Consider the following 115,343-nt stretch of genomic DNA (forward strand, 5'->3'; position numbering starts at 1 on the left):
GGCGAGCCGTTACACCCTTTCCCGCGCGCCGTCACGCCCCACCGCATGGGGCAGAGTCAGAAGGCGCGGGTGATGCCCAGATCCACGGTTGTGCGCCGGTAATCGTAGATGCCGACTGTCGAGATATTGCGCTCATAGGCCAGCCGTACGACCGGCGAGAAGCCTGCCACCTCGATCTGCCGGAAGGTCGCGCCGACCGATCCGCGCAGAAACCACTCCTTGCGGCGCTCCGGGAACAGAGCCAGCCGGGCATCGGCTTCGAGCCGCCGCACCGTGGCATTGGCGAACAGGGTCGTTCGGCCCATGTCCCGCCAGCCGAGCAAGGTCGCCCCGCCCGAGGCGGTCGCATAGCCGGGATCGCGCGCGGTCTGTCGCGTGCCGCTCAGCTGAATGCCGACGCCGCTGCGGGCAGACAGCGCGCGCTCGATGCCGGCGCTCAGATTGTAGAGCGCGCCATCCTGCAGGGCGTTGCGGTTGTAATGCGACTGGCCGTAGGAAAAGCCGACATCGCTTTGCGCGCGCCGCCCGATCCGCTGCGTCCACCGCAGATCGGCCGTCTCCGTGCGGGCATAAGCCTTGCCACCATAAGTGCGCCAAGTGACGCCGGCAGAAGGCATGAGGCGGCTGCGCCCCCGCTGCCACTCCAGCCCCAGCAGGGCGCTGCCGGAGAGGTCGTTGAACTGGCTGGCGCGATAGAAGGTGCCGTCAGCCGAGAGACGCGGTACCAGCGTCAGTCCCTGGCCCAGCCCGACACGGGCATAGACCTGCCCTGAGAGGCGCAGGCCAATGCCGGATTGCTCCCGCGCATCCTCATCCAGCGTGAGCGGGGCGATGACCGTATCCAGCTCCTTGGCATCGGTGGCGCGGTTGATGTTGCTGTCCGGCGCCATGGCCAGCTCGAAATTGCCGCCGAAGCGCCGGTTGGAGCGCAGTGCGGCGGCGAAACGATCCACCACCTGCTGCACGTCCGGCGGCAAGCCATTGGCTTGCGCCTGCCGCAACTGCTGGCGGGCGCGGCTTTCATCGCCCATCGCCGCCAGCACGCGCGCGAGTTCCAGCCGCACGCGGGTTGCGCCCGGCTCCTCATCCAAGATAGAGCGGAAGGCGAGGGCGGCATCGGTCTGCCGGCCCTGCTCATCGAGCATCATGCCCAGGCGAAAGCGCGCTTCGGAGCGGACCTTGAGCTCGGGATCGCGGGCAAGCGCACGATAGATCGTCTCGGCATCCTCCAGCCGCCCTGCGACGCGCGCCTGATCGGCGAGGTCGAACAGCTGCGCGGCATTGAGGCCGGAGATGGACCGGGCGTCTTCGGAAACAGTCGGCGTGCTGCCGGCGGAAGGTTGGGCCTGGGCCTGCGCCTGCGCTTCAAGTGGGGCATGCAGGCACAGGCCTGGGATCAGCCCCAGCCAGCTCAGTCGTCGCAATGTCATGGCAGGCCCTTGCCGGTGCGCTATGGACAAATCAATTGGTGCGTTTGCCCACCGTCGCGCCGCTCAGATAATATGTGCTGCTATTGTCGCCCGGCGCGGTCTGGAAGCCGAAGGTGCCGCCGATCTCCGTCGCCGTCGGGCCGTAGAGAGCCCCCTCGAAGAAGCCGAGATAGACATTGCTGCCGTTCACAACGTCCGCCGTCAGTCCGGCGTCGATGTCCATGACGCCGCGGTCGAAGGTGAACGTGCCGAAGTTGCGGGTGCTGCCGTCGAAATTGCTCGTGCCGATCGGGTTGAGCGAGCCGGTAAATGTGCCGGCGCCGAAATTGACGGCGAAGTTGCTCGTTCCGCTCAGCGCATAGGTCGCGCCGCCGCCGAACTGCGCCGCCGTGCCGCGAATGATGCCGGTGAAGCTGCCCGAGCCGGTCGGGATCTGGAAGCCGTTGGTGCGGATGCCCCAGGCGAACCAGCGGTCGAGCCTGTCGCTGCCCGGTGCTTGCGCGCGCTCCCACCGGCCGAAGCTCGCATAGCTGAGCGCAATGGCGGTGTTGCCTGCGCCGGCCTTGTTGAGCGAGAGCGTATAGGACAAGCCGTCGCCCCCGGTGATCCTGTAGACTGCAAGAGCATTCGAGGAGGCCGCCGAGTCCAGGCTGGCGGAACCGAATGTCGTGTCGATGCCCCGGTCGCTATCCTGATAGCGGTAGCTGCCTTGCGCGGCGTTGTAGGTGAACAGCCCGTTGGAGCGGAGCAGCGCCGCATTGTTCGCGCTGGTTCCATTGCCCGTATCGGTCAGGCTGAGCTGGCTGAACCGGTGCTCGAAGCTGTCGTCGAACTGCAGGGCGGTGAGCGACATGTTCAGCCCGGCCACCGTGCTGTCCTGCCGGCCCAGCATATAGCCGGCGGTCACCTCGCCATCGGCGCTGTAGAGATACCAGGTCGCGCCAACTTCGTCGCCATTGGGGCCGTAGAAGCGGCCGTCCCAACCGCCGTTGAAGCGCTTGCCATCATCCATGAAGAAGTTGCCGGAAAAGGCGGTGGTACCGCTGGTCAGCGCTGCCTCACCGAAATAGGCGCCGATGCCCTTGATGAGGCCGGTGTCCACGTCGATCGTGGTCAGCACGCCGCTGCTGGTCAGGGCGCCGCTCTGGAAGTCGATCTGCAGGGCGCCGCTCCCCGCGACCGCAAAGGGAGAATCGATCGCCCGCGCACCGACGAGGCTCACGGCATAACGCCCGGTGCCGGATGGCTGGAGCTGGCCGGCAGGCGTCTGGATGCCATAAGTGAACGGATCATAGGTGAAGTCGAGGGTGTTACCGGAGACCGTGGCGCGCTCCCATGCGCCGCCGCCGACATAGCGATAGGTCAGTTCTCCCGATGTGCCGGGCCGTGTCAGCGTCAGTGCCTCGCTGGTCGTGCCGAGCTTCTGGAAGCTGATGAAGGCCGGCGATCCGGATGCGACCAGATCGGCTGGGGCGAAGGTGGCGCTGCGGTTGGCCGTGGCGATGGAATAGCTCTGCGTGCTGGCGTTATAGGAGATCGAGAGCGTGCCCCGGGCCGACTGACCGTTCTCGACCGGTCGCTCATCGGCATAGAAGCGCCCGGAGAGATTGCCGCCATTGCTGGTGAAGGTCTGGCTCTGCAGCGGCCCCATCAGGCTCGTATTCGGCCCGGCAATCGGGTTCGGGCTGGGGGCGGGCGCCGGCGTCGGGGTGGGGGTCGGCGTGGGCGTCGGCGTCGGCGTAGGTGTGGGGGTCGGCGTCGGGGCCGGCGTTGGTGTCGGGGTGGCCGTGGGAGTCGGCGTCGGTGTCGGGGTCGGCGTCGGCGTGGAATTGATGCCACCCGCTCCACCGCCTCCGCAGGCGGTGGTCAGAAGAGTGAGGAGGAGGGGCGTGGCCCACTTGCTCTGCTTGACCATGACGGGGCGAAACTCCGGATTAATGAGCGCGAGACGGTTCGAGGGTTCGTGTCCGGACGTTGGCCAAATATAATTGACGAAAAGTTTATCATCTTGGAACTGGGTCCGTTTTTGAGACGGTTGGAGGCGAAGTCGGTAAAATTTCACCGCAACCCTGCCCTCTTGGGTGCCGCAGGACGCGTTAACCATCTTCCAGGCTTCCCTATCGGGGCAGAATGGTTAACAGTTCTTAACTATGAGACGCGCCCCCGTTCTGACTCACGAAGAGGCGAGACATCCGTTTCGCCAGTCGCTTCCCCGCCATGTGTTCCGGCCTGCGCCGGACGCGACGTCGCAAGCCCGGCCCGCGCCGGACGAAGACAAGGACTGGAAGTTGTTTGTGCTGAGCTTCGCGGCGTTCTTTACGGTCGCCTACACGTTCATCGTGTGAGGACTTAGCGGCCGCCGGCTTCCCGCGCGGCTGCCAGGTCCGCTTCGCACGCCCGGTGAAGCTTCAGCGCCAGCAGGGCGCAGATGCCGCACATGCCACACATGATGAGCAGTGCTTCCCGGTTGCTCAGGCCCGCGCTGGTCGCGGCCATGATGACGAGCGCACCGAAGACCATCGCGCCTGAGTTGACGACATTGTTGGCGGCGACTGTCCGCGCGGTCTGGTCCTTGCTCACCGTGGTGGTGAGGAAGGCGTAGAGCGGCACAACGAACATACCGCCGAACGTCGCGATGCCGAACAGCGCGATCACGATGCGCCAGCTATGCGGCGCGGCGAGAAAATCGCGGACCGTATAAAGCGTATCGGCAGGCGCGCGCACCCAGTCGCCGGATGCGTAGGAAAAGAACCAGATGAATCCGGCCATCATCAGCACCGAGATGGGCGAGTAACGGGCGGAGACGACGCCGCCCAGCAGCCGGTTGACCGCCACCGAGCCCACCGCCACGCCGATCGAGAAGATCGCGAGGAACATGCTTGCCACTTCCTTGGTCGCGGTGAACTCGTTCTTCACCAGCGGCGGGAAGATGATGACCAGCACCGTGGCGATCATCCAGAAGAAGCTGATCGACATGATCGCCAGGAACAGGCGGCGAATGTGCATGGTCGCCGAGATCAGGCGCCAGGAGGCCCGGAAGATATTGTAATCCATGTCGATCGGCGGCCCGACGCGCGGGGCGGGCGGCACCATGCGGCCCGAGAGGTAGCCGATCATCGCGATGATGAGGACGCCGCACGCCGCGGCGGTAGGGCTGATCCAGCCCGCGACGATCGTCCCGGTCAGAATGGCGATATAGGTGCCGGCTTCGACGAGCCCCGTCCCGCCGAGCACCTGATCCTGCTCCAGATGCTGAGGGAGAATCGCATATTTGATCGGCCCGAAGAAGGTCGAGTGAACGCCCATCGCCAGCAATGCGGTCAGCATGAGGCCAACGCCGGTCATCGGGTGCCGCGCGCTCACCAGCAGGCCGGCCGCACCGACCGTCATGATCAGGATTTCCGCGAGCTTGACCGTGCGGATGATCCTGGACTTGTCGATATTGTCCGCAAGCTGGCCGGAGAGCGCCGAGAGCAGGAAGAAGGGCAGCACGAACAGCCCGGTCGCGACCGCGTTGAACGCCGATTCCTGCTGTGGATCCTGAAACACGCCATAGGTCGCGAACAGGATCATCGCAGTCTTGAAGAGATTATCGTTGAAGGCCCCGAGGAACTGAGTGACGAACAGGGGCAGAAACTTCCGGTGGCCGAGCAGCCGCAGGGATGCCTGCATAAGTGCGTGAACTCTTGTGATCCGGCCGGACTCGCGCCGTCGCCGGGCTTCTAGCGGCGAAAAGGGCAGGTGAAAAGACATTGGATGCCGCATCGTGCAGCCCCTTGTCTGCGCTGGACGGCTGTGGCACCCGCATTGTCGTGAAGTTCTTGCCAAACATTCTCACCCTCTCGCGGATTCTCGCGGTGCCCCTGCTCGTCGCCCTTTTGTGGCCGGCCGAGTCTGTGCACGCCTGGCGCCTCGGCTATCTCGCGGCGTTCGGGCTCTACTGCCTGATGGGCATCACCGATTATTTCGATGGCTATCTAGCCCGCGCGCAGGGCACGGTCTCCAAGCTGGGCGTGTTTCTCGATCCGATCGCGGACAAGATCATGATCGGCGCGGTGATTCTCATCCTGTGTGCCAACCAGAACATCAACGGCGTCCATATCATCGCGGCGCTGGTGATTCTGCTGCGGGAGATTGCGGTCTCCGGCCTGCGGGAGTTTCTCGCGGGCCTGCGGATTTCCGTGCCGGTGTCGCGCCTCGCCAAGTGGAAGACGGCATTTCAGCTTGTCTCGCTGGGTGCGCTCATTCTGGCGGGCGGATTGCCGCACATCGCGTTCATCCAGCTTGCCGGCCTCGTCACCTTGTGGGCGGCAGCGTTGCTGACTTTGCTCACCGGCTGGGATTATCTGCGCGCCGGCCTCAAGCACATGACGGTCTGATCATGGCCGACATCACGATTCTCTATTTCGCCTGGGTGCGCGAGCGGATCGGTCTGGACGAAGAGCAGCAGCCCGTGCCCTCGCCCGATACGACCGTGGCGCAGCTTCTCGATGCCCTGTCGGCCGGCAGCGCCGGTCATGCGGCGGCCTTTGCCGACCGGGGGCGTCTGCGCGCGGCGCTGGACCAGAAGTTCGTGCCCTTGGACACTGCCATCGGCCAGGCGCGCGAGCTGGCGATGTTTCCGCCCGTGACCGGTGGCTGACGCCACGCCCTCGATCTCGCTGAGCGTCACGGCGGAGGATTTCGATCCCGGTCGTGAGTTGGCTCGGCTGGAAGGGCTGGATGGTGGCGGGATCGCGAGCTTTACTGGGCTGGTACGCGATGATGGCGGGCTGCGCGCGCTCCGGCTGGAGCATTATCCCGCGATGACACAAGCGCAGATCGCGGCGGTGGTCGAAGAGGCCTGCGCCCGCTGGCCGTTGCTCGGCGTGACGGTCATCCACCGCTTCGGCGAACTGCCGGTCGGCGCGCGCATCGTCTTCGTCGGCACCGCCTCCGCCCACCGCGTCGCTGCGCTCGAATCCTGTGCGTTTCTCATCGACTGGCTCAAAGTCTCTGCGCCCTTCTGGAAGCAGGAGATCCGGCATGACGGCTCGGCGGGCTGGGTCGAAGCGAAAGGCGCCGACGACGCGCGCGCGGCGATCTGGCGGCAGGGGCGGCTGGACCCGATCTGACGGCCAGCCGGCGCTTAGGCGGCCTCGGCTGTCTCCTGCTGGCTGGTCGCGGCGTTGCGCAAAATGTCCGCCATCAATCGGAAGTCGGCTTCCCGCGGCGAGTTGCGCCGCCAAACCAGGGCAATCTCGCGATGGGCGCTCGGCGACTGGATCGGCCGCGCGGTGATCTTGGTGTTGGCAAGAATGCCGCCCCTTATCGCCATGTCCGGCAGCAAGGTCAGCCCCAGGCCATTATCCACCATTTGCACCAGCGTATGCAGCGACGTGCCGGTGATGGTCGCCTCGGTGCGCAACTCCGCGCGGTTGCAAGCAGCCAGCGCATGTTCCTTCAGGCAGTGGCCATCCTCCAGCAGCAGTAGGCGATTGCCGTCGATCATCTCGGGCGTGATCAGGGCCGGTGGGTCGCGTGGATCGTCCTTGGGGAAGGCGACGAACAGTGCATCGTCGAACAGCACCTCGATTTCCGCATCGCCGCAGGGAAAGGGCAGGGCGAGCAGCACGCAATCTGCATGGCCGTGGCGCAACGAGTCGAGCGCCGCGTGGCTGGTTTCCTCGCGGAGATAGAGCTGCAGCGCCGGGCGCTCCTCGCGCAGTCTGGGCAGCAACCGGGGGAGGAGGAAGGGCGCGATGGTGGGGATGACGCTCATCCGCAATTCGCCGACCAGCGGCGTGCCGGAGGCCTGCGCAATGGCGGCCAGTTCTTCGGCCTCGCGCAGCACGCGGTGGGCCTTGGTGACGATGCGGTCGCCCAGCGCCGTGAAGCGCACGATACGACGGGTACGCTCCACCAAGGTGACGCCGATCAGCGATTCCAGCTCGCGGATGCCGGCCGAGAGCGTCGATTGGGTGACGAAGCACGCATCCGCCGCACGCCCGAAATGGCCATGTTCCTTCAGCGCAACCAGATATTGGAGCTGCTTGAGGGTCGGCATGTAGATCGACATTGATCGCCCTTTCCGCTGGAAAGGGGTAATTTAATCGATCTAGCCGATCAGTTCAAGCGAGCGCAGGATGCCGTAGCCGGTGGTCAAGGTCAGCACGCAACCGACCATGATGAGCAAAGGCCGGGCCGGAACATGCTTGGCGATCCAGGCGCCGAGCGGCGCGGCCAGCACGCCGCCGATCAACAGCCCGGTCGTGGCGGTGGTGAACGTCTCCCAGCCGAGATGGACGAGGAAGGTGATGCTGATCGACAGCGTGAGGAAAAACTCGACCGTGTTGACCGTGCCGATCGTGTGACGCGGGCTGGTGCCCTGGATCAGCAAGTTCGAGGTCACGACGGGCCCCCATCCGCCGCCGCCGGATGCATCGAGGAAGCCACCGAGGAGGCCGAGCGGCGACACGAACCGGGGGTCGCGCACATGCGCCTCGGTATGGCGCAGGCCGCGCCAAAGCAGCCAGAGGCCAATAAAGGCAAGGTAGGAGAGGATATAGGGCCGGATCAGCTCGCCATCGATATTCGAGAGGAAATAGGCGCCCGCAACGCCGCCGATCATCCCGGGAACCACCAATTTCCAAAACAGCTTCCAGTCGACATTGCCATGCAGCACATGGCTGATCGCGGAGACGGCGGTCGTGCAGGTCTCCGCGGCATGAACGCTGGCGGAGGCTGCCTTGGGCGGAACACCGAGCGCGAGCAGGAGGCTGCTGGAAATGACGCCATAGGCCATGCCGAGCGCGCCATCGATTATCTGCGCACCGAAGCCGACGGCCACGAAGGGCAACAGCATCAGCGCAAAATCCATCCAGGCGTCGGGCAAGGGCAAGCCTTTCTCAATTAACTCACTGGACAATAGGCCCGCCGTTTGAGGCTTGGCAAGGAAATTGTCCTTGGGCCTAATCCTGGCAACGCTCTAGAAATTTCAACGCATCGCGACTAGATAGCTGCTCTTGTCGGCCAGCAAGGGACGCTTTGCCATGGGGCTTTTGTCCTACCTCGATTCCGTGAAAGAGCGCGATCCCGCGCCGCGTTCGCGGCTGGAAATCCTTATTTATCCAGGAGTCTGGGCCCTCGGCCTGCATCGGGTCGCGCATCAGCTGTTTCGCTGGCGGCTCTTCTTCCTTGCGCGTCTGGTCAATCATTTTTCCCGTTTCCTGACCGCCATCGACATTCACCCCGGCGCGACGATCGGAAAGAATTTCTTTATCGATCACGGCTTCACGGTCATCGGCGAGACTGCGCTGATTGGCGACAATGTGACCATCTACCAGTGCGTGACGCTGGGCGGCACCGATCCGGCGAATGGAATTGCCGGCAAGCGCCACCCGACGATCTGCGATGGCGCGATCATCGGATCGGGCTCGCAGGTGCTCGGCCCAATCACCGTGGGTGAGCGCGCGCGGGTGGGGGCCAATGCCGTGGTGACCAAGGACGTGCCGGCGGGCGCGGTGATGATCGGCATTCCGGCCCGCGCGACGCTGGTCGATGCCAAGGAATATCAAAAGCCGTTCACGCCTTATGGTACGCCGTGCAGCGAGACCTACGATCCGGCGACGCAGAAGCTGGAAATCCTCCAGTGCGAAGTCGAAGTGCTGCGCAAGCGGTTGGCGGATCTGGTTGCCGAGCAGGAAGCCCGGCGCGCGGACGGCGCTGATGGCCAGTCCCGCACCTCGGCTTGATGAGCAACGTCACACCATTTCCTCCCAGGCCCGCACCGGCCAATAGCCCGCCCACGCAGACGAGTTTCGACCGACTGGAACTCTCGCGCATCATGGATCTGTACGGACGCATGGTCGCGGCCGGGCAGTGGCGCGATTATGCCATCGATCTCAATCGGGACGTCGCGATCTTTTCCGCCTTCCGCCGCACGGCGGAACGCCCGGAGGTGCGCATCGAGAAGCGCCCGTCTCTGCGCAACCGTCAGGGCATGTGGGCGCTGATCGGAGAGAGTGGCGTGATCCTGCGCCGGGGGCAGGAACTGGCCGGAATTCTGGCGCCCGTCGAACGCCGGCTGATGAAGCTGATCGAGGATTAGGTTCCGGGAGCGTCGCCGCTAGGTCTTTCACCCGGCTGTCGCAAAACTGTCATCAAACTGTCATACCGGCGTCCGACATTTGAACGGAGCATGGACCTTGCGATTTCCCCTGATGGCGGCGCTTCTCGCTGCGAGCGCGCTGACGATACCCGCGCCCGTGCTGGCCCAGGCGTCCTCGCAAGCCTCCGCCCCGGATGACGTCGCCGCGCTGCGGGCAGAAATTACGCGGCTAAGAGCGCAGCTTGAGAGCATGGAGGCCCGCCTCGACAAGGTCGAGGGCACACAGGGCGCGTCCTCAACGCCCTCCGCGGCCCCCGAGGCGGCGGTCGCCTCTGCCCAGACTGCCACCCCTGCGCCCGCAGCGAGCGCCAAGCCGGACACGCAAGTGAGCTGGCGTGGCGCGCCGCAATTTAGCGGCGAGGGCGGGCTTTCTTTTAAGCCGCGCGGTCGGCTGCAACTCGATACCAACGTCGTCTCCCGCCCGGATGGCATCAACTCGCCCACGTTGGGCTGGTCGGCCGACGTGCGCCGCGCCTATCTCGGTGCGGACGGCACGCTGGGTGGGGGCTTTGGCTATCGGTTGGAGCTGGATTTCGCGTCCGGCAGCGCGCAGTTCACCGACGCCTGGCTCACCTATGAGCGTGGGCCGCTTACGCTGACGGTCGGGCATCACCGCATCACCACGCTGGAAGACCTGACCAGCGATCTGGAAACCAGCTTCCTCGAGCGCGCGGCCTATACGCAGGCCTTTGGTCTGGAGCGGCGGCTGGGGCTGTCGGCCACCTACCGCATCGGCGACGTGCTGCTTTCCGCCGGCGCCTTTGCGGATGATCTCGCGGCGCTGGGCACGTCCGGCGTCACCAGCAACAGCTATGCGCTGGATGGCCGGCTGGTGTTCATGCCCAAGCTCGGCGAAACGCAGCTTCATCTCGGCGGCTCGCTGCATCACCGGGAGCTGAACGATCTGACGGACGTCCTCCAATATCGCGCCCGGCCCGGCGCGCGGACGACCGATGTGCGCTTTGTCGACACCGGCCTGTTCAGCGCCAGCGCGGAGACGGGCTATGGCCTGGAATTTGCGGCCTTGCGGGGACGGTGGCATGTGGCAGCGGAAGGCTTCTGGCAGAAAGTGGCGCGGCCCGGCCTTGCCGATCCGACTTTCTTCGGCGGATATGGGGAAGTCGGCTACATCCTCGCCGGGGCCTCCGGCCGGGGCTATCGCAATGGCACCTTCGGCTCGATCAAGCCCACGCGCGGGCTGGACAAGGGCGGCTCGGGCGCCTGGCAGCTCAACCTGCGCTATGACTGGCTCGATCTCGACGATGGCCTGATCAATGGCGGCCGCGAGCAGACCTACGGCGTGTCACTCATCTGGGTGCCGATCGAGCGGGTGAAGTTCCTGGCCAATTATCTGCGCGTCGAAGTGCGCGATACGCCCGTCGTCGCCGGCACGCGGGACGATTATGGTAGCGACGTGTTCGGTCTGCGCGCGCAGTATGAGTTCTGACGAGCGGCGCGGCCGCGCGTTGCTGACAGCGCGCGGTCAGGCTGCGTCGGCATCCAGCGAATAGCCGGCTGAGCGGACGGTGCGGATGATGTCCGGCAGGCCGCCGGCATTCACGGCCTTGCGCAGCCGGCGAATATGGACATCGACGGTGCGCAGTTCGATCTCGCTGTCCTGCCCCCAAACGCTGTCGAGCAGGCGCTCGCGGGAGAACACCCAGCCGGGATGTTCGAGCAGATGGCGCAGCAGGCGGAACTCGGTGGGGCCGAGCGCGACGAGTTGCCCGGCGCGCCGCACCTTGTGGGCCACCGTATCCATTTCCAGATCTGCAAAGGTCAGAACCTCGCCGGCGAGGGCAGGGCGGACGCGGCGCAGCACAGCGTTGACGCGGGCGATCAACTCGCGCGGGCTGAACGGCTTGGTGACATAATCGTCAGCGCCGGTTTCGAGGCCCCGCACGCGGTCTTCCTCCTCCCCGCGCGCGGTGAGCATGATGATCGGGACGTTGGCCGTCTCCGGCATCCGCCGCAGGCGCCGGCAGACCTCGATGCCGGAGAGATTCTCCACCATCCAGTCGAGCAGCACGATGTCCGGCGTGCTCTCCTGCGCCAGAATGAGCGCTTCCTCGCCGTCGGGCGTCTGCGTGACGTCGAAGTCTTCGCGCTGGAAGTGCCAGATGAGCAGTTCCGCCAGCGCCGCATCGTCCTCGACGAGCAACATCTTTGCGCGGACCACCACTCAGTCCTCCGCCAGCAGATCGACTGACGTTCCCTTCTCCCGCTCCGGCGGCTTGGCGCCGGTCGCGACGTAATGGACCATCTCGGCGATGTTGGTGGCGTGGTCGCCGATGCGCTCCAGATTCTTGGCGATGAAGAGCACATGCGCGCTCTCGGAGATCATCTTCTGGTTCTCCATCATGAACGTCACCATGGTGCGGAAGATGGAATTGTAGAAATCGTCCACCGCCCGGTCCCGCTCGATCACGGCCAGCGCCTGCTGCGCATCGCGCGCGGCGAAGGCATCGAGCGCGGACTTGACCATCTCGCGGGCGATCTGCGCCATGGAGGGGAGCAGCGAGAGCGGCTCCATGCGGCTGGAGGCCGTCACCGTCTCCACGCGCTTGGCGATGTTCTTGGCATAATCGGCCATGCGCTCGACGATGCCGGCGATCTTGAGCACCGCGATGATCTCGCGCAGGTCGTCCGCCATCGGCGCGCGCAGGGCGATGGTCTGCACCACCAGCCGCTCGATATGCGCGTCCAGCTCGTCGATCCGCGCATCGCCGGCGACAACGCTCTTGGCGAGTGCCACATCGCGCGTCGTCAGCGCCTTGATGGCATTGTCGATGGCATCCTCGGTGAGGCCGCCCATCTCGGCGATCAGCGCCCGCAGGGCGTTGATGTCGTCGTCGAAGGCCTTGAGCGTGTGTTCCGTCATAGCTCGTTCCTGTCCATCCAATCGGCCGATGTCAGCCGTAGCGTCCGGTGATGTAATCCTTGGTGCGCTCTTCTCGCGGGTTGGTGAAGATTTCGGTCGTCGGCCCCTGTTCCACAAGCTTGCCCAAGTGGAAGAAGGCCGTCCGCTGGGAGACGCGCGCCGCCTGCTGCATGTTATGCGTTACGATCACGATGGCGTAGTTGCCGCGCAGCTCCAGGATCAGCTCCTCGATCTTGGCGGTGGCGATCGGGTCGAGCGCCGAGCAGGGCTCGTCCATCAGGATCACTTCCGGGTCCACGGCAATCGCGCGCGCAATGCACAGGCGCTGCTGCTGGCCGCCCGAGAGCGCGGTGCCGCTCTCGTTGAGGCGGTCCTTCACTTCCTCCCACAGGCCGGCGCGGCGCAGCGACTTCTCGACAACCTGATCGAGGTCGCTCTTGCTGGCGGCAAGGCCGTGGATGCGCGGCCCATAGGCGATGTTCTCATAGATCGACTTGGGGAAGGGATTGGGCTTCTGGAACACCATGCCCACCCGTGCGCGCAACTGCACCACGTCCATGCCGGAGGCGTAGATGTCCTGCCCGTCGAGCGTGATCTCGCCCTCCACCCGCGCGCTTGCAACCGTATCGTTCATGCGGTTGAGCGTGCGCAGGAAGGTGGATTTGCCGCAGCCCGAGGGGCCGATGAAGGCCGTCACATTGTCGAGGTTCACATCGATCGAGACATTGTCGATCGCCTGCTTGTCACCATAGAAGACCTTGACGCCGCGAGCGGACATCTTGGGTGCGCTGGTCTGCATATCGGCCATTACCATTTCTTCTCGAATTTGTTGCGCAGGAAGATCGCGATGCTGTTCATCGTGAGCAGGAACGCCAGCAGCACGATGATTGCGGCGGAGGTCTTTTCAATGAAGCCCCGGCCCACTTCGTCCGACCACAGGAAGATCTGCACCGGCAGCACGGTGGCGGGATCGGTGAAGCCGCCCGGCGGCTGCGAGACGAAGGCGCGCATGCCGATCATCAGCAGTGGCGCGGTCTCGCCAAGCGCGCGGGCCATGCCGATGATCGTGCCGGTGAGAATGCCGGGCAGGGCCAGCGGCAGCACATGGTGGAAGACCACCTGCACCGGGGAGGCGCCGATGCCGAGCGCCGCATCGCGGATGGAGGGCGGCACGGCCTTGATGGCATTGCGCCCGGCGATGACGATGACCGGCATGGTCATCAGCGCCAGCGTCATGCCGCCGACCAGCGGTGCGGAGCGGGGCAGGTGCATCACATTGAGGAAGATGGCGAGGCCAAGCAGGCCGAAGATGATCGAGGGCACCGCCGCCAGATTGTTGATCGACACTTCAATGAGGTCGGTCCAGCGATTGCGCGGGGCATATTCTTCCAGATAGAGCGCGGCGAACACGCCGATGGGGAAGCTCAGCGCGAGCGTGATCACCATCGTGATCAGCGAGCCCTTGAGTGCGCCCCAGATGCCGACCATGGTCGGGTCCGTGCCATCGCTGCCGGTGAGGAAGCCGATGTTGAAGGCGGTCGAGAGCGCGCCGGCATCGCCGAGCTTGGCGACCAATGCCTCATCGGCGGGCGTGCCGTCGCTCTTCATCGCCACGTCCAGGCCGGTCGAGGCGGGGAGGTTCACCGTGGCCTTGCGCTGGAGAATGGTCGGATCGCTGATGATCGCCTTGCGCAGGGTGAGCACGGCGTTGGGCGAGAGGATCTGGGTCTCGGGGAGGCCGAACGCCTCCCTCGTGGCCTGCTCCAGCACCGCCGGCAGATTGGCACTGGCCAGCGCCTGCTCGGGGTTGGTCGCAAGCACCGCCGGATCGATCAGCGCGGGCGAGCGCGGGAAATCGATGGGCACGGCGACTTCCGTCTGCGTGAAGCCGCGCAGGCCATTGCCCATCATCGAGATGAGCAGGAAGGCAAGGAAGCCTGCCGAAACCAGCACGGCGGCCATGCCCCACAGGCGGAACCGGCGCTCGGCGGCGTAACGGCGCGCAATGCGGCGCTTCATCGCATCGCCGCGCCAGTCGGTCGGCACCCGTTCGGCGCGGTCGCTGGCCGCAGCCCGGTCGAGAACAGTCTCGCCGCTCATTCGTAAGCCTCCCGATATTTCTTCACGACCCGCAGGGCGACGATGTTGAGCAGCAATGTGACGACGAACAGCACCAGCCCGAGCGCGAAGGCGGCGAGCGTCTTGGCACTGTCGAATTCCTGGTCACCGGTCAGGAGCTGGACCATCTGGGTGGTCACGGTCGTCACGCTGGAGAAAGGATTGAGGGTGAGGTTGGCGGCAAGGCCGGCCGCCATCACCACGATCATGGTCTCGCCAATCGCGCGGCTCACGGCGAGCAGCACGCCGCCAACGACGCCGGGTAGCGCGGCGGGGATCAGCACCTTGCGGATCGTCTCGCTGGTCGTCGCGCCCATGGCGAGGCTGCCGTCGCGCATCGATTGCGGCACGGCGGCGATGCTGTCGTCCGCCATGGAGGAGACGAAGGGGATGATCATGATGCCCATCACGAGGCCCGCGGCCAACGCGCTCTCGGAGGATGCATTGGAAATGCCGAGCGAGACCGCGAGGCTGCGCAGCGCCGGCGCGACGGTCAGCGCCGCGAAATAACCATAGACCACCGTCGGAACGCCGGCGAGCACCTCAAGAATGGGCTTCATCCACTTGCGGGTCGTCGGGCGGGCATATTGGGTGAGGTAGATGGCGCTCATCAGCCCGAGCGGAATGGCGACGATCATGGCGATGATGGCGCCAATGAATATCGTGCCCCAGAACAGCGGCACTGCGCCAAAGGCGTCCTCATTGCCATAGCCCATCGCGGCCGATTGCGGGCTCCAGTTGAGGCCGAACAGGAAGTTGAATGGGTTGACCATCGAGAAGAAGCGCATCGATTCAAACACCAGCGAGGCGACGATGCCGGCGGTGGTGACGATGGCGATCAGCGAGGCGCCGAGCAGCGACCACATCACCACCTTCTCGACGCGGTGGCGGGCGGTGAAGGCGGGGCGCACGCGCGAGAGGGCATAGGCGCCGCAGGCGAAGGCCAGGATCGCGGCGAGGATCGCGCCCATGGTCGAATAGCGCGTCGTCGCGACGCGATAGGGTTCGACCAGCTCCGTGGCTTGCGGATTGAAGGCGGCGGCCTGCGACCCGGTGGCAATGGACTGTGCTTCGGCGAGGATCGCGTTGCGGGAGAAATCGTCGGTGGGCAGGCTCTGGGCTGCGGGCGTAGCCAGCACCGAGTCCGCGATCAGCGCGGGCATCACATTCGCCCAGACCGCGAGGAAGGCGAAGGCCGGCAGCATGGTCCATAGCGCGACATACCAGCCATGCTGGGTGGGGCGGCTGTTGGTCGCGAGACGACCGACTTCCGCCTGCAGCCGGGTGGCGCGTGCTCGGGCGATGATCCAGCCGATCACCCCAAGCGCGCCTATGATCAGGACGATCATTACGCCGGTCATTCGCTCATACCCCTTTGGCCATTAAACCTGGCAGGAACCGGTGGCGGCAGCGCGCCGTCACCGGTTGGATTGTCCGATCAGTGCAGTTCGTCGCCGTTCAGCACGGTGAGGTTTGCGATGCGCTCGGCATTGGCCGTGCGCACATCCTCGGGCGCGGCGACCATGCCACGGCGGGCCAGCGCGCCATCGGGTGCCCAGTTCTTGGCGAAGGCTTCCATATAGGCCTTGAGGCCCGGAATGGCCGCGAGATGGGCCTTCTTCATATAGATGTAGAGCGGACGGGCACCGGGATAGGAGCCGCCGGCGACGGTTTCATAAGTGGCTTCCTGGCCGTTGATGGCAATGTCGCGCACCGTGTCGCGATTGGCCTCGAGGAAGGAGAAGCCGAAGATGCCGACCGCATCGGGATTGGCATTCAGCTTCTGCACGATCAGATTGTCATTCTCGCCGGCATCGACATAGGCGCCGTCCTCGCGGATCTGCGTGCAGAGCTGCTTGTGCTTGTCTTCATCCTTGGCCTTGAGTTCCTTCATGGCCGGGTCGGTGTCGCAGCCCGGGGTCAGGATCAGCTCGGCCAGCGAATCGCGCGTGCCGGAGGTCGAGGGCGGGCCGAAGACGGAGATGGCAATGGCAGGCAGCGAGGGGTCGATGTCCTGCCAGGTCTTGGCCTTGTTCGGGCCCTTGCCATAGGGATTGGCGGCCAGCGCTTCATAGACCTGCTTGGTGGTCAGCGCGATCTTGGGGCCCTTCACGGATTCCGCCAGCGCCAGGCCATCCAGGCCGATCTGGATTTCGATGATCTCGTTGACGCCGTTTGCCTTGCACGCCTCGAACTCGGATTTCTTCATCCGGCGGGAGGCGTTGGCAATATCCGGGTTCTGGGCGCCGACGCCCTTGCAGAACAGGCTGATGCCGGCACCGGTGCCGGTGGATTCGATGATCGGCGCTTTCATGCCGGGATTGTCATTCTGGAAGAGGCGCACTGCCTCCTGCGCGAAGGGATAGACAGTGGACGAGCCGACAGCGCGGATCTGATCGCGCGCGCCGCCACCGGGCTGGTTCTGGCAGGCCGCGAGCATGAGCAGGGACGCGGCGAAAAATGCGTGACGCATGGACTGGTCTCCGGGAGGCGCTTGTGTTGCCCGGCGTCGCCTTAGAACCGGGTTCCTCGCGCCTCTGTGACGTTTCTGTTTCACTTTTGTGACTCGGCCACCCCGGCAGGTGCGGCCCGGGTGGTGCCGGCCGCAGCGTCTTCGCCCGCAAGAGCGCGGAAGACCGGCAGTTCCACCCGCACGGTGGTGCCCACGCCGACCTTGCTGTCGAACTGAAGAATTCCGCCATGGCGCTGCACGATGTGCTTCACGATGGCGAGGCCGAGGCCCGTTCCGCCCATCGCGCGGCTGCGGCTTGAGTCGATTCGGTAGAAGCGCTCGGTGAGGCGGGGGAGGTGTTCGGGCGGAATGCCCTCGCCCTGATCGCTCACCGCCAGGAGCACCATGTTGCGCTCATGCGGAGCGGCCCGCACCATCACCGCCGTGCCGGCCGCGCCATATTTGAGCGCATTGCTGATGAGGTTGTGAAGCAGCTGGCTCAACTGCGCACGGTCGCCACGGACCGGCGGCAAGTCCGGGTCGACCTGCGTCACGATATCCTGCCCGCGCTTGTTCTGCCCCTGGCGGAAGACCTGCACCACTTCCTCCACCAGCGGGGCGAAGGCCACCGGCTGGTCGGGCGAGCGATATTTGTCCGCCTCGATGCGGGAGAGGGACATGAGATCGTCCACCAGCCGCTGCATCCGCCGCGCCTCGCCATCCATGATGGTGAGGAAACGTTCGCGGGTGGCCGCATCGGCGCCCGCGACCGGGTCGCGCAGGGTTTCGATGAAGCCGAGGATGCCGGCCAGCGGTGTGCGCAGCTCATGGCTGGCATTGGCGACGAAATCCACGCGCATCCGCTCGGCGGCCTGCTTGTCGCTCTGGTCGAACAGCAAGGCGAGCAGGCGGCCGTTGGCAATCGGCTGAATGTCGAGCGCCCAGCTTTGGCCAGCGGCGCCCAGGCCGATGATGTCAACGCGGGCGGGGGCCTGCGCCTGATTGGGGCCGGTGAGCAGATCGATCGCGGCCGGGTGGCGCAGTGCCAGCCGCACGTCCTGCCCGATGATGTGGCGGCCGAGCAGCGCCAGCGCGGCGTCATTGCAGCGCTCGATCCGCCCGCGCTCCACGATCAGGCTCGGATGCGGCAGGGCCTGGAGCAGGGTGTCGATCTGGCTGAGGCTCGCGCCATTCGCGTCAGGCGCAGGTGCCGAGATCAGGGACGGCGTTGCGCGGCGCTCCAGCGCATCGAAGAGCAGCGCGACGCCGAACAGGCAGGCCACCGCCGAGGTCAACGTGGCTTCCGCGCTGCCGGTCAGGGCATAGACGATGACGGTCGCGAGGGCCCCCGTCAGCAGCAAAATCCAGATCGAGCGATCGACGCGGGCCATGGCCACCCCGTAGATGATTCGCACTGCCAGCGCGATTCCAAAGATCGCGGCGCTGGGGCAGTGAGGGACTTAGACCGCCCAGCGCTCCAGCAGCGGCACCAGCTCGTCATAATGGTCGATACCGGCATCCGCGCCGATCTCTTCCGCCGTGCAGGGCACGAAGCCGAAGCTGACCGCAATCGAGGGGATGGCAGCAGCGCGGGCGGCCAGCGTGTCATTGTCGGTATCGCCCAGGAAGATGGTGCGCCCGCCGCCGGCCTTCTCCACCATGTCGAGCAGCAGATCGGGCAGCGGCTTCATCCGGTTGGGGCCGAGCGTGTCGCCGCCGACGATGGCGGCGAAGCGGGGGGTGAGGCCGAGCTGATCGAGCAGACTGCGCGCCAGCGCCTCGCGCTTGTTGGTGCAGATGGCCAGTCGCACCCCGCGCGCGGAGAGTGCGTCCATGGCTTCGATCAGGCCCGGATAGGGCTGGGTATGCACCGCGATGTTGGCGGCATAATGGTCCAGCAGGATCGGCAGCAGCGCATCGACCAGCGCCTCGTCCTGCTCGCCCGATTCCTGCAGTGCCCGCGCCAGCATGCGCCGCGCGCCCTTGCCGATGAACGGGCGGATGGTCTCGACCGGAAAGGGGCCGTAACCGCGCGTGGCGAGCGCATGATTGACGGCGGCGGTCAGGTCCGCGCCGGTATCCAGCAGCGTGCCGTCAAGATCGAAGCCGACAAGGTCGAAAGCAAAGGTGGTCATCGCTGCCCCATGCCTTCTGGGCAGTGGCGCGATCAAGTCAAACATGGCAAGGCTTGCCTGCCCTGTCCTGATCGCCCCTCGATCTCGCCAACAAGAGAGTGCCCGTGCCCGATCCGATCAACCGCCCGCTTGCCGTTATCATTCTTGCTGCCGGCCAGGGGACGCGCATGAAGTCGGCCAGGCACAAGGTGCTGCATCCGCTCGCTGGCCGCCCGATGCTGCTCCACCTGCTGGCAAGCGCCGGCGCGCTCGATCCGGCGCGGCAGATCGTCGTGGTCGGCGCCGGGCGCGAGCAGGTGGAGGCCGCCGTGGCCGGTCGCGGGATCGACATCGCGGTGCAGGCCGAACAGCTCGGCACGGGCCATGCCGTTGCGCAGAGCGCGGCGGCGCTGCAGGGCTTTGCGGGCGATGTGCTCATTCTCTACGGCGATGTGCCGCTGGTCCGCGCCGAGACCATGCGGGCGATGATCGCGCGCCTGCATGAGGATGATGCGCCGGCCTGCGTCGTGCTCGGCTTCCGCCCGCGCGATCCCGCCGCTTATGGCCGCATCATCGCCACTGCCGATGGACGCATTGGCAAGATGGTCGAGTATAAGGACGCGACCGAGGCCGAGCGCGCCGAGGATCTCTGTAATTCCGGCCTGATGGCCGTGCGCGCGGAGGATCTGTTCGCGCTGCTCGATCGGGTCAGCAATGACAATGCGGCGGGCGAATATTATCTGCCGGATATCGTGATGCTCGCTGCCGTTGACGGGCGGGCGAGCGCGGTCATCGAGACGAGCGCGGATGAGGTCGCCGGCGTGAACAGCCGGGCAGAACTGGCGGCGGTCGAGGCGAGCTGGCAGCAGGCGCGGCGTGCGGAGGCAATGCGCGACGGGGTGACGCTGGTCGCGCCGGAGACGGTGTTTTTCGCCTACGACACCGCTCTTGGCCGCGACGTGACCGTCGAGCCCAATGTCGTCTTCGCCCCCGGCGTGGTGGTGGAGGAGGGCGCGACGATCCATGCCTTCAGCCATTTGGAGGGCGCCCATGTCGGCCGCGATGCTTCGGTGGGGCCGTTTGCGCGGCTGCGGCCCGGCGCGCGGCTGGGTGAAAAGACCAAGGTCGGCAATTTCGTCGAGATCAAGAAGGCCGTGCTGGGCGCGGGGAGCAAGGTGAACCATCTCTCCTATGTCGGCGACGCGCAGGTGGGCGAGGCGGTAAACATCGGTGCCGGCACGATCACCTGCAACTATGACGGCTATTTCAAGCACGAAACAGTGATCGGCGACCGCGCCTTTATCGGCTCCAACAGCGCCCTGATCGCGCCGGTGCGGATCGGCCGGGATGCCATCGTCGCGGCAGGCAGCGCCGTCTCGCGCGATGTCGGGGACGGAGAGCTTCGTCTGGTCCGCGCGGAACAGTTCGTGAAGCCGGGCTGGGCCGATCGCTTCCATGACGCGATGCGCAAAAAGAAAAGTGCGGCGCACAAGAAAGATAGCTGAGGCCCCCTGCCATCCGGTGGCATTTTATCGACGAACCGAGGAAAAATTCTGCGCGATTGTCGAAAATGTCCAATCGCCCTGGCAGCATTTTTGAGAGGGTCGAGCCCAGCAGATGAGCAGCGATCCTTCGTGGGACGCAATCGGCGTTGCCCGATTGTGGGGAGTGCAGCGCTGATCATCGATCCTTATCGGCGCGAGCCGAACCTGTCCGTGGGAAATGCGCCTCCGGGTGCATTTGGGCAGTTGGGATAGGAAAGAGGGCGGCCAGCTATGTGGTTCGCCCTCTTTTCTTGCGTGGCCGAGGCGCGCATTGACATGATATCACGATATGATATCAATATATCATGCGCTTCCTGGCTGACCTTTCCGACGACGATGTGAAGTGGCTTGAGGAGCAGGCCGCGCAGCAGGGGACATCCCGCGCGGCAATCCTCCGCGAGGCCGTCAGCAGCTATCGTGCCGCCCAGTCCATGCAGGGAGTGGAGCGTTTTTTCGGCCTCTGGGCACAGCATGGCTCATCGGTGGATGGGCTGGCCTATGAACGTCGCGCCCGTGGCGAGTGGGATCGGGATTGGGAGAGCGCCGAGGGCGCACCTCAACCGTGAGCGAGTTCTACTTCGACACCAATATTCTCATCGATGCGCTTCATGAACGCCCGCAGGCTTGGGCGGAACTGCAGCGCGCTCGTCGTCCGTGGATCAGCCGGATCAGCTGGATCGAGATCATGGCCGGCGCCCCGGAGGGGCTCCATGCCGAGACGGAGCGCTTTCTGGACCTGTTCGCGATCGCGGAAGTGACCGAGGAAGTCGGGCGGCGGGCCGCCTCGCTTCGGCAGCAGCGCGGTTCGCTTAAATTGCCCGATGCCATCATTCTCGCTTCGGCCCAGTTGAGCGGGCGCATATTGGTGACGCGCAACAGCAGGGATTTCCCGGCCAATATGCCGGGCATCCGCATCCCCTACACGATCTGAATTCAAGGAAGGCTCACCCCATGTGCGGAATCATCGGCATCGTCGGCACGCAGGATGTTGCGGAGCGCCTGCTCGACGGGCTGCGGCGGCTCGAATATCGCGGCTATGATTCCGCCGGCGTCGCTACAATCGTGGATGGCCGGATCGAGCGGCGGCGGGCCGAGGGCAAGCTCGTCAATCTTGCCCGCGTGCTGGCCGCCGAGCCGCTGGCGGGCGCGACCGGCATCGCCCACACCCGCTGGGCCACCCATGGCGCGCCGACCACGAGCAACGCGCACCCCCATGCGACGGACGAGGTCGCGGTGGTCCACAATGGCATCATCGAGAATTTCAAGGCGCTGCGCGATGAGCTGATCGGGCGCGGGCGGGTGTTCGCCAGCGAGACCGATACTGAGGTCGTCGCGCATCTGGTGAGCGAACTGGTCGAGCAGGGCGCCTCGCCGCAGGAGGCGGTGAAGCAGGTGCTGCCTCGTCTGCACGGCGCTTTTGCGCTCGCTATTCTGTTCCGTCGTCACCCCGATCTGTTGATCGGCGCGCGCCTTGGCTCGCCGTTGGTGGTCGGCCATGGCGATGGCGAGACCTACCTAGGGTCGGACGCGCTGGCGCTGGCCCCGCTCACCCAGCGCATCGCCTATCTGGACGAGGGCGACTGGGTGGTGGTGACGCGCGAGGGTGCGCAGGTGTTCGACCGGGCCAACAATCCCGTCGAGCGCGCGGTCACCATCTCCGGCGTGTCCGGTGCGATGATCGATAAGGGCAATCACCGCCACTTCATGCTCAAGGAGATTTACGAGCAGCCGGTGGTGGTCGCCCAGACGCTGCGCAGCTACCTCCGGCGGATCGACGACACGCTCTCCCTGCCGATCCCGGACTTCGACCTGTCTGCCATCGGCCGGGTCACGATTGTCGCGTGCGGCACCAGTTTCTATGCCGGCATGGTCGCCAAATACTGGTTCGAGCAGTTCGCGCGCGTGCCGGTCGATCTCGATTTCGCCTCGGAATTTCGCTATCGCGAGCCGGTGATGGAGGCGGGCGGCCTTGCCCTCTTCATCTCCCAATCCGGCGAGACCGCCGATACGCTCGCGGCGTTGCGCCATGCCAAGGCGGAAGGGCAGAAGATCGCCGTCGTCGTCAACGTGCCGACCAGCTCGATGGCGCGTGAGGCGGACCTGCTGCTGCCGACCCATGCCGGGCCGGAGATCGGGGTCGCCTCGACCAAGGCCTTCACCTGCCAGCTTGCCGTGCTCGCCGCGCTCGCGGCCAATCTCGCCCGCGCCAAGGGACGGCTAACGCGCGCGGAAGAGCAGCGGATCGTCGGCCATCTGGCCGAGGCCCCTGCCGCGATCAATCAGGCGCTGATGCAGGACGAGGCGATCCAGGCCCTCGCGCCGCACATCGCGCCCGCGCGGGACGTGCTCTATCTGGGGCGCGGCACCGATTATCCGTTGGCTCTCGAAGGTGCGCTGAAGCTCAAGGAAATCAGCTACATCCATGCCGAAGGTTATGCGGCGGGTGAAATGAAGCATGGCCCCATCGCGCTGATCGACGAGGCGGTGCCGGTCATCGTCATCGCGCCCTCAGGCCCGCTGTTCGAGAAGACCGTCTCCAACATGCAGGAAGTGCAGGCCCGCGGCGGCAAGGTCGTGCTGATCTCGGACGAGGAGGGCATCGCCGCCGCCGGTGAAGGCTGCCTTGCCACACTCGCGCTCCCCAAGGTCCACCCCCTCATCGCGCCGATGGTCTATGCCGTGCCCGTGCAACTCCTCGCCTACCACGTCGCGGTGCTCAAGGGCACGGACGTGGACCAGCCCCGGAATTTGGCGAAGAGCGTGACGGTGGAGTAGGTTCGACGTTGCGGGCGGACCGTGGCCTCTTGTGGCGCAGGCCGATTTTGTATCTCGATACCGAGATAAGGCACTTCGCTGACCTTCTGCTTTCCTTTCGGCGATCCACCGTTTTCGGTAAAAATACGACGTTCAGCGCAGCAAATCTGAGCGACTGGGTCTGGTCGGGAGCCGCCTACAAAGCTGATGTTCGATCGTTCGAGAGCACCACCCTCTCCTTTGGCCCGCGTTCCTGACCGGAACCTTCTCCCTTAATCCACCGTTAATCATCTTAAAATAGCATCGCGACTTGACGGGTGCTATTTGTGCTGCGTCGCAACAGAAAATCGGGTAAGCATATGATAATATATGATTTTGTATGTTACATTATAACTAATAATGTAACATGCTGCAACCCCAACTGTGTTAATTCTCAACTTCTGATTAATTAATGATCCCACTTTGCGGGGTGGAACCGATGCGGGCGGCGCGCCTTCGCCCAGGCTTGGCGGCCCTGTGATATCGAGCGCCCCACATGCGGCTGGCGATTTCCAGTTCCTCTCGGCCTACCGCGCCTGTGTAAATTGCCGTGGTGCTGATGTCTGAATGGCCCATCCACTTTTGCACCATGTTCAGCGGCACGCCCGAATGCACGGCTGATACGCCAAAACCATGTCGGAAGCCTCGGGCCGTTGCCTGCAACCCTTCGATCCCCGCCGACTTCATCAAGCTATTGATTTTTCGCCAGGCTGTCATGCGCGACCAGGTCCAGAGTGCACCCTCTTCATCGCCGCCATGGACATCGTGGATCAGTTTCACGAGATCCATCGGTGCAGGCACAGCGCGATAAATCCCCCTGCGACGCTTCTTGAGACTTTCGATGATGATGCATTGAGAGCTCAGGTCTATGCTCTTCAGGGTCAACGCCAGCGCCTCCGATATCCGGCATCCCGTGACAGCGAGGACCATGCAGAAAGTATAGGTTTCCGGTGCATCCTCCGACGCGCGCGAAAGCACGGCCGCGCGCTCCTCGTGAGTCAGATATTTGCGGCCACCGTCACCGGCAAACACCATGCTCAGCATGCCAACACCTCCGATGTCGTGGATTTTCCGGTCTCGCTGATGTCATTAAGACACTGATATAATGCCATAAAATCACGACGCGGAACATTATTAGTTATTCTGTCTCTGACTCAGGAAAGTTGGGGTGTTCGGAATGGCTGAGCAGGCTGCAGTGTATGATTGTCGCATGTCCGCTTGGTCGGCCACGCCGCTGTCCAGCTTCGCCATGCTGGCATTTCGGCTCGATAATCTAACTCATCTCGTCCGTGCGTACGGAGAAGGGGTACGGCCCCGGGCCGTGGATTTTGTGCACGGCATGTTGCGCGATGCAGTGGGTAGCAGGGCGGTCGTTGACCGGTCTGTGGACGGTTTGGTTTCTACTGTCATCTTGGATCCGGGCTTGTTCGGCGGCCGGGATATGTCGGAGGCGAGTTGCGCCCAATTCGTGCGGGATTTCGGTGCGCGTGTCGCTGCAGTGCCATTTACGTTTGAAGGAGTCGATCTGCATGTCGCGGTCAGTGGGGCCTGGTCACTGACAAATGATGTGCAGGCCGACCCGCATCTCGAGGCGAGCGGCGAGATCCTGAGAGCCAGGCTTTCGGACGTGCGCTTCATCGGCGAGCCCTCAGCAGCCGGGGCGGATTGGGTCCGGCGATACAAGGCTGACATGGCGCGAGCGTCATGGCTTTTGTCAGCCATGTCCCACGGGCGGTTGTTGCCGGTCTGGCAGCCGGTGCGCAGCGGATGCGTCGAAGACACCGTACTGTATCATGAAGCATTGCTGCGGGTGCTGGACGATGGTCAACAAGTGTCGGCCGGTGAGGCCATCGGCGCGCTGGAGCGTCTCGGTCTGGTCGAGATGATCGATCGCCATGGTGTCGAGCGGGTCATCGAAGAGTTGCGGCGCGATCCCGATGTGTGCCTTGCGGTCAATATCTCGGCGCAGAGCGCTTGGTTGAGCCCATGGTGGAGCGAAGTGGCTGAGCAGCTTCGTCGGGATCCCGATTTGGCGAGCCGCCTGATCGTAGAAGTCACTGAAACCGCGCAGTTCCGGGACATGGGGCAGGCCGTCACCCTTGTCGCCTGTTTGCGCAAGCTCGGCGTGCGGGTTGCGTTGGACGATTTCGGCGTTGGCCATGCCTCGCTGCGTTCGCTGCTGGCGCTGCAGCCCGACATTATCAAGATCGACGCCTTCTTCCTGCGCCGGGCGATCGGCTCCGAGCCGGATCGCGTGGCACTGCATCATCTGATCGGCCTGGCGGGCAGCTTTGTCGCTGACGTGGTCGTTGAAGGCGTGGAGACCGAGGAGGAATTCGATCTGGCGCGTGAGGCCGGCGCGATCTGGCTGCAGGGCTATCATATGGGCCGTCCTTCTGTGGTTCGCCCCTGGTTCAAGGACGCGGTCCAAACCAATGTGCTGGCTCTCTTCGAGAAACGGCAGGCTTACCGGGAAGCAGGCTGGAGTGTTCCGGGATGAGCACGCGGCATGTTGGGCATGTCTCTTTGGCTCCAGATCCCCTTTGCATAGCGAGTCCCGCACCCGGCGAGCTGGAAGACAGCGACGGAGGCCAGCCTTCGCTGGCGCGGGGCATTCTCCTGGGTGCTCCGGTCAGTCTGCTGCTGTGGTGGCTTCTTCTTCAACTGGTTGTGCGGGTCGCTTCGTAGCTTTGGCGCGGGGTGGTTGGCGATGTCGGCACAAGATCAGGATATTCAGGGTGATTTCGATGTTTGAGGGGGTTGGGACGAGGCGCGCTGCGACGCTGTGTCGTGGTTTGCGCGGTCCCGCAGGGCGCGGGGGCGGGCTGATCGGCTGCGCTGTGCTGGGGGCGGTGCTTGTTGCTCCGCTTACGGCCTTTGCGCAGCAGGGCGATGTTCGCGCGCCGGCGGCCGTGGCCGCAGCGCCGGGCTCGGTCTCTGAGCCGTCCTCTCTGTCGCTGGATGATCTGATGGCGCAGGCCGCGCGGAACAATCCGCAGGTATTGTCGCAGACCGATGGCGCGCGGGCTTCGGCTTATGAGGTGGCGAGCGCGCGCTGGGCGTATTTTCCCGAGCCGGCGTTCGAGAGCGAGCGGGGGCGGCGGGGCTATGTCGTCACGGGCACGCTGACGCAGCCGGTGTGGACGTTCGGGCGGATCGGCGCGAACGTCGATGCCGCCAAGGCGCGGCTCTCTTCGGCGGAAGCGGCGATCGACGCGACCCGCTACCAGATCGCGCTGCGGGTGATCGACAGCTATGGCCGGTTCGTGGCGGCGCGTCTGGGCGCGCAGGTCTATGCGGCCGACATTGCCCGGCTGGAAGCGCTGGAAGGCATGATGCGCCGGCGGGTGGCCACGGGCCTGTCCGCGCCGGTCGATCATAATCTGGTGCTCACCCGGCTAAGCCTCTCGCGCAACACGCTGACCAACTATCAGGCGATCGAGCAATCGGCGACCGAGGCGCTGAGCCAGCTGACCGGGCGGCCGATCGATCCGGCGCGGATCGCGTTCGACGTGGCGGCAGGCGACGAGCCGCTGGATGTGCGCAGCGAGGATCTGCTGGCGCGCACCATCGAGACCAACCCGGCGCTGCTGCGCGCCGAGCAGGAGATCGGCGTCGCCAAGGCCGAGGCGCGGGTGGCGTCCAGGGCGATGATGCCGACCATCTATGCGCGGGCCGAACAGCGCTTCTCGGACGATCGCTATTATGCCTCGGCGCTGCCTGACACGCGGGTGGTGGTGGGCGTGAAGTTCGCCTTCGGCTCCGGGCTTGCCTCGGTGGAGCGCATTCGGGCCTCACAGGCGCTGGAGAGCGCGGCGCGCAATGCCCGCGATGCCTATCGGGCGGATCTGACGGCGGAGGTCGCGGCCGATCTGGCGAGCTGGCGCGCGGCGCGCAGCCTGGTGCGCGAGCTGCAGGTCAGCCGGGGCGTGCAGCAGCAGACCTTCGAATCCTACAACCGGATGTTCCTAGCCGGCAAGCGCAGCTGGCTGGACGTTCTCAATGTCACCCGAGAGCAGACCGACATCGAGCGGAGCCTGAGCGATGCGCAGGTCCAGCTTTTGATCGCCCGCTACCGCTTGCGCCTCAAGGAAGGGGCCTTCCCATGGAACTGATTGCAGGGCCCTCACCGGCCGAGACTCCCGCCGGGGCGCCTGAGAGTGCGTCCGAGGACGTCCTCTTCATGGGGCCGCCGCCCGCGACGCCCTTTGCCGATGGCGTGATCTGGCTGGGCGGGCGCCTGGCGACGGCGCTGGAGTGCCAGGGTGGCCTGACCCGGCGCGACGGTCGCCGCATCCGCGCGCTGTTCAGTGCTGGCGCTCCCGGCGAGGAAAGCCGCATTGCGGCGCGCGCGGCGCTGGCGCTGTGCGAGACGCTGCGGCTCAAGCTCTCGCGCTGGCGGCGCGAACCGCATGAGGCGGACCTGCCGATGATCGCGCTGGTGCCCGGCGCCGGCTATCGCATGGTGCTGAGCCTGAGCAACGACGGCACCTGGCTGTGCGAGGGGCCGCAGGGTCGCGAGCGGATGGCGGCATGGCCCGAAGGCACGATGTTCGCCGGCGTCACCCCGCGTGGCGAGATCGCCCATGCGCGCACCGCCAAGGGCGTGTTCGAGGCGATCATGGCCGTCGACAAATCCTGGGTGGTGATGGCGGCGCTGGCCTCGACGCTGGCGAGCATCCTGGTGCTGGCAACCTCGCTTTACTCGATGCAGGTTTATGACCGGGTGATCGGGCAGGGCGGTGTCTCGACGCTGATCGTGCTGACGGTCGGCACGGCGATCGCCATCGGCATTGAGTTCGCGCTCAAGCTGGCGCGTTCGGCCATTGTCGACAAGGCGGTGCATCGCATCGATCTGGAGGCGGCGATGAGCGTCTTCCAGCGGATGCTCTCGACGCGGCTCGACCAATATCCGCCGAGCGTGGGGACGTTCGCGGCGCAGGTGCGCGGCTATGAGGGGGTGCGGGCGTTCATCGTCGCGCGCAAGCTCTATCTGTTCACCGACGTGCCGTTCGCCTTGTTCTTCCTGGCGGTCATCTTCCTCATCGGCGGGCCGTTCGTGGCAGCGGTGCCGGCCCTGGCGTTCGTGGTGGCGGTCGCTGCCGGGCTGCGCTCGCGCCGGGCGATCGAGGCGCACAGCGCGCGGGAAAATCTGGTCGGTAACCAGCGCTATGGCCTGCTGGTCGAGACCATCCAGGGCGCCGAGTTTTTAAAGGCCAGCGGCGGCGAATGGCAGATGCGCAACCGCTGGAACGATCTTTCGCGGCGGACCGCCGACGAGATGACCGAGATCCGTCATCTCAACGAGACAGCGGGCTATATCTCGGGCTTGGTCCAGCAGATCAGCTATGTCAGCATGGTGGCGACCGGCGCTTATCTGGCCGCGACGACCACCAGCCTGACCGTGGGCGCGATCATCGCCTGCTCGATCGTCTCGGGCCGGGTCCTCACCCCCGTCAACGCCATTCCTGGGCTGCTGGTGCAGGGCGCCAATGCCAAGGTCGCGCTTGACAATCTCGAGCGGCTTTACGCTTCGGAGCAGGACAATGACGGCATCAATGCGCCGCTGGTGCCCGATGCGATCCAGGGCCGGGTCGAGGTCGCCAATCTGGAGTTCGCCTGGGCCTCGCAGCCTGCCCCGCTCAAGCTGCCGGCGCTGACCATCGCGCCGGGCGAGCGGGTGGGCATATTGGGGGCGGTGGGATCGGGCAAGAGCACGTTGCTCAAGCTGCTCGCCGGGCTGGTCAAGCCTGAGCGGGGACATGTGCTGCTCGACGGGCTCGATCTGCAGCATATCGCCAGCGAGCGGCGGGCCGAGCTGATCGGCTATCTGCCCCAGCAGGCGCGGATGATCAGCGGCACGCTGCGCGACAACCTGACCATGGGCCTGCCTTATGTGAGCGATGAAGAGCTGGTCGCGGCGATCCAGGCGACTGGTCTTGCCGGCTTCCTCGCCGGGCGTCCCGAGGGCGTGCATCTGCGCATTGCCGAAGGCGGCGGGGGCCTGTCGGGCGGTCAGCGCCAGCTCATTGGCCTGACCCGGCTGCTGCTGGCCCGCCCGCAGGTGTGGCTGCTCGATGAGCCGACCTCGTCGATGGACGATGGCACCGAGGAGCGCTGCCTCTCGGCCCTGCGCGCGGCGGTTCAGCCTGGCCAGACGCTGGTGCTGGTCACCCACAAGCTGCGCCTGCTCGAGCTCATCGACCGGCTGATCGTGCTGACCCCGCAGGGCATCGCGCTCGATGGCCCGCGCGACGCGGTGATCGAGCGGCTGCGCCAGGGTCCGGCGGCACAACAGGGGCCGGCTGCACAACCGGGCGCACAAGCTGAGCATCACAAGGGAAGCGTGGCATGAAGATGGAAGATCCAAGGGCGATGCGCGCGGGCCTGGGCAGCGTGCGCCAGCAGCTGGCTCGGCTTCCGCTGGGGCCGGGGGGCTGGTTCATCGTGATCACCGGCCTTGGCATTGTGGCGCTGCTGATCTGGGCAAGCGTCTCGCAGATCGACCAGCTGGCCCGCGCCCGGGGACAGGTGATCGCGCTGGCCCGCACGCAGGTCATCCAGGCGGCGGACAGCGGCGTGCTGGCTGAGATGAAGGTCGAGGAAGGGCAGATGGTCCGCAAGGGTCAGCTTCTGGCTCTCATGGACCAGAGCCGCGCCTCGGCGGCCTATGACGACAGCCGCAACAAGGTGGCCGCGCTCAAGGCGACGCTCGCCCGGCTGCGGGCCGAGGTTTACGGGCAGGCGCTGGTGTTCCCGCCCGAGCTGGAGGCTTATCCGGCGTTCCGCAGGAACCAGACCGATCTGTTCAACCGGCGCCGTCAGGCACTCAACGAGGGCATTGGCGCGCTCGTTCAGAGCCGCCGGCTCGTGCAGGCCGAGCTCGATATCACGCAGCCGCTGCTGGCGGCGGGCGATGTCGGGCAGGCCGAGGTGATCCGCCTCAAGCGCGCGGTCGCCGAGCTCGACGGGCAGATCGTCAATGCCCGCAACAAATACTTCCAGGACGCCCAGGCCGAGATGACCAAGGCCGAGGAGGATCTCGCCACGCAGGAAGAGGCGCTGCGCGAGCGCTCGGCGGTGTTCGGCTTTACCGAGCTGCGCGCGCCGCATGACGGGCAGATCCGCAAGATCAACGTGACCACGCTGGGCGCCTCGGTGCGGCCGGGCGATGCCATCATCGAGATGCTGCCCACGACCAGCGAACTGATCGTCGAGGCTAAGTTCAGCCCCGCCGATCTCGGCTCGGTCAAGGTCGGCCAGTCCGCGCAGGTCAAGCTCGATGCCTATGATCCCAGCATCTACGGCAGCCTTGCCGGCGAGGTTGTCTACATCAGCCCGGATGCGCTGAGCGAACCGGGGCCGCAGGGTAGCGAGCACTTCTATTACCGCGTCCATATCCGCCTGAAGGATCGCGGCGCGGGTAACGCGGGCAGCAAGCCCATTCAGGTCAGCCCCGGCATGACCGCCACCGTGGAAGTGCGCACCCACAAGCGTTCGGTGCTCACCTACCTCACCAAACCCATCACCAAAACCGTCGATGAGGCGCTCGGCGAGCGCTGACCTCAACCGCACACAGCTTTGAAGACACAGCTTGGAATACAGGGAGCCAATGACATGACCAACAAGAGCGAGACGCAGGCCCAGATGCAGGCCGAGATGCAGGCAGAGATGCAGGCAGAGCTTCCGGCAAACGCAGCCGTTCCGGCCGAGCAGGCCCAGGCTGTGGCCCAAGCTGCACCGGCTCCCTCCGCTCAGGCCGCCGCCGGTCATGCACCTGTGGCGCCCGCGGCCTCACACGCGACCCTTGCCGCGCACAGCGCCACGCCCAAGAAGGTGAAGGCACGGACGCACAAGAAGGACGACGAGGACGAAGCCGCCCAAAATGGCGACCAGAAGGATGCCGACGCTGCGCAGGCCGACGCGGATCAGCCCGAAAGCGCCGTGCAGGCCTCGGCCGCCGGTGGACAGGGTCATGTCGGTGAAGGCCAGTGGGCCGATCGCGTCTATGCCCAGGGTGCTGCCGGCGCCGGCGCTGGCGGCGGATCGGGCAGCTTCTTCTCCACGCCCGCCTTTTATGTGCTGGGCGCTGCCGGTGCGATCGGCGCCGGGTTCGCCATCTTCGGCGGCGGCAGCGATGAGGCGAGCATCGCTGCGCCCAAGCTCGCGCTGAAGACCGACACCGGCGCTTCGGCGACCGACTACATCACCCAGGACGGCACGATCAACGTCTCTGCCATCACCGGCACCAACGCCTGGGAATACTCGACCAATGGCGGCTCGACCTGGACGGCCGGCACCGGCACCAGCTTCACGCTGGCCGAGGGCAGCTACGCCGCCGGCGCTGTGCAGGTTCGCCAGAAGGACGCGACCAGTGGCAAGACCAGCGAGGCCGGCAAGATCGCCAACGCCATCACGGTCGACAAGACCGCCGCCGCCGCACCGGTCATCAACGCGGTCGCCGGTGACGATCTGGTCAACCAGGCCGAAACCCAGGCCCCGGTCAGCGTCTCGGGCACCGCCGAGGCCGGCACCAGCATCACGGTCACCTGGGGCACCACCACCAAGACGGTCACCACCGCCGCCAATGGCACCTGGACGGCCAGCTTTGCTGCCAACGAACTGCCCGCCGACGGCGCCTATACCATCACCGCCAAGGCAACCGACGCCGCAGGCAACATCTCCGCAACCGGCTCTCGCCCGGTCACGGTCGATAGCAATAACTATATCACTGGCTCCGTCTTTGCCGGGCCGACTGGCGCCGGCATCGAGATCAAGGCCTATAAGGAAGACGGCACGCTCCTCGGCACCGCGGTGACCGATGAAAACGGCTCATATAGTATCGCGTTCAAGGGCTATACCGGCCTCGTTCTCCTCTCCGCCACGGACCCGACCGCGGATTCCACGGGGCATCTGGACGAAGCCACAGGTACTCAGGCTGACATCACGATTCCGCTGCGCGCCGTCACGACGGTCGGGGATGACGGCAATGTGGTGATCAACCTCACGCCGCTGACCGAACTCGCCACCCGTCTCATGTCCGCGGATCTCGCCACGAGCGGCACAACGACCCTGACGGGCGTCACCGACCAGCAGGTCTCCAATGCGAACCAGACCGTTGCGAACTTGTTCGTCGGGAACGAAAGCGATCTGACGGGGCAGACGGTTAATCTGGTGATCAACGCTGCGGGCGAGAACACATCCAGCACCGCCAATCTCTACGGCGTGCAACTGGCAGCGCTCCAGGGATGGCTCGGCACGAACAACTATTCCATGGGCCAAGGGCTGAGTTCCATCGCCAGCACGATCGGCGGGTGGCAAGGCGTGCAGCCCGCGGTTGTTACCCGCGACAGTCTGACTTCCATCCAAGCCAATTTTCTCGCAAGCGCTTTCATCGACGGTTTGACCCAGGTCAATGCCGTCAATCCCACCTTCACTGCCCAGCCGCTCCCTGTCGACACTTCCCAATATAAGATCAAGGGCCTGATCGATGACGACGCTGGTCCCGTTTTCGATGGCGGGGCCTCGGTCAGCGTGTCCATCCTCGAATCGGCGCTGGTGGACTCGGTCGTTTTCTCGACCCGAGCCACGGACGTGGCCGGGAAGGTGAGATACGCGCTGGCCTGGGGGGACAATGTTTCCCTGATGGCCGCGCCCGATATCGCCGACTATTTCGCGATCAATATGGAGACCGGGGCGATCACGCTTGTGGGTGCGCTCGATCACGAAGCGCAGGCCAGCTACGTGCTCACCGTCACCGCGACGGATGTATGGGGCAATCAGAGCACGCAGACCGTGACGGTGAACGTCGGCAATGTGAACGAAGCGCCGGTGCTGGATAACCCGCTGGTCGATCAGATTGCGTTTACCAATCAGGCATTCAGCTACACCGTTCCCAGCGACGCCTTTTCCGACATCGACGGCGACACGCTCACCTATACGGCGCAGCTTGTGGATGCGCAGGGCAATGTCTCCGCGCTGCCGAGCTGGCTGACGTTCAATGCGCAGACCGGGCAGTTGAGCGCGGCATCGGTTCCGCAGATCGACGCTGCCCTGACGATCCGTGTCACGGCTTCCGACGGGACGCTTTCGGTCTCTGACGATTTTGTGCTCACCGGCACCAGCGCGCCCGCGATCTCGGAGGTTTATACTCTCACTGGCTCGGCAAATCAGGGCACTCAACTGTATTTTGCCGTGAAGCTGAGCGAGGGCGTGACGGTGGCCGGAGGATCTTCGGGCAGCCTAGGCCTCGACCTCGACGGCGACGGGTCGGCGGATATGACCGCCATCTTCGATCAGAACCTGACGGCGTCGACAAATGATCCGACGATCCTCATTTTCACTGCTCAAGCACCGGCCGGAAACGCGGCGAACGTGCGGGCGGTGTCGATCGATCTCGCGGGTGCTGTGGGTGTCGACAGTGGCCAGCCGCTGGCCACCAATGTGGTTGGGCAACTTGTTACGTACGAAGGCGCGCCATTCTTCATCGACAACACGCTTCCTGCTTTGACCGCAGCGACCTTTACAGTGAACGAGAATGCGACGGCGGTCGCAACGCTGACAGCCACGGAAACAGTGTCCTGGAGCCTGATGGAAGAGGATGATTTTGCCCTCTTCACGATCAACGACGCTGGTGAGCTCAGCTTCGTCGGCCCCCGCGACTATGAGACGCAGGCCCACAGCTACAGCGTCACCGTCAGAATGGAGGACCGGGCTGGCAACGTCAGCACCCAAATCGTCACGGTGAACCTTGCCGACGTCAATGAAGCGCCTGTGCTGAATGGATCGCTGTCCGATGGGTTCGTGTCCGCAGATCAGCCGTTCAGCTACACCATTCCGAACGGGATGTTCGGCGATCCCGAGGGCGGTCCGCTGACTTACACGGCGCAACTGGTGGATGGCTCGGGCAATCTCTCGGCGCTTCCGTCCTGGCTTTCGATTGACGCGCAGACCGGGACGCTCAGTTCCGTGTCCGCGCCATCGTTCGCACAAGCGCTGACCGTGCGCATCACGGCCTCCGACGGGTCGCAGTCGGTCGCGGATGACCTGGTCCTGACCAGCGTCAACGGAGCCACGATCACGGCAATTGTCGCTGACGTGAGCGCAGGAAAGGAGGACACGGCCGTTCAGTTCGTCGTGACGTTCAGTGAGGACGTCATGTATCCGAACGACCCCGGAACGATCTTCCTGACGCCCGATAATGGCCTTACCCAGTTCGGTCTGGTTTTCGACAGTGTCGCAACGGCGAATCTGGGGCTGGCGAACAAGCTGGTGTTTTCGGCAACCATGCCGTCCGGCAATTCGTCCAACCTCCAGATCCTGTCGATCGATCTGATCAATGTGATCGGTGCGACCTCCGGGACGGCGGTCCTGACCGATACGATCGGTCAGGTCGTGATGTACGGCTCGAACCCGTTCGTCATCGACAACACGGCGCCGACTCTGAGTGTGACGACGTACAACACGGCGGAGAACGCCACGGCAGTGGCGACCTTGAGCGCATCGGAGACGGTGACATGGTCGCTTGCGCCATCCGGTGACTGGCCATTCTTCCTCTTGTCGGCTGACGGCCAACTGAGCTTCACGAGTCCGCCCGATTACGAGACGAGCCCGCAGAGCTACACGCTGGAAGTCCGCATGACCGACGTCGTCGGCAATGTCACCAATCAGCAGATCACGGTGAACCTCACCAACGTCAACGAGGCGCCGGTGGTCGCGACCCCGCTTGAAGACCAGACGGCCATTCAAGGACAGGCTTTCAGCTATGCCGTGCCTTCCAACAGCTTCGCGGACGTGGATGCGGGCACGACGCTGACCTACACGGCGCAACTGGTGGGCGCGGGGGGCGCTTTGTCGGCCTTGCCGGGCTGGCTCACCTTCAATGCCGCGACGCGCACCTTCTCGGCCACGTCGACGCCCGTTCTGGGCACGCCGCTGACCGTGCGTGTCACGGCCTCCGACGGATCGCTTTCGGTTTCGGACGATCTGGTGCTGACCAGCGTCTCCGCCCCTTCGATCACTGCGATCACATCCGGGGTGAGCGTGGCCAAGCAGGGGGCCTCCGTGCAGTTCACGGTGACGTTCAGCGAGGTTGTGACATTCGACAATGGTGACGCAGGGACGATCACCCTGACCACCGACGGAGGCACGACCCAGATTGTGGCGACCTTCAACGCTAACGCCACCTTGGCCCTTGGGCAGGCGAACAAGATCGTGTTCTCGGCCACGATGCCGGCGGGCAATTCGTCGATCGTCGAGATTCTGTCGATCGACATGCCCAATGTGACCAGCACGACCTCGGGGGCCTCGGTTCTTGAAGATGTGACCGGTCAGGTCGTCCATTTCGGCTCGAACCCGTTCGTCGTCGACAACACGGCGCCGACGTTGGGCGTGACGACGTACAGCGTCGCTGAGAACGCCACGGCGGTCGCGACCCTCTCTGCCAGCGAAGCGGCGACCTGGTCGCTGGCTGGAGGCGGGGACAGCGCCTTGTTCTCGCTCAACTCGTCGGGCGTGCTCAGCCTTATCAGCGCGCGTAATTATGAGACGCATGCCCACAGCTACAACTTCAGCGTCAATATGACGGATGCTGCAGGCAATATGACGACCCAGGCGATCACGGTGAACCTGACGAACGTCAATGAAGCCCCGGTGGTCGCCAATGCGCTTCAAGACCAGTCGACCATCGAAGGGCAGGCGTTCAGCTACCTTGTGCCGTCCAACAGCTTCAGCGATGTGGATGCGGGCACGACGCTGACCTACACCGCCCAGTTGGTGGGTGCAGGGGGCGCTTTGTCGGCCTTGCCGGGCTGGCTGACGTTCAATGCCGCCACACACACCTTCTCGTCCGCGTCCGCGCCCGCGCTCGGCAGTCCGATCACTGTGCGGGTCACGGCGTCGGATGGCAGCCTGTCGGTGTCCGATGATTTCACGATCACGCAGACCGCGGTGCCAACGCTGTCGACCAATCTCAATGGCGTCACCAATCTGGATGTGCGTTCGGACCTCGTCTTCACCGCGAGCGAGAACATCTCGCTGACGACTGTGGACGGCACGTATACGATCGAGCTTGTCAACGGTGCGAACAGCGGATCGAAGCTGGGCTATTCCGGCTCGCTCGGCGAATCCATCGACAACACGCAGACACTGGTTGTCACCGTGGCCGGCGGTATGGCTTCGGCAACCCTGAATGGCAACGCAGTGGACATCGAGGATGTCCTCTCCATCTCCGGTAACAAGCTTATCATCGATCCGGTCTACGACCTCGATTTCTCGAACAATTATCATGTCGAGATCGACGCAGGCTTGTTCGTCGGCGCTACGTCTGGCCTCGGCAACGCGGCTCTCACCAGCGGCGCGACGTTCGCCACCGTCACACCCAATACGACCGGTTCGGGCGCGGCATTGGTGTCCGGCGGTGCGGCTTCGCAGATCATGAATGCCAATGGCACGCTGAGCGCCAGCTACAAGTGGGTGGGTATCGACGGCGTCGGCAACACGTTCGCTGCCAACCCGACCTCGATCGGAAGCCTCGCGGCTGCTGGTTATGCGTTGGTCGCAACGGATCAGGACAGCTCCTCCGACATCGCAACCTGGGATTTCTGGTTCCAGGCCACCGGATTCACCGCCGATGACCTGATTTACCTCGACACCCAGCACCTCGGAGAAACCATATGGGACACCGGGGAAAACCTGGCGTTGAGCAGCACCGACAACGCTAACGAGACGCGGATCGAATTCAGCGCCTACGCCGGAAGCAACGGTCCTCAGTCATGGATGGATATCGACATCGGTGGCGAATGGCGTGAAAGTCAGGCTGCCATTTTGGCATATTTTGGCACGAGCCAGCCAGTATTTGTCGGCGGATAATCATGAAAAACCGGACTGTCTTTGTAGTCAGTCCGGTCTTCATGATCTGTTTTCATAACATTATTAAAATATTCTGATTGGAATTAGTGCCATGGCGGTCACTTCTAAATATGCAGTTATTGAAACTGCCGGCAACGGCTCCAGCTTTTTGGATTTCGCGCTGAGCTATGGCACCCTGTCTCTCTCCGGCCAGGAGATTCAGTTCCTGGGCTCGGCACTTGTCGACGCGGTGTTCGTGCGCCCGGGCGCTACGTACACGCTGAGCACCGGTGCCGGCGCCGACAAGATCTATTTTGAAGGATCGTTGGCCGATTATACGCTGAGCAGAACGGGTGCGACGATCACCCTGTCGCGCACAGTTGAAGGCAAGGTCGAGATCGTCAATCTCGCCAGTGCGAATACCGCAGTGAATGCGGACGCGCTGGTGTTTGCCGACGGCACGGTGGCGGCCAATTTGATCTACAATCATGTCTCCCGGGGAGATGCATTGCCAGCGCCGTCGGGAGAGACGTCGCTCGCGCCGGTCGGCGCCGCAGCGCCGGGTGCCGAGCTATCGGCGACGATCAAGGTTGGAGCCTTCGACGTCAATGGCGAGACGTTCGCGTTGACCCGAACCGGCGTCAAGTTTCAGGTCGTCGGCAATAGTGGCGTGGATATTGTCTATGTCGCCAACGGGACGACAGTCGACGCGTCATCGCTGGGCGGTGGCACCGATATCGTCTATTTCCGCGGTAACTGGGCAGACTACACAAAGACCGTCAGCGGCACGCGCATGACGTTGACTCGGACGATCAATGGCGCCCTGGAAACCGTGATCGTCTCAGCCGGCGGCAGCACCCTCAACGATCAACTTGTCTTCGCGGACGGCGCCGTCCGCTCGCAGGTGGCTGGCACTGCTGTTCGTACCAATCCCAACGTGGCTCTGGCCGATCTGTCCGGTTACGATCCGGCCACCGTGACGCCGGGCCTCAATCTTGGCGTTCAGTCAGTGGCGCAGCCCGCCGCGCCGAGCTGGAGCAAGGTCGGCGATCCGCTGACGGTCACCGTGAACTTTTCCCAGCCCGTCATTCTTGCAGCAGGCAAGACGGTGACATTGGTCGCACTGGTCGGCGGGCAGGAGATCCTCCTGACCGCGACGGGCACAAGCGCGACGGCCAGCGGCAGCAGTGCCCTGACATTCACGGCCGCGCTCCCTGCCAATCTCTACGATGGCGATGGCATCACGCTCAAGGCGAACAGCCTCGCGCTCGGCACCGCGACGACTTCAAGGGGCAGAGCGGACTGGCGGTTGCCACCACGTTCCCTGCGATCCAGGCGCCCAACATCCGTGTCGATACCGACGCGCCAGACGCGCCGGTGCTCGGCTTGATCGGCTCGGCCGTCAAGGGTCTGGATGCGGCCCTCTCGGCGGGCGGCGTGTTCTCGGTCACGGCCGAAGATCAGGCGACGGTGCAGATCGAACTGCGCAGCACCAACGGCACCGTCATCCGCTCGGTCACCGGCACAGGCACTGAACAGGCGATCGCGCTGAGCGCCGCCGACCTTGCCGAACTGGGCGATGGCGAAGTGCAGGTCTCCGTCCATGTTGTCGATGCGGCCGGCAATGCCTCGCCGGCACAGGCGCTGAGTTTCACGATCGACGGTCAGGCGCCCGGCGCCCCGGTTCTGGCTCTGGGAACGGGCGTTGCGGGCGGGGCCACGGCGGCTGAAGCGACAGCGGCCGGCGGCGTTGTTCTCGTCACCGCCGAGGCTGGCGCCGCCGTCACCGTGACGTTCACCAACGGCGCCAACAGCATCGTCAAGCTGTTGAGCGCGGATGGGGCCGCTCAGCCGGTCGTGCTGAGCGCGGGGGATCTCGCGACGCTGGGCGACGGAGAGATTGCCGTGTCGGTCACGGCAACGGACGCCGCCGGCAACGTCTCGGCTGCCATGCCGGTGTCCTTCACGGTCGATACCGTGGCGCCCGGCGCGATGGTGGCAACGGCGGATACGCAGAGCGGGATCATCTCGATTGCCGGTCAGGAGGCCGGCTCGGTGATCGAATATAGCATCGACGGCGGACAGAACTGGAGCCAGAGTTTTACGGCCAGTGCCGGTGCGAACAGCGTGCTGGTGCGCGAGGTGGACGTTGCAGGCAACGCCTCTCAGGCCCAAGATCTGACTTTCGAGCTGTCGGCGGCGCTTCCGGCGCTGGACGTTGCACTGGCGAGCGATACGGGCGCTTCCACGAGCGACTGGCTCACGAAGGATGGCACCTTGCAGGTGTCCGGCGTCAGCAATGGTGCGAGTGTTCAGTATAGCATGGACGGTGGACAGAACTGGTCGAGCACATTCACTGCGGTGGAAGGGCTCAACCATGTCCACATCCGCCAGGTGAACGCTGGCGATATGTCGCCACCGGTGCTGGTCGTATTCACTTTGGACACGACCGGTCCCGAGGCTCCGACCATCGGCCTGGGCGCTGCTGTCGAGAATGGTGCGACAGCCGCCGAGGCACTTTACTCTGGCGGCGCTGTTCAGGTCCGCGCAGAATATGGCGCGTCGGTTGCGGTGACCTTCGCCACACAGCAAGGTAACATCGTCAAGACCGTGGCCGGCATCGGTACGGATCAAGCGGTGGTTCTGACAGCCGATGACCTGGCCATTCTAGGTAATGGCGTCGTCTCCGTTTCCGCAGTCGCCAGCGATGCCGCCGGCAATGTCTCATCGACGGCAAGCAGCGCGTTCACGCTGGATACTGTCGCACCGGGCGAGCCTGTTCTTGATCTGGTGGGCGATGCCGACAAAACGAGCGAAGAAGCAAGCAGTGCTGCCGGGGCGCTGGCCGTGACGGCGGAAGCCGGAACAAGCGTGCGGTTGGTGTTCAGTGGCGCGAGCGGCACCATCACCAAGCTTGTGGATGGCACGGGCGCGTCCGTCGCAGTCAGTCTTACCCAGGCCGAGTTGCTCGCGCTTGGCAGTGGCGCGGTCTCGGTCTCCGCCACCGCCAAGGATGGTGCCGGCAATGTCTCCGCCTCATCGGCGCTCGGCTTCAACCTCGATACCGGTCTGCCCGGCATGCTTGAGGTCGAAGGAAATGAATATACCGGGATTCTCAGCATCACCGGTCAGGAGCCGGGCGCACTGATCGAATTCAGCGTCGATGGTGGCGCGACGTGGAGCAAGAGCTTTACTGCAAACCCCGGCTTCAACTCCGTGCTGGTTCGCCAGACCGACGTGGCCGGCAACATTTCGCCGACGACCCTTGCGGAATTCACGCTCGATCCGTCGATCACCCTCTCTTCGCTGAACCTTGCTCTGGAGAATGATACCGGCGTTTCCAATGCCGACGGTCTGACCTCTGACAGCAATCTGTCGATCAGTGGACTGGAGAGCGGCTCTGCCCTCCAGTACAGCCTGGACGGCGGCGAAACCTGGGCGGACGACACGGGTGCGCTTGAGGGTGTAACCCTGCTGGCGGTCCGTCAGTTCAACGCCGTCAGCGGCAAATTCTCGGCCGCATCGATGATGAGCTTCAGCGTGGACACGACGCCGCCGGCGACACCCACAGTCACGCTCGGCGCGGGCGTTTCCGATGGCGCTTCGCTGGATGAAGGCACGTCGAGCGGCGGTATCGTGCGCGTGAGCGCAGAGGCCGGGTCAACGGTAGCCGTGACGTTCACCGGCCTCAATGGCGTCGTCGAAAAGACGCTGACCGGCACCGGTGCGCCCAAGGCGGTCGTGCTCTCAGCCGACGATCTGGCCGTGCTGGGTGATGGATCGGTTACCGTATCAGCCGTGGCCAGCGACGCAGCCGGCAATGCCTCAGCGGCCGGCAGCGGCAACTTCGTGTTGCGGACGGAGCCGCCCGAATCCCCGCTGCTCCAGATCGTCGGCAGCCAGACCAAGTCGCTCGCCGATGCGCTGTCGACCGATGGCGTGCTTACGGTCGCTGCGCCGGCGGGCACCGGTCTTCGTCTGGTCTTCACCGGCGTCAGCGGAAGCCTAGTGAAAGTCATCGCCGCGGCCAGCGGGGGCGACGACATCATCGCTTTGACCTCGGCCGATCTCGTCCTCCTTGGCGATGGACCCATTCTGGTGACGGCGATCGCGCTTGATGGGGCGGGCAATGCGTCGGCACCGGCGACGCTGGACTTCAGTCTGGACGCCGTGCCGCCTGTGGCGCCGATCCTCACGCTGGGTGTCGGGGTGGAATCGGGCGGCGCGACGTCAAGTGAAGCGGGCGCCGGCGCCGTGCTGGTGAAAGCCGACACCGGCACGATCGTCACGCTCACCTTCAGTCGCGGTGGCAACGAGGTCGTCAAGGCCATCGCCGCGAACGGGGCCTCCCAGGTCATCCGGCTGACGGCCGGGGATATGGCGCGGCTTGGCGACGGGCAGATTCAGGTCACAGCTGTCTCCACGGACGTGGCCGGCAACCAGTCCGACACCGCGCAGGCGGCCTTCATCCTTGATACAGCCGTGCCGGTGGCGGGTCTGACGCTGGTCGGCGGCAGCACCAAGTCGGCCGCCGATGCGCTCTCGGCGGACGGCGTCGTGCTGGCCGCTGCCGAAAACGGCGCGGCGGTCAAGATTACCTTCAACGGCTATTCCGGTGAGACGGTGACCCTCAGTCGGGTGGGGACGGGGACCGCGCAGGCCGTGACGCTGACCCAACAGCAGATCGCCGCCCTCGGCGATGGCCCGGTGCAGGTCGCCATGCTGGTGACGGACGGCGCTGGCAATCAGTCGTCGCTGCAAAGCCTGACCTTCAATCTGGACGCCGCCGCTCCGGAAGCACCAGTGCTGTCCTTGGCGCTCGATGCGGTGGATGGGGCGACGGCCGACGAAGCCACCGCCGCAGTCGGTCTCCTCACGCTGTCGGCAGAAGCCGGCGCGGTGGTGGTCGTCACGCTGGTCGGTTCCGTTGGCAGCGTCACCAGAACCGTCGTGAGCGACGGCTCCTCGAAGTCGATCGTTCTGACCGGTCTGGATCTGCAGACATTGGGCGACGGCGTTGTCACCGTCTCTGCGGTGGCGAGCGATGCCAGCGGCAATCTCTCTGTGCCGTCGACCTCAAGCTTCACGCTGGACCGGCAGGCGCCGCTGGCGCCCTCCCTCACGCTTGGCGCTGGTGTCTCGGGCGGAGCCACACAGGCGGAGGCCCTTGCAACCACCGGCGTCGTGACCGTGCGCGCTGAGGGCGGGTCTGCCATCACCGTGACGTTTGCCGGGTCGCTGGGCACCGTCTCCAAGGAGCTTGCGGCCACCGGAAGCTCGCAGGCCGTCCGACTGACCGTCGGCGATCTCACCACGCTTGGCGATGGCCCCGTATCGGTGACCGCCACAGCGACGGATGCGGCCGGCAACAGCTCCGCGATCGGCACGCCGGTCGGGTTCGTGCTGGACCGCGTCGCGCCGAGCACGCCTGCCATTGCGCTTGGCAGCGGCATTGCGGATGGCGCCTCCGCGTCCGAGGCTGCCTCGCAGGGCGGCGTCGCCTTTGTCACGGCCGCCGCTGGCCTCACGATCAGCGTCAATTTCAAGAATGGTACGCGCGAGGTGGTGAAGGAGATCGAGGCTACGGGCGCGGCGCAGGCCGTGGTCCTCACCGAGAACGATCTCGCAACGCTCGGCAGCGGCACCGTCACGATCAGCGCAGTCACGCGCGATCAGGCCGGCAATGCGTCGACTGCCGCGACGCAGACGTTCACGCTCGACACTGTGGCACCCGCTGCACCGCTGATCTCGCTGATCGGGGCATCGGCCAAGACCAGCGCGCAGGCATCCAACGTGCAGGGCGTGGCGCAGGTGACAGCCGAACTCAACTCGGCCGTCGCCGTCACATTCACCAACGGCATCAACAGTGTGACCAAGACGATCACCGGAACCGGCGCTGCCCAATCCGTTGCGCTGAGTGCTGGCGAGGTCACCTCGCTCGGCAGCGGCACCATTGCGGTGACCGCCACTGCGATCGATGCCGTCGGCAATATCTCACAGACCAGCAACACGAGCTTTACCATCGACAACACGCCGCCGGCCGCGCCGGTCCTGGCGTTGGGCTCGGGCGTGGCGGATACCGCCTCACTGTCTGAGGCGACTGCCAGCAGTGGCGTCGTCACCGTTTCCGCCGAAGCCGGCTCGACCGTCACGGTCACCTTCACGCGGAGCGGCAACACGGTCACCAAGACCGTGACCGGTGTTGGCGCGGCGCAGGCCGTCGTCCTCACCGCCAGCGACCTTGCGGTGCTTGGAGACGGTACGATTGCGGTAAATGCGGTCGCGAGGGATGTCGCCGGCAACACGTCTGCCGCAGCAACGGCAGCGAGCTTCACGCTGGACCGCTCGCCCCCCACGGCGCCGGTGCTCGCGCTCGGGTCTGGCGTGGCGGATGGCGCGACACTTGCCGAAGCCAAGGCGGCGAGCGGCGTGGTCACGGTGACGGCCGAAAGCGGCGCTCTTGTCACGGTGACGTTCACCAACGGCGTCAACAGCGTCACCAAGACGTTGACCGGGAACGGGACGGCGCAGGCGGTGACGCTGACCGCCGCCAATCTGGCGTTCCTCGGCAACGGCACTGTCTCAGTCTCCGCCGTTGCGCGCGATGCCGTCGGGAATGACTCGCAGGCAACGACACGCTCGTTCACGCTCGACATGGCCTCGCCGAACAGCCCGGCGCTTGCCGTGGTCGGCTCCACCGAGAAATCCGGTGCGGCGGCGAGCAGTTCGGCCGGCGCGGTCACGGTTTCGGCGGAACTCGGCTCGGCGGTGACGGTGACGTTCACCAACGGTGCCAACATCGTGACGAAGGCCCTCACCGGCACCGGCGCGCCCCAGATCGTGACGCTCAGCGCCACCGATCTGGTCGCCTTGGGCGATGGCTCGGTTTATGTGACAGCGACGGCCCGGGATGCGGCCGGCAATGTGTCGGCGGGCGGTGGCTCGGTGCAGTTCACGCTGGATCGCGTGGCGCCGAATGCTCCGGCGCTGACTTTGGGGGCGGGCATTGCTGACGGTGCATCGGCGGCCGAAGCCCTGACGGAAACCGGGATTGCCCATGTCACGGCGGACGCCGGCTCGCTGATTACGGTGACGTTCGTCAACGGCTCCAACAGCCTCGTCAAAACCATCGTCGGGACAGGTCTGGACCAGGCGATCACCCTGTCTCAGGCAGACCTGATCGCGCTCGGCAATGGCACGATCTCGGTCTCTGCTGTGGCGACCGATACTGTGGGCAACGAATCCGCCGAGGCGAGCCAGAGCTTCCTGCTCGACATGACGCCCCCTAATCCCTCTGTCCTCGCGCTGGTGGGTTCGCCCGCCAAGACGACGGCGCAGGCGACTGGTGCGGGCGGCGTCATCAAGGTCACCACTGAAGCCGGTGCGACGGCTACCATCACGTTCACCAGCACGGCGGGTAGGATCACCAAGACGCTGGTCGGCACGGGAGTGGCCCAGACGGTTCTCCTGTCTGCCGCGGACGTGACGGCGTTGGGCAATGGCACGGTGAACGTGTCGGTGCAGGTGCAGGATTCGGTCGGCAATCTCTCGACCGCCGCGACGTCCAGCTTCAGCATTGACGATGCTGCGCCCAATGCGCCTGTGATCGTGCTGGGGACCGGCGTTGCGGATATCGCATCTGCGGCGGAGGCCATGGCGGCGACCGGCGCGGTCACCGTTCAGGCCGAGGCTGGGTCAACGGTCACGGTGACCTTCACCAATGGCAGCAAGAGTGTGACCAAAACGCTGACCGGCACCGGTTCGGCGCAGGCCGTGCTACTCTCCGCCGCCAATCTGGCGACGCTGGGCGACGGCACGATCACGGTCAGTGCCAGCACCAAAGATGCTGCCGGAAATACGTCGACAGCCAGCACCACCAGCTTCACGCTGGACAGCATCGCGCCCGTTTCGCCCACGCTCGTACTGGGCACCGGTTTGGCCGATGGCGCCACGCTGGCGGAAGCCAGGGCGGCGACCGGTGCCGTGCTGGTGACAGCGGAGGCTGGCACGACCGTCACGGTGACCTTCACCAATGGCAGTGCGACTGTTGAAAAGTCGATTGTCGCGACCGGCGGTTCCAACCCGGTGACGCTCTCGGCGTCCGATCTCACCTTGCTGGGCAACGGCACGATTTCGGTGTCCGCCGTGACCAAGGATGCCGTGGGCAACGCCTCGACGCCCGTCACTTCCAGCTTCACGCTGGATATGGTCGCGCCCGGCTCACCAAGCCTGGTGCTGATCGGCAGCACGACCAAATCGTCTGCCGGCGCGTCGATTACGTCGGGCGTGGTGGAGGTTACTGCCGAGCAGGGTGCGGTGGTGAAGGTCACCTTCACCCGTGGCAGCACCCAGATCGTCAAGACCTTGACGGCGACCGGCGCGGCACAGAGCGTCTCCCTGACCGCTGCCGATGTCGCGGCCCTGGGCGATGGCGCGGTGTCGATCACAGCCGTCGCAACCGATCTTGCGGGCAACAACTCCTCGATCGGGTCGGGCGTCCAGTTCACGCTGGATCGTGCGGCGCCGGGCACGCCGGCGATAGCGCTTGGCATTGGCGTTGCGGATATCGCTTCAGCGGCGGAAGCAACGGCGGCAAGCGGCGTCATCACGGTGACGGCGGAGGCCGGCTCCACGGTCTCGGTTGTCTTCTCCAATGGCTCCAACAGCGTGGTGAAGTCGTTCACTGCCACCGGCTCGGCGCAGGCCGTCGTGCTGACCACGGCGGATCTGCAGGCTTTGGGTGACGGCACGATCGCCGTAACGGCGCAGGCCAAGGACTTGGCGGGGAACGAATCCATCGAAGCCGCGAGCAGCTTCACGCTGGATCGCACGCCCCCCGCCACACCCAATATGGCGCTCTCCGCAGGGATCGCGGGTGGCGTGACGGCGGCCGAGGCCCTGGCGAGCACAGGCGTGGTCAATGTGACGGCGGAGACCGGAGCGCTGGTCACGGTGGTGTTCACCGCCGGCGCGAACAGCGTCACCAAGACGTTCACCGGCAATGGCCTGACCCAGACGGTGTCACTCACCGCCAACGATCTGGTCAAGCTCGGCAACAGCGCCGTCTCGGTGTCCAGCTATGTCACGGATGCCGTCGGCAATCAGTCCGCAGCGGCGACAGCCTCGTTCACCATCGATACGGTTGCTCCCGGTGCGCCGAGCCTGGCGCTCGCCGGCGCTGCCGCCAAGAACGCGGCAGGCGCCGTCAGCACCGTGGCCAACGTCACGGGCGAAGCCGGGGCGACGATCACGGTGGCGTTCGTTCAGGGTTCCGTGCAGATCACCAAGACGGTGGTCGGTACGGGGACCGCGCAAGCGGTTGCGCTGACGGCCAGCGAAGTCGCCATGTTCGCAGACGGGGTGATCTCGATCAACGCGGTCGCACAGGACGCAGCCGGCAATGCCTCCGGCAACTCCTCGACAGTGCAGTTCACGCTCGATCGAGCGGCGCCCGCCGTGCCGGTGCTTGCGCGGGGTGCAGGAGTCGCGGACGGTGCCACCGCGACCGAAGCGACCGCTGCTGGCGGCGTGGTCACCGTTGCGGGTGAAAGCGGCGCGACCGTCCAGGTGGTCTTCATCGGCATCAGTGGCGCGGTCACGAAGACGCTGACGGCGGACGGCACCGCCAAGGCCGTTGTGCTGACGGCATCCGATCTCACGGCGCTGGGGAACGGCCAAGTGCTGGTCTCCGCGCAGGTCACCGATGCGGCGGGCAACGTCACGGTCGGCGATCCGCTCACCTTCCTGCTCGATACGGTCGCACCGGCGGCGCCGGTCATCGGTCTGCCGGCATCCGTTGCAGGGGGTGCCTCCAGTCCGGAGGCGCTCAGCGCAGATGGTATTATAACCGTGACCGCCGAAGCGGGCGCGGTGACGGTGGTGACCTTTGTGGGCACGCTGGCCACGGTTACCCGGACCGTCATCGGAACCGGAGGGCCGCAGGCGATCACGCTCGACGCCTTGCAACTCACGACGCTCGGCAACGGCAATGTCACGGTCACGGCGGTGGTTACGGACGCCGTGGGCAACGTCTCGCCGACGAGTTCCAGCGTTTCTTTCCCGCTGGATACGGTCAACCCGACAGTCACATTGACGGCCGGCAATAGTGCCAACACCAGCAGCACGACGGTCCAGTCCTCGGAACTGGGAACAGTCTATCTGGTCAATACGGCCCATATTCCATCGGTCACGACGCTGGCCGACATCACGTCCAGGGACGGGAAATATTGGAACTCCGTCAATATCACGACGACCGGTTCCAACACCAGCCTTAGCCTCGTCGGTCTCGCCAGCGGCGTCTACAAGGCTTATGCGGTGGATGCGGCGGGCAATATATCGGCGGTCAGTTCCAATAGTTACACCGTCAACGCGGTCATCGAAGCAAGCGCTTTACTCAATGCTGCAAACTCGCTCGGATTTGTTCTGAACGGGGCCAGCTATGATTATATCGGATATTCCGTCGATGATATTGGCGATGTGAATGGCGATGGCTTTGGCGACTTTGTCGTAGGTGGTCAGACCAACAGCGCTAGACTCGGCAAAGCCTATGTCGTCTTTGGCGGCCCGACAAATCTGGGCGGCGCGCTTGCCGCTTCCCTCTATACGGCCGCCACGAACACTCTCGGGTTCGCAATAACTGGTTCGTCATCAAGTGACTATTTCGGCTATTCCGTCTCCAGTGCGGGCGATGTGAATGGAGACGGTCTGAACGACCTGATCGTCGGGGCATATGGCGTCGATAATGCGGGCGGAACGGCCGGCGGTGCGGCATATATCGTCTATGGCAAGACTGGAGGTACCAGCGTAAACGCATCCAACCTAAGCACCGCCAGCTCCGCCGGGTTCCAACTTTATGGCAGCACCGACGAAGGGGCAGCCGGCTATTCGGTTTCAGGTGCGGGAGACATCAATGGCGATGGCTATGCCGATCTGCTGGTGTCCGCCAGATTTGCCGACGGCCCAGCTGTGGATACGGGGCGCGTGTATGTCGTCTACGGTGGGTCCTCGAACAGTAGTCTCAATCTGTCGGCGCTGTCGGTTGCCGGCAATACGCTGGGCTTTATAGTCGACGGGGCCAGTGCCGACGACTATTTGGGATATGCGGTTACTGACGTGGGAGACGTTAACGGCGACGGCCTGAGCGACTTTATAGTTGGCGCTGCTGCCACTGATATGTCTGGTACCAATAGTGGCGGGGCCTATGTCGTGTTCGGACGGACCGGCAACAGCGGCGCAACGCTGAATGTCTCCGCCCTTACCAACCCGGGCAACACGCTGGGCTTCGTTATCTCAGGTTCCAGCGCGGGCGACAGCTTGGGGGAATATCTGGGAGGCGGCGGAGACGTGAATGGTGACGGTCTCGCCGATGTAATCGTCGCGGGAGCTTGGGCGGACGGTCCTGGCACGGATTCCGGGAAAGCCTATGTGGTTTTCGGCAAGGCTGACGGGTCTGGGCTGAATGCGAGCGGGCTTTCAGTCGCGGGCAACACACAGGGGTTCGTCATCAACGGATCCAGCGCCGGTGACAAGGTGACCGGTGTCACGATGATCGGGGACATGAATGGGGACGGTTTGGCTGACCTTTTGGTCGGCTCAGACAGTTCCGACGCCAACGGCTTTTCGAATAGCGGCAAAGCCTATGTTGTCTTTGGCAAGACAGACAGTGGAAGCGTGGATCTCTCCGCGCTCTCCGTTGCGGGGAACACCCAGGGCTTCGCAATCCATGGCAGTTTGTCCGTCGCTCTTTTCGGGAGAAGTGTGGCTGCCGGGGATATCAACGGTGACGGTCTGGCGGATCTAATGATTGGCGCTCCGACTGATGAAACCTCCTACCCTGGAGCCGGCGCGGTCTTTGTCATCTACGGTTCGACCACCGGTGTGTTTTCCAGCAGCAAGGTCAGTCAGATGGGAACCTCGGGCGCCGACACGCTGATCGGCACGACCGGCACGGACTCGCTGATCGGCGCCGCCGGCAATGACGTGCTGCGCGGCAATGGCGGCGTGGACGTGCTCTATGGCGGCGCGGGCAACGACCGGATCATCATCAATGCGGATAACGCCGCCAAGCTCGGCCAGTCCGGATCGAGCATCCAGGGCGGGCTTGGGCTGAATACGCTCGCATTGGAGGGCGGCGGCACCACCCTCGATCTCACCACGTTGCGCGATGCGTTCGTCAAAGGCATCGAGAAGATCGACATCACAGGGTCGGGCAACAATACGCTCAAGCTCGGCCTGACCGATGTGCTCAACCTCCATGATCCCGAGGAAAGCGCGTTCAACCTGTTTTCTGCCATCACCGGCAAGGTGGGCAAGCAGCAGATCATGATCGATGGCGATGCCGGAGATGTGTTGCAGCTCGTCGGGACCGGCAAGTGGGTGGATAGCGGGATCGACGTACAGGACGGCGCGACAAGCTACAGCGTGTACAACTACAACGGGGCTGCGGTTCAGTTGTTGATCGACAACGCGGTCACCACGACCGTTCTCGCAGCTTGAGGTCGCTGATCCATGTTCCAGGGGCAGCGACCCGATCCGGAGCAGGCGGTCAAGGCCCAGTCGCGTGGCGACTGGGCCAGGGCGGCCGCGCTTTATGAAGACCTGCTTGCCGAGCAGCCGGACGATCCGGTGTTGCTCGGCAATCACGGCCAGGTGCTGCGCAAGCTTGGCCGGGATGACGAGGCCCTGGTGCAATATGGCCGGGCGATCGAGAGCCCGGAGGCACCGGCGGCTGTGTGGTTCAACTATGGCAATGTGCTCTACGACAAGAGCAAGTGGGAGAAGGCGCAGGCGGCCTTCGAGCAGGCGCTGGCGCTGGAGCGGGAGGATGGCCCGGCCGTCGTGCCCGCCACCATCCAGCTCGCCCGCTGCGCCGTGCGGCAGGGCGAATATGAGGAGGCGCGGCGACTGTTCAGCGACGTGCTGCGTCGCGACCCCAACAACTTCACAGCGTGGCTGGAGGCGGGCAATGTCTGCCGCCATCATGGCACGTTGGAGGAAGCACTCGACTTCTATCGTCGGGCCGCCGAGGCGGCGCCCTCGCGCTATGGCGCGCATCTGAGCGTCGCCCGCGCGCTTGAGCAGGTCGGGCGGGAGGATGAGGCAGTGCTGGCCTGGCTCAAGGCGCTGGATTGCGCGGGGCCGGACGATCATGCCGATATCCACCACCGCATGGGGTTGGGCCGGGCAGAGCGAGGCGAGTGGCACCGCGCGGTCGAGGGCTTCCGCCATGCGCTGACCGCCGATCCGGCGTTCCACGCCGCGCGGATCGATCTGGCCGATGCGCTCATGCAGATGGGCGCCACCGAGCAGGCCGAGCCGCTGTTCGCTCAGCTGGAGGCGACGGACCTCGACGAAGACGATGAGATCAGATTTGCCGGCACGCTGATGAAGCACAACCAGTTCGACCGGTGCGATGCGGTGCTCCGCGCGCGGATCGAGAAGGATCCGGACAACTGGCGGGGTCACTTCAATCTGGGCAAGGTGCTCATCGAAGGGATGCGCACCGAGGAGGCCGAGGCCTGTTTCGCCAAGGTAGACGACCTTGCCGGCGACGATGCGCCGGACCTGCGGGCGATGCGCGGCTCGATTGCCGGCAAGCGCGGCGATGTCGACACCGCGCGCGATATCTATACGGAGCTGGGCGAGGAAGAAGGCCCGGAATCCCCGTTCCGTGGCTCGGCGGCGATGGCGGCGCTGTACAGCGAGACGATGACGGCGGAGGAGACCCGCGACTTCCATCAGACGCTGTTCGCGCCGTTGGCCGAGGGTGCGAGGGCGGCGACCTCCTTCGCCAATGATCGCTCGACCGGGGCGGGCGCGGCCGATGCCGGGAAGCGCAGCCGTCGCCTGCGCGTCGGCTATGTCACGGGCGACATGCATGGCGAGCATCCGGTCAGCCTGTTCATGCGGCCGGTGCTGGCGCGGCATGACCGGGACGCCTTCGAGATCACGGTCTATTCGCTGAGCCCCCTGACCGACGACATGACTCGCCGCGCGCGCGGCCATGTCGATCGCTGGCGCGATGCCGCGAGCATCAGCAATACGCGCCTGGCGCAAATGATCGAGGATGACGGCATCGACGTGCTGATCGACCTGATCGGCCACACCGGGCGCAATCGCGCGCCGTTGTTCGGCCGCCGGGCGGCGCCGGTGCAGGCGATGTTCCTGGGCTATCCCTCGACCACCGGCATCCCCAACATGGACTGGCTGATCAGCGATCCGGTGACCTCACCAAGCGACCATGCCCATCTCTACACCGAGCGGCTGGAGCATGTGCCGGGTTTCGTGTTCTGCTACGCGCCCGAGCGGGAGTTTCCGCTCCCCGATTATGGCAAGACGCATCTCGAGCGTCCGCTCACCTTCGGGTCGTTCAACAACGTCTCCAAGCTCACCCCCTATACCATTCGCCTGTGGGCCAAGGCGATCGTCGCCACGCCGGGATCGCGGCTGGTGCTCAAGGGGCCGAGCTTCCTGGACTCGGTGGCAGTGAACCGCTTCGGCGACCTGTTCGTGGACGCGGGCGTTGCCGCCGACCGGCTGGAGTTTCGCGGTCCATCGAGCCTCGATGAGATGATGGCCGAATATGCCGACATCGACATCGCGCTCGACTGCTTCCCTTATAATGGCGGCACGACGAGTTGCCAGGCGCTGTGGATGGGCACCCCGGTCATCACGCTGGCGGGTGAGAGCTTCGTCCAGCGCATGGGCGCGGGGCTGATGAGCGCCATCGGCCGGCCCGAATGGGTGGCGCAGGACGAGGATGCGTTCGTGGAGATCGCCGTCCGCCTTGCCTCGGATCGCGCCGCGCTGCTGGAGGAAAAGCGAAGCCTGCGCACGCGCTTCGCCGCATCGCCGGCCGGCGACATCGATCGGTATACGCGCGAGTTGGAAGACGCCTATCGCCGTATGTGGACCGACTTCGCGGCCGGGGGGTGGTGATGGGTTTATGAGCGAGTTGCAGGTTTGGAACGAGAGCAAGGCTCCTGGCGAGCCCTATTTTTCACGCGGGGACTGAGTGGATGACGATCTTCGACAAGGATTTTGAAAGCACAGGGGTCACGGTTCCGCGCTCTCAGGCGGGGATCGCGATGATGGTCCGGCGCCTTGGCGTCATGGAGTCATCCTATGCGCGGCTGATCTGGTCGCGTGCGCTTGCGGACGCCATTGAAGAAATGGACGGCGAGCGGGGTTCAGTCATTTCACTGGAAGATCTCGCGGTCAAAGGACATGCGCCACGTCACCTCCCAGCGGGGCGCTATCGTGACGAGCGGTTGATCCGCGCATTCCAGATCCACATGAACCTGCGCAGTCCGAGTGCAACGAGGCTGCTGTTCTGGTTAATGGCGAATCCAGGCGTGTTTCATTCGACGGAGGATTTGCGCGCCACGCTCGGCTTCGCGGAAAGCTCGATCAAGGTTTTCGCGTCCGAACTTAGAAAAGCCTTCCGAAACAAGGCTATGCCCGATCCCCTCATATCGCGCTATCGCAAGGGCTATTGTGTTTCGGCCGAATGTGCCGCCCTGACCCACGACCTCATTTCCAAACTGGCTCTGGAAGAAGGCGCCGCGCTGCTGCCGCCTCCAGGCGCTGCCTGCGCTATGCCGGCAAGCGATGCGTACTAAGTTGTTTCGTTTAAATGGTCGAGGCGGGATTACGGTGTAGAGCGCATTTGCGAGCTGTTTATGTACGCATTGATGCATTTGATCACCAATCAAATTTATCACGGCTGCTGGATTCGAACAGTTATATTATTAAACGACAATAAAAATCAGAACCGGAAAAATGAATATATAATATTAATATTTTCGAGAATATTATCTCTATCGGCGGTAATTGGTGATGGGAGGATTTTGAAATCCTATCATGAACGGCTTAGAATTTTTGTACAATTCGTCATCATAGAGTCTCGTCCAGACCCGCTCCGCTATTTCTCTTTCTTCCGGCCCGAGAGCGACCGCATAGATGCTCGTTGTAGATATATTGGCATGGCCGAGCCAGATTTGCACTAGGTTGAGCGGCGCGCCAGCGCCCAACGCCGATACCGCAAAGCCATGCCGCAATCCTTTGGGACAGGCATGTCGCCCGACAATTCCTGCCTCATGGAGGAGGCCGCTTACGTAACGCCATGCAGTATTACGAGCCCACGGCCAGATCTTATCACCTAAAACTTTTACAGGTATTTTAATTAATATTTTTGAAAGCTCATCAGAGATTGGAACTCTTCGAAATATTCCTCTTCTGCGTTTTTTTAGGCTCTCAAAAATTACTGTCGGACCAGATAAATCAAGTCTATTATGGCTGACAGCTAAGCCCTCAGATATGCGACATCCGGTCTCGCACAAAAGTCTACAAAAAGCATATATTTGAAAGGACTTTCTTTTTGCTAAGCTTAAAAAGGTTATTATTTCATTTCTATTTAGATATTTCTTGCTCCCGTACATGTCATATACTGACCAACTCATGGAAAATCCTAAGATGACTGTTGAGCGGAAGGTGCATAACGGAAACTGGAGGCTTATGTCTACTTTTTAACACCTTAATCATTAAGTAATTTTTTGATTCTGGCTTGGCCCGATTCCGACGGCCAGCTTGCAGGAGGCCATGAGGGGGATGCGGGCCTTAACGGTGGGCCCTTCCACGGTTATCATTCCAAGATGATCGAAGCCGATTCCTCTGCGTTCTGCGGCATGGGTCAGCATTATTCGGCGTGATCTGGCACAGATTGCTAAGGTGGCATTTCACTCGCCGATCGTGAATCCCGGCTCGAGCAAAGCTTCTTACTGGGAAAAACTGCTGGCAGAGTTGACGGGTCGACACCAAGATATGCCGGCTTGGCTTGGTCAAGCCTTGAAGTTTTGAGATCGTCGAACGTTACGGTTGGGTTAGTTTGACCGCCAGCACGTCAGCATTAACTGCAAGTCGTGGCGATGGGTGGCTCTGGCGCATTGTGTCAAGCAGGCTCTCGACGTTTGCGACATCGCAGATCGAACTGATCGCGTCGATCAGCCAGTTGCGATCGGGTTGGTCTTGAGATCGTAAAATCCGGTTCTGATCGAGGAAAGACCGGCTCACGCGCGAGATCGCGCAGCGGATGCGGCTGGAAGAACGCTTCTCGGCGCTCGGCGCCCAGGCAGCAATCGTGACGGGCAATGTGTTGACCGGGTCAAGATCGCTCAATCCCTCAAGCGCGTCGAGCATCTGCTCAGTCGCCTGGCCTTTCAGGATGGCCCCGCAAATCCCGCGGTGCTGATGGAGGCCGTGGTGCTGCTCCGCAAGGCGCTGGAAGAGCTGTATGTGGAGGTGTCTTGATGCGAACGAGTGCTACCGATCGCCTTAACAACTGACATTCGAACGCGCGAACACAGCTCTACAACCCGCCGTTTGTTCACCGGGCTGTCGCGCATAACGATCAACCGGCTTTGGGACGAAGCGGCCGTTCCTTGCGGCCCAATGTATGACGGCTTCCGGTGCATAACTTGCCGGTGGGTTGGCGGCGGCCCATCCTACACCATTTCGGTCGCACGGACGATGCCTAGAACCTGCCGCTTGTAGGATTGGTCCGGGCAGATCTACGATTCACCGCCGGAGGCGCCCCCCGTTTGAGCCCAACTCTGATGCGTATGCCGCTAGCTGGCCGCCATGACGGCGGTACGTCCTGACGCTGGCCATGTGAGGACGTCCGCTCAACCGTGCCTATCCTTTGCCGGGGCGTCCCTTGCGCGGCGTTGGAGACGTAATCCCAAATTTTGCCGCTTCGCTCCCCTTGCTGGAGTTGGCTCTTCGATCCGCCGTCGAGAGGAGGGATGGGCTGGGCCTGACTTTCCGTACACTTGGACTCGACCCCAAGGCGCTAATTCTCGAGGCAGCGATAGCCGGTGTGGAGATCCCGTGGAGCAGGGCCGCTTCCAGTCGCTTCCCAAACTTGATATTCCAAACATCTCGTCCCGCACGAGCTTCGACCTAGAGCCGCTCGGTCGAGGCGCGACCGGCTTTGCGACGGATCGCGCGCCCACGATATGATGAGACGCTCTATTCGATGATGGCGCGGGCGTCTTCTTATCTGGCATCGCCAGACTCCGGCGGGGCACAAAGCGGATGCCAAGAATCGGTTTAGGCGGAGTTTGCCGCGGCAGCCCCGAGAACCCATCGAGCACTTAATCCAAATGGCATTGTTCTTTGCCTATTGCGGCACGCGGATCGAATTGGCGACAGACCGTTTGCCAAGACCCAATCTCCATCTTAGGATTTACCGGAAAAGTTACCGGTAATGTAATCGGGCGATGGGAGAGAGAGACGGTGAGGCGCAAGATATCGAAGATTTCCATGTTGGCATCTGTTGGGGCGGTCGCCCTGGGATGCATTTGCTCAGCAGCGCCTGTGCATGCGCAAGACGGGGAGGGGGCCGGGTCCCCTGAAGCGCGGGCCGCCGCAGAGCAGGAGTCGATCGTTGTCACCGGATCGCGCATCCGCACCAGCGGTTTCAACTCCCCTCAGCCTCTTACCGTGATTGGCGCCGAGCAGATCAGAAACCTCGTGCAGACCAATTCGCAGGACGTTCTCAACAGCATCCCTCAGATCACCAGTGCCATTTCGGACACCAACCCGGGCAATGCGTCTGGCGCGGAGGTGGGGTCGGCGACGGCCAATCTGCGCGGCCTGAACCCCTTTTACGGAACCCGCACGCTCACGCTGGTGAACACCCGCCGCTTCGTGCCGACCGGGGACGGCGGGGCCGTTGACCTCAACCTCATTCCCAGCGCCCTGATTGCGCGGGTGGAGACCGTCACGGGCGGCGCCTCGGCCGCTTATGGCTCGGACGCTGTCGCGGGGGTCGTGAACATCATCCTCGACACCAAGATGACGGGCCTTCGCGCGCAGGTTGATTCCGGCCTCACCTTCCGGGGTGATGGCCGCAAGATCCATGGGTCGCTGGCCTATGGCACGTCTTTCGCAGGGGATCGCGGCCACATCATCGTCGGGGTTGAGTATCAGGATCAGGACGAGATCGAGAGCTGTTTCAACGCCCGTCGCTGGTGTCAGGCCGGCTGGGATATCTTCGAGAACGCGAACAATATCCTGCCCAACGGCCAACCCTCGGGATACAATGTTCCGGGCTCGCCGGGCTACGGGCTGCCCAACTATGTTTTGGGCCGGGATTCCGCGCTGGCATTCAACACACCTTATGGCGTCGTGCGCAATCGCGCGCCTGCCCCGCTTGCAGCACGCAACTATCGGTTCACGGCTGACGGCAGGGGAATCGTGCCCTTCGATCAGGGCGAATTCGTCAACAACAGCACCATCGGCCAGGTCCAAGGCAGCGATGGCATTTCGAACTATGATGATGCCAGCCTTCAGGCCGGGCTGGAGCGCATTGTCGCTTATACGGCCGCGGAATTTGCCCTCAGCGATAGCCTGACGCTTTCCGGAGAGTTCAACTATGGCAAGCGGATCGCCCGGGCCGCCACGCTGACGGCAGGTCCGCGATCCACCTTCTTCGTAAAAGCCACCAACCCCTATGTTCCGCCGGAGCTTGCCGCTCTGCTGGGCGGTGCCTCGTTCAGTTTCGGCAAGGATCTTGACGGTCAGATCCCGTCCTACAGCCGCGCGGAGGTGGAAGTGTACCGGGGCGTGATTGCCCTCTCGGGCGATCTCGGCGGCAGCTGGAAATGGGACGCCTATTATCAATATGGGCACAATGAGCGTAATCAGATGCGCAATCGCTCGCGTGTCAACACGCCCTTCACCTTCGCTCTCGATGCCGTTCGCGCGCCGGCGGGCAATGTGTTGGGGGTCGCTCCTGGCACGATCGTATGCGCAGAGCTGTTGAAGCCGAACCCCAACCCCATTGCGCTCGGTTGCTCTCCGGCCAACTTCTTCGGCCTCGACAATCTGACGCAAGCCGCGATCGATTATGTCTATCGGCCGGTGTTCGAGGACTTCGTGTACGACCAGCATGTCCTGGCCGCGAGCATCACCGGCGATCTGTTTGGCGGCATTGGCGCGGGGCCGATCGGCTTTGCGGCGGGCGGCGAGTACCGGACGGAAATCGGCAATGTCACCCATGGCGACATTCCCAACTATCTTGATTACGCCTTCACCTTCGGCCTGGATTACGGCGGAAGCATCAAGGTGCTTGAGGGCTTCACGGAACTCAACGCGCCTTTGCTGGCCGGGCTGCCAGGAGCCGAGCGGCTCGATCTGAACGGTGCCATCCGGTATACGCGCAACAGCGCCAAAAACCGCATCACCGACGAAGCGAAGTCGACAACCGCCACCAGCTGGAAGCTCAGCGCCATCTATGAACCGCTGCGGGGCGTGCGGTTCCGTGGATCGCGGTCTCGCGATATTCGCGCTGCGGGCTTCCGGGAACTGTTCCTGCAGCAGGTGCCGACCGATCCTGGCACCTCGCAGGGCACCGTCCGCAATCCCAATGGGCCTAGCGGCAACGCCAATGATGCCACGCCGATCCTGAGCGGCGGCAGCTTCCAGCTAGGCGCCGAGAAGGCCGATACGACGACGGCCGGGATCGTGCTGCAACCTGCCTTCGTCCCGGGTCTGCGCTTTTCGGCGGACTGGTTCGAGATCAAGCTCAAGGATGCGGTCACCACGCTGTCGGGCCAGTCGATTGTCGACCTGTGCGATCAGTTCGACACCTTCTGCGACCGCATAACATTCAATGGCGGCAATCTGGCCGACATCAGCTTCATCGATGCCCGTCAGGTCAATCTGGGCCTGATCACTTATCGCGGTCTTGATTTCGAGCTGGAGTACAATCTTCCGCTGTCCGACGTGGCAAGCAATTGGGACGGCGCGCTGACCCTGCGGGTACTTGCGGCGCATCAATATGATCTCAAGGTCCAACCCGACCCCAATGTCCGTGCCCTCGATTATGCCGGCATGACCGGGCCTCTTGTGGGCCGGGCCGACTTCAATCCGGCGCCGGCGTGGCGGTGGAATGCATCGGTCACTTACAATCAGGGTGGCTTCACGAGTGTCTTGCAGGTGCGGCGGATCGGCTCCGGCATTGGCGACGTGACCAAGATCGGTCCTGAGGATGAGGGTTATGACCCTTCTCTCCCCAACAGCATCAGCGTCAACCGTTTCGACGGTGCGACCTATGTGGATCTGGCGATGACCTATCGCATCCCCTTCGGCTCGGGCGATCAGAACTTCGAGATTTTCGGAAAGATCGAAAATCTGTTCGATAAATCTCCGCCGATTGCGGTTGCTACCGGCGGGAGCGGCGGCTCGCCTTACCCCACGAACCCGGTGTTCTTCGACACGCTGGGCGCTCGCTTCCAGACCGGTGTTCGGGTGAGATACTGAGGCTGAGGGAGGGCCGGTCTCCGGCCCTCCCGTTCAAGGCCGGCGCCTAGCGTGGGTTGTTTCGTGTAAGTTCTGAAACCGCCTGTTCAGACGCGCTCCACCGCCAGCGCCAGGCCCATGCCTACGCCCACGCAAAGGGTGGCGAGCCCGCGTTTGCCACCGGTCTGTTCCAGTTGACGCACCAATGTCAGCGCGAGGCGCGCGCCCGACATGCCGAGTGGATGCCCCAAGGCGATGGCGCCGCCATGCGCATTGACGTGCGCCGCATCGTCCTCCAGCCCGAGCAACCGGAGGACCGCCAGGCTCTGGCTGGCAAAAGCTTCGTTCAGCTCGATCGCGTCGAAGTCACGGATGGTGAGATCGAGCCGCTGCATCAGCTTTTGCGTGGCCGGCACCGGGCCGATTCCCATTAGCCCGGGCTCTACGCCTGCCGCCGCCGCGCCGAGGATGCGCGCACGCGGCGTCAGCCCGAAGGTCTTCGCAGCCTGCTCGGTCGCGATGATCATCGCCGCCGCGCCATCATTGATGCCGGACGCATTGCCGGCGGTGACGGTGCCCTCGGCACCGAACAAGGGCTTCAGCCGCGAGAGCGTTTCAAGGGAGGTCGTGGGGCGCGGGTGCTCGTCGAAGGACATGAGATCCGTCTCGCCACGCACCTTCCCCGGCACCGCAACGGGCAGAATTTCCCCATCGTGAAAGCCGCTGCTCTTGGCAGCCGCAGCGCGCTGCTGGCTGCGGAGCGCAAATTCGTCCTGATCCGCGCGGCTGATCTGGTATGCCGATGCGACATTCTCGGCCGTTCGCGGCATCGTCTCCGTGCCATAGGCGGCATCGAGCGCTGGATTGACGAAGCGCCAGCCCATTGTGGTATCCATCAACTGCTGATCGCGGTCGAAAGCACCTGTGGCCTTGCCCATGACGAGCGGCGCGCGGCTCATGCTCTCCACACCGCCAGCCAGCGCAAGCTGCATCTCCCCCGTGCCGATCGCGCGCGCGGCCGCGCTGACGGCCTCCAGCCCCGAAGCGCACAGGCGGTTGTGGGTGACGCCCGGCACCGTCACAGGTAGCCCGGCAAGCAAGAGGCTCATCCGCGCGACATTGCGATTGTCCTCGCCCGCCTGATTGGCGCATCCGTAGAACACCTCCTCGATCGCGGCTGGGTCGAGTTGCGGATTGCGTTCGAGCAGCGCCTTGATAGGCAGCGCGCCCAGATCGTCCGCCCTTATGCCGGAGAGGCTCCCGCCATAGCGCCCGATCGGTGTCCGGATGGCATCGCAGATGAAGGCTTCTCTCATGCCTCTTGCCCCGATCCGCAGAGGCCTCGCGCTCCGGCTGCGAGTTCCAAGGGCACCCCGGTGAGCGCACGGAGATCGTCAAGGCCGAGGCCATCCACCATGTCGATGACGCGGGCGCCTGCCTGCCCGACCTCGAAGGTCGCAAGATCGGTGTAAACGCGGGACACGCAGGCCAGCCCTGTCAGCGGATAGCTGCACTCGGCCACCAGCTTGCTTTTCCCCTGCCGGGTAAGCAGGTCCATCATCACAAAGGTCTGCCGGGCGCCGATTGCCAGATCCATCGCGCCTCCGACAGCCGGGATCGCGCCTTCCTCGCCGGTGTGCCAGTTGGCGAGATCGCCGGTCACGGACACCTGATACGCGCCCATCACGCATATATCGATATGTCCGCCCCTCATCATCGCGAAGCTGTCCGCATGGTGGAAATAGGCGCCGCCGGGCAGCAGGGTGACCGGCTGCTTGCCTGCGTTGATCAGTTCCCAATCCTCCTCGCCCGGCGCTGGCGCAGGCCCCATGGCGAGCAGTCCATTTTCGCTCTGGAGGAAAATGTCGCGGTCTGCTGGCAGATAGTCCGCGATCTTGGTTGGCAGTCCGATGCCGAGATTGACGTAGGCGCCCTCCGGGATGTCCTGCGCCACGCGCTGGGCAAGCTGATTGCGGTCGCGTCGGTTCATGGCAGGCTTCTCCTCATGCGGCGGCCACGTTCCGGCGATCGACCTGCACCACTCGCTGGACAAAGATGCCGGGCGTCACGATCGCTTCAGGATCGAGGGCGCCCAGCGGGACGATTTCGGACAGCTGAGCAATGCATGTTTTGGACGCCATCGCCATGATCGGGCCGAAGTTGCGGGCGGTTTTGCTGTAGACGAGATTGCCCCAGCGGTCGCCGCGATGCGCCCTGATCAGCGCGAAGTCCGCCGAGATCGGATATTCCAGCACATAATCGCGCTCACCGATCCGGCGGGTTTCCTTGCCCTCTGCGAGTTGCGTTCCAAAGCCGGTGGGCGTGAAGATGGCGCCAAGGCCCGCACCGGCGGCCTGTATCCGTGCTGCCAGATTGCCTTGCGGCACCAGTTCGAGCTCGATCTCTCCGGCCCGATAGCGCGCGTCGAAATGGTGGGAATCGATCTGGCGCGGGAAGGAGCAGATGATCTTCGCGACGCATCCGGCCCGGATCAATGCTGCGAGGCCCGTTTCGCCATTGCCCGCATTGTTGCTGATGATGGTGAGGTTGCCCACGCCCCGCGCAATCAGCGCGTCGACGAGTTCGTCCGGCATGCCAGCGGTTCCGAACCCGCCGATCATCACCGAGGCGCCATCAGGGATATCCGCTGTCGCCTCGATCAGGGAAGCAAAGGTCTTGTCGATCATGATGTTAAATCCAGGAGGCCAAAACCGAACGGATCACGCGGGGTAGGGCAGGGGGCGAACGCCGATCCGCCCAAGGTGCCCATGTCCCGCCGCCATCGGCTAGCCGGAGCGGGTTTGCTCCGTCTCAAACCGGGAGGCGACGAAGATCAGAAAGCCGCCAACGGCCGCCGAGCACGCCACGATTCCCATCGAATAGCGCAACGCGTGGACGCCAAGATCGGCGAAGATCGTATCGTTCATCAGGCCGATGCTGGTGGGCCCGATGAGATCGGCCAGAAAATTGCTGGCGAGGAGCGCGAAGGCCAACCCTGTCGCGCGCAGACCGGCGCCCGATACGTCCATGCAGATGGCAACCGTCGACGCTTGCGACCCCATGATCAGCATTCCGGTCAGCAGATAGGCGGGCATCCACACCCAATAGTCGTCTGCCATCAGATAGGTCATTTCGGCGGGCGCCCCCAGCATCAGCATGATCCCCGGCACCCAGAAGCGCCAGCGATGGTCACGCCGGGCAAGTCGGTCGGTGACCCATGCGCCGACAAGCGCGCCGATCAGCAAGGCCGGGCCGCGCGAAATTCCCGAAAGCACGCCAATTTCCGTGGGAGACAGTTCCCGAACCCGGACCAGGAAGGCCGGCGCCCAAACGCTGTTGGCCTGCAACGTCACGCCAGCCAGCGCGAACCCGGTGATCACGAGCAGGAAAGCCGGCGAGCGGCGCCACTGAGCCCAAGCCGCTTTCAGGCTGACAGGCGCAATGGCCTTGCCTTGGGCATCCTTCTCGCGCTCCGGCTCGCGCACGGTGAAGATGGCCAACGGCACGAGAATGATGGCCGGCAAAGCCAGAACATAGAAAGACGCACGCCAGCCGTAGCGATCCGTGACGTAGCCGAGGCTGCTCATCATCACGAGAACGATGATCGCGCCGAAAATCCGCAGGCTCGCAAGGGCCATCCGGCGGTTTTGCGGCGGCACCAGATCGTTAACCATCGCGCTGGAAGGCGCGTTACCCGATGCCTCGCCGATCCCCAGCAGCATGCGCGTGAACAGCAGCCCCACAAAGCTGGTGACCATCCCCATCAAGCCGATGATGAGACTGTAAAAGCCGAAACCGATGGCGATGATATCGCGACGGCTATAGCGATCGGCCAGGCGGGCCAGGGGCACGCCGGCGACGGCATTCAGCAGGAAGAAGCCGATGCCCGCGGCCAGGCTCATTTGGGTATCGGTCGCACCGAGCTCGAGTTTGATCGGCTCCAGATTGAGCGCCAGCAAGCCGCGATCGACCATGTTGAAGCCGCTGAAAATCCCCAGGATCGTCAGCGCCCAGAGCTGCTGACTGGAGAATTTGGTGGCGGCTGGCTTGAGAGCGCCACTGGCAAGGCCCGGCCGAGCATCCATAATCAATCCTTCCGAGCAGCGCCGCGCCGAGACCGGACCTCGGCGGGTTCAAGTATGCCGTTGCGGTTGGTATCCTGGGCATCGAAAGCGGCAGCCTTTCGACCGCCGGATGCCCATTCCGCGCGCGAAAGCTGGCCGTTCCCGTCGCTATCCAGCGTCGCGAGGGCGCCCAGCCGGGCTGATGGCGGTAATGGCTTGAGGGTGAAGAGCCCGAAGGCGCCGACGCATGACGATGTCACTGCGCAACCTATGCCGATCAACTGTGGCCAGTTCATTGCATCCCTCCGGCTCGACAGCGGGCCCTCATCAGCGCACGCTCTCCCTCACATAAAACCTATATATCCAGATTAAAGGCCTAGTAAAGCGGAGATTGGGAGGAAATGGCCACGAAATGACCGTTTCAAGCCTATTTGGACTTGATGTTGAGGCGAACGACGTCCCCTCGATAGGTGTTCCGCGCAAACAGAACGAGAATGCCGTCCGCATCGACCACATAGCGCTCGATCCGCGCGACAGGGGCGTTGAGTGGGATCTGGAGAGACACCGACGCGTCGAGATCCGCCACGCCGATGGTCATGATCTGCTCCACATCGGCAATGGCCAGGCCATCGATGTCGGCGACCAGCTTCAACGCCGTTTTGCTTGTAAACGCCGCGCGCGGAATCTTGTTCGCCCAGCGCTCGGAAATGAAGACCTCGGCGATCATATAGGGCTGGTCATCGCGCCAGTGCCGACGGCTCAGCTTGCGATAGGCCCCGTCGGCAACGCCAAACTCGATCGTTCCCGCGATGCCGACCTTGCGCTCCTCGCCGACCAATTCAATCTGTGCGCCTTCCCGCGCCTGGAGCAGGCCGAGGAAGTTGGTCTCCAACTGGCACCAGATCTGATCACGCGGTGCGCCGGTGACGAACGTGCCTTTGGCGCGGTATCGGCGGATCAGACCTTCATCGGCCAACATGCCCAGGGCCTGCCGGACCGTCTCCCGCGCCACATCATAGGACAGGGCCAGCTCAACGACGGTCGGTATCTGGCTGCCGACTTCCCACACGCCCGTCTCGATATGGCGGCGGAAGACGGCCGCGAGTTGATGATAGCGCGCGATGCCCCGGCTGCCGAGGTCGGCGGCTCCTGCGGGCCGGCCACCAGGGCCTTTCGGATTGGACCGGGTTGAATGCGTGCTCACAGCCTGTCTCCGTTACAAAGAGTCCGCCATTAGCTGCCGGGCTGCCTTCCGTAAAAGGCTTTGATCGCTCCCCATGATATACCAATTGGCACCCATGTCCGAGAAGTAACGGCGCTCCGCCTCGCTGGAGACGACGACGCCCTTGATCTTTTCGCTGTCTGCCACGGCCTGAAAAATCGAGGTCACGATCGCTTCGACAGCAGGGGAGGAGGCGTCGCTTTCGCCCAAGGCCACAGCGAGGTCCGCCCGACCGATCACAATTCCGTCCACGCCCTCAAGCTCCAGAATCGCTTTCGCCTCATGTGCCGCGTCCGGATGTTCGATTTGCACCAGAACAAGGACATCGTCCGCGGCATCGATGACGTCGCGCATCGAGCCCGACCCGTAATTTGCGTGGCGTGGCGCGCTCGAATAGCCTCTGTTGCCGCCTTTATAGCGGGCGCTTGCGGCCACGGCGCGTGCCATCTCGACCGAGGCGACATGAGGAACCATGATCCCGGCGGCCCCAAGATCCAGAGCGCTGCAGATCGAGCTGCTCTGGGCGTCGGGAACCCGCACAAGCAAGGGCAACTGCGCCGCCCGTCCTGCCAGCATCATGAGATCGAGCATGCCACGGTCGAAAGGACCATGCTCCGCATCGATCACCGCGAAATCCGGCTTCTCCAGTGCCAGGATTTCGACAATCTGGGGCGCCGGAGTCTTGATGAACAGCCCGCGAGGCGCTTCCCGGCTCATGCCGCCCGCTCCACATGGGCCTGATATTCGTGCGCGTTGAACACCCAGCCCTTCGCAATGAAGTCGGCGCGAGGGGGCGCGAACACGTCGACCAGCACATGCTTGCCATCCCCCACGCCCTCCGTGGTGTGGATGATCTCGGGCGGAATGACGACCACGCTGGAAGGGCCGGCAGGCAGATGCTGATCCTCCTGCCAGAGCCGCGCATCGCGGCCCCAAGGGGTCCGCAGATGGTGGGTGAACTGGCCTTCGATGGCCAGGCTTGCCTGCTCCAGATCGGCATGGGCATGGGGGCTTAGCGCGCTATTGTCCCGCAGCCCGTCATATTCGACCCAGTTGATGCTCATGGTTTCGCTTTGCAGGAAACGCAGCCTGCCATTGTCGGGCGGAATGGTCACATCCTCGATCCGGTGAATGCGGACATCCCCCCCATGCGCGATGCGCTCATAAGCCTTGCCCGCGGGACGCACCCGCGCGTCATGCGAAGCATAGGCGTCGGCATTGCGGGGCATCGCCATGTCGGCCTGCTCACGATGGGTCGCGAGAAGATAGAAGGCCGCGGGCCGGTCCAACGCGAAGGCATAGGCGCCGGCCGGGATGATGACCACGCTATGGCCGGGCAGCGCCATGGCCCGATCTCCGCTCAGCGTTCCGCCGGCATGCGGAAGAAGCAGGATGATCTCCCGCTCCGAAGCGAAGCGATGCGATGCAGCGGGCCCGCTTTCGACCCGCTCGATGGAGAAATTCTGCGCCCTGGCAGCGGTGCGGCCAAGCTCATCTGCAGGAGAGGGCATCAGGTCCACGAGCATGGGCGTTCGCACTGGCTTGTTCATGTGTTCGGCCCTCAATAGGTTGCTTCGTTGGCGCGCTTGAACTTGCGCGCCAGTTCGAAGCTCTCCTGCGTTACCGCATATTCGGCGCCGCCCAGTCGCGACACCGGACGGGCTGCGAGCGTGTCGAAATGCCCGTCTTCGTGCAGATAGCCGGGCGCAATATGCATCCCCACCACCTCGCCGAACGTGACATTCGTCTCCGGGCCCAGATCGCCGCCGCCGAACGAGATCACCTTGATGACCCGGCATTCCAGGCTGCAGGGTGAGGCGGCAACGCGGGGCGCGGCGACGACCCGGCAGGGCGCTTTCTCGATCCCGAAATGTTCGAATTCGTCGACGCCGTAAGGCACCGGCGAGGAGGTATCGTTCATCGCTTCGAGCTGACTGGCAGCGACGAGATTGAAGACGAATTCGCCGGTTTTCCTGACGTTCGCCAACGTGTCCTTGGCCGGCCGATCCTCCGGCGTGTTGCAGGAGAACATGAGAATGGGCGGCAGGTTCGAAACGATATTGAAATAGGAGAAGGGCGCAAGATTGGACTTGCCGTGCTCGTCGACCGTGCTCAGCCAGCCGATGGGCCTGGGGGCCACGATGGCATTGAAGATACCGCGTTTGAACGACGCGCTGTCCTTCGGATCGAAAAAGAGGGGCTGGATGTTGGCCATGTTATTCCGATCTTTCGGCTGCTACGCGACGCTGCTTGAGCGTCTGCATGATTGCGGGCAGGCGACTGCGCGCCTGATCTTCAAGAGACTGGTAGATGGAGCGGCCCCGGGCATCGATGCCGACGGTGAGAGGGCCGAGATTTTCGACCCTCATCTTGCTCAGCCTGAAATGCGATGGAAAATCGCGCCATTCGACGGCGAGAACCTCTTTGATCGCTTCGGACAGGATCGGGCTCCCGCCCCCGAGCAGCGACAGGTAGACGCAGCCTGTATCCGTCATGACCTTGGCGACATCAGCGCCCAGGCCGCCCTTGCCGCCAACGATGTGCAGGTCCAGATCGCGGATAATCTGCGGCATATAGGCATCGAAGCGGCGGCTGGTCGTGGGATTGACGTATTGCACATCATAACCGCCGTCGGGCCGCGCCTCGATCATGTGCGGGAGATGGATGAAAACACCCTCCATCGCGAGCGGCAGTGGCAAGCCGCGATCAAGACAGTCGATCATCCGCTTGTGGGCCGGCAGGCCGCCGGTGACGACGATATCGCCGCTCAAAAAGACCAGATCGCCAACATTGAGCGCGGCCACCGCGTCCCGGGAAGGCGGGCATGTGATCGAGACGACCGCCATCAGAGCAGTCGTTCCACGCGGCCATCGCTATGGAGCCGCGCCTTCGCCCGCCGGTTGATCCAGCAATTGAAGCAGACCGCGACCGGCGTGTAGCCATGGCCGAAAGCGTAATCGATGTGGACGGCAAGCGCCGTGGTGCTGCCGCCAACCCCCATCGGGCCGAAACCCGTTGCATTGGCCGCCTCGGTCAGCCGCTCTTCCATGGCCGCGAGCGTTGGATTGGGGTTGAGAGAGCCGATCTCACGATAGGTCGCGCGATTGGCGAGCTTGGCCGTCAGGTCGAAATTTCCGCCAATCCCCACGCCAACAACGACAGGGGGGCAATGCTGAGACCCCGCTTCGATGATGGCATCCAGCACGCAGGCTTCGATGTCTTCCAGCGAAGGCGAGATCAACGTGCGCAAGGATGCCCAGCGTCCGGACCCGAGCGCCTTGGGCACGCAGGTGATGTCGATATAATCGGCATTGCCGAGCAGATCGACGGTAATGGCGGGCATGTCCTTGCCCGGGCCGCCGCGCTCGTTCGTCAGGGGATTATTGACGTGTTTGAGAAGGGGCGGTGAGATGGTCTCGACAAGATGGTCGAAGCCGCGGGTAATGGCGGCCTTGAGGTCGCCCTGCCACTGTGCCGCCCCGCCGATTTCGACGCAATAGGTCGGCACGCCGCTGTCCGAGCAGACGAATGTGTCTCTCGCCTCTGCGAGACGCGCACTTCGCACCATGAGATCGAGCGTTGCCCTGGCGCTCTCCTGCGCCTCATGTTCCCGAGCAGCTTCCAGCGCCTGGATCGTATCCGGCGGAACCCTCCGCAATGCGGCTGAGTAGAGGGATTCCGATATCTCCTGCACCAGATCCTCGGTAATCATGACAAGAGAACGCCCATATAACTAGGTTTTAGTTCTAGGAGTCGGGATTGGCACGGTCAAGGCATTTTCATCCCGAGAAGGGCGGCAGGATTGTCTGAAAGGCAGCGACGGAAAGCCTCTTCTCCCACCCAGGACCGGAGCTGATTGAGCAGGGCCGACGGGTCGGGCACCTGAGCGGTCCGTACAAAGGGCCAGTCCGATCCCCAGATCACCCGGTGGGGTGCCGCGTCTACAAGTGCGGATACGACCGGCTGCATGTCGCTATAGGCGCCCGGCAGTGCCGACCGCCGAAAATAGGTCAGCTTGACCCAGGCCATGCCGGTGGCGATGGCATCCAGTAGCCGGTCGAAGCGATAGGTGCCCGGACGGTCGTCCGGGGAGAGACCGGCCAGGTGATCGAACATCAACGGCATATCGCTCCCAGCGTCGCCAAGCGCCAGATCGGCGCATTGCTCCAGACTTCCCCACACATGGGCGTGAAGCCCGAGAGCGCGCATGTCGCTGCGCAGATCCTCAAGTTGATCAAAGCCTTGCGTCCCCGGATAGGGGCCGCCGTCCGGCCCCGGCACGCCGACAAAACGAAGGGCGACGAGGCCTGCGTCTCTTAATGCTGCCAGTCTATCTCGATTGATCGTCGCGCTGACAGAGCCGACTCCCAGCAGCCGGCCCTGGCCGTGGCGCAAAGCATCCAGCAGGGCGCTGTGATCGTCGCCATAGAGGGAGGGCTGGATGAGAAGCGCATGATCGAACCCCAGCCGGTCGAGCGTCGCAAGATGCAGGTCGCGGTCGGCGGACGGAGGCTCGTAAGCGCCGCCTGGTGCGAGCGGAAAGTGCGGACGCGGCCCGAAAACATGGGTGTGGCAATCCCAGGCACCAGGCGGGAGGATGTGCGGAGGACGACCGTCGCCGGAGATTCCGGAGTTGCTGGTCATGCTTCTGCCTCCTGACGTGATTTCACCGTCGGGCGACGGCCGGGGCTAGCGCTATTGACCTAATTCTTTAGGTCATGCAAGTCAGCCAGTAGGAGCGAACGTGAACGACCTGCCCGAAATTGCCGTCATCGCCGAGCTACCCGCAGATTTGCGAACCGCGCTCGAACGCGATTTTCGGTTGATCCCCGTCCCGCTCGAAGGCGCGAATGCGCAGCCCGTCACGGCAATTCCATCGACTGTGCGCGCTGTGGCCACGCGGGCGGTCCTTGGCATTCCCTCGGGCCTTCTGGAAGCGCTGCCGGATCTGGGGCTGGTGCTCTCCCTCGGCGCTAGTCTGGACAATATCGACGTCGAGGCGCTGGCCGCACGCCAGATCGTCCTCGCGCACACGCCAGACCAGTTCACGGAAGATGTGGCCGATTTTGCACTCGGGCTCATCTACGCCGCCGAGCGCAACATCGTCGCGGCGGACCGGTTCATGCGCAGCGGACGTTGGGCGGAGAACCGCTTCATGAATGGCCGTCGCGTGAGCGCCCGGCGGGTCGGCATTGTCGGACTGGGTCGGATCGGGCGGAGGCTCGCCGAGAAATGTGCCAGCCTGGGCATGTCTGTCGATTACCATGCGCGCGCCCCGGTCGCGGATTGCGCCTACACTTATCATTCCGACGTAACCGCGCTCGCTGCCGCGTGCGACATTCTGGTGCTGGCCTGCGCGGTGACGGATCAGACGCGGCGCATGGTCACCCGCGAGGTCCTGGACGCGCTTGGCCCGCAAGGCATTGTCGTCAACATCGCGCGCGGCGCCGTGATCGATGAAGAGGCGTTGATCGACGCGCTGGAAGGTCGCACGATCGCCGGCGCAGCGCTCGACGTGTTCGACAAGGAGCCGGACTTCGACCCGCGCCTGGCTCGGCTCGAGAATGTGATCCTGACGCCGCACGCCGCAAGCTTCACATTCGAAGCGCGGCAGGCGGTCATCGATCACCTGATGGACGCGGCAAGAACCTACTTTTCGAGCGTTGAAGCTTCCCATGCCCCAACATAGCGGAGAATTGCGATGCCCAGCCTGTCTGAGATGGAAATCACCCGGCGGTGGCCGGCCGAGCATCCCGATCGGATTCAGCTCTACTCCGTCCCCACGCCCAATGGCGTGAAGGTCTCTATCATGCTTGAAGAGACGGGGCTGCCTTACGAAGCGCATCTCGTCGCCTTTTCGACGGACGAGCAAAAGAGCCCGGAGTTTCTCTCGATCAGCCCGAACGGGAAGATTCCGGCCATCGTCGATCCCTCCGGCCCGGGAGGAGCCCCGATCGCTCTGTTCGAGTCCGGTGCCATTCTGCTCTACCTTGCGGAGAAGACCGGGCAGTTCATGCCTACCGATGCATCCGGTCGCTGGGAAGCGCTGCAGTGGCTGATGTTCCAGGTCGGGGGCGTTGGTCCGATGGTCGGCCAGCTGGGATTTTTCCACAAATTCGCGGGCAAGGACTGGGAGGACAAGCGACCCAGAGACCGGTACGCGGCGGAAACGGCTCGGCTGCTCAGCGTCATGAACACGCGGCTCAAAGATCGGGAGTGGTTTCTTGGCAAGGACTATTCGATCGTCGACATCTCGCTGCTCGGCTGGATTCGCAATATTGTCGGCCTGTTCGACGCGGCAGAGTTGGTTGACTTCGGATCAATGCCCCACGTCGCGCGATGGCTCGAACAAGGACTGGCGCGGCCGGCAGTTCAGCGCGGGCTGACCATGCCGCCTCGCCCGTCCTAAGGCCGGCTTTCCGGCGACGGCGGTGGTCAGCGCTCGTCCAGCCCGTGCCGGTGAAGGAAGGCCGAGAGGAGGTCGGCCACGGCCACATTATTGAGGTCCGCAAAGGGGAGGTGGGTGTTCCCCGAGAGGCCGGCGGCCGGCAAGGACAGGATTTCCGCCTTACCGCCATGGGCGTTAACGATCGCTACAAAGGTCGTCGCCGCGCGATAGGCCGCACTCCAGTTCGTCGACTGCGCAATGTGGTCGCCGAACACAATCTGGATCGGGATGCGCGTGAGCCGTTTGAATTGCTCGGCGGACACCTTGACCGGGCCGAACGGTCCCTTTCCAGCCGGCGGGCCTTCCCCTTCAGGAAACACGAACCCGGGCGGCTCGTAAGCGACGATGCCTTTGACATTGTCACTCTCGAGCGCGGTCATGAAGGCTCTGAACCCGCCGCCGGAATTGGTGACAAGCACCGTCGGCCCAATTCGGTCGACCGCCTTCGCCGCTGCCGCGCTCTGCAATTGAGCGTTCGGTACAGTGTCGAACTCATCGTACCGCGCGCGCATTGCCTGATCCCAGGCTTGCGGGTCGTCCTTGGGGAACTGGATGCCCGGGAACCAGTTGGGGTAGGCTTCCCCCAGGCGCCAGGCCTTGAAATTCCCCTCATCTCGACCGGGCACCGCCTTGTAGGTATAATCCTCGCAGCCCCAGTTCGCGCGGCCAACACGCGGGCCATCCCAGAGGTAGATCGGAAAACCGCGGCGCAGGAAGATGCTCTGGAAGCCTTCGCCGCCATCCCACCGGTTTTGCCACACGGCCACGCTGGAACTGTGCCACAGCAGCAGCGCTGTCTTCCGCGCCCGCCGCGGGATCTGATATTCCACGAAGCCGTGATCGCAGGACAGATGCCCCGATGCGGCATCACCCAGCAGCGCACCACCGACCGAGAACGAGCCTTGCCGCTTAAGGACGATGGACGCAGCGAATGCCGGAGTTGCCGTGAACGGACTCGCGGCGACGCACAAGCTGCCGATGCTCGCCAACGCTATCAATCGGCGCAGTGATCTTCTCATGGATTCGGTCTTCCCCGGAAAGGCAGATGAAGAATGTCAGGAGGCTCGCAGGGCGCGGAGGCAGTTTCCCACCGCCGGTCTTGCATCATCCATTGATCCGCAGATGCTACCGGAGAAATTTCCGCTTCTCAAGGTCGGAGGATGGCTTGCGCCGCAGACAAAGCCATGCAATTTGTGAATCCGGAATATTTTCCGGCTTATTGCGGCGCGGGCAGGTTTCAGCAGCGTCCCAGCGGCGTCTTGAGCAGGCGCCCGCCCAGACGAGAGCGATGCATCGCGGGGTTCGGAGAGGAAATTTGGACGACATTTCAGTCACGCGGATCAACGGTCTCATCGGCGCCGAGATTGGCAATGTGGACATGTCCAAGGATATTGATGACCGGACGATCGAGCAGATCACAAAAGCTCTCGCCGAGAATGGCGTCATCTTTTTCCGCGATCAGGATCTCAGCGCCGACCGGCAACGCGCATTTGCAGGCCGCTTTGCCTTGCCGGGCGCAAAGCGCGCGCCAGTGGCGGACGCGCAGATCACGATGATCGAGAAGGAAGAGCAGCAGCTAAAGAATGTGGGCGGAGGCTGGCATGCCGACCAGACATTCAACGAGGTTCCGTCCTGGGGCTCTATCCTCGCGGCGAAGGTGCTGCCGTCAGCCGGCGGCGACACGGTGTTTGCGAGCCTCGCTGCCGCTTATGATGATCTCTCCGAGGGCATGAAGACCCAGCTCGAGACGATGCGCGCAGAGCATAATAACGAGCGGGTCATCACGTCGATGTCCCTGCTGCCCCAATATGCTGGCGCCAAGGCAAAGGTCGTGAAGGCGATCCATCCCGTGGTCATCCGGCATCCGATCACCGGCCGGAAATCGCTGTTCGTCAACCGCGGCTACACGACCCATTTCGAGGGATGGACACAGGAAGAGAGCGCGCCCTTGCTCCAATATCTGTTCCAGAAGTGCGAGCGACCGGAATATCAGGTCCGTCTCAAGTGGCGCCCGGGAACGGTGGCGTTCTGGGACAATCTCCAAGTCCTGCACTATGCCGTCAATGATTATCACGGCGAGCGGCGGGTCATGCAGCGGGTCTCCGTTTCGGGCATTCGCCTCGATCGGGCGGGGTGCACAGCAGCGGCCTGCGTGTCCCAGCCATGATGTTCAATCACATCTTTGTCGGAACGAACGACCTGGAGAGAGCGCGGCAGTTTTACGATGCCGTGATGGGGGCACTGGGGCATGCCAATGCCGCCGCCCCGGACGCGCCCCTGCTTTCTTATCGCTGCGGCGAGCAGGGCTTCGCCGTCAGGGCGCCCCGCAATGGCGATCCGGCAACCTTCGCGAACGGCGGCACGATCGGCTTTCGGGCGCCAAGCCCGGAACATGTCGATGCGTTTCATCGTGCCGGGTTGGCCAATGGAGGGGTAGACGATGGCGCGCCTGGCACGCGGCCGGGCAGTTACGGCCAGCCATATATCGCCTATCTGCGTGATCCTGACGGCAACAAAGTCTGCGCGACCTGGAAAGCTTCCTGGAAGGATTAGTTGCGCCGGTGCAGCTGCCCTCAGAGCAGCGAAGACGCCGCCTGTTCGATCTCGATCGCAGCCTCCTGCAATGGGCCAAGCAGATCGGCCACCAGCCGATCCAGGGACGCACTGCTGACCGAGGCGGCTGCGACAATCGAAGCCGCCTGAACCCCGCCCAGCGACAGGGGGACGGCAATGGAGCGTTGGCCGAGGAAGATCTCCTGATCGTTCAAGGCATAGCCTTTGCTCCGCGCCTCTTTCACATCGGCCTTCAGCGCTGCGGCACTCGAAAGGGTGTTAGGCGTGAAGGATTGGAAGTCCCAGCCTATCAGGCGCTCGTCCAAGACGTCCGGCGCCAATCCGGCGAGCAGGACCTTGCCGGGCGCCGTCGCATAGGCCGGTAGTCGCGCGCCGACATGCACGTAAAAGGGCTCGATCGGCTTATGCGTGCCCCGCGCGATGTAGACCACATCCCGCTCGTCCAGCACCGTGATGCAGCACGTCGCATTCAGCCTGCGCGCAAGCTGGGTTAGAAGCGGTTTCGCGATGGCGGCGAATGGCTGCGACGAGAGATAGGAAAAGCCGAGTTTGAGAACCCGGGGGGTGAGGCAGAACCGGCCTTCGTCGGCTACGGCATAACCGAGTTTCTCCAGGGTCCGCAGAATACGGCGGGTGGTTCCCGGCGTGAGCTTGAGCTCCCGTGCAATCTGACTCAAGGTCCAGTCAGGATTGTCCGATCCGAACAACTCCAGGACGGCTAGCCCTTTTTCCAGCGAGGGAATGAAGTCGTCATCCACCGCGCGCACGCCCTCCTGCTCCCCAGTCTGCGTTTTCGATTTGGCCATGTTCAATATTCCGACTTTTTCGCGGGGAATGATGCTGCTCTGCTTTCCACGGCTGGCGGTCAGAATCAAGCTGACGCCCTTAGCCGATCCTGCATGGCGGACAGAGCCGGAAGCAGACAGGGCCGCCGGCGCCAGCCGACAGCCCTGTGTTGCTTTGGGGCAAGCCGAATGCTCGGCTCAGCGCATTATTAGAAGCTCTTCTCCACAGTCAGGTAGAACTGGCGTGGCGCCGCCGGCTGCGCGTTGGTGTAGGCCGCGCCCAACGCCTGGGAGTCGAACACGTTATAATAATAAACCTTGTCGAACAGGTTCGTGGCTCCAACGGCGATCGAGAAGTCATATTCGTCGTTGTCGTAGGTCAGGCGGGCATTGAAGACCGAACGCGCCGGCATAAGGTTATCAAAGGTGGTCGACGTGCCGGACACCACCTGGCTCGATTCATAGATCCAGTCCACCCGGGGCGTGATCGATCCGGCCAGTGACGGAAGCTCCGCCGTGTACTGCACGCCCGCATTCGCCGTCCAGAACGGCGAATTCTGCCGCCGGTTGACTGCGCGCTCCCGAATGTCCGGCGCCGTCAGCTTGGTGTACCCCACCGAGCCATTGATGAGCAGGCCATCGACAGGATTGATGGTATACTCGGCTTCAAAGCCGCGGATTTTTGCAGCCTGATTGCGATAGTAGGTCCGTCCGAGGCAGGTAATCCCGGTGCCTGCCGCCACGACCGCACCGCAGGTGGTCGACCCCGCAGGGCCTCCCGCGAGTGGGACGAGCGTGCGATTTCCGGGCACGGGCTGACCATTTGCGTCCAGCAGGGCCTCGGATCCTGAAATCGAAGTCGGGCGGTTCTTGAAGTCGGTATAGAAGGCCGCGAGATTCAGGCGCACCCGACGATCGAAGAGATCGAGCTTGGCGCCGATTTCGTAGGCGATGTCGTCATTGCCATCATATTGCGCGATCTGCGAGGGCTGTTGCGGGCGCGGATCGAAGCCGGGAAGCGAGTTGCCGGTCGCAGCGGACACATAGATGAGCGCGTTCGATGCCAGCTGATAATTGACGCCGGCCTTCCAGTCGAACCGCGTCTGCTGCGGAACGACGTAAAAGACCGTGTCGCTGGCGCTGGGCGAGGTGTCGAGGACGTTATAAAAGTCGACGACCTTCTTGTCGTCTGAATAGCGCAGGCCGCCCACGAAGCTGAGCGCTTCACCAAATGGCCGGATCGTGGCGTTGGCGAAGACCGCCTTGCTGGTTGGGTTGAACTCAGAATCGATGAGCCGCTGGAACGAGCTCTGGGGCGAGATGAAGGCGGCGTGCTGCGAGCCATCGGCCGTGAAGTAGAAGCCGCCCACGACCCAGTCGATGAACGATGACTTGCCGGACAGGCGCGCTTCGGCCGTCCAATATTCCTCCGAGAAGGTATTGGACCGCAACACCACATTGAGCGGCGAGCCATCATCGTCATAGGAATGGGTCTCGACCATCTCACGATGGGCGACCACCGCGAGGAAATTAATGTCGGGATTGATGTCCCAGCTCATCTTGGCTGAGACGCCCCAGTTCTTGAGGTCGATGAACGGCGAAAAGCTGGCGCCGCCGCGTACGGCCACACCATTGATCCGCAAGCCATTATAGAATGTGTTGCCCGGGATGACCGTGCCTGCGGCGATGGGATCGCTGAAGCTGGCATAGGTGCTGTAGGGATCGCCCGTCAGGAAGCGGGTGTCATAGGCCAGACCCAAGGTGTTGGCGGCGGACACGACCGTCCCGGACACCCGGTTGTTGATGATCCCGACGATGCTATCGGCGTTATTCTCGCTCGTATCGCGGATATAGTCGCCCGTCACCGTGAACCGCAGATCCTCGGACGGCTTCCAGAGCAAGGACCCCCGGTAGGCCTGCACATCTTCGCCGCCCTGATGGCCGACGACGCAATCCTTGGGCGTGAACCCGGCGGTCGGCATGTTGAGGGTCGAGGCATAAGGCAAGGAGCCCGATAGCGCAGGCGTGCCGCGCGCGCGCATCTCGCAGGTGAAATCGAGGATCTTCTGATAGCCCGTCCGCTTCTTCGAAAGCGCAGAAACGGAGAGGGCGAGCTGCTCGTTCAACGGCAGATTTAGCGAGCCGCGGAAGTCCATGCGGTCATAGGAGCCGGCTGTGATCTGAATACGCCCATAAACATCGCTGGTGGAGGGCTGCTTGCTGATGATGTTGACGGCGCCGGCGAGTGAATTCCGCCCAAACAGGGTGCCCTGCGGACCCCGGAGCACCTCGATATGCTCGATATCCAGAAGATCGAAGTTCGACCCGAGCAGCGTCGGGAAATAGACGTCGTCGAGATAGAAAGCGACGACAGGCTCGCTGGCGAGGCTCGTATCCCGATTGCCGATCCCCCGGATCGTCGCATCGATACCGGGCCCGAATGCACCCTGCGACTTCCGGAATTGCGTGTTGGGAACCACAGCGGTCAGTTCGCCGACGCTGGTGATCCCCTTCTGCTCGATCGCCTCGGCCGTGACCGCGGTGATGGCGATCGGCGTATCCTGCAAATTCGTCGACTGGCGCGTGGCGGTAACCACAATGTCCTCAAGGCCGCCTGCCCGGCTGTCCTGTGGCGTCGCTTGCGGGGCCGCCGATGCCGATCCAACCTGTGCGCTTGCCGGCCCTGCTAACAAAGCGAGAACCAGCGCTGCCGAGCTTATGGTTGCCAATTCCAGGTTTTTCATCTCAGTCTCCCTCGGGCGAATTCTAGCGAAATGGAGACCCTCTCGTCGCCTCTCGCGATGCTCGCCATATTTCCGGATATTTTTCCGGTTAGCGATCTAGCGCGCATTTTCGGCAGCTGCAATCCTAATAATCGGCGAACTCCAGAGGAATTTGGCGGAGGTGCGATGTATCTATTTTGTAAAAATGAGACAGGATTGTGATGAGTCGGGCGATAAAATATGTGATCAACTACAGATATGTCTTGTCTACATGTATGATCTCGCTGAGCGAGTTCATGTATATGTTTATCGATCTACGACAATTTTCAGATTTTTTCCGAAGAATGGGAGGACTTCTTTTTGCATTCTTTCCGGAACTTTACTGCTGTGATCGCCCGGATAAATGTCCAGTTGATTGCTTATAGCATAGTTATCTAGGTTTTTATGGAGCTCGGTTGCTGCGGTGACGATCGTGTCCTGATCGCCGACGTCGATGCCAATGGCGCGATAGGTCCTGAGAGCAGCGACATACTGGTCGATGAAACTGAGCGGGGCATTGGCTGCGCGCTTGGCCATGATCGCCTCGCGCGACTCGCCCTGTTCCGTAATCGGCAGATCGACGAAGAGCGGCGGCTTCGCCGGATTGGGCGAGAAGGCCGCCGCTGTCGCAAGTGGCCCTGCATATTTGAACGGGAGGCCTCGGGCAGCCTGAGGGGATGCAAGATCGTTGATCTCCCTCACTTCTTTTGCGGTCAATCCCTGCGTTCCGAGAGCGCTCAGGCAACAGGGCGACATCATGTAGAGAACGCCAAACCGCCCTGGGCGCTTCATGCCAATGCGCGCGACGCCGTAGCCGCCCATGGAATGCCCCATCAAGCCACGCGCGGCCGCCTCTGGAATCGAGCGGAACTCCCGGTCGATATAGGCAGGCAGTTCATCCGCTATGAATGTCTCGAAGTCGCCGGTGACAGTAGAACTGCCATAGAAAGATCCGCCATACTCATTGCTCCCATCGGGGAACACGACAATGACCTCCGGCACTCCCGCAGCAAAAGCTGCAGCGATCCGCCTGGCCGCATCGAGTTTCTGCATCCAGCTTGCTGCATCGATGGAGAAGCCGTGCAGGGCGTAGACGACAGGGTATCGCCGCTTGATGTCGCGGCCATAACTCGGGGGAAGAACGACAAAGACCTCGCGCTCGGCGGAGGTCCCCAGAAGATTGCCGGCAATGGCTTGTGAGTGCACCAACCGTCGCTCCACCCGAACCTGGGTGTTGGGGGCTTCGGCCTGGCTTGCGATGGATGGAGCGGCGGGAGCGGCGCCAGCGGCCAGCGAGGCAGTGACAAGCCCAAGGCCACCCAACAATCGCATCTTCATATCTGAATCCTCTCTGATCGCCAGGCCAGGAGCGGTTGCTCACGGCCAACACTGCATGCGAGGCCGGTCGGCGCCAGTCGCGCTTACTTCACTATAAACATATGTTTACATGTTTTATTGGTCAAGCAGCTCGGTTTTGAAGGTGGCTTGCATCCAGGGTCGGGACGAAGAACACACAACGCGCCATGCTAAAGGCTCGAAAAGTGGCGCGCATCGTCGTTGACCGTCATCCGCCAATGGCTGAGGTCACGGGGCTCGCTTGATCCTGCCGGGCACCGCGCCGCGGTGGTGTCGACGCGCGGTGCACTGGGCCTCGATCATGTCGGCGACCGCAGCGCCGCAGCGGCAACCTATCCGAAATTATCGCGGACGCTGCCTTCCGCTTGGACGATCGCGAGGGTTGCTTGTCCCTCCTTAATTGATTTTTCGAGACATAGTCCTCCGGCTCCGACCGGTAGGGGATGCACCGTTGGCATCTGTGCCGGGGCCGGCTATCGGCGCTGTACCGAGCGATGGATGATCTGATGGAAGTCGAGCCGTTTCAGGCCATAGAATTGAGCAAGTTGGCCTATCGCCTGGGCGCGGAGGGGCGATCGGTTCTCCATATGGAGTTTGGCCAGCCCTCCACGGGGGCGCCGCAGGCCGCGTTGGACGCTGCGCGCCACGCGCTCGGCATCGATCCGATGGGCTATTGGGAGAGTCCTGCGCTGCAGGCGCGGCTCGTCCAGCTCTATAGGGAGCGGTACGGCATGGCAGCCGAGCCGGATCAGTTCCTGCTCACCTGCGGCGCCTCGCCGGCATTGGTCCTTGCGCTGAGCACCCGGTTTAAGGCGGGTGATCGGATCGCCATGGCCCGGCCGGGCTATGTCGCCTATCGCAACACGGTGCGCGCGCTCGCCATGACGCCGATCGAGATCGAATGCGGCGAACAGGCGCGCTTTCAGCTGACGGCGCGCGCGCTCGCGGCGCTGGATCCGGCACCGCAGGGTGTGATCGTCGCCAGCCCGGCCAACCCCACCGGAACGATCATCGCGCCTGCCGAACTGGAGGCGATTGCGCGGCTCTGCCGGGAGCGCAGCGTCGCGATCATCTCGGACGAAATCTACCATGGCCTCAGCTATGGCGAACCTTGCCGCTCGATGGGGGAATTCGCACCGGATGCGATGATCGTCAGCAGCTTCTCCAAATATTACTGCATGCCCGGCTGGCGGCTCGGCTGGCTCTATGTGCCGCGCGCCATGGTCGAGCGGGCACGCGCCTATATGGGCAGCCTGTTCCTGACCGCGCCATCGATCAGTCAGCATGCCGCTTTGGCGGCGCTGGACTGCACGTCAGAGCTGGAAGCGCATCGCGCCACTTATGCCCGTAACCGGGACATTCTGCTGGACGCCTTGCCAGCCCTCGGTCTGCGACGCATCGCGCCGCCGGATGGCGCCTTCTACATCTATGCGGATGTCAGCGACTTTACCGATGATAGCCCTGCGTTCTGCAAGAAGCTGCTCCTGGAAACCGGGCTCGCCATGGGGCCGGGGCTCGACCATGATCCGGTCAATGGCCATCGGTTCATCCGGCTGAGCTTTGCGATCACGGAAGCCGAAGTGCAAGAGGCAGTGCGGCGCCTTTCGGCGTGGTTGCCCGACCAGCGACGGCTGTAACGATCACGTCGCGGGGGGCAACCATATTTTAGAGCAACGGATGCAGCGCAATCGACGTCGTGCTTGCGTTGAAGTTAACTATAGTTATCGGCTTAACACGGCCGGTTATGACCCCGCTCCAGACCGAGGGCGACAATTTTCACACGACAAATCAGCTGCATGGCTCCGATCTGCATGCGCGCCATCTCGACAAGGCCGGGCTTTTTTGTTGCGCTGCCGCTCAGCTAACGTTAATATTCCTCCTGAAGATGACGGCTCCGCCCCACGGGCGTTCGTTGCCTTCGACAAGGGCAAACTGTCGGTAACGGCGGGACGCAAAGCCTCCGGCCCCAATGGGGTAGCGGGGCTACCGGGGGATGAAACAGAGCATTTTCGGATATCGTGTGTAGCCTGCTGTGAGAAGGTCATTGGGTTCGTTTGAACCTCAGGCTGCGCTCCCTGTCGTCGCGCTTCGATCCCTGTCTCAAATCCCGTTGAACCGCACCTGCATGGCGGTTTGCCCTTCACATCATCTGGGCGGTGGGCCCACACGAGGGGATTTCGTAATGCAGGGTAAGGCAATCAAAACGCGCAGCGCCGTTCGGCAGGCTCTCAAGGCAGGTCTGTTCAGCAGTGTCGGTATCGCGGGGCTGCTGGCGGGCGCATCGGTCGCGCAGGCCGATACCGGAGTTTGCGAAGTGACGGGTGATGTCACGCTTTTTTTCTGCGATACGTCGTTGGTTAAGGCTCGTATTGAAGGAGGCGATACCAGCCTCACCGTGAATGGCGCACAGGTCGAGGAGAGCATCACAGTCGATGGCGTGAGCTACTATACGTGGGATAACACAATCCCTGGCGACATTACCTCGACGCTCCTCATCACCAATTCCACGATCAGCACCACTAATAATGGCGGCGTAAACGTCAGTTCCAATATCGTGGGTCGGAACGACATTTCGGTCACCTTGGGCCCGGACGTCACAGTGGATAGCGTGGGTGGCAACGGTGGCATCTGGGTGCGCAACCAGGTTGCGGGTGACATCATGATCCAGAACGATGCGGCGCTGACCGTCTCCGGCGTGAACACCAACGGCATTTCCGCGACCACCAACGCTGGGTCGGTGAGCGTCACCAATAGCGGTGCCATCACGGTCAACCCAACGGTAAACCCCGCAGACTTCACGCAGCGCGGGATTTACGCCGACGGCGGCTACAATGATGTCGAGCCGGTCGAGGTGACGGTGACCAACACCGGCCAGGTGCAGGCTCAGGCAGCGGGCATCCGCGTCGTCAATTACAACGGTCTTGCGAAGATCACCAACAATGCCTCGGTATCGTCGGTCAACAATCAGGCACTTGTCGCCTGGACGCCGGACGGCGAAGTGGTGATCGACAATCAGGAGCAGGGCATCGCGACATCGGAGTCCGGGCCGGCGATCCAGGGCGCCTCGCAGATCGGTGACATCACCATCACCAATGGGGGCCTTGCAGAAGGCGAGACCGGTATTCTTGCCATAGCGGGCTTCGATCCGGATGAGGCAGGCTCCGGCGCCATCACCATCACCAACACCGGCACCGTCACCGCCAGGTCCGGCAGCGCCGTTCAGGCGCGCACACCGGTCGGCAATGTCGTCATCGACAATAGTGGAACGCTGCAGGCGAATGGCGAAAGCGCGGCTGTGGATGCAGACGCGGTCAGCGGCACGGTCCAGATCACCAATTCCGGGTCGATCCTGGGTGAAACCGCTATCGTCACCAACAATGCGCCGACCACAATCATCAACTCGGGCGTCATTGCAGGGGGGGCTTCGTCCGGCCACGCCATTCTGATGGGTGCCGGCGACGTGACACTGGAACTGCGTGCCGGCTCCAGCATCACCGGTCTCGTCGCGGATGCGGATATCGCGAGCGGCACCAACACCCTGGCCCTGGGCGGCATCGTCGACTCGTCATTCGATGCCGGCCTGATTGGCGTGCAGTATAATGATTTCGATGAATTCGTGAAGGTAGGGGACGGCACCTGGACGCTCACGGGGACAGGAACGACCGGCTGGACAGTCAAGGAAGGGACGCTGAACGCAGGCAGCAATGGCGCATTCGGCGTTGGCCAGGACTATGTCGTCGAAGGTGGCGTGCTGGGCGTGGGTGGTTCGCAGAATGAGGTGACCTTGGGCTCGCTCACTGTCGCGCAAGCAGGCCTCGTCGGCACCGACGGGGGCGTGCTCGTGCTCGATCAGAGCAGCGACACCGTGTTCGCTGGCGAGTTGATCGGCGGAGGGACGTTCGTCAAGGCGGGCGAAGGCGTGCTCGCGTTCACCGGTAACGGCTCGCCCTTCAATGGCGCGCTGGATGTTACCGGCGGTTCATTTAACCTGACTGGCAGCCTCGTCACGACTTCGGTCTCCGTGGGCGGCGCCGAAATTGCTTCGCTCAACATCGTGAGCGGCGGTACGCTCAATTCCACCGAGGGCTTGATCGGCATGGGAGGAACGACCGGGGCCGTCACTGTCTCTGGCGAGGGGAGCTGGAGCAGTTCCAGCTCCATACAGATCAGCCGTGACCCCAACTCCTCCGGTTCGCTGACCATCATGAATGGCGGCTCGGTCGAGACGGTGAATGGCAGCATCTACATGGGCGCGGGCGGCTCGATCAGCGTCAGCGGTGAAGGGTCGGCGCTTCGGGTCGGTACGCTGCATTCCGAACTGCCGGCCGACTGGGTTTCGGCCGATGGCTGGTTCAGTGCGGATGAGGGCAGCATCTCGGTGACCGACGGTGGTTTGCTGGAGGCTGACGGCAGCTATATCGGCGGAAACGGGTCCGGCACGGCGACGATGATCGTCGACGGTGCCGACACGGTGTGGCGCAACGGCCTCAGCCTGTACATCGGCGGCACCGGCAACGACACCGTTGGCCAGGGCAATGTGACGGTGTCCGGCGGCGCAGAAGTCACGTCCTACACCAGCGCGCTTGGCGTCGACACCGGCTCGAGCGGAACGCTGACCCTCACCGGCGAAGGCACGACCTACAGTGTTCTCGCCCGTAACGGTTACGCCGGCAACATGCGGGTCGGCTACAGCGGCACGGGCACCGCCACGGTTTCCAACGGCGCCCTGCTGTCGGCAGCCGCCCTGATCGATGTGGCGAGCCAGGAGGGCAGCAGCGGTACGCTGACCATCGAGGCGGGCGGCCGGGTCACCGGCGAATCCCTGCGAATCGGTGGGGCTCAGTCCGCTGTCGGTAGCGTCAGCGTCGATGGAGCAGGCTCCACGCTTGAGATCGGCAGCGGTCGCATCGGTATCGGCATCTCTGGCGAGGGCACGCTCATGGTCAGCAATGGCGCCTCGGCGAGTTCGCAAGGTGCGATCATTGGCTGGGAGTCGACCGGTCAGGGCACGGCTACCGTGAGCGGCGCGGGCAGCACGTGGACCAATGACGGCATTCTCTACGTCGGCAACGTCGGCGAAGGAACGCTCAACATCGCGCAGGGCGGTCGGGTCACCAGCACGGATGGCTATGTGGGCACCGTCAGCGGCTCCACAGGCGCGGCGAACATCAGCGGTGCCAACTCGGTCTGGGACATGAGCGGGCTGTTCATTGCCGGCAACGAGGCGGGCGCACAGTCGACGATCTCGATCTCCAATGGCGGCACATTGCGCGCGGTTCAGGGCACGCTGGGCAATCTCACGGGATCGCAGGCGAGCATGATCGTGACCGGCGCTGGCTCGACCTGGAGCGCCTATAATGATGGCCTGACGAACTGGGCAGGTTACATCAATGTCGGCCTGTTTGGCAGCGGCACGCTGGAGGTCTCGGACGGCGGCAAGGTAGAGGCGGTGCGCGTCTACATCGGCAATGATGTCGCCTCGAGCGGCAGCGTAACGGTAAGCGGCGCAGCTTCGGCGATCCGGACAGAGGAAGGCCTCTATATCGGTGCCGAGGGGGCCGGCGTCCTGACCCTGGCCGATGGCGCAGACCTCAGCGCCCAGGTGATCAAGATCGGCAATCGCGCCGGCTCCACCGGCACGCTGAGCATCGGCGCGGCGGCAGGCAGTGCGGCCCAGGCGGCTGGTGTGATCAACGCCGTGCAGGGCATTCAGTTCGGTGCCGGGGCTGGCAAGCTGGTCCTGAACCACAGCGGGATCGATTATGCACTTGCCGCCAGTCTGTCGGGCAATGGCGTGGTCGATGTTCTTGCGGGCAAGACGGTGCTGACCGGCGATGGCAGCGCCTATACTGGCGCGTTGAACGTGAACAGCGGCAAGCTGGTGCTGGCCAACGTGATGAATGCCAACTCGACCGCGATCGCGGCGGATGGCACCCTGCAGATCGGTAACGGCGGAACGGCCGGTACGCTGGTTGGCGACGTCCACGCCAACGGCACGTTGGTGTTCAACCGCAGCGATGTGTCCAGCTATGGCGGCAGCATCACCGGGCACGGCACGATCGTGAACGCCGGGTCGGGCCGGTTGGTACTGGCCGGCGATAGCAGCACGTTCGCTGGCCAGACGAAGGTTGATGCCGGGACGCTGCTGCTCACGGGCAAGCTCAATGGTGCCGTGACCGTCAACGCCAATGGCACGTTGCAGGTTGGCGATGGCGTCCGCAATGGCGAGCTGACCGCCAGCACGACCAACGACGGCACGCTGATCTTTAATCAGGTTGCAGACTATGATTACACGGGCGCTCTTTCGGGCAACGGCAGCCTGATCAAGCAGGGCGAGGGCACGCTGCTGCTCTCGGGCGATTATGGCTATACCGGATCGACGGTGGTGCAGGCGGGCCGGGTGCGGCTGCTGGCGCAGCTCGACAGCGCGACCGATCTGGTCGTGGACGATGGCGAGTTTGACCTGAGTGGCACCGACCAGACCGTTGCGGGCCTGAGCGGCGCTGGCGGGACGGTGAGCCTGGGCACGAGCACGCTGACCGTCAACCAGAGCAGCAACACGCTGTTCGGCGGCAGCTTCAGCGGCAGCGGAACGATTGCGCTGAACGGTCCGTCCAGCGCGCCCGTCAGCATCAACCTGACCGGCGAGAGCTTTGGCTCGTTCACCGGTGCGCTCAACCTCGAGGGCATCGTGACGCGGGTGAACGGCTCGATGGGCGGCACGATCACGGTCGGCAGCGATGCGGCCCTGGGCGGTCGCGGGCAGGTGAACAATATCGTGGTCGGCAATGGCGGCACGCTGCTGCCGGGCAACTCGATCGGCACGCTCACCGCAGCGGGCAATGTCGTGTTCCAGGCAGGCTCGACCTATGAGGTGGAGGTCAATGCCGAGGGCGAGAGCGACAAGCTGATTGTCGGCGGGACGGCGACCATCCAGGGCGGCACGGTCTCGGTGCTGGCGGCTGCAGGCAATTATCGCTTCAGCAATGAGTACACGATCATCACGGCCGCGGGCGGGGTGACCGGGCAGTTTGCGGCCACCGATGTCGATCTGCCGTTCCTGACGCCTGAGCTGAGCTATGACGCCAATAATGTCAGGCTCGTGCTGACGCGCAACAATCGCAGCTTCGAGAGCGTGGCGGTGACGCCCAACCAGTTGGCCGTGGCCCTCGCGCTGGATGCGAGTGACGACAATGCCAGCCTGTCCCGTGCGGTGGCGGGGCAGCTTGAGGAAGCCGGCGCCGTCCGCGCGTTCGATGCGCTGTCGGGCGAGTTGTGGGCGACCGCGGGCACGCTGATGGTGGACGGCACCCGCCGGCTTGGCGACATGGTGATCGGCCGCATGGAGCAGGCCGATGTGGTCAGCCGCACGCTGGCCGGTGCCGGCTCGTCGGCCCGCACGCTGCGTGATGGCAGCACGGCGGTCTGGGGCCAGGGCATCGGTGCGTGGAGCACGCTCAAGAGCAATGGCAATGCGATCAAGGCGACGCAGAGCACCTTCGGCTTCATCACCGGTGTCGATACGGGCCTTGGTGGCTGGCGTCTGGGCGTGGCCTTTGCGCATGAGCAGAACAAGGTGCGGGTCGATGGGCGCAGCAGTGAGGCGACGGTCAACGGCAACAGCGCGCTGGTCTATGCCGGCGGTGGCTGGGGCGCCCTGCGCGCCCGGATCGGCGCCTCCTATAGCTGGCTCGACGTGAACGGGACGCGCAAGGTGGCGTTCCTGGGCGTCAACGATGCGCTGGCGGGCGATTATGATGCCAGGAGCGCCTCTGCCTTCGGTGAGGTGAGCTATGCTCTCCCGCTGGGCGCGGTGACGGCCGAGCCCTTTGCCGGCGTGACCCATGTCCATCTCAAGAGCGATGCCTTCACCGAGACGGGCAGCGCCCTGACCGCGCTGGGCGTCACGGACAGCACCCGCGATGTGACCTACACCACCCTGGGTCTGCGTCTGGGCGGCGCAGTGCCGGTCAGCGCCACCACGGTGCTCAGCCCGCGCGTCTCGGCAGCCTGGCTGCGCAGCTTTGGCGATGTCGATGCGACCAGCCGCAACATCCTCTCGACCGGCGAGGCCTTCTCGGTCGCGGGCCTGCCCACGACCCGCGATACCCTGCGTCTCGAAGGCGGCGTTCAGGCCAACATCATGCCGGGCGGCTCCATCGGCGCCACCTACGTGGGCAACATCGGCGACCAGTGGAAGGACCACGGCGTCAAGATCGGCTTTAGCTACAGCTTCTGAGGCCATTCCGACCGTTAAAACGAAGGGCGCGAGCAGTTGCGTCCTTTGAATCGAGATGAATTGAGAGGTGCGGCCTAAGTTGCACCTCTCCTTTTCCGAAATGACGTGTCGTCGTAATTCAATATTTCATCCAAATATATCGAAATAAATAAATTATTTTAACTAATTATTTATAATCAATGCCCATCCGTTGGTATGATTATCTCGTTGAGATATATTGAATATTTATAGTTGTTAATTTGAACGTGGGGTTATTGCATGTTTCATCCCGTTGGGAATCGCCGGACGTCCTTCAAATCCATTCTGCGCTGCTCGGTGGCGACGACGTTCTTGGTCGCGGTGGGCAGCCTGCCTGCACATGCGTCGGACGGCGCGGGTGGTATGGCGGGGGATAGTACTTTCACGAGCGCAGGCGGGAGCGCAAGCACTACGTCAACGGGGAACAGCGGGACGGACGGGGTCGGTTCTGAATCGAGCTATCTCTCCGGCGGTGCCGGTGGCGGTAGCGGCCTGACGGGCGGCAATGGCGGGGCTGGCTCGGGCGACAATGCAGGCGTTGGCGGTGCGGGTGGAACTCTCGCCGGTGAGGCGGGCACGGACGGCTCCAACGGTGGCGACAACAGTTCGGGTGGCGGCGGCGGTGGCGGCGCGCATGGCTATGTCGGGCTTATTACCGATCTGCCCAGCTCGGGTACGCTCACGGGCGGCAACGGGGGTAATGGCGGCCTCGCAGGTTTTGCTGGATATGGTGGCGGCGGTGGGGGCGGCGGCTTCGGCGCGGTCGTCACCGGTCTTAACGACTCTTACGACGCAATCACCGTCAGTGCCACCGGCGGCGCAGGCGGCGCCTATGGCTGGGCTGGCGTCGGCGGCAATGGTGGCAGCGGTCTGGTTATCGATCAGCCGGCCGGCAATACGGCCATCAGCATCACAGACAGCACATTGACCGGCGGGGCGGGCGGCGGGAGCCGCGAAGGTCAGTCCTTTGGCGGCAATGGCGGCTCTGCCCTTGTGCTCACCGGCGGTACCGGGAGCAGCACTGTTTCGATCTCCGGCGGTAGCATCACGGGCGGTGATGCCCAAGGCGGCAACTTCGGCGGGGCCGGGGGCTTTGGCATCCTGATCGAGAACATGAGCGGCCTCACCACCCTCACGATCGACACCGCGGTGACAGGTGGCGCCGGTGGGGTCGGGATGTTCATCAACGGTGCGGGCGGCGCAGGCATTCAAGGCGAGAACCTTGCTCTTTCCATCGGCGCTGGCGGTTCCATATCGGGCGGCCTTGGTGGCAATGGCGAGCGGGCCGCGGCCCTGAATTTCACGGGCGGTACCAACAAGCTGACACTCGCCAGCGGCGCCACGCTGAACGGTGGTATCGTCGTTGCGACCAGTGCCACGAAACTCGAATTCGCCCAGGCGCAGGATTATACGCTCTCCAGTGCAATTTCAGGCTCAGGCTCTGTGATCAAGACCGGCAGCGGAGCGTTGACCCTCACGGGCGACAACAGCGCTTTTGCTGGCAACATGATGCTCACCGGCGGCGCGACGGTCATTGATGGCAGTACGACGAGCGGGAACATCGTCTTTCTGGGCGGGCTCGACGGGGCGTCGCTGACCGTGGTGAATGGCGGCACCTTCAACGCCCCCAACATCATCGTCAGCAACAGCACCAATTCGGCAATGCCGGGCATGGAAGATGAGAGCGGTTCGCTGCTCGTCACGGGAACGGGATCGACGGTCACGACCGAATTCCTGACGGTCGGCTATTATGGCGACGGCAGCGTGGCGATCGAGAATGGCGGTACCGTCGTGGTCAACACCTCCACCTCCGTCGGTGCGGTCGAGGGCAGTGTCGGCTCCATCACCGTTTCGGGTGAAAATAGCCATCTGCAGAGCGGCTCCCTGCAGTTCGGCGGGAGTGGCCAGGGCACGCTCATCCTGTCCGGCGGCGCGACGATGCAATCCACCAGCGGGAGTTTCGGCGTAAATGCCGGATCGCTCGGCACCGGCACCCTCAGCGGCGTGGGAACGCGCTGGGACATCGGCGCAAGCGGCTTGGGGATCGGCACCAGCGGCGAAGGCATCCTCACCGTGACGGACGGCGCGACGATTGCCGCCTCCGGCAGCGATGCAGATGTGAGACTTGGCGCAAGCGCCAACGGCAACGGTCAGATGACAGTCTCAGGCAGCGGGTCCAGCGTAACGACCGACCGGAACATGACCATCGGCAGTTATGGATCAGGCACGGCCACCGTGACGGACGAGGCGCTGCTGGGCGGTGACAAGCTGATTGTCGGCTTCGTGGATGGCAGCCAGGGCACTTTGAACATCAGCGGTGAAGGCACGCTCGCGCGCGGCACGTCTTACGTCATGGTCGGCACATATGCCGGGAGCAGCGGCGTCGTCACCGTCTCCGATGGCGCTACCCTCAAGTCTGACGGTAATCGCGGCATCACGCTGGCTTATGAGGCCGGTTCGACGGGCACGCTGAACATTGGCGCGGCGGCAGGCAGTGCGGCCCAGGCGGCTGGCGTGATCGATGCCGTCAATGGCATTCAGTTCGGTGCCGGGGTCGGCAAGCTGGTCCTCAACCACAGTGAGACCGATTACACGCTGGCCGCCGGCCTGTCCGGCACCGGCGTGGTCGACGTGCTGGCCGGGACCACGATCCTGACCGGGGACAGCAGAAACTACAGCGGCGCGCTGAACGTGAGCGCCGGCAAGCTGGTGCTGGCCAACACGACGAGTGCCGCGAGCACGATCATCGAGCAGGACGGCACGCTGCAGATCGGCAATGGCGGCACCAGTGGCTCCTTCGACGGCGACCTTGTGAATAACGGTCTGCTGGTGTTCGATCGCTCCGATGCGCTTCATCACAACCGGGTCATTTCCGGCACGGGCGATCTGACCGTGGCGGGCGGGGTGATCACCTTGAGCGGGATGAATACCTTCACTGGCGCCACGACGATTGATGCCGACGCCACACTGGCCCTCTCCAATCAGGGCCGGGTGAACCAATCGAGTTCCGTAACGGTCAATGGTACCTTCGACCTGACCAGTGCAGCCAGCGCACAGATCAACGATCTTGGCGGTAGCGGAACGGTGATTGTCGGTGATGCGGGGTTGATGCTGGCCAATGCCTCGCAGGTCTTTTCCGGACGGATCACCGGAACGGGCGGTTTGAACGTGTCTGCCGGCACGCTCACCCTGACCAACGCCAGCGATTTCGAAGGCGGTCTGGGGATCAGCAACGGCGCCACGGTCAACCTCGGCAACGGCGCCACGACCGGCTCGATCACTGCCAATGTCACCAATTACGGCACGCTGCTGTTCGATCGTGCGGACGATGTGAGCTATCTCGGCCAGATTTCCGGTCAGGGCACGGTGATCAAGACCGGCGACAATAGAGTGACCTTCGGCGGCTCGATGAGCGGCGTCCAGCTTGACGTGCAGCAGGGTACGGCCCTGTTTGTTGGGACGATCAGCAACAATGTCAATGTCGCCGAACAGGGCGAGCTGGTGTTCGCCAATCCGGCTACCACGAGCTACAAGGGCAGGCTGAGCGGCACGGGCACCGTGCTGAAAACAGGCGCGGGCACCATCACCTTCTCGGGTGACAGCAGTGGTTTTGCAGGCGATGCGACCATTGATGGCGGCACGGTGCTGCTGACGGGCAAGCTGGGCGGCACTTTGCTGATCGACACCGCAGGCACGCTGCAGGTGGGCAATGGCTTGAAGAATGGCGATCTGCTGGCCGATGCCACCAACAATGGCACGCTGATCTTCAACCAGATTGGCGACTATGACTATACCGGCGCTCTTTCGGGCAATGGTGGCCTGATCAAGCAGGGCGAGGGCACGCTGCTGCTCTCGGGCGACTATGGCTATACCGGGTCGACGGTGGTGCAGGCGGGCCGGGTGCGGCTGTTGGCGCAGCTCGACAGCGCGACCGATCTGGTCGTGGATGATGGCGAGTTTGACCTGAGCGGCACCGACCAGACCGTTGCGGGCCTGAGTGGCGCGGGCGGGACGGTGAGCCTGGGCACGAGCACGCTGACCGTCAACCAGAGCAGCAACACGCTGTTCGGCGGCAGCTTCAGCGGCAGCGGAACGATTGCGCTGAACGGTCCGTCCAGCGCGCCCGTCAGCATCAACCTGACCGGCGAGAGCTTTGGCTCGTTCACCGGTGCGCTCAACCTCGAGGGCATCGTGACGCGGGTGAACGGCTCGATGGGCGGCACGATCACGGTCGGCAGCGATGCGGCCCTGGGCGGTCGCGGGCAGGTGAACAATATCGTGGTCGGCAATGGCGGCACGCTGCTGCCGGGCAACTCGATCGGCACGCTCACCGCAGCGGGCAATGTCGTGTTCCAGGCAGGCTCGACCTATGAGGTGGAGGTCAATGCCGAGGGCGAGAGCGACAAGCTGATTGTCGGCGGGACGGCGACCATCCAGGGCGGCACGGTCTCGGTGCTGGCGGCTGCAGGCAATTATCGCTTCAGCAATGAGTACACGATCATCACGGCCGCGGGCGGGGTGACCGGGCAGTTTGCGGCCACCGATGTCGATCTGCCGTTCCTGACGCCTGAGCTGAGCTATGACGCCAATAATGTCAGGCTCGTGCTGACGCGCAACAATCGCAGCTTCGAGAGCGTGGCGGTGACGCCCAACCAGTTGGCCGTGGCCCTCGCGCTGGATGCGAGTGACGACAATGCCAGCCTGTCCCGTGCGGTGGCGGGGCAGCTTGAGGAAGCCGGCGCCGTCCGCGCGTTCGATGCGCTGTCGGGCGAGTTGTGGGCGACCGCGGGCACGCTGATGGTGGACGGCACCCGCCGGCTTGGCGACATGGTGATCGGCCGCATGGAGCAGGCCGATGTGGTCAGCCGCACGCTGGCCGGTGCCGGCTCGTCGGCCCGCACGCTGCGTGATGGCAGCACGGCGGTCTGGGGCCAGGGCATCGGTGCGTGGAGCACGCTCAAGAGCAATGGCAATGCGATCAAGGCGACGCAGAGCACCTTCGGCTTCATCACCGGTGTCGATACGGGCCTTGGTGGCTGGCGTCTGGGCGTGGCCTTTGCGCATGAGCAGAACAAGGTGCGGGTCGATGGGCGCAGCAGTGAGGCGACGGTCAACGGCAACAGCGCGCTGGTCTATGCCGGCGGTGGCTGGGGCGCCCTGCGCGCCCGGATCGGCGCCTCCTATAGCTGGCTCGACGTGAACGGGACGCGCAAGGTGGCGTTCCTGGGCGTCAACGATGCGCTGGCGGGCGATTATGATGCCAGGAGCGCCTCTGCCTTCGGTGAGGTGAGCTATGCTCTCCCGCTGGGCGCGGTGACGGCCGAGCCCTTTGCCGGCGTGACCCATGTCCATCTCAAGAGCGATGCCTTCACCGAGACGGGCAGCGCCCTGACCGCGCTGGGCGTCACGGACAGCACCCGCGATGTGACCTACACCACCCTGGGTCTGCGTCTGGGCGGCGCAGTGCCGGTCAGCGCCACCACGGTGCTCAGCCCGCGCGTCTCGGCAGCCTGGCTGCGCAGCTTTGGCGATGTCGATGCGACCAGCCGCAACATCCTCTCGACCGGCGAGGCCTTCTCGGTCGCGGGCCTGCCCACGACCCGCGATACCCTGCGTCTCGAAGGCGGCGTTCAGGCCAACATCATGCCGGGCGGCTCCATCGGCGCCACCTACGTGGGCAACATCGGCGACCAGTGGAAGGACCACGGCGTCAAGATCGGCTTTAGCTACAGCTTCTGATCTCAGACGAGTCTAAGCTGAAAACGAAAGGGGCGCGGAATGACCGCGCCCCTTTTTAGTGCCTGTCATTCGAAGGTGGTGCCAGCTCGCGCCCGCGACCCCGTTCAGAATGCCATATTGGGCTGTTCGTCCTGACCCACGCCGCGCGGGGCGCGCGTGTCCGCCTGTTCTGGGGAAAGCTCGGCGAGCGTGCTTTTGGCGCGCGCGATATAGGGATCGAGCTTGCCTTCATCGTAGAGCTTCTTGCCGAAATAACCAATCGCCGCGCCGGCGAGCAAAGTTTTCATCATGTGCGGTCTCCTTGATCGCTAGCACAATGACCAAGAGCGCGGAGCGTTCCGTGCCGCGCCATTGAGATGCGCCGGAGTGAAGAGGGCAGGCGTCGGCCGGTACCCTCAGTTGGCGGCGCGTCCGGCCTGCAGCGTGCGCCGGAGATGATCGATGGCCAGACGCCCGCGGGCATCGTCGAACCCCTTGCGCGAGAGCATCAGGCGATAGCCCGGCTCGAAATCGACCGGGACGCGATGGAGTTGTCCGCGCGTGGTGGCAGGTGCGGCTTCCTCATCGAACAGCATGGCAAGGCCCGTCCCATTGAGCGCCAGCCCCATCGCGACATCGGTGAATTGCGGTCGCGCGACGACATTGGACGGGTAGATGCACGCATCGGCCAGCGCGTTGATCAGCCAGTCGTTATGCGGTGTGTTGTCCGGCATCATGATCATCGGGGCGGCGCTGATCCTGGCAGGATCGCTCCCCACCGCCTCGACCAGCGCGGACGTGCCAAAGAGGCTGCTGGTCACGCGCCGGAGTGTCTCGATGGTGAGATCCGGCGCGACCGGTGGCCGGCCGGTGAAGAAGGCGACGTCCACCTTGCCGCTGCGGAGCATGGAGAGCATTTCTTCGCCCGGCGCGGAGAGGATCAGCTCGACATTCGGCACCTGGCCGCGCGCATAATAATCCGGCAGGCACGGCCTGATCCATTGATCGATAAGATAAGGGCCGGCGGCGACCTTCAGGACATAGCTTTGCGCATTGCCGGCCGTGGCGCCCAACTGAACCTTGTTCGCCTCACGCAGCAGCAACCGGGCTTGATCCAGCAAATCGCGGCCCAGAGCGGAAAGGCGCGCTGTCGATCCGCGCTGACGATCGAACAGGCGAGCGCCGGCTTTCTGCTCCAGCGCCTTGATATGATTGCTGATCGAGGGCTGGCTGATCCCGAGACGATCCGCCGTGATGCGGAAATTCTCGTCCTTCGCCGCTTCGACGAAAATCTCCAGTTGCCGGATCGTGAATGCCATAAGCGATAGCCCCTCCCTTATAACTGATAGCGGACCGGGCCGTTGCTTTGCAATCGGGAGCAACCGATGCCTTGGCGGATGAGGCAACCCGGCATCCACCCTGGCGGCCCGCACAGAGCAAAAGAGCAATCAGGAGCAGGATTATGAGCGAGATCGAAGCGCTGCGCAGCGATGTAAAGGCCCTGACCGAGCGGATCGGGATGCTGGAGGATCTCAATGCAATCCGCCGGCTTCATAATGCCTATGGCTATTATACCGATTATAACCGTTCGGACGAACTGGCCGAGCTGTTCTCCGACGATGCCGAGATCATCTTTCTCTCCGGCATCTATCGCGGCAAGGTGGGTGCGCGGCGGCTCTATGGCGACTGGTTCCGCCAGTTCTTCACGCAGGGTCGCCCCGGCCCGGTCTATGGCTTCCTGCTCGATCATTTCCAGATGCAGGACATCATCACCGTCGCGCCGGATCGCCGCACCGCCAAGGGCCGGTTTCGCGCGCTGCTGCTCGGCGGCAATCATGAGAGCCGCGACTATCGCCCGGAGGGCCTGCCCGACCAGTTCTACGAAGCCGGCATGTACGAGAATGATTATGTGCGCGAGGACGGGGTCTGGAAGATCAAGCGGCTCGATTATGTCGTGCAATGGCAGGCGGATTATGATGCCGGCTGGTACAAGACCATCGCGCATCTCCAGCCGCTGACCAAGACCTTCCCGCAAGACCCGCTCGGCCCGGATGAACTGGTCGACAATCAGCGCCAGACATGGCCTTATCGGCAGGAACTGGCGATGCACTTCGCGCATCCGGTGCTCGGCCGGGCGCTGGCGGACGCGGAACGGACCGCATAGCGGGCAGTGGGGCGAGGGAGAGGGATTTTAAACGTGGGTTTGATGTTCAGGCGCATGATGGCGCTGACCGCGCTGCTGCTTGTCCTCCCTTCCGCCTGCCGCGATGCCGCAGACGGTGGGCAAGCGGCCGGCGATGTCGAGTGGCCGCTGCATGGTCGCACCGAGACGGCGCAGCGCTTTGCCGAGCTGGACCAGATCGACCGCGAGACCGTGTCACGGCTGGGCTTGGCCTGGTCCTTCGACCTGGAGACGGATCGCGGACAGGAAGCGACCCCGATCATGGTCGATGGCGTGCTCTATGTGGTCAGCGCTTATGATGTCGTCTCCGCCATCGATGCGCGCACCGGCAAGGGCCTGTGGACCTACGATCCAGAAGTCCGCGCGGCATCTGCGCGTTCATGCTGCGGGCCGGTCTCGCGCGGTGTCGCGGTGGCGCAGGGCCGGGTTTATGTCGGCGCGCTCGATGGGCGGCTGATCGCCTTGGATGCCAAAAGCGGCAAGCCGGTCTGGGAAACGCAGACGATCGACCAGTCCGGCCCCTTTGCGGTGAATTACACGATCACCGGGGCGCCGCGCGTCATCAAGGGCAATGTCGTCATCGGCAATGGCGGCGCCGAGTTCGGCGTGCGCGGCTATGTGAGTGCCTATGATGCCGCGACTGGCAAGCTGACCTGGCGCTTCTACACTGTCCCCGGGAAGCCGCGCACGAAGGACAATGCCGCGTCCGACACGGTGCTGGCCAAGGCGCAGGGAAGCTGGGCAGGCCAGTGGTGGCGCTATGGCGGTGGCGGCACGGTGTGGGATGCGATCGAATATGATCCCGCGCTGGACCTCATCTACATCGGCACCGGTAACGGCTCGCCATGGAATCATCAGATGCGCTCGGACGGGAAGGGGGATAATCTCTTCTTGTCCTCCATCGTGGCGCTGCGGGCCTCGACCGGCGAATATGTCTGGCATTTCCAGCAGGTTCCGGGCGATGCCTGGGATTATACCGCGACCCAGAATATCGTGCTGGCGGACATGGAGATCGATGGCAAGCCGCGCAAAGTGCTGATGCAGGCGCCCAAAAACGGCTTCTTCTACATTCTTGACCGCGCGACCGGCGAGTTCCTGAATGCCACCGCTTATGTGCCGCAGAATTGGGCGAAGAGCATCGATCCCAAGACCGGCCGTCCGGACATCGTGCCGGAAGCACGCTATTACCGCACCGGCCAGCCGCATTTCCAGTTCCCGAGCTCAGGCGGCGGGCATAATTGGCCGCCCATGGCCTTCAGTCCCCGCACGGGGCTGGTCTACATTCCGGCGCAGGACGTCGGCATGCCTTTCGGCCCCAACCCGCAGGAAGCGCAGGTGATCGGCGCCTATACGTCCGGCGTCGCGATGAGCGGCGGTGGCGCGATGAGCGCGGCGGACCGCAAGGCGCTGTACGACAGCATGAAGGCGCGGCTGATCGCCTGGGACCCGATTGCCCGCAAACCGCGTTGGACAAGCGAGGAAGCGGCGCCCTTCAATGGCGGCGTGCTGGCGACGGCGGGCGGCCTCGTCTTCGGCGGCAATGCGCAGGGGCGGCTGGTCGCCTATGATGACGAGAGCGGCAAGCAGCTCTGGTCGTTCGATGCGCAGACCGGCATCGTCGCGCCGCCGATCAGCTATCGGCTGGACGGGGTGCAATATATCGCAGTCATGGCCGGCTGGGGCGGCGGATGGCCACTGACGGGCGGGGTGATGGCGCTCAAGGCCGGCAAGACCATCGGCCCCAACCGGCTGCTGGTGTTCAAATTGGATGGGGCGGCGAAGCTGCCTGCATTCACGCCGGCCGAGCCACTGCCGTTCCCCGATGTGGTGGACAAGGGGACGCCGGCCCAAATCGCGCAGGGCGACGGACTGTTCGGCCGCTTCTGCCTGCGCTGTCATGGCAGCGGGGCGGTGAGCGCCGGCGCCTATCCGGACTTGCGCCGGACGGGATTGCTCGGCACGAAGGGTTTTTCGCAGGTCGTTCTGGGCGGCGCGCTGGCGGAGATGGGCATGCCCAGCTTCGCAGGCCAGCTGACGCCGGCACAGGTCGACGCCATTGATGCTTATCTCGTCCGCCGCAGTCTCGAGGACCGGCGGATCGAGACTCAGGAAGGACGCAAGCAGAAGCGATGACCGATCAGGCGCAGGGTGGCATGATGAGTGCGCCAGAGATTAAAGACGGCATGATCCGTGTGGCGGGCGGGCAGTTCTGGATGGGGTCGGACGACCATTATTCCGATGAGGGCCCCGCGCATCCGGCCTCGGTCGATGCTTTCTGGATCGATGAAACGCCAGTCACCAATGCGCAGTTCGCGCGGTTCGTGCAAGCGACCGGCCATGTGTCGGTGGCCGAAACGGTGCCCGACGCTGCCGACTATCCCGGTGCCGATCCGGCGATGCTGAAGGCCGGCTCGTCCCTGTTCACGCCGCCGCCGACCCCCGTGCCGCTGCACGATCCAATGGGGTGGTGGACATTCTCCTTCGGGACCGACTGGCGCCACCCCTGGGGGCCGGAGAGTTCCATCGACGGGCTGGCGGATCATCCCGTCGTCCATATCGCTTGCGCCGATGCGGAGGCCTATGCGGCCTGGGCGGGCAAGCGGCTGCCGACGGAAGCGGAATGGGAATTCGCCGCGCGGGGCGGGCTGGATCGCAAGGCCTTCGCCTGGGGCGATGAACTGCACCCCGGCGGGGCCATGCTGGCTAACACCTGGCAGGGCGATTTCCCGCACCAGAATGATCTTTCGGACGGCTATCTTCGTACCTCGCCCGTGCGGCGCTATGCGGCCAATGGCTATGGCCTCTGGGACATGATCGGCAATGTGTGGGAGTGGACGAGCGACTGGTATGTCGATCGGCACGACGCGCCGACCAAGCCCTGTTGCGCGCCGCATAATCCGCGCGGCGCCAGCGAGGATGCCAGCCGTGATCCCTATAGCGGCTTTCCCCGCCGCGTGCTCAAGGGCGGATCGCATCTGTGCGCGCCCAATTATTGCCAGCGCTATCGCCCCGCCGCGCGCTATCCGCAGACGGTGGATACCTCCACATCGCATATCGGGTTTCGCTGCGCCCGCGACGCGTGAGGATCGCCCGCTAGAGCTGAGCGTGGCAGGTGGCTGACTTTAGAGCCCGCGTGCTTCCAGCGTTTCCAGCAGCATCCGCTCGAAGGATTCGCGGCGGGTGCGGCGGGCGGCGAGCAGTTTCTTGCTGTCCTGTTGGCGGATGGCGTTCAGCAGCTCGCGCTTGTCCACCACCTTGCGCTCCTCGCTGTTCCGGCGCGGCAGCGGCAGGAGGGCGCGGTAGCGATCGGTCAATGCCCACAGGCGGATGGCCTCGCGCACAATGGTCTTCTTGGGGGAGAGGTTGAAGATCATCGTGTGAAATTCACGATGCTCGTTCCACCAGCTCGTGCGGTCGCCTTCGTCGAGCAGCTCTTCGAGGCGCTGTTCGCGGCGTTCGAGTTCGGCAAGCTCTTCGGCGTCCGGCCAGTCGACGGATTTGAGCAATTCGTCCTCGACCAGATGGCGCAGGGCGAACAGTTGCTCGGCCTCATCGCGGGAGAGCCGGGTGACGAAGAAGCCCCGGTTGGGGTCGTGCTCGATGATGCCTTCCGAGCTCAGCAGCTTCAGCGCCTCGCGGACCGGCACGCGGCTGGCGTTGAATTGCTCGGCCAGTTCGGTCTGCCCCAGCCGCATCCCGGGCGCGAGCGTGCCGCGGGCGATCAGCAACCGCAGCTCATTGGCGATCTTGGCGGGAACTCCGCGTTCGGATTTCACTGTTTCCTGCATCATGTGCATTCCTGGTTGGCCGGAGAGCCAGCGGCCTTGAGATTATGGTCGTTCCGGGCATCCCTAGCGTGGTGTCTCACAAAAATGTAGACATTTTCACGCGCTAGGAATCCCGGGCCGGTCGCGCGAGGCTTTTGGCCGACAAACACCCTCCACCCGCTTGACCGGAAATTCAGGATAGGTATACAAAAATGTATACCTATGATCTGATAACCAGCTGCGGGTGGGGATTTTGCGATGATTGTCGATTGTCATGGCCATGTGAGTGCGCCGGCGGAACTGTGGATTTACAAGTCGATGCTGCTCTCGCATCGCGGCGAGCACGGCAAGAAGTTCCCGGACCTCACGGATGAGGAAATTCTCGCCTACACCAACAAGAAGGAGATGGCGCCCTGCGGCCATCTCGACATGCTCGACCGGGTCGGCACCAATTATCAGCTGCTCAGCCCGCGCCCGTTTCAGATGATGCATTCGGAAAAGCCGGGTTTTCTGGTCCACTGGTTTACCGAAGCCACCAACAACATCATCGCGCGGCAGTGCCAGCTTCTGCCGGACCGCTTCGCGCCCATCTGCGGTCTGCCGCAAGTCGCCGGCGAGCCAATCGAGAACGTTCTGCCCGAGCTTGAGCGCTGTGTGAAAACGCTGGGCTTCAAGGGCTGCCTGCTCAACCCCGATCCCTATGAGAATAGTGGCACCGAGCCGCCGGCGATGGGCGACCGCTATTGGTATCCGCTGTACGAGAAGCTGTGCGAGCTGGACGTGCCGGCACACATCCACTCCGCCGGGTCGCGCAGCCGCCGCGCGCCGTACACGCTCAACTTCCTGCTGGAAGAGACGATGGCCGTCTATGGCCTGTTGGAGAGCGACGTCTTCAAGGACTTCCCCAGCCTCAAGATCGTGTGCAGCCATGGCGGCGGCGCGATCCCCTATCATGTCGGTCGCTTCCGGGCGTCCGGCCTGCGCAAGGGCGAGGAGTTCCTCGATAAGATGCGGCACATCTATTATGATACCGTGCTCTATTCCGAGGAAGCGCTGCGGCTGTTGATCAAGACCGTCGGCGCCGACAATTGCCTGTTCGGCGCGGAATGCCCCGGCGTCGGCTCTGCCGTCGACCCCGCGACTGGCAAGACGCTGGATGACATTGCCCCGTTCATCACCGGCTTCGACTGGCTGAGCCAGGCGGAGAAGGACCAGATCATGTTCGGCAACGCCGCGCGCCTCTTCAAGCTGGACCTGCCGCCAGCATGAGCGCGGGCTATCCTTATGTCGCGCGGCTGCGCCAGCTAGATGCCTGCGCGGTGTCGGACACGCTGGACAAGCTGGGCCTCGCCGGCTGCGTGACCGGGCTGCGTTCGGCCTCGCCGGGCCGCCGCATCGCCGGGCGCGTGCACACCGTGAAGCTCAAGGCTGGCAACGCGCCCGCCGACCGTCCCCCGGTGCATCTGGGCGCTGCCGCCATCGATGCGAGCGGACCGGACGATGTGATCGTTGTCGAGCAGCGCACCGGCATCGATGCCGGCTGCTGGGGCGGCATCCTGTCGCGCGGGGCACAGCACAGGGGCGTCGCCGGGGTGATCTGCGAAGGCCTGGCCCGCGATGTCGATGAGGCGCGCGAGATCGGCTTTCCGGTCTTCTGCCGCGGCTACACCGCCCGCACCGCGCGCAACCGCGTCTATGAGGATGCCACCGACGTGCCCGTCACCGTAGGCGACTTCACCGTCGAGCCCGGTTTCTACGTGATCTGCGATTCCAGCGCGGCGGTGTTCATCGCGCCAGCCGACATCGCCCGCGTGCTCGATGCCGCGGAGGATATCGTCCGCCGCGAGGGCGAGATGACCCGCCGCCTCGCCACCGGTGAGAGCGCCAGCTTTGTGCTCGGCGCGAACTACGAATATATGCTCAAGGGCGACCAACAATGACCGACGACAGCAACGTCACCCGCGCCGCCGCGCTCGACACCGCCACCTTGAGCGACGCGCTCGACCGGCTCGGCATCGTCGGTCAGTGCTATAAGATCGCCGGCCGCGACCCAGATTTCCGCATGGCCGGCCGCGCCTACACCATGCTCTGCGGCCCCGCCTCGACGCCGCCTGGCACGGTCGGCGATTATATCGATGACGTCCCGCCCGGCCATGTCGTGGTCATCGACAATGGCGGCCGCGAGGATGCCACCATCTGGGGCGACATCCTCACCGAGATCGCTCATCGCCGTGGTCTTGCCGGCACCGTCATCGATGGCATCAGCCGCGATGTCTCGCTCTGCCGCGCGCTCGGCTACCCGGTGTTCAGCAAGGGCCACTGGATGCGCACCGGCAAGGACCGGGTGCAGGTGGAAGTCACCAACTGCCCGGTCAACATCGGCGGCGCCCGCGTCGCCCCCGGCGACATATTGCGCGGCGATCCCGATGGCGTGATCGTCATCCCGCAGGCGCATGAGGAGGCCGTCCTCGCCGCCGCCGAGGAGATCCACGCCGCCGAGGAGAGCATCCGCGCCGCCTGCCGCACCGGCATGCGCCTCGATGAGGCCCGCGCCCAGTTCAAATATCACAGCCTTCAGACACGCGTGCAGGGCTGAGTGTCGATTGGCCCTAGCGGCCGTGCTGGAAGACCTGCTCCAGCGCACCTTCGATCTTGGCGCGGGCCTGCATATAATCGGCGAGCAGCGCGTCACGGTCCCGCGCGGCAAGGGCGTCGATCAGCTTGCGCTCGGGGCTCTCGCCCATCGTGCGCGGCATGAGCGAGCGATAGCGGTCGGTCAGCCGCCAGAGCCGGGTCGCTTCGCGCAGCAGGATGCGCTCGGGTGATAAAGCGAAGAGGGCGAGACGCAGATTTTCCAGCGCCAGCGCCCAATTGGTGAAATCGCTCACCTGATCCATGGCATCCAGCGCATCGAACTGGCGGCGGAATTCGGCGATTTGCGCGTCGGTCGGCCAGACCGCCGTGGCGAGCAGTTCCGCTTCCAGCCACCGGCGCAGCTTGTAGAGCTGGCGGGCTTCCTCCAGCTCCAGCGGCGCCACGAAATAGCCCCTGTTATGGTCGTGGCGCAGGAAGCCTTCTGCCGCCAGCAGCTTGAGCGCCTCGCGAATGGGCACCTTGCTGCGCCCGAACCGGTCGGCAAGCTGGGTCTGTCCGAGATGTTCGCCCGGCAGCAACGTGCCCCGCACGATCAGCGCCCGCAGTTCATCCGCCACCACATTGGGCAGGGAGTCCCCCATGTCGATCTGCGTGGCCAAATATGTGCTCCTTGCGGCTGGTGGCAGTGCGCCATGGAAGAGGATTTTGGCGGGCGAGGCAATAGGCAGGGCGGGAGGCGGGGAGGGGGCTGCGATCACCTCTTGCGCGGGGAGACGGTGACGTGAATGGCCCCCTCGATCCCGCGCCCGGCGGTGGCGAGGATCGCCTCATGCACCTGCTCCAGCGGAAAATCGTGGCTGCACAGTTTTTCCGCCGGCCACTTGCCGCTGGCAAGAATGTCGAGCGCCATCTGCACCGCGCGATAGTTATGGCCCCGTGGTGCGCGCACGGTGAGATAGCGCTTCTTGATCTCGCCCAGCGGCACCGAGGCGCTGAGGCCATTGAGGCTGAGCCAGGCGCCCTTGGCCGACAACGCTATCGCCTGCTCGGCAATCTTTCCATCGGGGTCGCCAGTGGTATCCACCACCACATCCACGCCCATGCCGCCGGTCGCCCGCATGACCACTGCGGCAAGATCCTCCTGCTGCACGTCCACGGCGATATCGGCACCGAGGCTGAGCGAGAGATCCAGCCGGGCGCGGTCGCGCGTCATGCCGGCGATGATGACGGTGAGCGCGCCCGCCTGCTTGGCGGCGAGCGCGCAACTGAGGCCCTGCTGGCCGGGGCCGAAGACCAGCACGGTCTTGCCCAGTCCCGCACCGCCATCCAGCACTGCCCATTGCACACCATTGCCGAGCGGTACGGCCAGCGTCGCCAGCCGGGCATCCATGTCTGCCGGGATCTTGTGGATGACGGCATTGGGCGCGAGGTACATATATTCCGAGAAACCACCCCATAGATGCGGCGGAATGTCCGCATTGCAGGTGCCGTAGCGCAGGGTGTTGAACCGATCCTTCACGTTGAAGAAGTCGGCCTCCATGCACAGGCGGAAATCGCCCTGCCGGCACCAATGGCAATGCCAGCAGGGGAGATATTCGTGCAAGGCGATGCGGTCGCCGGCGCGCAGGCCCCAGCGCTGTGCCGCAGCGCCGCCGATGCGGGCGACGGTGCCGACATTCTCATGCCCCATGATGCACGGCGCCGTGTTTTCCCGCCGGTACATCTCGGGGTCACTGCCGCCGACGCCCGAGGCCTCGACTTTCAGCAGGCCATCATTGTCGCCGAGGGACGGGAACGGAAATTCCCTGATTTCAGATCGTTCGATATCGATCTTCACGGCAGCACGAGACACGGATTCCATCATTCCCCTCCAATTCTCGTCGCGAAGGCCCGTTGCGCTCAGGCCTTGCCCCAGCTCTTGCCGTAAACGCGCATCGCCGTTCCGCCCAGGATCATCTCCTGCTGCGCGGCCGTGAGATTGCGCACGGCTGCGCGACCGAGCGCGGCCATATAATCATAGCTGCCGGGCGATTGGGTGATGTCCGATCCCCAGATCATCCGCTCCGCGCCGAACAGATCGCACACGCGCTCGATGACGGGGCAGGGGTCGATCCCCGCCTTGTCCAGCCGCCCCAACGGAATGGTCGTGAACTTGACGACGACATTGCCGAACTGCGCGATCGACCGCAGGCGATCATCGATGCCATGGTCCGGGCCGCCGGCATCGCTCTGAATGGAACTGAGATGGTCGATGACGACTGTCAGGCCAGGCACCTCGCGCAATATCCGCTCCAGATGCGCCAGCCCGATGTCGCGATTCCACGGGAAGAAATGGACGCAGACCGGCACGTCGAGCGTGGCGGCGGCTTGCCAGGCGTCGCGCGCCACCGGACTATCCAGCCAGGCGATGTCCGAGCCCTTGATGAGTTCCATCAGCCGAATGCCGACGGCGCCATGCTCGCCGACCCAATATCGCACGGCCTCCCCACAATCTCTATGCGTGGCGTCGATGGAGCAGACGGCGGCGAAGCGTTGCGGATAGCGTGCGGCGCTGTCGCAGACATAGCGACTGTCGAACCCGTAGATCGATCCGCGCTGCACGAGCACGGCCCGCTCGACGCCGGCCTTGTCCATCTCCTCCAGCAGCGTCTCGGCCGTCATGAGGTTGTCGAACGCCATCGGGGGCAGCAGACCGCCCGGCGGTGCCGGCGGGTAGGTGGTCTTGTCATCGGAGACAAGATGGGCGTGGCAGTCGATCATGAGCGAAATTGCACCCGTCAGTGAGACGAGGGACCGGCGCCGCGCGCCGCCGCATCATGATCAGGCCGCGGCATCCGAGCGCATTCAATGCGCGAAGCCGACGATTGAAGCCTGTCCAAGACCATTCCCCCCTTGAAAGCCGCCAGCGGGTCTGTCGCCCGCTGACGATCGACCGTTCTTGCTCAGGCGAACGCGTTGAGCGCGCGCAGCTTTTCTTCATAAGCCGCGCGTTCATCCGGCGGCAGGAAGTGGCGGAAGTGCGGCCCCTTGGACATAGCCGGAAGCCCGTCGGCAATGCGCTGCCAGCTCTGCGCCTCGTCCCGGCTTGCGTACAGCTCTCCGCAGGCAGAGCCGGCGAAGAGCTCCACCCCGCCCTCGGCAGAATCGTGCATCGCCGCGACTTCCAGATTGCCGGCGATCGGATCGGCCATGCCGACCATGCTGGTCTGCCAGGTCTTGCCATGGTCCGTGCTGATCATGAACTTGGGATAGGCCGTGCCTTCCGCGCCCCAATTGGGATTGGGGTTCATGCCGGCGCCGACCATGAACATAAGCTCCTTGCGGGGATGCACGAACAGCGGGTCCGGATAGGCGCAGGGGTGGCTGGTGTCGGTCAGGCGCTCCCAGGTCTCGCCACGGTCCGCCGTATGGTACAGGCCGATGCCGGTGGTGAGGAAAATCTCGGCAGCGTTGTCGCGATAGAAGGTCACCCGGTGCTGGTCGCGGCGGAACTTGTCGTCCGGGCGCTCCATGGAGTTGAGCGACGTCCAGCTTTCCCCGCCATCTTCGGTGCGCAGCAGGTCGCCCTGCTCCACGCAGATGTAGATCGTGTCCGGCTCGGACGGATGGGCTGCGATATGCTTCACATGGGGCTGGGAGCGAGGGAAGAACCAGTGCTCGGTGCCCTCGACCTGCGTGCAGCCGGGATAAGCGGTCCAGCTCTGCCCCAGATCGAAGCTGCGGTAGAACATAACCGGCTCGGTACCGACATTGAGGATTGTCCGGTCGCCATCGTGCTGCACGAGCAGGCTGTAGACATGGCCGGATTGCAGGCCGTTGTTGCGCGCTTCCCAGCTCTTGCCATGGTCAGAACTGACCATCAGGCCGCCCTCATAATGCAGGCCGGCGAACAGCATGTCCGTCACCTCGTCATAGACGAGCGCGCTGACATGATGGCCGGGGAGCAGCATATCGGGCTGCCGGGTCCAAGGCGCATCAAGATTGTCCCGGCGAAAATCCACCACGCCGTCCGCGGTGGCGATCAGCATCCGGTTTGCGGCGCTTCGGCTGGCGGAGCTCGTCTTTCCGTTCGCGGAAATGCAGATGATCGTGGATTTGGCAGCCTCTGCCATGGGATGTGCTCCAGCAATAGAATATATCGTTTTGTATAACAATCTATTCCAGTCTTCAAGCCTTGCGCTGGAAGAATATTCTGCCGGCATTGCCACCGAAGATTGCCGCGACGCTGGCGGGGTGGTGCTGCTCGAACACATCGCGCGTCCAGCCGAGCGCATTGGCATAGCCCTCGCGCGAGGAGACGACGGGGAAATCGCTGCCCCACATCAGCCGGTCTGGCCCGAAGGCATCGAGCAGCTCGATCAGCGGTGCGCTGCCCGCCGGGTCGAGCACAGGCCCGGATGCAGGCAGAGGCTGGCCGACGGGGCGCGCAATCAGCTGCCCCAGCGCGGGGATCTTGACCGTGATATTGGGGAAGCGCGCGAGCGCGAGCAGTGCCGTCCAGGTCTCGGGCTTTCGGTCGCAATCGGGTCTGACCCAGCCGGCCAGATGCTCCAGCACGATGGGCAAATTCGGGACGCTGCCGATGAGATCGGCGAACGCGGGCGATACAAACTGCGCGCTCGGCCCGCCGCAACTGATGACGAGGCCGTGCCGCTCCGAAGCCCGCCAGATGGCGAGTGGGTCGTCACCCGGAGTGCGGGCATCGGGCCGTAAGCGAACGCCAGCCATGCCGTCATCCGCCAGCGCACCGAGCTGGTTCGCCGCGTCAGGCGCAGCCGGATCGATGGCGCCGACGCTGACGAAGCGATCCGGATAGCGCGCAACGCAATCGCGCTGATAGCGATTGTCGAATTGCCCAAGGATCTGCGTCAGCACCGCCTGCGCGACATTGTGGCGGTCCATCTGGAAGAGCAGGGTTTCGACCGGCTCGAACCACAGGGGCGAGACGTGGCAATGGGCATCGATCAGGAGCACGGCATATCCTCACAGGCTATCATCGCCGGGGGTTGGCCGATATCGTTAGCGTAAAATGTTAGGCGATTCTAGTCGGGGCATCAGTCTTCGTCCCGCACGGCGAGTTGGCTCAAATGGCGGGGGATGCGCCGGTGCATGAGCAGGGTCGCGACGAACCCGATCAGCGCGACGGCCAGCATGGCACCCCGATACTCCATCAACCCCGGCTCTGGATGGCCGGCAAATTGTGTCAGGAGGCCGAGCAGCAGCGCCGTGAGTGAGACCGCCAGCGCCGCGAACAATTGCATGGAAATGCTGGCGAGCACATTGCCCTGCGTCATCGTGTCCTTGTCCAGACTGACATAGGTGAGCGAGGTCATGCCGGTGAACAGCACCGAGCGGGCCAGTCCGGCGACGAGCAGCGCCACGAAGATCAGGGCAGCAAGCCACGGCCCCTGATCGGCCAGGGCGACCACGGCGATCGCGGCCAGCCCTGCAAAGCTCGAAAGCATCACCGGTCCCGAGAAGCCGAAACGGTCGAACAAGGGGCGAATGAAGAGCTTGGCCAGCAGGTCGCCGCCATTGAGCGCCATGAGCATGACGCCGGCCAGAATGGGCGTGAAGCCATAGGCCATCTGGAACATGAGCGGCAGGCCGAAGAGCATCGCGCGCGCCGGGATGCGGACGATGGCACCCGCGCCGATCACCGTCGTCCGGAAGCTTGGGTCCTTGAGGGCATCGAGCTTCAGCACCGGGTCCGGATGGGTGCGAATATGCTTCAGTCCGGCAAGGCACAGGACCGTGCCGACCGCGAGCAACATCCAAGGCAATGGGCGACCGACGCCGCTGGCCAGCCGGTCGAAGCCGGTGAGCAGGCAAACGAGCGATCCGCCCAGCAGCGCGGCGCCGATCACATCCAATCGTCTGGAGGCATCGGGCGCGCTGGGCGGGATGGTGCGCCATGCCGCGAGCAGAAGAGCAATGGTGACGGGGATGTTCAGCAGGAAGATGAACTCCCAGCGCGCATATTGCACGATGAATCCGCCAATCGAGGGACCGAGCGTCGGCGCGATGAGCATGGGCATCGCCACGATCGCCATCGCATCGACCAGTTCCTCCTTGCTGGTCTGCCGTAACAGCAGCAGCCGGGCGACGGGGGTCATCAGGGAGGCCGTCGCCCCCTGCAGGGCGCGCGCGGCAATGAACGGCCAGAAGGAGGGGGCGGCGGCACAGCAGATGGAGAAGAAGGCAAAGCCCGCCGTCGCGATCATGAACACGGTCTTCGGGCCAAAGCGCTCGGCCGCCCATCCGCTGATCGGCAGCAGCGCAATCTGCATGGTGAGGTAGATGGTGATGGCGAGGCTGAGTTCGATGGCAGGCAGGCCAAAGTCGGTGGAAATCTCCGGGATCGCGACTGCCAGCACGGACGCATCGAGCTGGACCATGAACATGGCGGTCGACGCAATGAGGATCGCGCCGCGACTCTTCAGGGACAGAAACCGCTTCAAGCCCGGTCTGTCCGCTCGCGCAGTGGCCGGCTAGCCGATGGCGTCTTCGTCTGTTTCTTGCGGAATGAACTCATGGGGGCGTTGCCGGGCGGCGGCCTTTCGGCTGAGGTACAGGGTGATCAATATGCCCATAATGCCGAAGAGCGCGCCGACCATCTCAAAATTTGTCATTTCGAGTGGATTGAGGCTCATCATGTCGACTTGGCCGTCGAGTTTGAAGCTGAAGTTCGCCATTCGCCTGTCGATCCCTGCTTAAAGTGCCCGCATCAGCCGGGAGGGCCGCTTCCAGATCGGCTGCGGCGCGGTCTTCGCCTTGAGCAGCGGCAGGAAGTAGTTGGCATAAGCCGCGAGCAAGATGAGGTGCATGACCAGATTGCGCGTCACCGAGAGCTGGATGTGGGGCAGGGGTACCCACGGGACATTGGTGAGGAAGATCATCAGCGTCACCGGCATCAGAAGCGTCAGCGCAAGCGGTACGAAGCGGTTGAGCAGCAGGCAGGCGCCGGCGGTCAGCTCGATGATCTTGGCATAGGTGAACAGGTTGAGATCGGTGGCGGCGAGCACGAACGCATTGCCGGCCGCCGCGCCCATCTTGGGCTGGGGCCAGAAGAGGATGAAGTAGTTGAGGCCGGAAACGAGGTTGAAGCCGCCGAGATAATAGCGGCAGAAGACGACACCGTATTTTTCGATCACGCTCCTCATGCCGCGTCCTCCCCTGATTTCCGTCAGCCCCTCGTGACTCACTTCCCCTTGGGAATGGCGAAAGCCCCAGCCTTGAGTCCGGCGGCGGCGCGGCCATAGCCGGTCATCGCCCGATCCCAGGTGAAGGCGAAGTGCTGCGCGCCGGAGTTCATGTCGCGGAACAGGCGCTGCATGGCGCTGCCATCATAGATGGCGCTGCCGCCCGATGCCTCGAAGATCCGGTTCGCGGCATGGCGTGCGCGCTGCACGCCCCAGGCCCAGTTGCGCGAGATTTGCGCGCCCAGCAGCGGCGTGATCTCCGCGGGGTCGCGTGCCTCATCCACCATGCGGGCGTCCTCCAGGATCAGCGCCAGGGCAGCGTCGACCTCGGCGCCAATCTCCGCGATGCGAGCGAAGGTGGCGGATTGCTCGGCGACTTCCAACGGATCGGCGCCGTCCAGGCGCTTGCCGATATCCGCCGCAAAGCGCTGCACCATGCCCCGCGCCATGCCGAGTGGCGCGCCGACGATGGAGAAGGGTGCGATGTTGGAGAAGGGCATACGGTAGACCGCGCCCTCATGCACCCGGGCACCGGGAGTGGAACCGGCCAGCATGTCGGCCAGGCTGCAACTGCGATGGGCGGGGATGAAGGCGCTGTCGATCTTGATCGAGCGGCTGCCCGTCGCGCGCATACCCATGGTGAACCAGTCGTCGACGATTTCGATCTCGGACTTGGGCAGGACGAAGAAGCGCGGCTCCATGCGGCCATCCGCCTTCTTCACGGCATTGCCGATGATCACCCAGCTCGCATAATCGATGCCGGAGCAGAAGCGCCCGGCGCCGCCTGTCAGCCGGTAGCCGCCATTTTCCTCCACGACCTCGCCACCGAGGCGGAAGACGGTGCCGATGAGTGTGGTGGGATCGTCCATCACCTCGCGCTGCGCCTGCTCGGGGAAGAGGTTGATGAGCCAGCTATGCCCGGCCAGTACGCCGAAAATCCAGGCCGCCGAGCCAGACATAGTGCCGATCTCTGCCGTGACACGCACCAGATCGGCAAAGCCCAGCTCCGATCCGCCAAGGTTGCGCGGCATGACGATGCCGAACAGGCCCGTCTGGCGGATGGCATCGACCACATGCGGGGAGAGGCGTCGGGCGCTCTCCGACTCGGCATCCGCCGCCGCGATCTGCGGGAGCAGCGCCCGAATGCGCGCAATCGCATCCGCACTGGATTCGACGACCGGGTAACGGCCCGCAATATCCAACGTCGCAACGTCCGCGCTTGCCTGGCTCGCCATGTTCGTCATCCTTCCTCCATTGCGTTCATCTTCGGGGCGTCCGTCGGCTCATTGAGCGCCGCAGCACCTTCTGCCCGCGATTGACCCGCGATGCAGGATTGTTATACAAACAGGTATCCGATAATGAAGCGGACATCAACACCTCACGTTGCCCGTCCGTGTAACGACCACAAAAGAGCATCGGCAGGAGAGCAGAGCATGGCAGAGATCGTTCTTGGTATCGGCACGAGCCATGGCCCGATGCTGGTCACCGAAACCGAGAGCTGGGGCCTGCGCGTTCCCGCCGACAAGGCCAACAAGCATGCGTGGAAGGGCGGCACCTGGACCTTCGATGAGCTAGTGGAAGCACGGGCCGGGGAGCGGCTCGGCGAGCAGACCGTTAAATCCGTGTGGGACGAGCGGCAGGCGCGTTGCCAGCAGAATATCGAGGCGCTGGCCGACCTGTTCGAGGAGGCACGGGTGGACGTGGCCGTGATCGTCGGCAACGATCAGGACGAGATCTTTCGCAAGACGCTCAACCCCGCCTTCGCGGTGCATTATGGCGACACGATCACCAATTACGAGTTCACGCCGGAGCGGCTGAGCGAACTGCCGCCGGGCATTGCGCCATCGCTCAAGGGCTATATTCCCGCTGGCGGCGCAGATTATCCCGGCTGCCCGGACCTGGCGCTCAAGATCATCGAGCAGGCAATGGCGGACGAGTTCGACGTCGCGGCAATGTCTGCCATGCCGCGCCCGGAGGCGCCCCACGCCTGGGGGTTTGTCTATCGCCGCATCATGCGCGACCGGCCCTGTCCGAGCGTGATGGTCACGGTAAACACCTTCTTCCCACCAAACCAGCCGAGCGTGCGGCGCTGCTACAAGTTCGGCCAGTCCCTGCTGGAGGCGATCCGCGGCTGGGACAGCAACAAGCGCGTCGCGCTGATCGCCAGTGGCGGGCTGACCCATTTCGTCATTGACGAAACGGTGGACAAGACGTTTCTCAACGCACTGGAAAGCAAGGATTTCGGTCCGGTCTTCAACATGGGCGAAGAGACGTTCCGCGATGGCACGTCCGAGATGAAGAACTGGGTGCCGGTGGCCGGCGCGATGGCGCAGCTTGGGCTGAAGGGCCATGTGCTCGATTATGTGCCCTGCTATCGCAGCGAGGCCGGGACGGGCAATGCGATGGGGTTCGTTTACTGGAAGTAACCCCGGGCGAGGGCGGCCGGCGCCGCCCGCCTAGCCTCAGTGCGTCCAGTCGAGCGTCAGGCTCTGGAAATGCCAGCGCAATTGCGCGGGCGTCGCGCCATCCACATCATTGACCCGCCGCAGCACGGCTTCGCCTTCCATGCGCACTGGTCGCCCATCGCGATCCTTGCCGGTGATCGTGACGGGCGCCGTGTAGTAGCTGGAGCCCGCCGCCCCCTCCATCGTGCCGTCCGGCATTGCGACCATGATATTGGAGAGGTCGGCAAAGAGCGCCGCGAACGCGCTCTTACTCCACTTTTCCTTGTCCGCTGGCGCGAGCAACGCCCAGGCCTGATCGAACGCGCGCTGCTCGATCGCGCGCGCGAAGGAGATCAGCACGTTGCGCGCGCCTTTCACGGTGCGTTCCGCTTCCGGTGTCAGCATCGGCGGGGTGAAGTCGGGCCCGGCGGCGCGGTTGCTGGCCGCACCTGCTTCGTCGGCGGCCGGAGGCTCGGTTGGACCTCCCGCGTTGATCGCTGCCGGACTGGCCGCGTTGGACGGACCGATGGTCTGATTTTCTCCCGTCGGCGCACCGCCGCAGGCAGCGAGCGAGAAGGCGGGAATCAGCAGAATGAGTTTGGCGCTGTTCATGGCCAAAGAACCCGCAAGGCCAGCCGGCCGTTCCCGGCCTAAGGGTGCGGCGTTCTACCGCAGCAACGCTTCCCGCAGCACTTCCGCCGCCTCCCGGGGGCGGTCTTCCATGCCGACCAGATCATGGGCGCGGTGGACCAGATCGCGCAGATGATGAAGCTGCTCGGAATCATAATGCGTGTCGCCGCCGGCCTTGAGGGCAATGTCGATCAGCCGCCAGAGTTCGTCCAGCTCGCTCTCGCGGTAGATGCATTGTTCGGCGCCGCTGCTGCGCTGTAGCCGGTCGGCCAGCGTCTGGATCGTCAGGTCCGAGAAGTTCTCCACCGGCAGAATATCGTCCAGGTCCACGCAGTATCTCCAGTTCAGTGCGGCGGCTGCTCCGCCTTATCGGGCCGGCGCGCATGCCGGCAACTTTTGGGTAGTGACTTTTCGGGTGAGCCACGATATTTATATCTTATTGTCTAACAATGTCAGGTGCGTCAAATGCTCTCTCACGAAGATAACGAGCTGCTTTGCAGGATCGGTCCCGGCACGCCGATGGGCGAGTTGATGCGCCGCTTCTGGATGCCGGCCCTGCTGACTCAGGAGTTGCAGGCAGACGGCAAGCCGGTGCGCATCAAGCTGCTCGGCGAAGAGCTGGTCGCCTTCATGGACAGCGAGGGGCGGATTGGCCTGCTGGATGAGCATTGCCCGCATCGCGGCAGCTCGCTGGCGCTGGGCGTGAACGGCGAGTGCGGCCTGCGCTGCCTGTTTCATGGCTGGAAGTTCGATGTGACCGGCCAGTGTGTCGATACGCCGGCCGAGCCGGAAAATTCCAAGCTGGCCAAGGCAATGCGGGTCAAGGCCTATCCCACGCGCGTCGCGGGCGGCATGGTGTGGACCTATATGGGGCCGAAGGAGAAGGAGCCGGTGTTCCCGCACTTCCCCTGGTTCGATATGCCGCCGGGCAGCTGCGAGGCCTTCAAGGTCATCTATGAGTGCAACTACGCGCAAGCGCTGGAAGGCGCGGTCGACAGCTCGCACGCGGGCATCCTGCACCGCGACAGCGCCTGGGATCAGCCGGCGAAATGGCCGCACGAGAAGGATCTGCGGCCCAAGCTCGAGATCGAATATACCCGCTACGGCATGCGCTATTGCGCCGTCCGCAACGATGGCGAGCAGAAGCAGGGCCGCATGACGCAGGTGCCGCTGCCCTTCTACACCTTCATTCCGCCCGATGGCCCCAAGGCGCCGGAATTCCGCCGCAATCGCCGGCTGGTCAATGCCTTCGTGCCGCGTGACGATTATACCACCTGGCACATCCAGTTCTTCTACGATCCCGGGCAGACCATCGACCGCGAACACCGCATGGGCGAGGCGAACACGCCGCATGACGAACAGTTCTTCAAGACCAACGGCATGTCGGTCTGGTACAATCAGGACCGCGAGATGATGCGGACGCAGAACATGTCTGGCATCATCGGCGTGGCGCTGCAGGATCACGCCGTGAGCGAGACGATGGGCAAGATCGCCGACCGCTCGAAAGAGCATCTCGGGCGCTCGGACATGGCCGTCGTGGCGTTCCGGCGCATGATGCTGAAGGCGGCGCGGCGGCTGGCGGAGACCGGAGAGATGCCGGAAGCCGATCAGGGTCAGTTCGACTGGGGTCAGATCACGGCCGAGACCTTCAACTTCGAGCCGACGCAGAAGTGGCAGGACATCCAGCCGCTCGGCGATGATCTCCAGCCGGTGGGCGCAGCAGCCTGATGGCGCATTTTCTGGTCGAGTATCGCGAGCTTGGCGCTGCCGAGCTTCGCGAGGCCAAGCGGCCCGAGCATATCGCCTATCGCAAGGGGTTCGGGCCAGCCATGCCGCTGACCGGCCCCTTGCTGGACGAGGATGAGCGCCCCATTGGTAGCGTCGTCATCATCGAGGCTGCCGATCTCGACGCGGCGCAGGCGGCGGCGCAGGCTGATCCCTATGTCGCAGCAGGCGTGCTGGAGCTGGTCTCGGTCCGGCGGTTCCGGATTGCCGCGATGAAGCCGCCTACGGCCTAGCCGGCGACAGGCCGATCAGCCGACGAAATCGTAGCGATAGGCGTCGCCATCACTGCGAACATGACCGACGGAGTTGCCCCTGAAATGCGCGGGGCAGCATAATGTGTCGGTATCCGCCAGCCGTGCGAGCAGCGACTGGCGCACCTGCGCAGCGGCGTCGCCATCGTCATCGAACATCAGCTGCAGGTCGGGCCGCAGGAGCTGTACAGGGTGGTGGATCACGTCGCCCCAGAATGTCGCCGCCGCGCCGCCGCCCTGCGCGTGGACAAGGCAACTGCCCGGCGAGTGGCCATAGGCGGGCTCCAGCCATACGCCATCGCCAATCTCCTTGAACGCCGCGCGCGGATCGTCGGTATCGACGATGTCGGCCAGCCCGGCTTCCACCACCGGCAGGACCGAATCCTCATAGGCCTCGCGATGGGGCGGAATATCCTGCTGGGTGGACCAATGATCATAATCGCGCTTGCCGAAGATGTAGCGCGCATTGGGGAAGGTGGGTACCCAGCGGCCATTCTCCAGCCGCGTGTTCCAGCCGACATGGTCCATGTGCAGATGCGTGCAGAGCACCATGTGAATATCCTGCGGGCGCAGGCCGAGCTTCGCCAGATTCTCGAGATAGGGCGTGTCGAGCATGTGGATGTCGGGCACACTGCGCGTCTTGCAATTGCCGTTGCAGCTGTCGATCACGATGTTCTGGCCATCGAGCTGGACGACGAAGCTGTGCATGCTGAGCGTGACGAGGGAGGCCGCCGGGTCGCCGGTCAGGCTGTCATCGCGATACCATTGGGCAAGGCCGGCGAGATCGTCCGCCGTCACCTGCGGAAAGATCATCGCGAGCGGCATTGCCGACTCCATTTCCATGACACGACTGATCGTCATCCGGCCCAGAGTCTGCGGCGTCATGCGAAATCCTAATACATGATTGCCTAGCAATTCATGCGCGTTACAAGAGCGCTGTCAACTCGAATCGGCGCGTTCGGGTGGGGTCGCGGAGCGGGAGAAGGCAGTATGTTCAAGCCAATGGTGGTTTCTGCGCGGATGCTGCTCGGCATCTTCAGCCTGCTGAGCGGCCTCAACTGGTTCTTCGGCTTCATGCCGCTGCCGAGCATCTACATGCCGCTCGATGCACCGATGAAACATGTGGTCATCACCGAGATGATCCGGACCGGCTGGATGTTCCAGATGGCCAAGGTGGTCGAAATCCTGCTGGGCCTGTCGCTGGTTTTCAACCGGGGCGTCCCGCTGATGCTGGTGGTCGCCTTCCCGGTGATTTTCGGCACCTTCATGCTCGATGCGCTGATCCTCGATGATATCTGGGGCTGGATACAGGGCACGGTGACCAATGCGCAGGTGCTCGCCGCCATTGGCGACATGATCATCGGCGGCCTGTGCGTGCTGCTGATCCATCTGTGGCTGATCTGGTGCTACCTCGAACATTATCGTCCCATGCTTGCCTGGAAGGCGACGCCGAAGGAGGCCGGGCTATGACCGTGCAGACCCCATCGCCCCGCGAGGCTCGTTCCAGAAGCCGGCGCTGGCTGCGGATCGCCTTCTATGCGTTCGGCTGGTTCGCCATCGCGCTGCAGGCCTATAACTTCTACCTGTTTGTCGGCCTGATCGGAAAGTAGTCCGGCGATCAGGGCCGGGCGGGCTCGCTCGCCAGATCCGCCGATAGCTCTTCCAGCGAGCGGCCGCGCGTCTCGACCATCATGAACATGGTGAAGAGCAGTTGCAGCACCATCATGAAGGCGAAGAAGCCGAAGATCCACGCGGGCGCGACGCTGGCGAGCACGGCGGGCATGATCAGGGTGAGGGCGGCGGCGAGCACCCAATGCGTGCCGGTGCCGAGCGCCTGACCCGTCGCACGGGCATTGTTCGGGAAGATCTCCGAGATGTAGACCCAGATGATCGCGCCCTGGCCGATGGCATGGGCGGCGATGAACAGGAAGATAAAGACCGGCACCAGCGTATAATGCGCGCTGGCAAAGCCATAGGCGACCATGGCCAGCGAGACGATGTAGCCGACCGAGCCGATCAGCATCAGCTTCCGGCGCCCGGCACTGTCGATCAGCGCCATGCCGACCAGCGTGAAGACCAGATTGACCACGCCGACGCCCACTGTCGCGTACAGGGTCGCGCTCGCCTCCGCGCCGGTCAGGCCGAAGATGCGCGGGGCGTAGTAGATGATCGCGTTGATGCCTGAGAGCTGGTTGAAGAAGGCGACGAGGAAGGCGAGCATGATCGGGCGGCGCAGATGCCCGTCGAAGAAGCGGCGCAGCGTCATCCGGCTTTCGCCAGCGGGGTCGGCTGTGGCGCGGATCGCCTCGATATCGCCGCCGGCCATGGCCAGCACGCGCCGCGCCTCGGCTTCATTGCCCTTGTGCAGCAGGAGCCAGCGCGGGCTCTCCGGCAGCACGACGGTGGCGAGGAGGAAGAGCGCAGCGGGAATGGCCGGGATGGCGAGCATGATCCGCCAGTCCGCCGCACCCATGCCGCTGATGAGGGCGTTGGAGACATAGGCGATGAGAATGCCCAGCACGATCATGGTCTGGAACAATATGCCGAGCCGGCCGCGCCAGGCCGGCGGGGCAATCTCCGAAATATAGGCGGGCGCGGCGATCGACGACGCGCCGATGGCGAGGCCGCCGATGATGCGGAAGGCCATGAACGACCACGGGTCCCACGCC

At 63.9% G+C, this 115,343-nt stretch carries 85 protein-coding genes, 2 pseudogenes and 1 riboswitch (1 of these 88 only partly in view); of the genes and pseudogenes, 40 read left to right on the forward strand and 47 right to left on the reverse strand.

The features are described from left to right. Positions 1 to 56: 56 nt before the first annotated feature. Both M2342_RS06560 and M2342_RS06565 read right to left on the reverse strand, forming a co-directional pair. Positions 57 to 1,430 carry a surface lipoprotein assembly modifier gene (locus M2342_RS06560; protein ID WP_264578494.1) on the reverse strand — a complete coding sequence of 458 codons (1,374 nt, stop codon included), beginning with the start codon at positions 1,428 to 1,430 and terminating at the stop codon, positions 57 to 59. 31 nt (positions 1,431 to 1,461) lie between these two features. Next, on the reverse strand, positions 1,462 to 3,345 hold the full coding sequence (locus tag M2342_RS06565; RefSeq protein WP_264578495.1) for a transferrin-binding protein-like solute binding protein: 1,884 nt from the start codon (positions 3,343 to 3,345) through the stop codon (positions 1,462 to 1,464). 235 nt (positions 3,346 to 3,580) lie between these two features. Between M2342_RS06565 and M2342_RS06570 the strand changes: the two genes are divergently transcribed. Next, a complete protein-coding gene (locus M2342_RS06570) occupies positions 3,581 to 3,775 on the forward strand; it encodes a hypothetical protein (protein WP_181560155.1) in 195 nt (64 codons plus the stop codon). A gap of 4 nt (positions 3,776 to 3,779) precedes the next feature. On the opposite strand, the gene M2342_RS06575 is transcribed toward M2342_RS06570, so the two are convergent. Then, positions 3,780 to 5,102 (reverse strand): MFS transporter, encoded by a 1,323-nt coding sequence (locus tag M2342_RS06575; RefSeq protein WP_264570830.1) that lies wholly within the window; start codon positions 5,100 to 5,102, stop codon positions 3,780 to 3,782. A gap of 140 nt (positions 5,103 to 5,242) precedes the next feature. On the opposite strand from M2342_RS06575, the gene pgsA reads away from it, so the two are divergent. From pgsA to M2342_RS06590, 3 genes are read left to right on the forward strand one after another with little or no spacing between them, the layout of a single operon-like run. Further along, positions 5,243 to 5,809, forward strand: coding sequence for a CDP-diacylglycerol--glycerol-3-phosphate 3-phosphatidyltransferase (pgsA, locus tag M2342_RS06580; protein ID WP_181560153.1), 567 nt, complete (start codon positions 5,243 to 5,245; stop codon positions 5,807 to 5,809). A 2-nt stretch (positions 5,810 to 5,811) separates the two neighbouring features. Next, entirely contained in the window at positions 5,812 to 6,072 is a 261-nt protein-coding gene (gene moaD, locus M2342_RS06585) for a molybdopterin converting factor subunit 1 (RefSeq protein ID WP_264578496.1), read from the forward strand. Further along, the gene (locus tag M2342_RS06590; RefSeq protein ID WP_264578497.1) at positions 6,065 to 6,544 is read left to right on the forward strand and encodes a molybdenum cofactor biosynthesis protein MoaE; all 480 of its coding nucleotides are present in this window, start codon (positions 6,065 to 6,067) and stop codon (positions 6,542 to 6,544) included. Before moaD ends, M2342_RS06590 begins: the two co-directional genes overlap by 8 nt. 14 nt (positions 6,545 to 6,558) lie before the next feature. Here M2342_RS06590 and M2342_RS06595 read toward each other — a convergent pair whose 3' ends face one another. Further along, complete coding sequence (locus M2342_RS06595; protein ID WP_181560151.1) at positions 6,559 to 7,488, reverse strand: hydrogen peroxide-inducible genes activator; 930 nt, start codon at positions 7,486 to 7,488, stop codon at positions 6,559 to 6,561. A gap of 39 nt (positions 7,489 to 7,527) precedes the next feature. Further along, positions 7,528 to 8,289 (reverse strand): sulfite exporter TauE/SafE family protein, encoded by a 762-nt coding sequence (locus tag M2342_RS06600; RefSeq protein WP_181561460.1) that lies wholly within the window; start codon positions 8,287 to 8,289, stop codon positions 7,528 to 7,530. Between the two features lie 172 nt (positions 8,290 to 8,461). Between M2342_RS06600 and epsC the strand changes: the two genes are divergently transcribed. From epsC to M2342_RS06615, 3 genes are all read left to right on the forward strand, one after another. Beyond that, positions 8,462 to 9,163 (forward strand): serine O-acetyltransferase EpsC, encoded by a 702-nt coding sequence (gene epsC / locus M2342_RS06605; RefSeq protein WP_181560150.1) that lies wholly within the window; start codon positions 8,462 to 8,464, stop codon positions 9,161 to 9,163. Beyond that, positions 9,163 to 9,519: a DUF2794 domain-containing protein gene (locus tag M2342_RS06610; RefSeq protein WP_264578498.1), complete on the forward strand. Its 357-nt coding sequence runs from the start codon at positions 9,163 to 9,165 to the stop codon at positions 9,517 to 9,519. The genes epsC and M2342_RS06610 overlap by 1 nt, the downstream gene beginning before the upstream one ends. 112 nt (positions 9,520 to 9,631) lie before the next feature. After that, on the forward strand, positions 9,632 to 11,026 hold the full coding sequence (locus M2342_RS06615; RefSeq protein WP_264578499.1) for an OprO/OprP family phosphate-selective porin: 1,395 nt from the start codon (positions 9,632 to 9,634) through the stop codon (positions 11,024 to 11,026). 36 nt (positions 11,027 to 11,062) lie between these two features. Here the strand turns inward: M2342_RS06615 and phoB are convergent, their stop codons facing one another. The 8 genes from phoB to M2342_RS06655 form a co-directional block, all read right to left on the reverse strand. Then, the gene (phoB, locus tag M2342_RS06620; RefSeq protein WP_181560147.1) at positions 11,063 to 11,758 is read right to left on the reverse strand and encodes a phosphate regulon transcriptional regulator PhoB; all 696 of its coding nucleotides are present in this window, start codon (positions 11,756 to 11,758) and stop codon (positions 11,063 to 11,065) included. Between the two features lie 3 nt (positions 11,759 to 11,761). Then, positions 11,762 to 12,460, reverse strand: a complete 699-nt coding sequence (gene phoU, locus M2342_RS06625) for a phosphate signaling complex protein PhoU (RefSeq protein WP_181560146.1) — start codon at positions 12,458 to 12,460, stop codon at positions 11,762 to 11,764. Positions 12,461 to 12,491: 31 nt separating this feature from the next. Further along, positions 12,492 to 13,274, reverse strand: a complete 783-nt coding sequence (gene pstB, locus M2342_RS06630) for a phosphate ABC transporter ATP-binding protein PstB (protein ID WP_181560145.1) — start codon at positions 13,272 to 13,274, stop codon at positions 12,492 to 12,494. Further along, positions 13,268 to 14,560, reverse strand: a complete 1,293-nt coding sequence (gene pstA / locus M2342_RS06635) for a phosphate ABC transporter permease PstA (RefSeq protein ID WP_264578500.1) — start codon at positions 14,558 to 14,560, stop codon at positions 13,268 to 13,270. The genes pstB and pstA overlap by 7 nt, the downstream gene beginning before the upstream one ends. After that, on the reverse strand, positions 14,557 to 15,939 hold the full coding sequence (pstC, locus tag M2342_RS06640) for a phosphate ABC transporter permease subunit PstC (protein WP_264578501.1): 1,383 nt from the start codon (positions 15,937 to 15,939) through the stop codon (positions 14,557 to 14,559). Before pstC ends, pstA begins: the two co-directional genes overlap by 4 nt. A 77-nt stretch (positions 15,940 to 16,016) precedes the next feature. Then, positions 16,017 to 17,051 (reverse strand): substrate-binding domain-containing protein, encoded by a 1,035-nt coding sequence (locus tag M2342_RS06645; protein ID WP_264578502.1) that lies wholly within the window; start codon positions 17,049 to 17,051, stop codon positions 16,017 to 16,019. 80 nt (positions 17,052 to 17,131) lie between these two features. Next, complete coding sequence (locus tag M2342_RS06650) at positions 17,132 to 18,421, reverse strand: sensor histidine kinase (RefSeq protein WP_264578503.1); 1,290 nt, start codon at positions 18,419 to 18,421, stop codon at positions 17,132 to 17,134. Between the two features lie 69 nt (positions 18,422 to 18,490). Continuing rightward, complete coding sequence (locus M2342_RS06655) at positions 18,491 to 19,165, reverse strand: HAD-IA family hydrolase (RefSeq protein ID WP_264578504.1); 675 nt, start codon at positions 19,163 to 19,165, stop codon at positions 18,491 to 18,493. Between the two features lie 167 nt (positions 19,166 to 19,332). Between M2342_RS06655 and glmU the strand changes: the two genes are divergently transcribed. The 4 genes from glmU (at position 19,333) to glmS (ending at position 23,463) form a co-directional block, all read left to right on the forward strand. Beyond that, complete coding sequence (gene glmU / locus M2342_RS06660; protein WP_264580006.1) at positions 19,333 to 20,649, forward strand: bifunctional UDP-N-acetylglucosamine diphosphorylase/glucosamine-1-phosphate N-acetyltransferase GlmU; 1,317 nt, start codon at positions 19,333 to 19,335, stop codon at positions 20,647 to 20,649. A gap of 344 nt (positions 20,650 to 20,993) precedes the next feature. Next, complete coding sequence (locus M2342_RS06665) at positions 20,994 to 21,254, forward strand: ribbon-helix-helix protein, CopG family (protein ID WP_264573219.1); 261 nt, start codon at positions 20,994 to 20,996, stop codon at positions 21,252 to 21,254. Then, a complete protein-coding gene (locus M2342_RS06670; RefSeq protein ID WP_264578505.1) occupies positions 21,251 to 21,619 on the forward strand; it encodes a type II toxin-antitoxin system VapC family toxin in 369 nt (122 codons plus the stop codon). Before M2342_RS06665 ends, M2342_RS06670 begins: the two co-directional genes overlap by 4 nt. A 20-nt stretch (positions 21,620 to 21,639) precedes the next feature. Further along, positions 21,640 to 23,463, forward strand: a complete 1,824-nt coding sequence (glmS, locus tag M2342_RS06675; RefSeq protein WP_181560138.1) for a glutamine--fructose-6-phosphate transaminase (isomerizing) — start codon at positions 21,640 to 21,642, stop codon at positions 23,461 to 23,463. 423 nt (positions 23,464 to 23,886) lie between these two features. Here the strand turns inward: glmS and M2342_RS06680 are convergent, their stop codons facing one another. After that, positions 23,887 to 24,525 carry a tyrosine-type recombinase/integrase gene (locus M2342_RS06680; RefSeq protein ID WP_264578506.1) on the reverse strand — a complete coding sequence of 213 codons (639 nt, stop codon included), beginning with the start codon at positions 24,523 to 24,525 and terminating at the stop codon, positions 23,887 to 23,889. Between the two features lie 133 nt (positions 24,526 to 24,658). On the opposite strand from M2342_RS06680, the gene M2342_RS06685 reads away from it, so the two are divergent. The 10 genes and pseudogenes from M2342_RS06685 to M2342_RS06725 all read left to right on the forward strand — a co-directional run bounded on the left by M2342_RS06685 (position 24,659) and on the right by M2342_RS06725 (position 52,949). Further along, entirely contained in the window at positions 24,659 to 25,981 is a 1,323-nt protein-coding gene (locus tag M2342_RS06685) for an EAL domain-containing protein (protein WP_264578507.1), read from the forward strand. A 247-nt stretch (positions 25,982 to 26,228) separates the two neighbouring features. Continuing rightward, positions 26,229 to 27,596: a TolC family protein gene (locus M2342_RS06690; protein WP_264578508.1), complete on the forward strand. Its 1,368-nt coding sequence runs from the start codon at positions 26,229 to 26,231 to the stop codon at positions 27,594 to 27,596. Positions 27,597 to 28,129: 533 nt separating this feature from the next. Next, positions 28,130 to 28,903 (forward strand): annotated as a pseudogene (locus tag M2342_RS17090) (ABC transporter transmembrane domain-containing protein); the annotation flags it as partial. A 237-nt stretch (positions 28,904 to 29,140) separates the two neighbouring features. Beyond that, positions 29,141 to 29,836 (forward strand): annotated as a pseudogene (locus tag M2342_RS17095) (ATP-binding cassette domain-containing protein); the annotation flags it as partial. Next, on the forward strand, positions 29,833 to 31,044 hold the full coding sequence (locus tag M2342_RS06700) for an HlyD family efflux transporter periplasmic adaptor subunit (protein WP_264578510.1): 1,212 nt from the start codon (positions 29,833 to 29,835) through the stop codon (positions 31,042 to 31,044). The pseudogene M2342_RS17095 and the gene M2342_RS06700, both read left to right, overlap by 4 nt. A 54-nt stretch (positions 31,045 to 31,098) precedes the next feature. Next, on the forward strand, positions 31,099 to 37,350 hold the full coding sequence (locus M2342_RS06705) for a putative Ig domain-containing protein (RefSeq protein WP_264578511.1): 6,252 nt from the start codon (positions 31,099 to 31,101) through the stop codon (positions 37,348 to 37,350). Between the two features lie 91 nt (positions 37,351 to 37,441). Next, positions 37,442 to 38,719, forward strand: a complete 1,278-nt coding sequence (locus M2342_RS06710) for a hypothetical protein (protein WP_264578512.1) — start codon at positions 37,442 to 37,444, stop codon at positions 38,717 to 38,719. Then, entirely contained in the window at positions 38,707 to 49,824 is an 11,118-nt protein-coding gene (locus tag M2342_RS06715; RefSeq protein ID WP_264578513.1) for an Ig-like domain-containing protein, read from the forward strand. Before M2342_RS06710 ends, M2342_RS06715 begins: the two co-directional genes overlap by 13 nt. 12 nt (positions 49,825 to 49,836) lie before the next feature. Then, positions 49,837 to 52,266: a tetratricopeptide repeat protein gene (locus M2342_RS06720; protein WP_264578514.1), complete on the forward strand. Its 2,430-nt coding sequence runs from the start codon at positions 49,837 to 49,839 to the stop codon at positions 52,264 to 52,266. A gap of 80 nt (positions 52,267 to 52,346) precedes the next feature. Next, entirely contained in the window at positions 52,347 to 52,949 is a 603-nt protein-coding gene (locus M2342_RS06725) for a helix-turn-helix domain-containing protein (protein ID WP_264578515.1), read from the forward strand. Positions 52,950 to 53,147: 198 nt separating this feature from the next. Here the strand turns inward: M2342_RS06725 and M2342_RS06730 are convergent, their stop codons facing one another. Next, complete coding sequence (locus tag M2342_RS06730) at positions 53,148 to 53,789, reverse strand: tyrosine-type recombinase/integrase (protein ID WP_264578516.1); 642 nt, start codon at positions 53,787 to 53,789, stop codon at positions 53,148 to 53,150. Between the two features lie 409 nt (positions 53,790 to 54,198). Beyond that, entirely contained in the window at positions 54,199 to 54,525 is a 327-nt protein-coding gene (locus tag M2342_RS06735; RefSeq protein ID WP_264578517.1) for a hypothetical protein, read from the reverse strand. Between the two features lie 1,179 nt (positions 54,526 to 55,704). Between M2342_RS06735 and M2342_RS06740 the strand changes: the two genes are divergently transcribed. Then, the gene (locus tag M2342_RS06740) at positions 55,705 to 58,653 is read left to right on the forward strand and encodes a TonB-dependent receptor domain-containing protein (RefSeq protein WP_264578518.1); all 2,949 of its coding nucleotides are present in this window, start codon (positions 55,705 to 55,707) and stop codon (positions 58,651 to 58,653) included. A gap of 86 nt (positions 58,654 to 58,739) precedes the next feature. Here the strand turns inward: M2342_RS06740 and pcaF are convergent, their stop codons facing one another. The 11 genes from pcaF to M2342_RS06795 all read right to left on the reverse strand — a co-directional run bounded on the left by pcaF (position 58,740) and on the right by M2342_RS06795 (position 68,562). Then, positions 58,740 to 59,948: a 3-oxoadipyl-CoA thiolase gene (gene pcaF / locus M2342_RS06745; RefSeq protein WP_264578519.1), complete on the reverse strand. Its 1,209-nt coding sequence runs from the start codon at positions 59,946 to 59,948 to the stop codon at positions 58,740 to 58,742. After that, the gene (locus M2342_RS06750) at positions 59,945 to 60,622 is read right to left on the reverse strand and encodes a 3-oxoacid CoA-transferase subunit B (protein WP_264578520.1); all 678 of its coding nucleotides are present in this window, start codon (positions 60,620 to 60,622) and stop codon (positions 59,945 to 59,947) included. Before M2342_RS06750 ends, pcaF begins: the two co-directional genes overlap by 4 nt. A gap of 13 nt (positions 60,623 to 60,635) precedes the next feature. Next, positions 60,636 to 61,319 carry a 3-oxoacid CoA-transferase subunit A gene (locus M2342_RS06755; protein ID WP_264578521.1) on the reverse strand — a complete coding sequence of 228 codons (684 nt, stop codon included), beginning with the start codon at positions 61,317 to 61,319 and terminating at the stop codon, positions 60,636 to 60,638. 99 nt (positions 61,320 to 61,418) lie between these two features. Next, positions 61,419 to 62,717, reverse strand: a complete 1,299-nt coding sequence (locus tag M2342_RS06760) for an MFS transporter (protein WP_264578522.1) — start codon at positions 62,715 to 62,717, stop codon at positions 61,419 to 61,421. A gap of 406 nt (positions 62,718 to 63,123) precedes the next feature. Beyond that, complete coding sequence (locus M2342_RS06765; RefSeq protein ID WP_264578523.1) at positions 63,124 to 63,900, reverse strand: GntR family transcriptional regulator; 777 nt, start codon at positions 63,898 to 63,900, stop codon at positions 63,124 to 63,126. 12 nt (positions 63,901 to 63,912) lie between these two features. Further along, on the reverse strand, positions 63,913 to 64,635 hold the full coding sequence (locus tag M2342_RS06770; RefSeq protein ID WP_264578524.1) for an HpcH/HpaI aldolase family protein: 723 nt from the start codon (positions 64,633 to 64,635) through the stop codon (positions 63,913 to 63,915). After that, entirely contained in the window at positions 64,632 to 65,468 is an 837-nt protein-coding gene (locus M2342_RS06775) for a hypothetical protein (RefSeq protein WP_264578525.1), read from the reverse strand. The genes M2342_RS06770 and M2342_RS06775 overlap by 4 nt, the downstream gene beginning before the upstream one ends. 11 nt (positions 65,469 to 65,479) lie before the next feature. Then, positions 65,480 to 66,133, reverse strand: a complete 654-nt coding sequence (locus M2342_RS06780; protein WP_264577242.1) for a flavin reductase family protein — start codon at positions 66,131 to 66,133, stop codon at positions 65,480 to 65,482. A gap of 1 nt (position 66,134) precedes the next feature. After that, positions 66,135 to 66,764 carry a fumarate hydratase C-terminal domain-containing protein gene (locus tag M2342_RS06785; RefSeq protein ID WP_264578526.1) on the reverse strand — a complete coding sequence of 210 codons (630 nt, stop codon included), beginning with the start codon at positions 66,762 to 66,764 and terminating at the stop codon, positions 66,135 to 66,137. After that, positions 66,764 to 67,630: a fumarate hydratase gene (locus M2342_RS06790; RefSeq protein ID WP_264578527.1), complete on the reverse strand. Its 867-nt coding sequence runs from the start codon at positions 67,628 to 67,630 to the stop codon at positions 66,764 to 66,766. Before M2342_RS06790 ends, M2342_RS06785 begins: the two co-directional genes overlap by 1 nt. 56 nt (positions 67,631 to 67,686) lie before the next feature. Continuing rightward, positions 67,687 to 68,562 carry an amidohydrolase family protein gene (locus M2342_RS06795; RefSeq protein WP_264578528.1) on the reverse strand — a complete coding sequence of 292 codons (876 nt, stop codon included), beginning with the start codon at positions 68,560 to 68,562 and terminating at the stop codon, positions 67,687 to 67,689. Between the two features lie 100 nt (positions 68,563 to 68,662). Between M2342_RS06795 and M2342_RS06800 the strand changes: the two genes are divergently transcribed. After that, positions 68,663 to 69,607 carry a 2-hydroxyacid dehydrogenase gene (locus tag M2342_RS06800; RefSeq protein ID WP_264578529.1) on the forward strand — a complete coding sequence of 315 codons (945 nt, stop codon included), beginning with the start codon at positions 68,663 to 68,665 and terminating at the stop codon, positions 69,605 to 69,607. 12 nt (positions 69,608 to 69,619) lie between these two features. Next, positions 69,620 to 70,327: a glutathione S-transferase N-terminal domain-containing protein gene (locus M2342_RS06805; protein ID WP_264578530.1), complete on the forward strand. Its 708-nt coding sequence runs from the start codon at positions 69,620 to 69,622 to the stop codon at positions 70,325 to 70,327. Positions 70,328 to 70,353: 26 nt separating this feature from the next. Here the strand turns inward: M2342_RS06805 and M2342_RS06810 are convergent, their stop codons facing one another. Next, on the reverse strand, positions 70,354 to 71,355 hold the full coding sequence (locus M2342_RS06810; RefSeq protein ID WP_264578531.1) for an alpha/beta hydrolase: 1,002 nt from the start codon (positions 71,353 to 71,355) through the stop codon (positions 70,354 to 70,356). A gap of 326 nt (positions 71,356 to 71,681) precedes the next feature. On the opposite strand from M2342_RS06810, the gene M2342_RS06815 reads away from it, so the two are divergent. After that, positions 71,682 to 72,533, forward strand: coding sequence for a TauD/TfdA dioxygenase family protein (locus tag M2342_RS06815; RefSeq protein ID WP_264578532.1), 852 nt, complete (start codon positions 71,682 to 71,684; stop codon positions 72,531 to 72,533). Further along, positions 72,533 to 72,919, forward strand: a complete 387-nt coding sequence (locus M2342_RS06820; RefSeq protein WP_264580007.1) for a VOC family protein — start codon at positions 72,533 to 72,535, stop codon at positions 72,917 to 72,919. The genes M2342_RS06815 and M2342_RS06820 overlap by 1 nt, the downstream gene beginning before the upstream one ends. A gap of 20 nt (positions 72,920 to 72,939) precedes the next feature. On the opposite strand, the gene M2342_RS06825 is transcribed toward M2342_RS06820, so the two are convergent. The 3 genes from M2342_RS06825 to M2342_RS06835 form a co-directional block, all read right to left on the reverse strand. Then, on the reverse strand, positions 72,940 to 73,815 hold the full coding sequence (locus M2342_RS06825) for an IclR family transcriptional regulator C-terminal domain-containing protein (protein WP_264578533.1): 876 nt from the start codon (positions 73,813 to 73,815) through the stop codon (positions 72,940 to 72,942). Between the two features lie 119 nt (positions 73,816 to 73,934). After that, entirely contained in the window at positions 73,935 to 76,469 is a 2,535-nt protein-coding gene (locus M2342_RS06830; protein ID WP_264573772.1) for a TonB-dependent receptor, read from the reverse strand. A gap of 285 nt (positions 76,470 to 76,754) precedes the next feature. Then, positions 76,755 to 77,825 (reverse strand): alpha/beta hydrolase, encoded by a 1,071-nt coding sequence (locus M2342_RS06835; RefSeq protein ID WP_264578534.1) that lies wholly within the window; start codon positions 77,823 to 77,825, stop codon positions 76,755 to 76,757. A 524-nt stretch (positions 77,826 to 78,349) separates the two neighbouring features. Between M2342_RS06835 and M2342_RS06840 the strand changes: the two genes are divergently transcribed. The 3 genes from M2342_RS06840 to M2342_RS06850 all read left to right on the forward strand — a co-directional run bounded on the left by M2342_RS06840 (position 78,350) and on the right by M2342_RS06850 (position 91,839). Further along, complete coding sequence (locus M2342_RS06840) at positions 78,350 to 79,480, forward strand: pyridoxal phosphate-dependent aminotransferase (protein WP_413715125.1); 1,131 nt, start codon at positions 78,350 to 78,352, stop codon at positions 79,478 to 79,480. Between the two features lie 279 nt (positions 79,481 to 79,759). Then, a riboswitch (cyclic di-GMP riboswitch) is annotated at positions 79,760 to 79,834 on the forward strand. A 191-nt stretch (positions 79,835 to 80,025) separates the two neighbouring features. Then, positions 80,026 to 86,082 (forward strand): autotransporter domain-containing protein, encoded by a 6,057-nt coding sequence (locus M2342_RS06845; protein ID WP_264578536.1) that lies wholly within the window; start codon positions 80,026 to 80,028, stop codon positions 86,080 to 86,082. 258 nt (positions 86,083 to 86,340) lie between these two features. Beyond that, positions 86,341 to 91,839 carry an autotransporter domain-containing protein gene (locus tag M2342_RS06850; RefSeq protein WP_264578537.1) on the forward strand — a complete coding sequence of 1,833 codons (5,499 nt, stop codon included), beginning with the start codon at positions 86,341 to 86,343 and terminating at the stop codon, positions 91,837 to 91,839. 104 nt (positions 91,840 to 91,943) lie between these two features. Here the strand turns inward: M2342_RS06850 and M2342_RS06855 are convergent, their stop codons facing one another. After that, positions 91,944 to 92,129, reverse strand: a complete 186-nt coding sequence (locus tag M2342_RS06855) for a hypothetical protein (RefSeq protein ID WP_181560134.1) — start codon at positions 92,127 to 92,129, stop codon at positions 91,944 to 91,946. A 105-nt stretch (positions 92,130 to 92,234) separates the two neighbouring features. Next, entirely contained in the window at positions 92,235 to 93,137 is a 903-nt protein-coding gene (locus tag M2342_RS06860) for a LysR family transcriptional regulator (RefSeq protein ID WP_264578538.1), read from the reverse strand. A gap of 143 nt (positions 93,138 to 93,280) precedes the next feature. Here M2342_RS06860 and M2342_RS06865 point away from each other — a divergent pair, with 143 nt between their 5' ends. Genes M2342_RS06865 through M2342_RS06875 form a run of 3 tightly spaced genes read left to right on the forward strand, consistent with a single transcriptional unit; the run spans position 93,281 to position 97,083 of the window. Further along, positions 93,281 to 93,982 carry a nuclear transport factor 2 family protein gene (locus M2342_RS06865; RefSeq protein ID WP_264578539.1) on the forward strand — a complete coding sequence of 234 codons (702 nt, stop codon included), beginning with the start codon at positions 93,281 to 93,283 and terminating at the stop codon, positions 93,980 to 93,982. A gap of 54 nt (positions 93,983 to 94,036) precedes the next feature. Continuing rightward, entirely contained in the window at positions 94,037 to 96,133 is a 2,097-nt protein-coding gene (locus M2342_RS06870) for a PQQ-dependent dehydrogenase, methanol/ethanol family (RefSeq protein WP_264578540.1), read from the forward strand. Positions 96,134 to 96,183: 50 nt separating this feature from the next. Beyond that, a complete protein-coding gene (locus tag M2342_RS06875) occupies positions 96,184 to 97,083 on the forward strand; it encodes a formylglycine-generating enzyme family protein (RefSeq protein WP_264580008.1) in 900 nt (299 codons plus the stop codon). A gap of 39 nt (positions 97,084 to 97,122) precedes the next feature. On the opposite strand, the gene M2342_RS06880 is transcribed toward M2342_RS06875, so the two are convergent. Then, entirely contained in the window at positions 97,123 to 97,791 is a 669-nt protein-coding gene (locus tag M2342_RS06880; RefSeq protein ID WP_181560131.1) for a GntR family transcriptional regulator, read from the reverse strand. A 234-nt stretch (positions 97,792 to 98,025) separates the two neighbouring features. Between M2342_RS06880 and M2342_RS06885 the strand changes: the two genes are divergently transcribed. From M2342_RS06885 to M2342_RS06895, 3 genes are read left to right on the forward strand one after another with little or no spacing between them, the layout of a single operon-like run. Next, a complete protein-coding gene (locus tag M2342_RS06885; protein ID WP_264578541.1) occupies positions 98,026 to 99,036 on the forward strand; it encodes an amidohydrolase family protein in 1,011 nt (336 codons plus the stop codon). Continuing rightward, complete coding sequence (locus M2342_RS06890; protein WP_264578542.1) at positions 99,033 to 99,707, forward strand: RraA family protein; 675 nt, start codon at positions 99,033 to 99,035, stop codon at positions 99,705 to 99,707. Before M2342_RS06885 ends, M2342_RS06890 begins: the two co-directional genes overlap by 4 nt. After that, a complete protein-coding gene (locus tag M2342_RS06895) occupies positions 99,704 to 100,363 on the forward strand; it encodes an RraA family protein (RefSeq protein ID WP_264578543.1) in 660 nt (219 codons plus the stop codon). The genes M2342_RS06890 and M2342_RS06895 overlap by 4 nt, the downstream gene beginning before the upstream one ends. A gap of 13 nt (positions 100,364 to 100,376) precedes the next feature. On the opposite strand, the gene M2342_RS06900 is transcribed toward M2342_RS06895, so the two are convergent. The 9 genes from M2342_RS06900 to M2342_RS06940 form a co-directional block, all read right to left on the reverse strand. Next, the gene (locus M2342_RS06900) at positions 100,377 to 101,021 is read right to left on the reverse strand and encodes a GntR family transcriptional regulator (RefSeq protein ID WP_220128545.1); all 645 of its coding nucleotides are present in this window, start codon (positions 101,019 to 101,021) and stop codon (positions 100,377 to 100,379) included. Between the two features lie 95 nt (positions 101,022 to 101,116). Continuing rightward, positions 101,117 to 102,223: a zinc-dependent alcohol dehydrogenase gene (locus tag M2342_RS06905; protein ID WP_264578544.1), complete on the reverse strand. Its 1,107-nt coding sequence runs from the start codon at positions 102,221 to 102,223 to the stop codon at positions 101,117 to 101,119. A 38-nt stretch (positions 102,224 to 102,261) separates the two neighbouring features. After that, on the reverse strand, positions 102,262 to 103,122 hold the full coding sequence (locus M2342_RS06910; RefSeq protein ID WP_264578545.1) for an amidohydrolase family protein: 861 nt from the start codon (positions 103,120 to 103,122) through the stop codon (positions 102,262 to 102,264). Between the two features lie 182 nt (positions 103,123 to 103,304). Further along, positions 103,305 to 104,474 (reverse strand): WD40/YVTN/BNR-like repeat-containing protein, encoded by a 1,170-nt coding sequence (locus M2342_RS06915; RefSeq protein ID WP_264578546.1) that lies wholly within the window; start codon positions 104,472 to 104,474, stop codon positions 103,305 to 103,307. A 55-nt stretch (positions 104,475 to 104,529) separates the two neighbouring features. Then, entirely contained in the window at positions 104,530 to 105,336 is an 807-nt protein-coding gene (locus tag M2342_RS06920; RefSeq protein WP_264578547.1) for an amidohydrolase family protein, read from the reverse strand. A gap of 80 nt (positions 105,337 to 105,416) precedes the next feature. Further along, positions 105,417 to 106,823: an MFS transporter gene (locus tag M2342_RS06925; RefSeq protein ID WP_264578548.1), complete on the reverse strand. Its 1,407-nt coding sequence runs from the start codon at positions 106,821 to 106,823 to the stop codon at positions 105,417 to 105,419. Positions 106,824 to 106,853: 30 nt separating this feature from the next. After that, positions 106,854 to 107,057 carry a hypothetical protein gene (locus M2342_RS06930; RefSeq protein WP_264578549.1) on the reverse strand — a complete coding sequence of 68 codons (204 nt, stop codon included), beginning with the start codon at positions 107,055 to 107,057 and terminating at the stop codon, positions 106,854 to 106,856. Positions 107,058 to 107,075: 18 nt separating this feature from the next. Next, positions 107,076 to 107,525, reverse strand: coding sequence for a hypothetical protein (locus M2342_RS06935; protein ID WP_264570790.1), 450 nt, complete (start codon positions 107,523 to 107,525; stop codon positions 107,076 to 107,078). 38 nt (positions 107,526 to 107,563) lie between these two features. Continuing rightward, positions 107,564 to 108,799 carry an acyl-CoA dehydrogenase family protein gene (locus M2342_RS06940; RefSeq protein WP_264573191.1) on the reverse strand — a complete coding sequence of 412 codons (1,236 nt, stop codon included), beginning with the start codon at positions 108,797 to 108,799 and terminating at the stop codon, positions 107,564 to 107,566. 198 nt (positions 108,800 to 108,997) lie between these two features. On the opposite strand from M2342_RS06940, the gene M2342_RS06945 reads away from it, so the two are divergent. Further along, positions 108,998 to 109,990, forward strand: coding sequence for a protocatechuate 3,4-dioxygenase (locus M2342_RS06945; protein ID WP_264578550.1), 993 nt, complete (start codon positions 108,998 to 109,000; stop codon positions 109,988 to 109,990). Positions 109,991 to 110,026: 36 nt separating this feature from the next. On the opposite strand, the gene M2342_RS06950 is transcribed toward M2342_RS06945, so the two are convergent. Next, a complete protein-coding gene (locus M2342_RS06950) occupies positions 110,027 to 110,620 on the reverse strand; it encodes a hypothetical protein (RefSeq protein ID WP_264578551.1) in 594 nt (197 codons plus the stop codon). A gap of 54 nt (positions 110,621 to 110,674) precedes the next feature. After that, positions 110,675 to 110,968, reverse strand: a complete 294-nt coding sequence (locus M2342_RS06955; RefSeq protein ID WP_181560119.1) for a hypothetical protein — start codon at positions 110,966 to 110,968, stop codon at positions 110,675 to 110,677. Positions 110,969 to 111,103: 135 nt separating this feature from the next. On the opposite strand from M2342_RS06955, the gene M2342_RS06960 reads away from it, so the two are divergent. Continuing rightward, positions 111,104 to 112,366 carry a Rieske 2Fe-2S domain-containing protein gene (locus M2342_RS06960; RefSeq protein ID WP_181560118.1) on the forward strand — a complete coding sequence of 421 codons (1,263 nt, stop codon included), beginning with the start codon at positions 111,104 to 111,106 and terminating at the stop codon, positions 112,364 to 112,366. Then, positions 112,366 to 112,656: a YciI family protein gene (locus M2342_RS06965; RefSeq protein WP_181560117.1), complete on the forward strand. Its 291-nt coding sequence runs from the start codon at positions 112,366 to 112,368 to the stop codon at positions 112,654 to 112,656. Before M2342_RS06960 ends, M2342_RS06965 begins: the two co-directional genes overlap by 1 nt. Before the next feature lie 15 nt (positions 112,657 to 112,671). Here the strand turns inward: M2342_RS06965 and M2342_RS06970 are convergent, their stop codons facing one another. Next, on the reverse strand, positions 112,672 to 113,559 hold the full coding sequence (locus tag M2342_RS06970; protein ID WP_264578552.1) for an MBL fold metallo-hydrolase: 888 nt from the start codon (positions 113,557 to 113,559) through the stop codon (positions 112,672 to 112,674). Positions 113,560 to 113,664: 105 nt separating this feature from the next. Between M2342_RS06970 and M2342_RS06975 the strand changes: the two genes are divergently transcribed. Both M2342_RS06975 and M2342_RS06980 read left to right on the forward strand, forming a co-directional pair. Then, complete coding sequence (locus M2342_RS06975) at positions 113,665 to 114,144, forward strand: hypothetical protein (protein WP_264578553.1); 480 nt, start codon at positions 113,665 to 113,667, stop codon at positions 114,142 to 114,144. Continuing rightward, the gene (locus tag M2342_RS06980; RefSeq protein ID WP_264578554.1) at positions 114,141 to 114,284 is read left to right on the forward strand and encodes a hypothetical protein; all 144 of its coding nucleotides are present in this window, start codon (positions 114,141 to 114,143) and stop codon (positions 114,282 to 114,284) included. Before M2342_RS06975 ends, M2342_RS06980 begins: the two co-directional genes overlap by 4 nt. A gap of 8 nt (positions 114,285 to 114,292) precedes the next feature. On the opposite strand, the gene M2342_RS06985 is transcribed toward M2342_RS06980, so the two are convergent. After that, positions 114,293 to 115,343, reverse strand: partial view of a sugar porter family MFS transporter gene (locus M2342_RS06985; protein ID WP_264578555.1) — the 3' portion only. 275 nt of this gene lie beyond the right edge of the window; 1,051 of the gene's 1,326 nt are visible here — the last part of the coding sequence; the start codon falls outside the window, past its right edge — the gene reads right to left on this strand; its stop codon occupies positions 114,293 to 114,295.

Source organism: Sphingobium sp. B8D3A (assembly GCF_025961995.1).
Classification (GTDB): Bacteria; Pseudomonadota; Alphaproteobacteria; order Sphingomonadales; family Sphingomonadaceae; genus Sphingobium.

Bases quoted from the DNA above. Each gene is read 5' to 3' on its own strand.
- moaD (WP_264578496.1), top strand. From the start codon at position 5,812: ATGGCCGACATCACGATTCTCTATTTCGCCTGGGTGCGCGAGCGGATC.
- M2342_RS06960 (WP_181560118.1), top strand. From the start codon at position 111,104: ATGCTCTCTCACGAAGATAACGAGCTGCTTTGCAGGATCGGTCCCGGC.
- M2342_RS06565 (WP_264578495.1), bottom strand. From the start codon at position 3,345: ATGGTCAAGCAGAGCAAGTGGGCCACGCCCCTCCTCCTCACTCTTCTG.
- M2342_RS06710 (WP_264578512.1), top strand. From the start codon at position 37,442: ATGGCGGTCACTTCTAAATATGCAGTTATTGAAACTGCCGGCAACGGC.
- M2342_RS06855 (WP_181560134.1), bottom strand. From the start codon at position 92,129: ATGATGAAAACTTTGCTCGCCGGCGCGGCGATTGGTTATTTCGGCAAG.
- M2342_RS06940 (WP_264573191.1), bottom strand. From the start codon at position 108,799: ATGGCGAGCCAGGCAAGCGCGGACGTTGCGACGTTGGATATTGCGGGC.
- M2342_RS06975 (WP_264578553.1), top strand. From the start codon at position 113,665: ATGTTCAAGCCAATGGTGGTTTCTGCGCGGATGCTGCTCGGCATCTTC.
- pstC (WP_264578501.1), bottom strand. From the start codon at position 15,939: ATGACCGGCGTAATGATCGTCCTGATCATAGGCGCGCTTGGGGTGATC.
- phoU (WP_181560146.1), bottom strand. From the start codon at position 12,460: ATGACGGAACACACGCTCAAGGCCTTCGACGACGACATCAACGCCCTG.
- M2342_RS06720 (WP_264578514.1), top strand. From the start codon at position 49,837: ATGTTCCAGGGGCAGCGACCCGATCCGGAGCAGGCGGTCAAGGCCCAG.
- M2342_RS06895 (WP_264578543.1), top strand. From the start codon at position 99,704: ATGACCGACGACAGCAACGTCACCCGCGCCGCCGCGCTCGACACCGCC.
- M2342_RS06615 (WP_264578499.1), top strand. From the start codon at position 9,632: ATGGCGGCGCTTCTCGCTGCGAGCGCGCTGACGATACCCGCGCCCGTG.
- M2342_RS06790 (WP_264578527.1), bottom strand. From the start codon at position 67,630: ATGATTACCGAGGATCTGGTGCAGGAGATATCGGAATCCCTCTACTCA.
- M2342_RS06805 (WP_264578530.1), top strand. From the start codon at position 69,620: ATGCCCAGCCTGTCTGAGATGGAAATCACCCGGCGGTGGCCGGCCGAG.
- M2342_RS06915 (WP_264578546.1), bottom strand. From the start codon at position 104,474: ATGGCAGAGGCTGCCAAATCCACGATCATCTGCATTTCCGCGAACGGA.
- M2342_RS06685 (WP_264578507.1), top strand. From the start codon at position 24,659: ATGGCTGAGCAGGCTGCAGTGTATGATTGTCGCATGTCCGCTTGGTCG.
- M2342_RS06865 (WP_264578539.1), top strand. From the start codon at position 93,281: ATGAGCGAGATCGAAGCGCTGCGCAGCGATGTAAAGGCCCTGACCGAG.
- M2342_RS06570 (WP_181560155.1), top strand. From the start codon at position 3,581: ATGAGACGCGCCCCCGTTCTGACTCACGAAGAGGCGAGACATCCGTTT.
- M2342_RS06835 (WP_264578534.1), bottom strand. From the start codon at position 77,825: ATGAAGATGCGATTGTTGGGTGGCCTTGGGCTTGTCACTGCCTCGCTG.
- M2342_RS06645 (WP_264578502.1), bottom strand. From the start codon at position 17,051: ATGCGTCACGCATTTTTCGCCGCGTCCCTGCTCATGCTCGCGGCCTGC.
- glmS (WP_181560138.1), top strand. From the start codon at position 21,640: ATGTGCGGAATCATCGGCATCGTCGGCACGCAGGATGTTGCGGAGCGC.
- M2342_RS06680 (WP_264578506.1), bottom strand. From the start codon at position 24,525: ATGCTGAGCATGGTGTTTGCCGGTGACGGTGGCCGCAAATATCTGACT.
- M2342_RS06950 (WP_264578551.1), bottom strand. From the start codon at position 110,620: ATGAACAGCGCCAAACTCATTCTGCTGATTCCCGCCTTCTCGCTCGCT.
- M2342_RS06780 (WP_264577242.1), bottom strand. From the start codon at position 66,133: ATGGCCAACATCCAGCCCCTCTTTTTCGATCCGAAGGACAGCGCGTCG.
- M2342_RS06750 (WP_264578520.1), bottom strand. From the start codon at position 60,622: ATGAACCGACGCGACCGCAATCAGCTTGCCCAGCGCGTGGCGCAGGAC.
- M2342_RS06650 (WP_264578503.1), bottom strand. From the start codon at position 18,421: ATGGCCCGCGTCGATCGCTCGATCTGGATTTTGCTGCTGACGGGGGCC.
- M2342_RS06700 (WP_264578510.1), top strand. From the start codon at position 29,833: ATGAAGATGGAAGATCCAAGGGCGATGCGCGCGGGCCTGGGCAGCGTG.
- M2342_RS06935 (WP_264570790.1), bottom strand. From the start codon at position 107,525: ATGAGGAGCGTGATCGAAAAATACGGTGTCGTCTTCTGCCGCTATTAT.
- M2342_RS06610 (WP_264578498.1), top strand. From the start codon at position 9,163: ATGAGCAACGTCACACCATTTCCTCCCAGGCCCGCACCGGCCAATAGC.
- M2342_RS06875 (WP_264580008.1), top strand. From the start codon at position 96,184: ATGATCCGTGTGGCGGGCGGGCAGTTCTGGATGGGGTCGGACGACCAT.
- M2342_RS06910 (WP_264578545.1), bottom strand. From the start codon at position 103,122: ATGATCGACTGCCACGCCCATCTTGTCTCCGATGACAAGACCACCTAC.
- M2342_RS06775 (WP_264578525.1), bottom strand. From the start codon at position 65,468: ATGAACAAGCCAGTGCGAACGCCCATGCTCGTGGACCTGATGCCCTCT.
- M2342_RS06860 (WP_264578538.1), bottom strand. From the start codon at position 93,137: ATGGCATTCACGATCCGGCAACTGGAGATTTTCGTCGAAGCGGCGAAG.
- M2342_RS06655 (WP_264578504.1), bottom strand. From the start codon at position 19,165: ATGACCACCTTTGCTTTCGACCTTGTCGGCTTCGATCTTGACGGCACG.
- M2342_RS06560 (WP_264578494.1), bottom strand. From the start codon at position 1,430: ATGACATTGCGACGACTGAGCTGGCTGGGGCTGATCCCAGGCCTGTGC.
- M2342_RS06820 (WP_264580007.1), top strand. From the start codon at position 72,533: ATGTTCAATCACATCTTTGTCGGAACGAACGACCTGGAGAGAGCGCGG.
- M2342_RS06980 (WP_264578554.1), top strand. From the start codon at position 114,141: ATGACCGTGCAGACCCCATCGCCCCGCGAGGCTCGTTCCAGAAGCCGG.
- M2342_RS06830 (WP_264573772.1), bottom strand. From the start codon at position 76,469: ATGAAAAACCTGGAATTGGCAACCATAAGCTCGGCAGCGCTGGTTCTC.
- M2342_RS06970 (WP_264578552.1), bottom strand. From the start codon at position 113,559: ATGACGCCGCAGACTCTGGGCCGGATGACGATCAGTCGTGTCATGGAA.
- M2342_RS06690 (WP_264578508.1), top strand. From the start codon at position 26,229: ATGTTTGAGGGGGTTGGGACGAGGCGCGCTGCGACGCTGTGTCGTGGT.
- M2342_RS06770 (WP_264578524.1), bottom strand. From the start codon at position 64,635: ATGAGCCGGGAAGCGCCTCGCGGGCTGTTCATCAAGACTCCGGCGCCC.
- M2342_RS06595 (WP_181560151.1), bottom strand. From the start codon at position 7,488: ATGTCGATCTACATGCCGACCCTCAAGCAGCTCCAATATCTGGTTGCG.
- M2342_RS06905 (WP_264578544.1), bottom strand. From the start codon at position 102,223: ATGGAATCCGTGTCTCGTGCTGCCGTGAAGATCGATATCGAACGATCT.
- M2342_RS06785 (WP_264578526.1), bottom strand. From the start codon at position 66,764: ATGGCGGTCGTCTCGATCACATGCCCGCCTTCCCGGGACGCGGTGGCC.
- M2342_RS06575 (WP_264570830.1), bottom strand. From the start codon at position 5,102: ATGCAGGCATCCCTGCGGCTGCTCGGCCACCGGAAGTTTCTGCCCCTG.
- M2342_RS06890 (WP_264578542.1), top strand. From the start codon at position 99,033: ATGAGCGCGGGCTATCCTTATGTCGCGCGGCTGCGCCAGCTAGATGCC.
- pstA (WP_264578500.1), bottom strand. From the start codon at position 14,560: ATGAGCGGCGAGACTGTTCTCGACCGGGCTGCGGCCAGCGACCGCGCC.
- M2342_RS06755 (WP_264578521.1), bottom strand. From the start codon at position 61,319: ATGATCGACAAGACCTTTGCTTCCCTGATCGAGGCGACAGCGGATATC.
- M2342_RS06945 (WP_264578550.1), top strand. From the start codon at position 108,998: ATGGCAGAGATCGTTCTTGGTATCGGCACGAGCCATGGCCCGATGCTG.
- epsC (WP_181560150.1), top strand. From the start codon at position 8,462: ATGGGGCTTTTGTCCTACCTCGATTCCGTGAAAGAGCGCGATCCCGCG.
- M2342_RS06880 (WP_181560131.1), bottom strand. From the start codon at position 97,791: ATGATGCAGGAAACAGTGAAATCCGAACGCGGAGTTCCCGCCAAGATC.
- glmU (WP_264580006.1), top strand. From the start codon at position 19,333: ATGAAGTCGGCCAGGCACAAGGTGCTGCATCCGCTCGCTGGCCGCCCG.
- M2342_RS06760 (WP_264578522.1), bottom strand. From the start codon at position 62,717: ATGGATGCTCGGCCGGGCCTTGCCAGTGGCGCTCTCAAGCCAGCCGCC.
- M2342_RS06730 (WP_264578516.1), bottom strand. From the start codon at position 53,789: ATGAGTTGGTCAGTATATGACATGTACGGGAGCAAGAAATATCTAAAT.
- M2342_RS06965 (WP_181560117.1), top strand. From the start codon at position 112,366: ATGGCGCATTTTCTGGTCGAGTATCGCGAGCTTGGCGCTGCCGAGCTT.
- M2342_RS06885 (WP_264578541.1), top strand. From the start codon at position 98,026: ATGATTGTCGATTGTCATGGCCATGTGAGTGCGCCGGCGGAACTGTGG.
- pstB (WP_181560145.1), bottom strand. From the start codon at position 13,274: ATGGTAATGGCCGATATGCAGACCAGCGCACCCAAGATGTCCGCTCGC.
- M2342_RS06870 (WP_264578540.1), top strand. From the start codon at position 94,037: ATGATGGCGCTGACCGCGCTGCTGCTTGTCCTCCCTTCCGCCTGCCGC.
- M2342_RS06600 (WP_181561460.1), bottom strand. From the start codon at position 8,289: ATGGATTTTGCGCTGATGCTGTTGCCCTTCGTGGCCGTCGGCTTCGGT.
- M2342_RS06930 (WP_264578549.1), bottom strand. From the start codon at position 107,057: ATGGCGAACTTCAGCTTCAAACTCGACGGCCAAGTCGACATGATGAGC.
- M2342_RS06725 (WP_264578515.1), top strand. From the start codon at position 52,347: ATGACGATCTTCGACAAGGATTTTGAAAGCACAGGGGTCACGGTTCCG.
- pcaF (WP_264578519.1), bottom strand. From the start codon at position 59,948: ATGAGAGAAGCCTTCATCTGCGATGCCATCCGGACACCGATCGGGCGC.
- M2342_RS06840 (WP_413715125.1), top strand. From the start codon at position 78,350: ATGGAAGTCGAGCCGTTTCAGGCCATAGAATTGAGCAAGTTGGCCTAT.
- M2342_RS06850 (WP_264578537.1), top strand. From the start codon at position 86,341: ATGTTTCATCCCGTTGGGAATCGCCGGACGTCCTTCAAATCCATTCTG.
- M2342_RS06845 (WP_264578536.1), top strand. From the start codon at position 80,026: ATGCAGGGTAAGGCAATCAAAACGCGCAGCGCCGTTCGGCAGGCTCTC.
- M2342_RS06665 (WP_264573219.1), top strand. From the start codon at position 20,994: ATGCGCTTCCTGGCTGACCTTTCCGACGACGATGTGAAGTGGCTTGAG.
- M2342_RS06735 (WP_264578517.1), bottom strand. From the start codon at position 54,525: ATGCTCGACGCGCTTGAGGGATTGAGCGATCTTGACCCGGTCAACACA.
- M2342_RS06795 (WP_264578528.1), bottom strand. From the start codon at position 68,562: ATGACCAGCAACTCCGGAATCTCCGGCGACGGTCGTCCTCCGCACATC.
- M2342_RS06705 (WP_264578511.1), top strand. From the start codon at position 31,099: ATGACCAACAAGAGCGAGACGCAGGCCCAGATGCAGGCCGAGATGCAG.